This window comes from Pseudomonas benzenivorans, assembly GCF_024397895.1.
Classification (GTDB): Bacteria; Pseudomonadota; Gammaproteobacteria; order Pseudomonadales; family Pseudomonadaceae; genus Aquipseudomonas; species Aquipseudomonas benzenivorans_A.
Map to the genome: position 1 here is coordinate 4,579,583 of NZ_CP073346.1, position 114,869 is coordinate 4,694,451.

Genomic DNA, 114,869 nt, shown 5'->3' on the forward strand with positions numbered 1-114,869 from the left:
CAGCTTGAGCTGCTGGACCTGGCGGGCCACCTCGAAGTAGTCCGGGTCCTCGCGCAGCAGGCCCCAGCGCCGGAACTGGGTCATGAACCAGAGGCCGTCGGACAGGTAGGGCATGTTCACCTGGCCCCCGTCGAAGAAGCGCAGCCGATGGGCATCCAGCCAGGCATGGCCGTTGCCATCCTCGTACTGCCCGAGCAGGCGCGGCTGGATGGCGTTCAGCGGTGCGTCCAGGTATTCGCGAGCGCTGATCAGCTGTGCCGTGCTGCGCCTGTTGTCGTCGCTCTGGTCGATGAAGCGGCTGGCTTCCAGCACCGCCATCACCAGGGCGCGGGCGGTGTTCGGGTAGGCGTCGACGAACGCCTGGGTGCAACCCAGGACCTTTTCCGGATGATCCGCCCAGATCGACTGGCTGGTGGCCAGGGTAAAGCCCTTTCTTTCGGCGATCGCCTGGGCGCCCCAGGGTTCGCCGGCGCAGAAGCCGTCGATGCGCCCGGCCCGCAGGTGGGCGACCATCTGCGACGGGGGGACGACCAGGGTGCGCACATCCTCGAGGGGGTGAATGCCCTGGCTGGCCAGCCAGTAGTAGAGCCACAGGGCATGGGTGCCGGTGGGGAAGGTCTGTGCCAGGGTGAGCTTTGCACCCTTTCCGTGCACCCGTGCGCGCAGCGCTTCAGGATGGGTCACCCCGGCCGCTTGCAGAGGCTGCGAGAGGTTGATGCTCTGGCCGTTCTGCGACAGCCCCATGAGCACCGCCATGTCCACCGGCGGCGTGCCGCCGATGCCCAGGTGCACGGCATAGAGCAGGCCGTAGAGGCCCTGGGCCGCGTGCAGCTCGCCGCTGAGCAGCTTGTCGCGCAGGGTTGCCCAGGAGGCCTGGCGTTGCAGGTTGAGGGTCAGGCCATAGGGCTGGGCGAAGCCCTGGGTGGCGGCAACGATCAGCGAGGCCGAGTCGGTGAGCGCCATGAAGCCGAGGTTCAGGGCGCTCTTTTCCGGGGCATCACTGCCATTGACCCAGGCCAGGGCGTCGTCACGGGGTACAGCGTGTTCGCTCATCGCGCATTCCTTTCTCAACACCTCGGGTCGCCTGCGCTGCGCACAGCCAGCGGAACGACGCCCTTGCCATAAGGCCGACTGCCGCGTTGGCGCGGGCCTGTTTAGTGTGTTTAAGCAAGCGATATGCCACGGCCACGGAATGTCGCCCATAAAAAAGCCCCGCACGGGGCGGGGCTCTTTCGACGCGGGTAACGCTTAGGCTTGAACGACCGGGATCTGGGCGTTGGCAGCGGCTTCGCGGAACTCGGCGATCTGGTCGAAGCTCAGGTAGCGGTAGACGTCCGCCGCCATGCTGTCGATGTCCTTGGCGTAGACCATGTACTCCTCGACCGTCGGCAGCTTGCCGGTGATCGCGGCGACCGCTGCCAGTTCGGCAGAGGCCAGGTACACGTTGGCGCCATCGCCCAGACGGTTGGGGAAGTTGCGGGTCGAGGTCGAGACCACGGTGGAGTTGGCGGCGACCCGTGCCTGGTTACCCATGCACAGCGAGCAGCCCGGCATTTCCATGCGTGCACCGGCCTTGCCGTAGATGCCGTAGTAGCCTTCCTCGGTCAGCTGGTGGGCATCCATCTTGGTCGGCGGCGACAGCCACAGACGGGTCGGAATGCCGCCCTTGACCTTGTCCAGCAGCTTGCCGGCGGCGCGGAAGTGACCGATGTTGGTCATGCACGAACCGATGAACACCTCGTCGATCTTCTCGCCCTGAACGCTGGACAGCAGACGGGCGTCGTCCGGATCGTTCGGTGCGCAGAGCACCGGCTCCTTCAGCTCGCTCAGGTCGATCTCGATGACTTCGGCGTACTCGGCGTCGGCATCGGCGCTCATCAGCTCCGGGTTGGCCAGCCAGGCTTCCATGGCCTGGGCGCGGCGTTCCATGGTGCGGGCATCGCCGTAGCCTTCGCTGATCATCCAGCGCAGCAGGGTGATGTTCGACTTCAGGTACTCGGCGATGGCCTTTTCCGGCAGCTTGATGGTGCAACCGGCGGCCGAACGCTCGGCGGAGGCGTCGGACAGTTCGAACGCCTGCTCGACGGTCAGTTCGTCGAGACCTTCGATCTCCAGGATGCGGCCGGAAAAGGCGTTCTTCTTGCCCTTCTTCTCGACGGTCAGCAGGCCCTTCTGGATGGCGTAGTAGGGGATGGCATGGACCAGGTCACGCAGGGTGATCCCGGGCTGCATCTTGCCCTTGAAACGCACCAGGATGGATTCCGGCATGTCCAGCGGCATGACGCCGGTGGCGGCGGCGAAGGCCACCAGGCCGGAACCGGCCGGGAAGCTGATGCCCATCGGGAAGCGGGTGTGCGAGTCGCCGCCGGTGCCGACGGTGTCCGGCAGCAGCATGCGGTTCAGCCAGCTGTGGATGATGCCGTCGCCCGGACGCAGGGACACGCCGCCGCGGGTGCGGATGAAGTCCGGCAGGGTGTGGTGGGTGGTGACGTCGATCGGCTTCGGATAGGCCGCGGTGTGGCAGAAGGACTGCATCACCAGGTCGGCGGAGAAGCCCAGGCAAGCCAGGTCCTTCAGCTCGTCGCGGGTCATGGGACCTGTGGTGTCCTGGGAGCCGACGGTGGTCATCTTCGGCTCGCAGTAGGTGCCCGGACGCACGCCGGTCACGCCGCAGGCCTTGCCGACCATCTTCTGCGCCAGGGTGAAACCCTTGCCGCTGTCAACCGGCTGCTCCGGCTTCTTGAACAGGTCGGAAGAACCCAGACCCAGTTCGGCGCGGGCCTTCTCGGTCAGGCCGCGGCCGACGATCAGCGGGATACGGCCGCCAGCGCGGACTTCGTCGAGCAGCACCGGGGTCTTCAGTTCGAAGGTGGTGATGACCTCTTCGCTGCCGTGCTTGCAGACCTTGCCGGCATAGGGGTAGACGTCGATCACGTCGCCCATGTTGAGGTTCGACACGTCGAACTCGATCGGCAGGGCGCCGGCGTCTTCCATGGTGTTGTAGAAGATCGGGGCGATCTTGGAGCCGAAGCAGAAGCCACCGGCGCGCTTGTTCGGAACAAAGGGGATGTCGTCGCCGAAGAACCACAGCACCGAGTTGGTGGCGGACTTGCGCGAGGAACCGGTGCCGACCACGTCGCCGACGTAGGCGACCGGGAAGCCCTTGGCCTTGACCGCTTCGATCTGCTTGAGCGGACCGATGGCGCCTTGCTGCTCGGGCTCGATGCCGTCGCGGGCCATCTTCAGCATGGCCAGGGCGTGCAGCGGGATGTCCGGACGCGACCAGGCGTCGGGCGCCGGGGACAGGTCATCGGTGTTGGTTTCGCCGGGGACCTTGAACACGGTCAGGCTGTATTTCTCGGCGATCGCCGGGCGCTTGGTGAACCACTCGCCATCGGCCCAGGACTGCAGCACGGCCTTGGCGTGGGCGTTGCCGGCCTTGGCTTGTTCGGCGACGTCGTGGAAGGCGTCGAACATCAGCAGGGTGTGCTTCAGTTGCTCGGCGGCGACGCTGGCCAACTCGGCGTCATCCAGCAACTCGACCAGGGTGGCGATGTTGTAGCCGCCCTGCATGGTGCCGAGCAGTTCGACGGCGCGCTGCTTGTTGATCAGCGGGGAGGTGGCTTCGCCCTTGGCCACGGCAGAGAGGAACCCGGCCTTGACGTAGGCGGCTTCGTCGACGCCTGGCGGCACGCGGTTGGTGATCAGGTCAACGAGGAATTCTTCTTCGCCAGCCGGCGGGTTTTTCAGCAGCTCGACCAGGCCTGCGGTTTGTTCGGCGTTCAGCGGCTGGGGCACGATACCCTGAGCGGCACGCTCTGCTACGTGGTTGCGATAGGCTTCAAGCACAGTTATTACCCTCATCAGTGGTCCCAAAGGGTTGTCCGGGACGCGTATCCAGAAAACACCGAATCAAGCGCTTCGTGGCTTTTTGAGCCGCTCGGCCGAGATTTCAGGGATTCCTTCCAGAAGCTGCTTTCAAAGTTTTACGCCGGCAGGACGGGGTAGATGAGGGCTGGCGCAGACGCTTGAAGGGGGGTTCAAGAGCCGGCGCCAACATCGTACCTGCAGGATCGACTGTGCTCGTGACGCTTTGAAAACAGCTTCCAACGGACATTGGCGCCTATAAAAGGCGCGCCGATACTACTGCAAAGCGCGGGCAAAGTTAAGCGATTGCCGTCGGCCGGATGGGGATGATCTGGCTTGGACAAAGGGCTAAGATGCCAGGCCGTTTCGCCTTCGACGCCGTTCTCGCCATGTCCAATCACCGCATCAAGACCCCCTGTGTAGGCCTGTGTTCGACCGTCTACGGTGACCTGGTGTGCCGCGGGTGCAAGCGCTTCCACCACGAGGTGATCCAGTGGAATGGCTACAGCGAGGAGGAAAAGCAGGCGGTCTGGCGGCGCCTGGAGCTGCTGCTGGAGCAGGTGATGGTGGCCAAGCTGGAAGTCTTCGATGAAGATCGCCTGCGTACGCAGCTGGAGCAGCGCCAGGTCCGCTTCGTGGCGCAGCAGTCGCCCTACTGCTGGGCGTACCAGTTGATTGCCCGTGGCGCACGGGTGATCAACCAGCTCGAGGCCTACGGCATCGTGCTGCTGCCGGAATTCCGCGACTGGGCCCTGCCCGAGCTGCGTGATGCCATCGACCGCGAGTTCTTCCTGTTGTCCGAAGCACACTACGGCCGCTATATCGCGCCCAGGTTTCTCCACGACACCAGATAGTCGTCGGCAATTCTCTGCAGGCGCTCGGCGTCGCCGGTTTGCCTGGGGCTGGCCTGCCGTTCCTGGTCCTGCCGACCCTCCAGGGGTTCGAGCAGGTGCACCGCCGGGTCGTGAGGCTTGAGCACCAGCACGTCGCTGTCGACCCGGTCGAGCACGGCCTCGGCCGTGTTGCCGATCAGCGCGCCCGACAGGCCCGTGCGGGCCACCGTACCGATGACCGTGATGGCCGCCTCCAGCTCGTGGGCATACTGCGGGATCACCGACCTGGCCGGGCCTTCGGCCAGGTGCAGTTGATGGTCGCGCAGGCCGTACTCGTCCTGAAACCAGCGGCTGGCCTCCCAGCACTGCGCGGCCTTGCCGTCGAGTTTGGGGGCGCAAGGGTCGGCGGCCAGGGCAAAGCCGCCGGAATAGGCGGTGACCGCGTGCAGCGTGCCATGGATCAGGCTGGCCAGGTCAGCGGCATGGCCGATGATGCTGCCCTGCAGGTCCAGGTGTTCGCCCTCGTGGTTATCGACGTCCATGGCCGCCAGCACCAGGCCGCCGTCCCAGGCGCGCTCGGTCTTGGTCATCAGCACGGGCACCGGACAGTCGCGCAATAGTCGCCAGTCTTGCGGCGGGATCAGCGTCTTGGTCAGCGGGTTGTCCGGGTAGTGCTGCTTGATCACCAGGTCGCAGCCCTGGCTCTTCTGTGTCGCGAGGATGGCGCCGGTCGGGTGCAGGTGGTCACAGTTTTCCTGTTGCGTGGTTACGCTGAAGCCCTCGCCGCTCAACTGTGTTTCGAGCTGCTTGAGGAGCGCGCTGTAGTGCTGCCTTTGGTCGCAGAGCAGCAGATGCAGATGGGCGTTGATGGCGGTGGCGATCTGTTTGGCTCGCCTCAGGGCGAGGCTGTCGGTGTGCACCGGATTAAGCACGACCAGAATTCGGCGAATGCGTTGCATGGCTATTTCCCTCGACGTTGATCCGTGAGGTCGCGCAGCCGCGATCGGAGCCTGCCTGGGGTTGCCTCGGTGTTACCGGGGGGCGCTGATCGGGTGCGCAGCCGTATCAGCATGGCCGCTAAATTCACCTCCTGCCATGGCCGTATGTCAGCTGCGCTCAGGCCTGCACCGCAGGGCGGCACAGGCCGAATTCAGGCGTGCAGGGTTGCTCAGCGCTGCGCGACCAGTTCCTCCAGGTGGGCGATGATGTCCGCCGGCTTGAGCACCAGGATGTCGCTCTCCAGCGAGTCCAGCACCACCTCGGCGGTATTGCCGATCAGCGCGCCGGACAGGCCGGTGCGAGCCACCGTGCCGATCACCGTGACCACGGCGGCGAGTTTGCGGGCCATCTGCGGGATCAGGGCGTCGGCCGGCCCTTCGGCGATGTGCAGGCAGTCGTCGGCGATCTCGTATTCGGCCTGGAACGCCTTGCACTCTTCGCGGTAGCGCGCCTCGATGGTTTCCTTGAGCTGGAAGGTCGGGTCGGCGGCGGACAGCATCGGCGCCGGGTGGGCGCTGATCACATGCAGCTTGGCCTTGGCCAGCGCGGCGATGTCATGGCCATGGCCGATGATGCTGGCGTGCAGGGTACGGTGCTCGACATCGGCATTGCCGACATCCACGGCCGCCAGGACGATGCCGCCGGCCCAGGGCTTGTCGCTTTTCACCATCAGCACCGGGGAAGGGCAGTAGCGCAGCAGCTTCCAGTCGTCCGGGGTAAGCAGGGCCTTCTTCAGCGGGTTGTCGGGAAAGTGCTGCTTGATCACCAGTCCACAGTCTTCGGCCTGCTGGACGGTGATCACGGTCTGGTGCAGGTTTTCATGCCAGGCCTGCTGGCAGGATGCGTTGTAGCCCTCCTGCTCAAGGGTGTTGCTCAGGTCGTGCAGATAGGCCGAGTGATCATGCTTCTTGTCGCAGACCAGCAGGTGCAGCTGAGACTGCGTCACCCCGGCGATCAACTTGGCCCGCTTCAGGGCCAGGCCTTCTGGCTGCTCCGGCTCCATCACCACCAGAATGCTGCGAATAGCTTGCATGAACGTCTCCCTGTGAAATGGCTGCTTCTCCAGACAACTATAGATGGTGCAGGTCAGGGCGTGTCTTGACCCGTATCAACGGCCCGGCTGGCTGTTCCCCGCGCCATTCGTATAATGGCCGGCCTTGCCCGCCAGCCGGCGCCGCCAACCCTATCGTGAGCCTATGCACCTGCTACCCGAGATCGAAGCCTTCCTGCTCTGTCCCACGCCTGACGCCTGGATCGCCCAGGCCCTGCAGCATCAGGACATCCTGCTGATCGACCACGCCAACTGCGAGAAGAAGGCGGCGTCCACAGCCATGACCCTGCTGTTCCGTTATATAGAGAAGGCCGATCTGCAGTACAACCTGTCGCGCCTGGCCCGCGAGGAACTGCGCCACTTCGAGCAGGTCGCCGCCCTGATGGCCAAGCGTGGTATCGTCTATCGCCCGGTCAGCGCCGCCCTGTATGCCCAGCGCCTGCACAAGCACATGCGCACCTCGGAGCCGCACAAGCTGGTGGATACCCTGATCGTCGGCGCCTTTATCGAGGCCCGCTCCTGCGAGCGCTTCTTCCGCCTGGCGCCGCACCTGGACGAGGAACTGGGGCAGTTCTACCGCTCATTGCTCAAGTCCGAGGCGCGGCATTACCAAGGCTATCTGAAGATGGCCCGGGACTACGCCAGCGAGCCGATCGATGAGCGGGTGGCGTACTTCGCCGAGGTGGAGCGCGAGGCGATCCTCACGCCGGACAAGGAGTTCCGCTTCCACAGCGGCGCCGCCGCCTGAGGGGGCGAAGCGGACCGCCGCCAGTCGGGCTGGCGGCGGCGGTCGTCGTGCTGCTATCAGAAGGCGCCAGCAGTTGGCGGGATGATCGGCAGCACCTTGCGGTTGCCGCGCAGGATGACGATGGCCAGGACCACCAGCAGCAGGGAGGCGGCGGTCAGCACGAAGAACACGTCATGCAGCGAGCCGGTCGTCTCGCGAATATAGCCCGCCAACAGGTTGCCCAGGGTCCCGCCGAGGCCGAAGGTCACCATGCAGATGCCACTGATCTGCATGGTTGCGGTGGATGAGTAGTGCTGATTGACCCAGCCGGCGACGATGCCCCACATCGGAAAATACATCAGGCCGTAACCGAAGCCGGCGACCAGCGCGAATTTGCCCGGATCGAGGATGAATGCCAGCAGGCCCAGGGCGAAGCCACTGAAGATCACCATCAGCGCGGTGCCATGGCCCCTGCGGTCGGCCAGCTTGCCGGTGATGAAGCCGGCCACCATGCCCGTGCCCCCGACCGTCGCCCAGGTGTAGCCGCCCAGGGCCGCGGGCAGGCTCAGTTCATCCAGGTAGGTGTTGAGCCAGTAGGAAAAGGGCATGGTGGTGAAGCCCACCAGCAGGCAGATCAGGCAGGCGAACAGCGCGGTGCGCTCGCCGATGATGGTGGCGAACAGCTTGGAAGTCGGGATCGCGGCGTCGATCGGGCTGGGGCCGGCAGTCGGACTGGCGGGTGCGCTCTTGAGGTCGCGCAGCATGTGCCAGGTCAGGGCCACCACCAGCAGACCGAACAGCCCGGCGACCTGCCAGCTGGCCTGCCAGCCGAGCAGCGGCACCACCACCAGGATCAGCAGGCCGTTGATGGCGTAGCCCCAGGCCGTGCCGCTGGACGCGCAGGACAGGTAGGTCGAGCGCGACTCGGCACGGGCACAGCGGCTGACGATCTCGACGATGCAACCCCAGCTGATCGCCGCACTGGCGGCCAGGCAGGTCAGGGTCAGGGTGATCAGCACGGGGTCGCGCAACTGCGCCATGACGAACAGCAGGCTGCTGCTGGTGATGCCGGTCAGCAGGGCCAGGCGGCCGGTGCCGAGGCGGTGGCCGACCAGCCCGAGCAGCATGGCGCCGCCCAGGTAGGCCAGCTGGGTCAGGGCGCCGATGGTCGCCAGCTGCCAGGCGCTGATGTCGATGGACTCGCGCATGAACGGCATCAGGGCGGCAAACAGGAACATGCCAAAGCCGTGGCTGACGATCTGGTTCATGCCGAAGGTAGTGGGCATCCGCATTGATTCAGGCTCCGTGACAGCTCGCAGGGAATCGGCAGGGGGTGAGCTGGATGCCGGCTAAAATAGAGGCTTGCCAGGCTTCAGGAAAACGATAAATATTGATCACCACCTTCAATAAGGTTGAATTCTGTGATGCGTGACCTGCCCATAGCCTTGCTGCGCACCTTTGTAGTGGTCGCCGAGACGCTCAACCTGACCACGGCGGCCGCTCGCCTGCACCGCGCGCCGTCGACCATCAGCATGCAGCTCAGCCGGCTGGAAGAGCTGGTTTCGGCCGAGCTGCTGCAGCGCGGCCAGTACGGCGTGCGGCTGACCCAGGCCGGCGAACAGTTGAAGTCCTGCGCCCCGCAGCTGCTCAACCTGCATGACCGCATCCTGGGTACATTCCAGCATGCCGAGGTGGGTGGCCAGGTGCGCTTCGGCACCCACGATCAATACGCCACCCGCAGCCTCACGCCGCTGCTGGAAGCCTTCGTGCTGAGCTACCCGGAAGCCTGCCTGGAGGTGGTCTGCGACCATCGCCCCGAGCACCTGGCGGCGCTGGTGGCCGATGGCAAGCTGGACCTGGCCCTGGTGGAGATGCCGACCTCGTCCACCGGCGGTCGTCGTCTGTTTCGCGACGAGCTGATCTGGGTGGGGGCAGAGGCCCACTTGACCCATGAGCGCGCGCCATTGCCGCTGGCGGTGTTCGTCGAGGGCTGCTATCACCGCGCCTCTGCGGACAAGGCCCTGGCCGAGGCACAGATTCCCTACCGCGTCGCTTTCACCAGCCAGAGTCGGGCCGGCGTATTGGCGGCCGTGCGCGCCGGGATAGGTGTGGGGATCATTCCGCGTTCGACCCTGGAGCCGGGTCTGCGGGTGATCGAGGACGAGCTACCGCCCCTGCCGGGCACGGACATCACCCTGTTCGTCGCCGATCAGGTCAACGAGGCGACCCAGCGCCTGGCCCAGACCATCGAGGCGAGCCCGCAATACCAGCGCTATGAGCGCCAGGCCGCACTGCAGCGCTAGGGGTGATCAGCCGAGGGGGAAGGGCGCCAGCTGCCAGCTCGGCCCGTCGATCTGCAGGGCCCAGCCCTGGCGGTCCCAGTCGCCCAGCACGATGCGTCGCGCGGGCTGACCTTCGACCCGCAGTTCATGCTCCGCCGGTCGGTGGGTGTGGCCGTGAATCAGCGTGCGTACGCCGTGGGCCGCCATTACCCGTGGCACCTCGCCGGGGGTGACGTCGACGATCTCGCTGGCCTTCATGGCGGTCTGGGTGCGGCTTTCCTTGCGCAGCTTGCGCGCCAGCTTGTGCCGGGTGGCCAGTGGCAGGTTGCGCAGGATGAACAGGCTCAGCGGGTTGCGCAGCCAGCGGCGCATGCGCATGTAGGCCTCATCCTGGGTGCAGAGGCTGTCGCCGTGCATCAGCAGCACCAGTTCCCCGTTCAGTTCGACCCGGCTCGGGTCCTTCAGCAGGGTGCAGCCGGCCTCGCGGCAGAATGCCTGACCGATCATGAAATCGCGGTTGCCGTGCATCAGGTAGATGCGTGTGCCGCTGTCGCTCAACTGGCGCAGGGCCTGGGCGATGGAGCGCTGGAAGGGGCTGATGGCATCGTCGCCGATCCATGCCTCGAAGAAGTCGCCGAGTATGTACAGCGCCTCGGCCTGGGTGGCGCGGGTCTTCAGGAAATGCAGAAACGCCCGGCTGATGTCCGGGCGCTCCTCTTCAAGATGCAGGTCGGAGATCAGCAGGATCACTCAACGATCTCGGCACGCTCGATGATCACGTCGTCGACCGGTACGTCCTGGTGGCCGGACTTCATGGTGGTGGCCACGCCCTTGATCTTCTCGACCACGTCCATGCCTTCGGCCACTTCGCCGAACACCGCATAGCCCCAGCCCTGCACGGTCGGCGCGCTGTGGTCGAGGAAGGTGTTGTCGGCGACGTTGATGAAGAACTGCGCGGAGGCCGAGTGCGGCTCCATGGTGCGGGCCATGGCGACGGTGCCGACCTTGTTGGAGACGCCGTTGTTGGCTTCGTTCTTGATCGAGGCGCGGGTCGGCTTCTGCTTCATGCCCGGCTCGAAACCGCCGCCCTGGATCATGAAGTTGCTGATCACGCGGTGGAACACGGTGTTGTCGTAGTGGCCGGCCTTCACGTACTCCTTGAAGTTGGCCACGGTTTCCGGGGCCTTGTCTTCGAACAGGTTGAGGGTGATGACGCCGTGGTTGGTGTGCAGCTTGATCATGTGAGATTCACTCTGTCGAGAAATTCGAAGGCCTGTCAGGGGGTTGACAGCTTCGGCTATGATAAGCGCTTTGTTTTAGTCGGCCTACCCTGCGCCGTACCTGCATGATCAAGGACCCCATGAGCAAGCCAGAGACTCCCGCCGCTACGAACTTTCTGCGCCCCATCGTCCAGGCCGACCTGGACTCGGGCAAGCACACGAAGATCATCACCCGTTTCCCGCCGGAGCCTAATGGTTACCTGCACATCGGCCACGCCAAGTCGATCTGCCTGAATTTCGGCCTGGCCAGGGAGTTCGGTGGCGAGTGCAACCTGCGCTTCGACGACACCAACCCGGCCAAGGAAGACCAGGAGTACATCGACGCGATCAAGAGCGACGTGCAGTGGCTGGGCTTCCAGTGGGCCGGCGAGGAGCGCTACGCCTCCAACTACTTCGACCAGCTGCACGACTGGGCCGTGGAACTGATCAGGGCGGGCAAGGCCTACGTCTGCGACCTGTCGCCGGACCAGGCCCGCGAGTACCGCGGCAACCTCACCGAGCCGGGCAAGAATAGCCCGTTCCGCGAGCGCTCGGTCGAGGAGAACCTCGACCTGTTCGCCCGTATGAAGGCCGGCGAGTTCGCCGATGGCGCCCGCGCCCTGCGCGCCAAGATCGACATGGCCTCGCCGAACATGAACCTGCGCGACCCGATCCTCTACCGCATCCGCCACGCCCATCACCACCAGACCGGCGACAAGTGGTGCATCTACCCCAGCTACGACTTCACCCATGGCCAGTCGGACGCCATCGAGGGCATTACCCATTCGATCTGCACCCTGGAGTTCGAGGACCATCGTCCGCTGTACGAGTGGTTCCTGGCCAACCTGCCGGTGCCGGCGCAGCCGCGCCAGTACGAATTCGCCCGCCTCAACCTGAACTACACCATCACCAGCAAGCGCAAGCTCAAGCAGCTGGTGGATGAGAAGCACGTCGAGGGCTGGGACGACCCGCGCATGTCGACCCTGTCCGGCTATCGCCGCCGCGGCTATACCCCGGCGTCGATCCGCACCTTCTGCGACATGATCGGCGTCAACCGGGCCGGTGGCGTGGTCGACATCGGCATGCTGGAGTTCGCCATCCGCGAAGACCTCGACGCCAATGCCGCGCGCGCCATGTGCGTGCTCAAGCCGCTCAAGGTGGTGATCAGCAATTACCCCGAGGGCCAGGTCGAGAACCTCGAACTGCCGCGTCACCCCAAGCAGGACATGGGCGTGCGCGTGCTGCCGTTCAGCCGCGAGCTCTACATCGACGCCAGCGACTTCGAGGAAGTCCCGCCGGCCGGCTTCAAGCGCCTGGTGCCAGGCGGCGAAGTGCGCCTGCGCGGCAGCTACGTGATCCGCGCCGACGAGGCGATCAAGGATGCCGACGGAAATATCGTCGAGCTGCGCTGCAGCTACGACGAGAACACCCTGGGCAAGAACCCCGAGGGCCGCAAGGTCAAGGGCGTGATCCACTGGGTGCCGGCCGCCGAGAGCGTCGAGTGCGAAGTGCGCCTGTACGATCGGTTGTTCCGTTCGGCCAATCCGGAGAAGGTGGAGGAGAGCGCCAGCTTCCTCGACAACATCAATCCAGAATCGTTGACTGTGCTCAAGGGCTGCCGCGCCGAGCCGTCGCTGGCCCAGGCGCAGCCCGAAGAGCGCTTCCAGTTCGAGCGCGAGGGCTATTTCTGCGCCGACCTCAAGGACAGCCAGCCGGGCGCTCCGGTGTTCAACCGCACCGTGACCCTGCGCGACTCCTGGGGAGGCCAATAATGGCGCTGTCGATCTACAACACCCTGAGCAAGACCAAGGACGTCTTCAAGCCGCTGGTGGACAACCAGGTGCGCATGTACGTGTGCGGCATGACCGTCTACGACTTCTGCCATATCGGCCATGCGCGGGTGATGGTGGCCTTCGACGTGATCGCCCGCTGGCTGCGCCATAGCGGCTATCAGCTCAACTACGTGCGCAACATCACCGACATCGACGACAAGATCATCAAGCGTGCCCAGGAAAACGGCGAGCCGTTCGAGGCCCTGGTCGAGCGCATGATCGCCGCCATGCACGAGGACGAAGCCCGCCTGTCGGTGCTGCGTCCGGACCAGGAGCCCCGCGCCACCGGGCATATCGCCGGCATGCACCAGATGATCCAGACCCTGATCGACAAGGGTTTCGCCTACGCCCCGGGCAACGGCGACGTCTACTACCGGGTCGGCAAGTTCGTCGGCTACGGCAAGCTGTCGCGCAAGAAGATCGAGGACCTGCGGGTCGGCGCCCGTATCGAGGTCGACGAGTCCAAGCAAGACCCGCTGGACTTCGTCCTGTGGAAGGGCGCCAAGCCGGGCGAGCCGAGCTGGGATTCGCCCTGGGGCAAGGGGCGGCCGGGCTGGCACATCGAGTGCTCGGTGATGTCCACCTGCTGCCTGGGCGAGACCTTCGATATCCACGGCGGCGGCCCGGACCTGGTGTTCCCCCACCACGAGAACGAGATCGCCCAGAGCGAGGCGGCCACCGGCAAGCTGTACGCCAACGCCTGGATGCACGCCGGCGCGGTGCGGGTGGACGGCGAGAAGATGTCCAAGAGCCTGGGCAACTTCTTCACCATCCGCGAGGTGCTGGAAAAGTACCACCCCGAGGTGGTGCGCTACCTGCTGGTCTCCAGCCACTACCGCAGCCCGATCAACTACTCCGAGGACAGCCTCAAGGAAGCCAAGGGCGCCCTGGAGCGTTTCTACCACGCCCTGCGCGGCCTGCCCGAGGCGGCGCCGGCCGGCGGCGAGGCCTTCGTCGAGCGCTTCAGCGCGGCCATGGACGACGACTTCAATTCCCCGGAAGCCTGCGCCGTGCTGTTCGAGATGGTGCGCGAGGTCAACCGCCTGCGCGACAGCGACCTGCCGGCCGCTGCTGCCCTGGCGGCGCGCCTCAAGGAACTGGCCGGGCTGCTCGGCGTGCTGCAGCTGGAGGCGGATGCCTTCCTCCAGGCCGGCGCCGAAGGCAAGGTCGACGCCGCCGAGGTCGAGGCCCTGATTGCCGCGCGCCTGCAGGCCCGTGCCGAGAAGAACTGGGGCGAATCCGACCGCATCCGCGATCAGCTCAGCGCCATGGGCGTGGTGCTGGAGGACAGCAAGGGCGGTACCACCTGGCGCCTGGCCGAATAGCCAAGCTGTGCAGACAATGAAAAAGGCCGCTGTTGCGGCCTTTTTTGTTTGGCTTGAGTGGCGTTGCCCGGTCCTGTAGTCACCTAACCGTGGACGCGAGCTCCTCGTCCCTGGCTACGCATAGGCGCCGGCGGAGTAGGTCAGCTCGTAGCTGTGGCTGTAGATCTCCAGGATGTTGCCGAAGGGATCTTCCATGTAAACCATGCGGTAGGGCTTCTCGCCCGGGAAGTATTCGCGCACCGGCATGCGCTGCTTGCCGCCGGCGGCGACTACCTTGGCCGCCAGTCCTTCGACGTCCGGGTCCTGCACGCAGAAGTGGAACACCCCGGTCTTCCAGTACTCGAAGTTGTCCTGCGGCTTCTCGGCGTTGCGGAACTGGAAGATTTCCACGCCGATGCGGTCGCCGGTGGACAGGTGGGCAATGCGGAACGAGCCCCAGCCCGCACCGAACACGTCGGTACACATCACGCCGATGGCCGAGTCGTCTTCGCTGATGGTGGTCGGCGGCATGATCAGGTACCAGCCCATGACCTCGGTGTAGAACTTGACGGCGGCTTCGAGATCGGTGACCGACAGGCCGATGTGGGAAAAGCTGCGGGGGTAGGTGTTGGGCATGACCATGTCCTCTGGGAGTGAAGAGTGGTCAGTCTAGGTCCGCATAGCCATAATCAAAATAATCGCCAGGTTATGGTTTTGATAAGAGATCGTTATGCTTAATCCGCAATGGCTACGCTCCTTCGCCACGCTCGCGGAGCAGGGCAGTTTCACCCGCGCCGCCGAGCGCCTGGACCTGACCCAGGCCGCCGTCAGCCAGCATGTGCAGCGCCTGGAGGAGCGCCTGGGGCCCTTGTTGATCCGTCGCCCGCGGCAATTCGAGCTGACCCCGGCCGGTCGCGCCTTGATCGATTACTGCGCGGAGGTCGGCGCCGCCGACCAGCGCCTGCAGCAGCGGCTGTCCGAGGCCGACGCCGAGCAGGGGGAGATCGGCCTGATCAGCCCCGGCAGCATTGGCCTGGCCCTGTACCCGCAGCTGCTGGCGTTGCAGCAGGCGCATCCGGGCCTGAGCATCCGCCATCGCTTCGCCCCGGACCGCGAAGTGCTCGAGGCCGTGCTGGACAATCGTTTCGAGCTGGGCCTGGTGACCCTCAAGCCGGACGACCCGCGCCTGAGTGTCAGCCGCTTCGCCGAGGAGCCCCTGGAACTGGTGGCGCCGGCCGGCGAGCCGGTTCGCGACTGGGCCGATCTCGAGCGCCTCGGCTTTATCGACCACCCGGATGGTCAGGCCATGGCCGGGCGCCTGCTCAGCCGGCGTTTCCCCGGCGCCCCGGGCGTGCGCAGCCTGCCGTGCCATGGCTTCACCAACCAGATCGGCCTGATCCTCGAACCGGTGGCCCGCGGCCTGGGGTTCACGGTGATTCCGCGCTATGCGCGCCTGGCCTTTTCCCGACCAGAGGCCATCCAGGTCATCGATGGTGCGCCTCCGGTGGTCGATACCCTGTGGCTGTTGCATCGCGCCGAATGGCCGCTGACGGCCCGCGCCCAACTGCTCTTGCGGCGGATCAGGCGCCACTTCTCGACGAGCGAGGGGGAGGCCGTCTGAACAGTGTCGGGGCGGGTCAGTCGGCAGGCTTGGCGGTAGGGGCGAGTTCAGCGGCCTCGGCTATCAGCCAGGCGATCTCCGCGCCCAATACGAGGTCGCTGACCTTGCCGAAGTAGTGCTGACGGATGAAGCCTTCGGCATCGATCAGAATCAGCGTTGGCGTACCTTGCATCGCGTATGCAGCCATGGTCCGCGGTACTGAGCGTTGCGGGTCCGGCAAGTCGACGGCGACCGGGAAGTCGATGCGGTATTCGTGCAGGAAGGCCTCCAGGGAGACCGGCGTCATCGCCTGATGGTGTTCGAACACCGTGTGCAGGCCGATGACGGCCACCTGCTCCGGGGAGAAGGTGGCGTGCACCCGCTTCGTTTGCGGCAGGCCTTCGCTCACGCAGCCGGGGCAGAGCATCTGAAAGGCTTCGAGCACGATCACCTTGCCACGCAGGCTCGCCAGGCTCGGCGGCTGTTGGCTATTGAACCACTGCGCCGCCTGCCACTCGGGGGCGCGTGTGCGTGAAGTGTCCATATCCGCCTCCCGTGTCAGCTTTACCAAAGGGTAGCGCGTGCAAGGGGCTGCGGGCTGCTTTCGTCGGATGGGCCTCAGGCGTCGCGCAGCAGGTCGTGGGCGTTGAGCAGCTCGTAGGCAATCTCCGGGTGTTTTTCCAGTCCGCGGCGTATGGCCGTGGGGATCGACTGGCGGGTCTTGCGGCAGAGGCCGGGCAGCGCCTCGATGCGGATGGCGATGCCACGCATGCTGCGCACTTCGTTAGGCCCTGGGGCGACTGTCAGGCGCAGGCCCAGTTGCTCGTACAGGCGCCGTTGCAGGTGCTCGAGATCGCTCAGACTCTGGATATTCTCCAGGCGCTCGAGCAGGCGCAGCTCTTCCTGGCGAGTCAGGCGCAGGATGCGCAAGTCGGCACCGGGCTCATCCAGCAAGCGTTCGCGCTCGCAGTTGCAGGCACCGGGCGGGCAGGGTTGGCGGAGCGGAATGGAGTGCGTCATGGAGTGCGATCATAGCGATCCTGGATCGCGGTTGCCCATCGGCCTGGTCGAGACTTGCGCATCAAGGTCATCCTGCTGAACAAGGGGTTCGTGCTGCTTGAATCTGGGCGGCAAACGCCACTTCGATCCTCAGACCTTCAGGCCCTGCTCGCGCAAGCGTTTGTACAGGGTGTTGCGACTCACCCCCAGGTTGCGCGCCAGGTGGGAGATGTTGCCGCCGCAGGCCTGGTACCGACTGGCCAGGTCATCGCTGTCGTCCGCGGCGCCCTGCTGCCCTGGCGGCTGGCCGAGGGGCTCGCCCGGCGTCGGCGAATCCTGCAGGTCGTCGAAGAAGTCCTCCGGCAGGTGTTCGGCCCGAATCGGCTGGTCGTCGGCCATCGCCAGGGCGATCTGCAACACGCTGCTGAGCTGGCGCAGGTTGCCCGGCCAGGGATGACGCAGGAACAGTGCCTCCACCTCGCGGCTGATGCCGGCCCGTTGTTGCGACTCCCGGTGGTAGTCCCAGACGCGCTGAAACAGCGCGACCTTGTCGGTGCGTTCGCGCAGCGGCGGCAGCGACAGATTCAGGCCGTTGATGCGGTAGTAGAGGTCCTGGCGGAACAGACCGCTGTCGACGTCCTGGCGCAGCGGGCGATTGGTGGCCGAGATCAGGCGGATGTCCACCGGATACAGCTCGCAGCTGCCCAGGGGCTGTACGCAGCGCTCCTGCAGCACCCGCAGCAGGCGGGCCTGCACCCGTAGCGGCATGTCGCCGATCTCATCGAGGAACAGTGTGCCCTTGTGGGCCTTGCGGATCAGGCCAATGCTGCCTTTCTGATTGGCGCCGGTGAAGGCACCCTTTTCGTAACCGAACAGCTCGGATTCCACCAGTTCGGCGGGGATGGCCGCACAGTTCACCGCAATCAGCGCCTGGCTGGCGCGGGAGCTGGCCTGGTGCAGGGCCTTGACGAAGACTTCCTTGCCGACGCCGGTCTCGCCCTGGACCAGGAGCGGAATGTCCTTCTCGAGCAGGCGTTCGGCCTGGCGCACCGCCTTGGCCACCCGTGGGTCGCCGAGGTTGATCGAGGCCAGGGTAAAGCCCTTGGCGCGTTCGTCGGCCGGACCGGCTGGGCGAAAGTCGCGGGCCTGGATAGGTGCCGGCTGTTGCGGACGCTTGAGTTGGGCGTGAAAGCTGAAACCACCGGCCGAGCGCAGCTTGAAGGGCTGGGCCTGGGGCTGGTTGAGCAGTTGCTGCAAGGCAATGTCGAACAGGCTGTCGAGGTTCACCCGGGCCAGGCCGACGCCGAGCAGGTTGTCGGCGCGGCGATTGGCCGAGACCACCTGGCCCTGATCGTCGAAGATCAGCAGCCCGGCCCAGGGACTGTCGAGGTTGTTCAGGCTGGTGTTGAAGGTGAGCTGGAAATAGCGGCCGCTGAACAGGTTGAGAATCAGCCGGTTCTCCACCGACTGGCTCATCATCTTCACCATGCCCAGGGTGTGGGCGGGTGGCAGGTAGCTGTCGCTGGAGACATCCAGCACCGCGATCATCTGCCGCTGCTCGTCGAAGATCGGTGAGGCCGAGCCGGTCATGAAGCGGTTGGCCTTGAGGAAGTGTTCGTCGTGCTGGATGTGCACGGCCTGGCCGCAGTTGAGCGCGGTACCGATGGCGTTGGTGCCGGTATAGCGCTCCAGCCAGTTGGCGCCGGGCTGGAAGCCACGGGCCGAGTCCGCTTCGACGAAGCGCTGGTCGCCCCAGGATTGCAGCAGCTGGCCCTGGTTGTCGGCCAGCATGATCAGGCAATTGGAGTTGGCGAGAATGTCGCCGTAGTAGGGCAGCACCTCCCGCTGGGTGGTCTGCACCAGGGCGTGCTGGCTTTCCAGCAGGGCCGATACCTCGCCCTCGGCCGGCAGGCCGAAACTGGGCGTGGACTGGTGGGTCAGGCCGAACTCTCGGCAGCGCGCCCAGGAGTCCTGGACGATGGTGTCATGGGAGCGATCCGCTTCAGGCATGCCAAGTGTTCCGCTTGTTGTTCTTATCGTTATGGCGCTCCGGTCTGTGCCGGGCATGAGCCAGTGTCGTTGATGACTGTTCAATGTCAACAGCGAAGCTGTTCATTTGTTCACTTTTGGCTGTTCAGAACTGTTCAGTTCCGAACCGACCGATGGTTTCTTGAACCGAGTAAAGCTATGTAAAACAAACTGTTATGTATTGATTGTGTGTTCTGGCACAGAACTGGCTATGTCAAATGGAAACGGCTGAGGGCCGTGAATGGCACAACAACAAAAGGACAGGCCATGTCGCTTACGCTGGAACATGTCAGCCGTACCGTCGACAACCAGGTGCACATCAGCGATGCGTGCCTGAGCTTCGAACCCGGCTCCTTCAACGTCCTGCTGGGGCGCACGCTGGCGGGCAAGACCAGCCTGATGCGCCTGATGGCCGGCCTGGATCGCCCCGACAAGGGACGCATCCTGATGAATGGTGCGGACGTCACCGGCGTGCCGGTGCGTCAGCGCAACGTCTCGATGGTCTATCAGCAGTTCATCAACTACCCGACCCTGACGGTCTTCGAGAACATCGCCTCGCCGCTGCGCCAGGCGGGTGTGGCCGAGGCCGAGATCATCGACAAGGTCCAGGCCACCGCGCAGATGCTGCGTATCGACGGCTTGCTCAAGCGCTATCCGCTGGAGCTGTCTGGCGGTCAGCAGCAGCGCACGGCCATGGCCCGGGCACTGGTCAAGGACGCCTCGCTGATTCTGTTCGATGAGCCGCTGGTCAACCTCGACTACAAGCTGCGCGAGGAGCTGCGCCAGGAGATGCGTGAGCTGTTCCAGGCGCGCCATACCATCGCCATCTACGCCACCACCGAACCGAACGAGGCGCTGGCCCTGGGCGGCACCACCACCATCCTGCACGAGGGGCGAGTGGTGCAGAGCGGGCGCACCGCCGAGGTCTATCACCGGCCGCAACAGGTGCTGGCGGCCGAGCTGTTTTCCGAGCCGGCGATCAACCTGATGCCGGGGCGCATCAGCGAAACCGAGGTGAGCTTTGCCGACGCCGTGCATTTCCCCCTGAACCCGGACCTCAAGGACATCGCCGTGGGCGAGTATCGCTTTGGCGTGCGCCCCAGCCACATCGGCCTGGTGCCGTCGAACGATGACGACCTGGAACTGGCGGTGAGCGTGGAGCTGGCCGAAATCAGTGGATCGGAGACCTTCCTGCATGTGCGCAACGAGCAGTTCGTCCTGGTGCTGCACCTGCCGGGCGTGCACGAGTACGACGTGGATGCTCCCATCCTCATCTACATCCCCACGCACAAGCTGTTCGTCTTCGATGCCCAAGGGCAGTTGGTCCAGGCGCCCACCCGGCGCACAGGGAGGAGTGCCTGATGGCCGAGATACGTTTGCGCAACCTGGCGCACAGCTACAGCCGCGAGCCCGCCGGCGCCGAAGACTACGCCATCCGCGAGATGAACCACGTGTGGGCGCAGGGCGGGGCCTATGCCTTGCTGGGGCCATCCGGCTGCGGCAAGTCGACACTGCTCAATATCATTTCCGGGCTGCTCAAGCCGTCCCACGGCGAGGTGTTGTTCGACGCCAAGGCGGTCAACGCGCTACCCCCTGAGCAGCGCAACATTGCCCAGGTTTTCCAGTTTCCGGTGGTCTACGACACCATGACGGTGTTCGACAACCTGGCCTTCCCCCTGCGCAACCAGGGCATGGCCGAGCCTCAGGTGATGAGCAAGGTGTACGAGATCGCCGAGGTGCTGGAGCTGCACCCGCTGCTGCACCGGAAGGCGCGCAACCTGACCGCCGACGAGAAGCAGAAGGTCTCCATGGGCCGCGGCCTGGTTCGCGACGATGTCTCGGCGATCCTCTTCGACGAGCCGCTGACGGTGATCGACCCGCACCTGAAGTGGAAGCTGCGGCGCAAGCTCAAGCAGATCCACGAGCAGTTCAACATCACCATGGTCTATGTCACCCACGATCAGCTGGAAGCCTCGACCTTCGCCGACAAGATCGCGGTGATGTACGGCGGCCAGATCGTCCAGTTCGGCACGCCGCGCGAGCTGTTCGAGCGGCCCAGCCACACCTTCGTCGGTTATTTCATCGGCAGTCCGGGCATGAACCTGATCGATGTCAGCCCCTGCGAGGGGGGGGTGCGCTTCGCCGATACCCAGGTGGCGCTCAGCGCGGCGCTGACGCGGCGGCTGGCCGGCATGACCTGGAAGAACCTCAAGATCGGCATCCGCCCCGAGTTCGTGCATGTCTGGGACGGGCCCTACGAGGGCGCCCTGCGCGCCGAGGTGCTGCATGTGGAGGATCTGGGGACCTACAAGATCCTCAGCCTGCAACTGGATGGCCAGCCGATCAAGGTGCGCCTGCAGGAAGATCAGGCGGTGCCGCAGAAGCTCGCCTATATCAGCTTTCCGGCGCAGTGGCTGATGCTCTACGCCGACGACTATCTGGTCGACGAAGGCCAGGCGGAGGTGGCGCCATGAGCAAGGTGCACAACAACAAGGCCTGGTGGCTGGTGCTGCCGGTCTTCCTGCTGGTGGCGTTCAGCGCCATCGTGCCGATGATGACGGTGGTCAACTACTCGGTGCAGGACATCTTCGACCAGTCCAGCCGCTATTTCGTCGGCGTCGACTGGTTCCGCCAGGTGCTGCAGGACACCCGCCTGCATGACTCGCTGCTGCGTCAGTTCATCTATTCGGGCTGCGTGCTGCTGATCGAGATCCCCCTGGGGATAGGCATCGCCCTGACGATGCCGACCAAGGGGCGTTGGGCTTCCCTCTGCCTGATCCTCATGGCCATCCCGCTGCTGATCCCGTGGAACGTGGTCGGCACCATCTGGCAGATCTTCGGGCGCGCCGACATCGGCCTGCTGGGCTGGAGCCTGAACGAGCTGGGGGTGGACTATAACTACGCCTCCAACACCGCCGACGCCTGGGTCACTGTGCTGATCATGGACGTCTGGCACTGGACCTCGCTGGTGGCGCTGCTCTGTTACTCGGGGCTGCGGGCGATCCCCGATGTCTACTACCAGGCGGCACGCATCGACCGCGCCTCGGGCTGGGCCGTTTTCCGCCATATCCAGCTGCCCAAGCTCAAGAGCGTGCTGTTGATCGCGGTGATGCTGCGCTTCATGGACAGCTTCATGATCTACACGGAGCCCTTCGTGCTCACCGGCGGCGGGCCGGGCAACTCCACCACCTTCCTCAGTCAGACCCTGACCCAGATGGCGGTCGGTCAGTTCGACCTGGGCCCGGCGGCGGCGTTCTCCCTGGTGTACTTCCTGATCATCCTGCTGGTGTCCTGGCTGTTCTATACCGCCATGACCCACGACGACAAAAATCGCTGAGGCCGACCATGACCACACGCAAACGTCTGGTGCTGCTGTGCTACCTGCTGTTCCTGCTTGTGCCGATCTACTGGCTGCTGAACATGTCGTTCAAGAGCAATACCGAGATACTCGGTGGCCTGAGCCTGTGGCCACAGGGTTTCACCCTGGACAACTACCGGGTGATCTTCACCGATCCCAGCTGGTACGAGGGCTACCTCAATTCGCTGTACTACGTGACGCTCAACACCCTGATCTCGCTCAGCGTGGCGTTGCCGGCGGCCTACGCCTTCTCGCGCTACCGCTTTCTCGGTGACAAGCACCTGTTCTTCTGGCTGCTGACCAATCGCATGGCGCCGCCGGCGGTGTTCCTGCTGCCGTTCTTCCAGCTGTACTCCTCGATCGGTCTGTTCGATACCCACATCGCCGTGGCGCTGGCCCACTGCCTGTTCAACGTGCCACTGGCGGTGTGGATTCTCGAGGGTTTCATGTCCGGGGTGCCGAAGGAGATCGACGAGACCGCCTATATCGACGGTTACAGCTTCCCGAAATTCTTCGTGAAGATCTTCATTCCGTTGATCGGCTCGGGCGTCGGTGTCGCGGCGTTCTTCTGCTTCATGTTTTCCTGGGTCGAGCTGTTGCTGGCGCGCACCCTGACCTCGGTGGATGCCAAGCCCATCGTCGCGGTGATGACCCGCACCGTGTCGGCCTCGGGTATCGACTGGGGGGTACTGGCCGCCGCCGGGGTGCTGACCATCCTGCCGGGGATGCTGGTGATCTGGTTCGTTCGCAACCACGTGGCCAAGGGCTTCGCCCTCGGTCGGGTTTAAGGAGAAGGCATATGGATTGGATGGCTTGGACCTTGCCGACCGGCCTGTTCTTTGGCGCGATCGCCTTGCTGCTGGCGGGCATGACGGTCTGGGAAATACGCTCGCCCTGTGTCGAGCGCAAAGGGTTCCTGCCGATCAGCACGACCCGTGGTGATCGGCTGTTTATCGGTCTGCTCGGCAGCGCCTACCTGCACCTGCTGGTGGTGGGCGCGACCGACTGGAGCGTCTGGATAGCCTCGTTGCTGTCTTTGCTGTGGCTGTTTGCAGTGATGCGTTGGGGTTGATCCGCCTGCGTGCGTGCGGCGCCGGATGGCGGCGCCGGGCGGCAGTCGTGTTACCTCTCATAAAACCTGAGATGGAGGTCTCTATGTTCGACAATAACAACAAAACCCGACATAGCATGGCGCTGGCCGCCTTGCTGGCGTTGTCCGGGCTAAGCGGTGCGGCCTGGGCGGATGCCTACGAAGAGGCGGCGAAGAAGTGGATAGCCGAGGAGTTCAACCCCTCGACCCTGACGCCGGAGCAACAGCTGGCGGAGTTGCAGTGGTTCATCAAGGCGGCCGAGCCCTTCCGCGGCATGAGCATCAGCGTCGCCTCGGAAACCATCGCCACCCATGAGTACGAGTCCAAGGTCCTGGCCAAGGCGTTCAGCGAAATCACCGGCATCCAGCTCAAGCATGACTTGATGCAGGAAGGCGACGTGGTCGAGAAGCTGCAGACTCAGATGCAGTCGGACAAGAACATCTACGACGGCTATATCAACGACTCGGACTTGATCGGTACCCACTTCCGCTACGGCAAGGCGGTGGCGATCAGCGACATGATGGCCGGTGAAGGCAAGGCGGTGACCTCGCCGACCCTGGACCTGCCGGACTTCATCGGCACCTCCTTCACCACCGGGCCCGATGGCAAGCTGTACCAGTTGCCCGACCAGCAGTTCGCCAACCTCTACTGGTTCCGCGCCGACTGGTTCGAGCGTCCGGAGCTGAAGACCAAGTTCAAGGAAATCTACGGTTACGAGCTCGGCGTGCCGGTCAACTGGTCAGCCTACGAGGACATCGCCGAGTTCTTCTCGGTGCACGTCAAGGAAATCGACGGCCAGCGCGTCTACGGTCACATGGACTACGGCAAGAAGGACCCGTCCCTGGGCTGGCGCTTCACCGACGCCTGGTTCTCCATGGCCGGTGGCGGCGACAAGGGCCTGCCCAACGGTCTGCCGGTAGACGAGTGGGGCATTCGCGTCGATGGCTGCCGTCCGGTCGGTTCCAGCGTCGAGCGTGGCGGCGACACCAACGGCCCGGCAGCGGTCTACGCGACCACCAAGTATGTCGACTGGATGCGCCAGTACGCGCCGCCGGAAGCCCAGGGCATGACCTTCTCCGAGGCAGGCCCGGTGCCGGCCCAGGGCAACATCGCGCAGCAGATCTTCTGGTACACCGCCTTCACCGCCGACATGACCAAGGCCGGGTTGCCGGTGGTCAACGAAGACGGCACGCCGAAGTGGCGCATGGCGCCATCGCCCAAGGGCCCTTACTGGGAAGAAGGCATGAAGCTCGGCTATCAGGACGCCGGCTCCTGGACCTTCCTCAAGTCCACGCCGGAGAAGCAGCGCCTGGCGGCCTGGTTGTACGCCCAGTTCGTCACCTCCAAGACCGTGTCGCTGAAGAAGACCCTGGTCGGTCTGACGCCGATTCGCGAATCGGACATCCAGTCGCAAGCCATGACCGACGCCGCGCCCAAGCTGGGTGGCCTGGTGGAGTTCTATCGCAGCCCGGCGCGGGTGCAGTGGACGCCGACCGGCACCAACGTGCCGGACTATCCGCGCCTGGCGCAGCTGTGGTGGCAGTTCATCGCCGAAGCGGCCAGCGGCGACAAGTCGCCACAGCAGGCGCTGGACGGCCTGGCAGCCGCCCAGGACACCATGCTCGGGCGCCTGGAGCGTTCCGGAGTGCTCGGCGAGTGCGGCCCGAAGCTGAACGAGAAGCGTGACCCGCAGTACTGGCTGGATCAGCCGGGCGCACCGAAGCCCAAGCTGGCCAACGAAAAGCCCAAGGGCGAAACCATCAACTACGACGAACTGCTGAAGTCCTGGGAGCAGGGGCGCAGCTAAGCACTGGTCGACCAAGAAAAACGGCACCCTGGGGTGCCGTTTTTTTTCGAGCCCTTGCACTCAGTCGTGCAGGTGTTCCGCCGCGTGCAGGGTGTTCTCCAGCAGGCCGGCACGGGTCATGGGGCCGACCCCGCCGGGAACCGGGGTGATCCAGCCGGCGCGGGGCAGGGCGGTCTCGTAGACCACGTCGCCGATCAGCTTGCCGTCGTCCTGGCGATTGATGCCGACGTCGATGACGATGGCACCTGGCTTGATCCATTCCCCCTCGACCAGTCCCGGCTTGCCGGCGGCGACCACGACGATGTCGGCCTGCGCCACGTGGCCTGCCAGGTCCTTGGTGAAGCGGTGGGTGATGGTGACGGTGCAGCCGCCGAGCAGCAGCTCCATGGCCATGGGGCGGCCGACGATATTGGAGGCGCCCACGACGACCGCATGCAGGCCGTAGAGGTCGACACCGGTGCTCTGCAGCAGGGTCATGATGCCTTTCGGCGTGCACGGGCGCAGCAGCGGCATGCGCTGGGCCAGACGGCCGATGTTATAGGGGTGGAAGCCGTCCACGTCCTTGTCGGGGCGAATGCGCTCCAGCAGCAGGGAGGCGTCCAGGTGCTCCGGCAGCGGCAGCTGCACCAGGATGCCGTCGATGCTCGGGTCTTCGTTAAGGCGGTCGATCAGCGCCAGGAGTTCCGCCTGGCTGGTGCTGGCCGGCAAATCATAGGCCTGGGAGAGAAAGCCCACTTCTTCACAGTCTTTGCGCTTGTGCGAGACATAGACCTGGGAGGCAGGGTCGCTGCCGACCAGGATCACCGCCAGGCCAGGAGCCCGCAGGCCCTGCTGGCGTCGCTCGGCAACGCGTTGGGCAATCTGCTGGCGGAGGCTGGCGGCGATCGCTTTGCCGTCGATCAGTTGTGCGGTCATTGCGCTAGATTAACCATTGGAAAAGATTGAAAAAGGACGCGCATTCTCGCATGGCGCGCCGGTGCGGCAAAGGCGCCAGCCCAGGATTTTCGCGTAACCCCTTTATCTCGCTGAATTTTTTTTGATTTTAGTGTTGACGACCCATGGCACCCTCTATAACATGCGCCCCGCTTGTCGAGCACAGCCAGTCGCTGGGTAAGACGGCAAACGCGGCGATCGAAAGGTTGTCGCCGGAGCCGAAAGCTTTAAGTCTGCGCTTGCAGATGGATAGGCGCCCGTAGCTCAGCTGGATAGAGCATCCGCCTTCTAAGCGGATGGTCGCAGGTTCGAGTCCTGCCGGGCGTGCCATTTGGCAGCTTTGGCACAAGCAAAAAAGTAATATGGTGGGCGTAGCTCAGTTGGTAGAGCACAGGATTGTGGCTCCTGGTGTCGTGGGTTCGATTCCCATCGTCCACCCCATATTCCAAAGCGCCAGGCCGAAAGCCTGGCGTTTTTGTTTTAGAGTCTGACCACGCGGACGTGGTGAAATTGGTAGACACACCAGATTTAGGTTCTGGCGCCGCAAGGTGTGAGAGTTCGAGTCTCTCCGTCCGCACCATCTTCTTTCCCTCCCGATTGCCGCCTGCATCTAGGGTGACTTCTGCAAATTGACCCTCTAGAATGCATGCCCTTGATCTGGGGCCGGAAACGGCCGGCTTATGTCTGTGCAACGAGGAATATCCATGCAAGTTTCTGTTGAAAGCACTTCTGCTCTTGAGCGCCGCATGACTGTCGGCGTTCCCGTCGAGCGCATCGAGACTGAAGTCAACAAGCGTCTGCAGCAGACTGCCCGTCGCGCCAAGGTTCCTGGCTTCCGTCCCGGCAAAGTGCCGATGAGCGTGATTCGCCAGCGTTACGAAGCCTCGGCACGTCAGGAAGCCCTGGGCGACCTGATCCAGGAAACCTTCTACGAAGCCGTTGTCGAGCAGAAGCTGAACCCGGCCGGTGCACCGGCCGTCGAGCCGAAGACCTTCGAGAAGGGCAAGGACCTGGAATACGTGGCCACCTTCGAGGTGTTCCCGGAGTTCGAGGTTCAGGGTTTCGAGTCGATCGCGGTCGAGCGTCTGCAGGCCGAAGTCGGTGATGCCGACCTGGACAACATGCTGGACATTCTGCGCAAGCAGAACACTCGCTTCGAAGTCGTCGAGCGCGCCGCCGAAAGCGGTGATCAGCTGAACATCGACTTCGTTGGCAAGATCGAAGGCGAAGCCTTCGCCGGCGGCTCCGCCAAGGGCTCTCAGCTGGTGCTGGGCTCCGGTCGCATGATTCCAGGCTTTGAAGATGCCCTGGTCGGCGCCAAGGCCGGCGAAGAGCGCGTGATCAACCCGACCTTCCCCGAGGACTACCAGAACCTGGACCTGGCCGGCAAAGTGGCCGAGTTCACCGTCACGGTCAACAGCGTCTCCGCTCCGCAGCTGCCTGAGCTGAACGACGAGTTCTTCGCTCAGTTTGGCGTGAAGGATGGCGGTCTGGACGGCTTCCGCACCGAAGTACGCAAGAACATGGAGCGCGAGCTGCGTCAGGCCATCAAGTCCAAGGTGAAGAACCAGGTCATGGACGGTCTGTTGGCGGCCAACCCGATCGAGGTGCCTAAGGCGCTGCTGGGCAACGAGGTCAATCGTCTGCGCGTTCAGGCGGTCCAGCAGTTCGGCGGCAACATCAAGCCGGAGCAGCTGCCTGCCGAGCTTTTCGAAGAGCAGGCCAAGCGCCGCGTCGTGCTGGGTCTGATCGTCGCCGAAGTGGTGAAGCAGTTCGAACTGAAGCCGGATGAAGACCGCGTGCGCGAGCTGATCCAGGAGATGGCTTCGGCCTACCAGGAGCCCGAGCAGGTAGTGTCCTGGTACTACAAGAACGACCAGCAGATGAACGAAGTGCGTTCGGTTGTGCTGGAAGAGCAAGTTGTAGATACTGTTTTGCAGAAGGCCAACGTGACCGATAAAGCGGTCTCTTACGAAGAAGCTGTCAAGCCGGCGGAAGCGCCCAAAGCCGACTGATTCTTTACCTCGTTCGAACACGCCATAAGCCAGCCTCCGCGCTGGCTTATGCGTATTTGTGACATGACTATTTAGGGAGCGAGTGCAAGCATGTCCCGCAATCCTTTTATGCAACAGATGCCAGATATCCAAGCTGCCGGCGGCCTGGTGCCGATGGTAATCGAGCAGTCGGCCCGCGGTGAGCGCGCCTACGACATCTATTCGCGCCTGCTCAAGGAGCGCGTGATTTTCCTGATCGGTCCGGTCGAGGACTACATGGCCAATCTGGTGGCGGCGCAGCTGCTGTTCCTCGAGGCCGAGAACCCGGACAAGGACATCCACCTGTACATCAACTCGCCGGGCGGCTCGGTGACCGCGGGGATGTCGATCTACGACACCATGCAATTCATCAAGCCGGATGTCTCCACCATCTGCATCGGCCAGGCCTGCAGCATGGGCGCTCTGCTGCTGGCTGGCGGCGCAGCAGGCAAGCGTTATTGCCTGCCGCATTCGCGGATGATGATCCACCAGCCGCTGGGCGGCTTCCAGGGCCAGGCATCGGACATCGAGATCCATGCCCGGGAAATCCTGACTATCCGTGAGCGACTGAACAAGATTCTTGCCGATCACACCGGTCAGCCGATCGAAGTGATCGCTCGCGACACCGACCGCGACAACTTCATGAGCGGCGAAGACGCGGTGAAATATCGCCTGATCGATCAGGTGCTGAGCAAGCGTCAACTGGCGGGCTAAGCGGCTTATCTAGGGAGCGGCGGGGCATTCCGACCGCTGTGCGGGCTTGAAAACGCCCGCATTTGCCTTCATCTTGTGTTTCAAGCCTACCGTATTGGATTGATCGAATGACTGATACCCGCAACGGCGAGGACAACGGCAAGCTGCTTTATTGCTCCTTCTGCGGCAAGAGCCAGCACGAAGTGCGCAAATTGATTGCCGGGCCCTCTGTCTTTATCTGCGACGAGTGCGTCGACCTGTGCAACGACATCATCCGCGAGGAGGTGCAGGAAGCGCAGGCCGAGAGCAGCGCGCACAAGCTGCCTGCACCCAAGGAGATCAGTACGATCCTGGATCAGTATGTGATCGGTCAGGAGCGTGCGAAGAAAGTCTTGTCGGTGGCGGTGTACAACCACTACAAGCGCCTCAACCAGCGTGAAAAGAAGGACGACGTCGAGCTGGGCAAGAGCAATATTCTGCTGATCGGCCCGACAGGCTCGGGCAAGACCCTGCTCGCCGAAACCCTGGCGCGCTTGCTCAATGTGCCGTTCACCATTGCCGACGCCACCACCCTCACCGAGGCTGGCTATGTCGGGGAAGATGTCGAGAACATCATCCAGAAGCTGCTGCAGAAGTGCGACTACGATGTGGAAAAGGCCCAGATGGGCATCGTATACATCGACGAAATCGATAAGATTTCGCGCAAGTCCGACAACCCCTCGATCACCCGCGACGTGTCGGGCGAGGGCGTGCAGCAGGCTCTGCTGAAACTGATCGAAGGCACCGTGGCCTCGGTTCCTCCGCAGGGCGGGCGTAAGCACCCGCAGCAGGAGTTCCTGCAGGTCGACACTCGCAACATCCTGTTCATCTGCGGTGGCGCCTTCTCCGGGCTGGAGAAGGTCATCCAAGGCCGCTCCACCAAGGGCGGCATCGGCTTCAATGCCGAGGTGCGCAGCAAGGACCTGGGCAAGAAGGTCGGCGAGTCGTTGCGCGAGGTCGAGCCCGATGACCTGGTGAAGTTCGGCCTGATTCCCGAATTCGTCGGCCGCCTGCCGGTCATTGCGACCCTGGAAGAGCTGGACGAAGCAGCGCTCATGCAGATCCTGACCGAGCCGAAGAACGCCCTCACCAAGCAGTACGCCAAGTTGTTCGAGATGGAAGGGGTGGAGTTGGAGTTCCGTCCGGATGCGCTGAAAGCGGTGTCGCACAAGGCGCTGGAGCGCAAGACGGGTGCCCGTGGCCTGCGTTCGATCCTCGAAGGCATCCTGCTCGACACCATGTACGAGATCCCTTCGCAGTCCGAGGTGAGCAAGGTGGTCATCGACGAAAGCGTCATCGACGGTTCGTCCAAACCGCTGTTGATATACGAGAACAGCGAGCCGCCTGCCAAGGCTGCGCCTGACGCGTAACCGTTTCATCCTGAATGCAAAGGGGCCTGCGGGCCCCTTTGCATTTCCAGTGGTAACGCTTGTTTTTTGCTGGGGCTACCCCCATCTTAGGGCCAAGGGTAATCCCAACTGTTTACGGCCGTATGGCCGCCGTAGAGCCGAAATCATGAAGACAACCATCGAATTGCCTCTCTTGCCGCTGCGCGATGTCGTGGTCTATCCGCACATGGTGATCCCGCTTTTCGTCGGGCGCGAGAAATCCATCGAAGCCCTCGAGGCGGCGATGACCGGTGAGAAGCAGATCCTGCTGCTCGCCCAGAAGAACCCCGCGGACGATGATCCGGGTGAGGAGGGGCTCTACCGAGTCGGGACCGTGGCGACGGTGCTGCAGCTGCTGAAACTGCCGGACGGCACGGTCAAGGTGCTGGTCGAGGGCGAGCAGCGCGGCGAAATCGAGCGCTTTATCGAGGCCGACGGACATTGCCGCGCCGAAGTGCAGCTGCTCGACGAGGTCGAGGCTGCCGAGCGCGAGTCGGAAGTCTTCGTGCGCAGCCTGCTCAGTCAATTCGAGCAATACGTGCAGCTCGGCAAGAAGGTGCCGGCCGAGGTGCTGTCGTCGCTCAACAGCATCGACGAGCCCAGCCGCCTGGTCGATACCATGGCCGCGCACATGGCGCTGAAGATCGAGCAGAAGCAGGAAATCCTCGAGATCACCGATCTGTCTGCCCGGGTCGAGCACGTATTGGCCCTGCTGGATGCCGAGATCGATCTGCTGCAGGTCGAAAAGCGCATCCGTGGGCGGGTGAAGAAGCAGATGGAGCGCAGTCAGCGCGAGTACTACCTGAACGAGCAGATGAAGGCCATTCAGAAGGAACTCGGCGACATCGACGAAGGCCACAGCGAGCTGGATGAGCTGAAGAAGCGCATCGAGAATGCCGGCCTGACCAAGGAGGCCTACGACAAGGCGCAAACCGAGCTGAACAAGCTCAAGCAGATGTCGCCGATGTCGGCCGAGGCCACGGTGGTGCGCTCCTATATCGACTGGTTGGTGAACGTGCCGTGGAAGGCCCACAGCAAGGTGCGCCTCGACCTGGCACGGGCCGAGGCGATTCTCAATGCCGACCATTATGGCCTGGAAGAGGTCAAGGAGCGCATCCTCGAGTATCTCGCCGTGCAGAAGCGGGTGAAGAAGATCAAGGGGCCGGTGCTCTGTCTGGTTGGTCCGCCCGGTGTGGGTAAGACCTCCCTGGCCGAGTCGATCGCCCACTCGACCAATCGCAAGTTCGTGCGCATGGCCCTGGGCGGCGTGCGGGACGAGGCGGAGATCCGCGGTCACCGGCGGACCTACATCGGCTCCATGCCGGGTCGACTGATTCAGAAGATGACCAAGGTGGGCGTGCGCAACCCGCTGTTCCTGCTCGACGAAATCGACAAGATGGGCCAGGACATGCGGGGCGATCCGGCATCGGCCCTGCTCGAGGTGCTCGATCCCGAGCAGAATCATAATTTCAACGACCATTACCTGGAGGTCGATTACGACCTCTCCGACGTGATGTTCCTCTGCACCGCCAACTCCATGAATATTCCGGCACCCTTGCTGGACCGCATGGAGGTGATTCGTCTGCCCGGCTACACCGAGGACGAGAAGGTCAATATCGCCATCAAGTACCTGGCGCCGAAGCAGATCCAGGCCAATGGCCTGAAGAAGGGCGAGCTGGCGTTCGAAGAGGCGGCGATTCGCGACATCATCCGTTACTACACCCGCGAAGCCGGTGTGCGTAGCCTGGAGCGACAGATCGCCAAGGTCTGTCGTCGGGCGGTGAAGGAGCATGCCCGCGAGAAGCGCTTCGAGGTGCTGGTCACCGCCGAGTCGCTGGAGCACTTCCTCGGCGTGCGCAAGCATCGCTATGGTCTGGCCGAGCAGGAAGATCAGATCGGTCAGGTCACCGGGCTGGCCTGGACCCAGGTGGGCGGCGAGTTGCTGACCATCGAGGCGGCGGTCGTGCCCGGCAAGGGGCAGCTGATCAAGACCGGCTCGCTGGGCGATGTGATGGTGGAGTCGATTACGGCCGCGCAAACCGTGGTGCGCAGCCGCGCCAAGAGCCTGGGCGTGCCCCTGGATTTCTATGAGAAGCGTGACATCCATATCCACATGCCCGAGGGGGCAACCCCCAAGGATGGCCCCAGTGCGGGTGTCGGCATGTGTACCGCCTTGGTCTCGGCTCTGACCCAGATCCCCGTGCGCGCCGACGTTGCCATGACCGGCGAAATTACCCTGCGTGGTCAGGTCCTGGCGATTGGTGGTTTAAAAGAAAAACTGTTGGCCGCCCACCGCGGCGGAATCAAAACCGTGATCATTCCCGAAGAAAATGTGCGGGACTTGAAAGAAATTCCGGAAAATATAAAGCAGGACCTGCAGATTAAACCGGTTAAATGGATTGACGAGGTCCTGCAAATTGCGCTGCAATACGCCCCGGAGCCCTTGCCCGATGCGGCTCCGGAGCTGGTTGCAAAGGATGAAAAGCGCGAGTCTGATTCCAAGGAGCGAATCAGCACGCATTAGCCGGGGGGCTTCCTTGACACAATTTTAGAGCCCTTGTTATAAAGCGGCTCTTATTGTGTCGGCACGCCGCCCAACACCGCTTTGCTTACACTAAAAATCAAGAAACAAACTCAACAGAAATTAAGGGGACTTAGAGTGAACAAGTCGGAACTGATCGATGCTATCGCTGCATCTGCTGATATCCCGAAAGCTGTTGCCGGCCGCGCGCTGGATGCAGTGATTGAATCTGTCACTGGCGCCCTCAAAGCTGGTGACTCCGTTGTACTGGTTGGTTTCGGCACCTTCGCGGTCAAAGAGCGCGCCGCTCGCACCGGTCGTAACCCGCAGACCGGCAAGCCGATCAGCATCGCCGCTGCCAAGATCCCAGGCTTCAAAGCCGGCAAAGCTCTGAAAGACGCCGTCAACTAAGCGTCCTTCGGGCCTCGCCCTTCCAGGTTGGCTGAAAGGCTGATCTGGCAGCGGAGCGGTAGTTCAGTCGGTTAGAATACCGGCCTGTCACGCCGGGGGTCGCGGGTTCGAGTCCCGTCCGCTCCGCCAGTTACGCGAAGGCGCATCCTCGGATGCGCCTTTCTTCTATCCGGATTTTACCCACACTGCACGGCTGCTTATTTTTCGTACAGCCGTTCTGGGGGAAGCATGCTGCAGAACATCAGGGACAACTCACAGGGTTGGATCGCCAAAACCATCATCGGCCTTATCGTCGTGCTGCTCGCGCTGACTGGCGTCGAGGCCATCTTCACCGGTACCAGCAACAGCCAGAACGCCGCCGAAGTCAATGGCGAGAAGGTCAGCTTGAATCAGCTGGGGCAGGCGGTCGAGATGCAACGCCGCCAGCTGCTGCAGCAGCTCGGCAAGGACTTTGACGCATCCTTGCTGGATGAAAAGCTGCTACGCGAGTCGGCGCTGAAAGGCCTGATCGAGCGCACCTTGCTGCTGCAGGCGGCTGGCGATGCCGCGTTCGCCTTTTCCGAGCAGGCGCTCGATCAGCTGATCCTGCAGACGCCTGAGTTTCAGGTCGATGGCAAGTTCAGCGCCGAGCGCTTCGACCAGGTTATCCGCCAGCTGGGCTATAGCCGCTTGCAGTTCCGCCAGATGCTCGAGCAGGAAATGCTGATCGGCCAACTGCGCGCGGGTCTGGCCGGCAGTGCGTTCGTTACCGATGCCCAGGTCGAGGCCTTTGCCCGGCTCGAGAAGCAGACCCGTGACTTCGCCACGTTGAAGCTGCCGGTCGATAGCGCGGCGGTGCAGCTGAGCGATGACGACGTCAAGGCGTACTACGAGGCGCAGGCCAGTCAGTTCATGAGTCCGGAACAGGTGGTTCTGGAGTACCTCGAGCTGAAGAAGGATGCCTTCTTCGACCAGGTCGAGGTGGCCGACGAAGACCTGCAGAGCGCCTATGAGAGCGAGATCGCCAACCTGGCCGAGCAGCGCCGGGCGGCCCACATCCTGATCGAGGTGAGCGACGCCCTTGACGATGAGCAGGCCAAGGCCAAGATCGAGGCGGTGCAAGAGCGTCTGCAGCAAGGCGATGACTTCGCGGCGCTGGCGAAAGAGCTATCCAATGATCCGGGTTCGGCCGCCGAAGGCGGTGATCTCGGTTATGCCGGGCAGGGCGTCTACGATCCGGTATTCGAGGAGGCTCTGTATGCCCTGGGCGAGAACGAGGTTAGCGCGCCGGTCCGCACGGAGTTCGGCTGGCACCTGATCAAGCTGCTGGGCGTGCAGGCCCCCGAGGTTCCGAGCTTCGAGAGCCTGAAGAGCAAGCTGGTGCGGGATCTGAAGGCACAGCAGGTAGAGCAGCGCTTCGTCGAAGCCGCCAAGCAGCTGGAAGACATTGCGTTCGAATCCTCCGACCTGACTCAGCCCGCCCAGGAACTTGGGCTTGAAATCAAGGTCAGTGAGGCGTTCGGGCGTGAGGGTGGCGAGGGCCTGACGGCCAACCGCCAGGTCATTCAGGCGGCATTCAGCGCCGAAGTGCTGGAAGACGGCGCCAACAGCGCAACCATCGAGCTCGATCCCAGCACAGTGGTGGTGGTGCGTGCCAAGGAGCACAAAAAGCCCGAGCAACTGGCGTTGGAGCAGGTGGCCGACAATATCCGTACACACCTGACCCAGGTTCGCGCGAGCGAAGCGGCCAAGGCCAAGGGCGAGGAGCTGCTGGCGGCCCTGCGCGATGGCAAGACACCGGCTGGCCAGGCCGAAGCCTGGCAGGTGGTCGAGGCTGCATCGCGTAGTCAGGATGGCGTGGAGCCTAAGGTGCTGCAGGCAGTGTTCCGCATGCCCAAGCCGAATGATGCCGGGCTGCCGACCTTTGCTGGCGTTGGCCTCGACAATGGCGATTTCGTGGTGATTCGCCTGGACGGGGTGAGCCAGCCGAAGGAAGCCTTGGCGGAGGAGGAGAAGTCCATGTACCAGCGTTTTCTGGCATCGCGCAGCGGCCAGCAGGACTTTGCCGCGTTCCGCAAGCAGCTGGAGGCACAAGCGGATATCGAGCGCTTCTGATAACGCTTCACCGACGACAAAAAAGCCCGCGTAGATGCGGGCTTTTTTCTGCCTGACAGGTCTAGCGCTGTTGGTCCTGCCGCGGAAACAGCGGATGGCCACAGCGCGTGCAGAACGCCGCTTCCAGTTCGTGAAGGTCCTTGGCGCAGCCGGGGCAGTCGCGCTTGAGCTGATCGGCGCCGCGCATGGCAGCGGCCAATTCGGCGCTGAAGATACCGGTGGGCACGGCGATGATCGAGTAACCGGTGATCATCACCAGGGTGGAGAGCATCTGCCCGGCCGGCGTCTGCGGGGTGATGTCGCCGTAGCCCACGGTGGTCAGGGTGACCACCGCCCAGTAGATACTGGTGGGAATGCTGGTGAAGCCATTGGGTGGCCCTTCGATCACGTACATCAGGGCACCGAACACCGTGACCAGGGTGGACACGCTGACCAGAAACACCGTGACCTTCTGTCGGCTGCCGCGCAGGGCGGTGAGCAGGAAGTTGGCCTGGCTCAGGTACTGGCGCAGCTTGAGCACGCGAAAAATGCGGATCAAGCGCACGGCCCGCACGATCATCAGGTACTGGGCGTCGGCGAAGAACAACGAAAGAATCGCCGGCATCACGGCCAGCAGGTCTACCAGGCCGAAGAAACTGAAGGCGTAGCGCAAGGGTTTCGGCGAACAGTACAGGCGCAGGCCGTACTCGACGGCAAACAACAGGGTGAAGGCCCACTCCAGGCTATCGAACAGCGAGGCGTACTGTTGCTGGTAGGCGACCACGCTGTCGAGCATGACCACCACCAGACTGGCCAGGATGACCAGCAGCAGCCAGTTGTCGAAGCGTTGCCCGGCTGGCGTGTCGGTGTGGAAGATGATGACGTAAAGACGCTGGCGCCAGGTATCCAAGGCGAACTCCCTGCTTGTGAGAGCGCAAAGCCTATGCAGGATGGACCGGGGCTGGCAAGGGTTTATCTCGGGCGCTGGCCGAATGCCGTTTGCGGGGGCCCAGCCGGCAGAGACGGCTTGCGCAACAGCACGTTGCTCAAGCGAGGCGGGCTGTGTCGCCCGCGCTTACGCCCGTCTTACCGGCGAGACGTAAGCGCGTCGTTATCAGTCGACCGCCAGGTAGTGCTTGGTGAAGCTGTCGCTGACGACTTCCCACAGGGTGGGGGTGCCGCTGGCGACGAAGAAGGAATCGCCAGCCTTGTAGTGGGCGGTCTCGCCGGTCTGCTCGTTGGTGATCTTCACCTCGCCGAGGGTCACAACAGCCTGCTCGTGGAAGGTGTAGGGCAGGCGGAAACGGCTGCGGCGTACACCGAAGTAGCCGGCGCTGACCGACTCGTCTTCGGTGGCGAAGGTGGTCAGGGCGAACATGGCGTTGTCGCCTTCGATCATCTCGACGCCAATGTCTTCGAGGGTGCCGCTGGGTTCCAGTTCTTCTAGGGTGATGCCTTGCTTGATGCTGTGCAGCATGTCGTTCTCGCTCGCTGGAGGGTGGGCGCTCGGACCCGGAGGGATGGGTTTCTACGCTAGCAGGGCGGGTCGCCTGTGCCATGCGCATACACGACACCCGCAGCCGGGGAAGCGCCGCGCTCTAGGCAATTGTACGGGCGACGGGCAGCGGCCTCTGCCCTCGGAGCTGCACTGAGCGATCTTTAGGCCTATAGGCCAAGTGCCTGCTCAGCGAGATTGCCTTCCGGGCGCGCGGGCCTTTAGCGCGAGTTGCCAGCGTTGTGCGCTCGTTTGGATCAGCCAGCAGGCCAGGATGAACGGCAGGGTCAGGGTCGCCAGCCCCAGGCGGTGGAAGCCGTACTGCAGGAGCAGGGCCAGCAGCGCGCCCAGCAGGGGCACCCAGTGCTGCCGGTGCACCTGGCTGAGGGCGATCGCTGCCAGGACGCCGTTGAAGCCGTAGAGGCCGGCGAGGCAATGCTCCTGGGGCGCGTCCAGGAGCAGCGCCAGGCCCGTTCCGGCGCTGGCGCCGAGCAGCGCCCAGCATGCGGCGCGGCGGTCGGCCAGTAGCAGGCCGACCAGCAGCAGCGCTCCGGCCCAGGGTTCGCTCAGAAAGGCGACCTGGGCGAGCCCCAGGGACACGGCTGTCACTGCATCCAGCCAGCCCAGGGTCGAGGCCGCAGACACTGCGCCCGACTGCGGCTGGAGGCCCAGGGCCGGTGCCAGGCACAGCAGCAACCCGCTCAGGACCACGAATGGCAAGGTGAAGGCCGGCAGCCACTGGCGCTCGCGCATGCGCCGCATCCAGGGTTCCAGCATCAGGCTGGACAAGCCGCCGCCGAGCATGATCAGCAGCGGCAGCAGGGGCGACCAGGTTAGCTTCAGGCTGAGCAGCAACCCGAGGAGGATGCCGTTGTAGCCGTACAGCCCGATGTCGATATCGGCCATCGGATAGCCGCGGCGCTGGGCGGTGAGCATGCCGCTGAGGCCGCCGAGTAGGGCGCCGCCGAGCAGGCCGGGTGCGCTGGCGGCAATGGCCACGACCAGCAGCAGGCCGAAGCCGGGATGGGCCTGCAGGAAGACCTGGCTGAAGCCATTGAGCAAGGCGCGCAGACCCCGCAGGGCGTGGGTTGGCGAGGGCAGCTGGTGCATGGGCGAATGGTCTGAATAAAAAGAGGCGCCCGCTGCCGCAGCAGGGGACGCCTGAAATCTGGCAATGCCAGCGTGGGAGCTTTTCGCTCGTTAGCCGGAGTCTACCCTGACCACGTATGCATCGGTCAGCGCAGCGTTTCGATGCGCAGGCTGTTGGTGCTGCCCGGTTGGCCGAAGGGTTCGCCGGCGGTGATCACTAGGGTGTCGCCGGTCTTCGCCAGTCCGGCGGCGTGGGCAATCTCCAGTGCGGTGCGGGTCACATCCTCGACCTGATGCAGGCGCTCGTTGACCACCGAATAGATGCCCCAGGCCACGGTGAGGCGGCGCGCGGTGTCGAGGTTCGGGGTCAGGCTGAGGATCGGCGCCTTGGGCCGCTCGCGCGAGGCGCGCAGGCTGGAGGCGCCCGACTCGGTGTAGTTGACCAGTGCGGCCACCGGCAGGATGGCGCTGATGCGGCGGATCGCGCAGCTGATGGCATCCGAGGCGGTGGCCTCGGCCTGCGGCCGGCTGACGTTGAGCTGGGCCTGGAAGTCCGGGCCGCCTTCCACCTGTCGGATGATCTTGCTCATCATCTGCACGGCCTCCAGCGGGTAGTCGCCGGAGGCGGTTTCGGCCGACAGCATTACCGCGTCGGCACCCTCGGCCACGGCGTTGGCCACGTCGGTGACCTCGGCACGGGTCGGCGCCGGGGAGAAGCGCATGGATTCGAGCATCTGGGTGGCCACCACCACCGGGCGACCGAGCTGGCGGCAGGTGCGGATGATGTCCTTCTGGATGCGCGGCACGTTTTCCGCCGGGACTTCCACGCCCAGGTCGCCGCGGGCAACCATGATCGCGTCGCAGAGTTTGGCGATATCTTCCAGGTGCTGCACCGCCGAGGGTTTTTCGATCTTGGCCATGAGGAAGGCCTTGCCCTGGATCAGCTCGCGGGCCTCGAGGATGTCTTCGGGGCGCTGCACGAACGACAACGCCACCCAGTCGACGCCCAGTTCCAGGCCGAAGCTCAGGTCGCGGCGGTCCTTTTCGGTCAGCGGCGACAGCTGCAGCACGGCTTCGGGGACGTTGACCCCCTTGCGGTCGGACAGTTCGCCACCGGCGATCACCCGGGTGTCGACGGCATCGGCGTGCTTGGCCGTCACCTGCAGGCGCAGGCGCCCGTCGTCGAGCAGCAGGTTCATGCCCGGCTGCAGGGCCTCGATGATCTCCGGATGGGGCAGGTTGACCCGCCGGGCATCGCCGGGAGTCGGATCCAGGTCCAGGCGCAAGGCCTGGTCGCGCTCCAGGTTGACCTTGCCGTCGGCAAAGCGGCCGACCCGCAGTTTGGGCCCCTGCAGGTCCATGAGGATGCCGATCGGCATGCCCAGCTGTTGCTCCACTTCGCGGACCCAGCGGTAGCGCTCGGCGTGGTCGGCGTGCTCGCCGTGGCTGAAGTTGAGGCGGAACAGGTTCACCCCGGATTCGACCAGCTGGCGGATGTCCTCGATGCCGGCGATTGCCGGTCCGAGGGTGGCGAGAATCTTTACTTTCTTGTCGGCGTTCATGGGGCTGGGCTCTCGAGAATAAGAATGGCGCGGAAATCGTTGACGTTGGTGCGGGTCGGGCCGGTGACGATCAGCTGATCCAGGGCGGCGAAGTAGCCGTAGCCGTTGTTGTCGTCGAGCTCATCACTGGCGGACAGGCCCAGGCGGTCGGCCCGCCCGTAGGTGTCCGGGGTCATGAGGGCGCCGGCGTTGTCTTCCGAGCCGTCGATGCCGTCGGTGTCGCCGGCCAGGGCGTAGACACCGGGCAGGCCCTTGAGGCACTGGTTGAGGCTGAGCAGGAACTCGGCGTTGCGCCCGCCGCGGCCGTTGCCACGCACGGTCACCGTGGTCTCGCCGCCGGACAGGATCACGCAAGGCGCCTTGAGCGGCTGGCCGTGCAGCACCACCTGGCGGGCGATGCCGGCGTGGACCTTGGCCACTTCCCGTGCTTCGCCTTCCAGGTCGCCGAGGATCAGGGTCGCGAAGCCGGCGGCCTTGGCCTTGGCGGCGGCGGCCTCCAGCGACTGCTGAGGCGCGGCGATCAGCTGGAAGTGGCTGCGCGACAGCACCGGGTCGCCGGGTTTGACGGTTTCCGAGCACGGGTCTTGCAGCCAGGCGCGGACGTTGGTCGGGATCTCGATCTGGTAGCGGGCGAGGATGGCCAGGGCTTCCACCGAGGTGGTGGGGTCGGCCACCGTGGGCCCGGAGGCAATCACCGTGGCCTCGTCGCCGGGGACGTCGGAAATCGCGTAGGTGTAGACGCTGGCTGGCCAGCAGGCCTTGGCCAGGCGGCCGCCCTTGATCGCCGAGAGGTGCTTGCGCACGCAGTTCATCTCGCCGATGGAGGCGCCGGATCGGAGCAATGCCTTGTTGATCGCCTGCTTGTCGGCCAGGCTGATGCCCTCGGCCGGCAAGGCCAGCAGGGAGGAGCCGCCGCCGGAGAGCAGGAAGATCACCCGGTCGGACTCCTCCAGGTTGCTGACCAGTTCCAGTACCCGTCGCGCCACCCGTTCGCCGGCGTCGTCCGGCACCGGATGGGCGGCTTCCACCACCTCGATCTTCCGGCAGTCGGCGCCGTGCTCGTAGCGGGTCACCACCAGGCCGCTGACTTCGCCCTGCCATTCCCGCTCGATCACCTCGGCCATGGCCGCGGCGGCCTTGCCGGCGCCAATGACGATGACCCGGCCACTGCGATCGGCAGGCAGGTGGTCGGCCAGCACCTGGCGTGGGTGGGCGGCGTCGATGGCGGTGGCGAACAGGTCGCGCAAAAGGCTTTGCGGATCGATGGACATGGCGGGCTCCCGAGTCTGGACTCTTGTTATGGGCTGCAAGGCGCGTGGGACGCTCGCAGCTTTGGCCGATTGCAGTCCGCAGCGGCCGCGAGGCAGCGGCTGGGGACTAGAATCGACCCACCCGGCCGGCAGGCCGTGACACCGCCAACCGGGCAGATCGAAAGGGGCATCGACTGACTGGCCCAACCTACCTTGGGTCAGCCAGCCGATGTGTTGCGCGTGGCCGGCCTCAGTCCTTGCGGATCGAGAAGTTGGCCATGTGCTCCAGGCCCTTGATCAGGCCGGAGTGGTCCCAGTTGCTGCCGCCGAGGGCCGCACAGGTACTGAACACCTGCTGGGCGTTGGCGGTATTGGGCAGGTTGAGGCCCAGCTCGCGGGCACCGGACAGGGCCAGGTTGAGGTCCTTCTGGTGCAGGCTGATGCGGAAGCCCGGATCGAAGGTGCCCTTGATCATGCGTTCGCCGTGGACCTCGAGGATCTTCGAGCTGGCGAAGCCGCCCATCAGCGCTTCACGCACCTTGGCCGGGTCGGCGCCGTTGCGAGCGGCGAACAGCAGCGCCTCGGCGACGGCCTGGATGTTCAGGGCGACGATGATCTGGTTGGCCACCTTGGCGGTCTGGCCATCGCCGTTGCCGCCGACGCGGGTGATGTTCTTGCCCATGGCCTGGAACAGCGGCAGGGCGCGCTCGAAGGCCTGCTCACCGCCACCGACCATGATCGACAGGGTGGCGGCCTTGGCGCCGACCTCACCACCGGAGACCGGCGCGTCCAGGTACTCGGCGCCGCTGGCATTGATCTTCTCGGCGAACAGCTTGGTGGCCGAAGGCGAGATCGAACTCATGTCGATCACCACCTTGCCGGCGCCCACGCCCGCGGCCACGCCGTCCTGGCGGAACAGCACGTCCTCGACCTGGGGGGTGTCCGGCACCATGACGATGATGAATTCGGCTTCCTGCGCCACTTCCCTGGGGTTGGCCAGGGCGACGGCGCCGGCCTCGACCAGATCGGCCGGGGCCGGATCGTGGTGCTCGGAAAGGAACAGGGTGTGGCCGGCCTTCTGCAGGTTCTGGGCCATGGGCTTGCCCATGATGCCGGTGCCGATGAATCCGATTTTTGCCATGAGATGCACTCCTAAATAGTGGGGCTCAGATTGCGTTGTGCGCTTTCATCCAGCCGAGGCCAGCAGCGGTGGTGGTGGCCGGCTTGTATTCACAGCCGATCCAGCCCTGGTAGCCGATGCGGTCCAGGTGTTCGAACAGGAAGCGGTAGTTGATCTCGCCGGTGCCTGGCTCGTTGCGGCCCGGGTTGTCGGCCAGTTGCACGTGGTTGATCGCCGCGAGGTTGCCTTCCACGGTGCGCGCCAGGTCGCCCTCCATGATCTGCATGTGGTAGATGTCGTACTGCAGGTACAGGTTGTCACTGCCGACCTTGTCGCGGATGGCCAGGGCCTGCTTGGTGTTGTTCAGGTAGAAGCCGGGAATGTCGCGGGTGTTGATCGCCTCCATGACCAGCTTGATGCCGGCGGCGGCCAGCTTGTCGGCGGCGAACTTGAGGTTGTCGACGAAGGTCTGTTCGACGCTGGCGCAATCGGCGCCCTGCGGACGGATGCCGGCCAGGCAGTTGATCTGCTTGTTGCCCAGTACCTTGGCGTAGGCGATGGCCTTGTCGACACCGGCACGGAACTCCTCGACTCGGTCGGGGTGGCAGGCGATGCCACGCTCCCCCTTGGCCCAGTCGCCGGCCGGCAGGTTGAACAGCACCTGCTCGAGGCGGTTGGCGTCCAGGCGTGCCTTGATCTCCTCTGCGGAAAAGTCATAGGGGAACAGGTACTCGACACCGGTGAAGCCGGCTTCGGCGGCGGCGGCGAAACGGTCCAGGAAGTCCACCTCGGTGAACAGCATGGACAGGTTGGCTGCAAAGCGGGGCATGGGATGCTCCTTCAAATGGTCGGGTAGGGCCCGAAGCGACTCCGGGCACAGTTACGGGTCAGTCGAGGGCCATGATGCTGGTCGGCGCGTCTGCGCGGCTGCTGGCCAGTTCCTCGAACTCGTTGATGGCGTCGATCTCGGTGCCCATGGCGATGTTGGTCACCCGCTCGAGGATCACTTCGATCACTACCGGCACCTGGTGCTCGGCCATCCAGGCCTCGGCCTGCTCGATGGCCGGACGCAGTTCCGCCTGGCTGCGTACGCGGATCGCCTTGCAGCCCAGACCCTCGACCACGGTGATGTGGTCGACGCCGTAACCCTCGATCTCATCGGCGTTGATGTTGTCGAAGGCCAGCTGCACGCAGTAGTCCATGTCGAAGCCGCGCTGGCTCTGGCGAATCAGGCCGAGGTAGGCGTTGTTCACCAGGATGTGGATGTACGGCAGCTTGAACTGCGCGCCCACGGCCAGCTCCTCGATCATGAACTGGAAGTCGTAGTCGCCGGACAGCGCGACGATCTTGCGCTGCGGGTCGGCTACCCGCACCCCCAGGGCCGCCGGAATGGTCCAACCCAGCGGGCCGGCCTGGCCGCAGTTGATCCAGTGGCGCGGCTTGTACACGTGCAGGAACTGGGCGCCGGCGATCTGCGACAGTCCGATGGTGCTGACGTAGCAGGCATCCTTGCCGAACGCGTTGTTCATGCACTGGTAGACGCGCTGCGGCTTCATCGGCACGTCTTCGAAATTGGTCTTGCGCAGCAGGGTGGTCTTGCGTTCGCGGCAATCGGCGGCCCAGGCGCTGCGATCCTTCAGCCGACCGGAGGCCTTCCACTCGCTGGCCACCTGGACGAACAGCGCCAGGGCGGCGCCGGCATCGGAGACGATGCCGTAGTCCGGCGAAAAGACCCGGCCGATCTGGGTCGGCTCGATGTCGACGTGCACGAACTTGCGATCTTTTGTGTACACCTCGACCGACCCGGTGTGCCGGTTGGCCCAGCGGTTGCCCACGCCCAGCACGAAGTCGGACGCCAGCATGGTCGCGTTGCCGTAGCGGTGGCTGGTCTGCAGGCCGACCATGCCGGCCATCAGCGGGTGGTCGTCGGGTATGCAGCCCCAGCCCATCAGGGTCGGGACCACCGGTACGCCGACGATCTCGGCAAACTGCTGCAGCAAGGCTTCCGCACCGGCGTTGTAGATGCCGCCGCCGGCGACGATCAGCGGGCGCTCGGCCTGGTTGAGCATCTCCAGGGCCTTTTCGATCTGGGCCCGGGTGGCGCTAGGCTTGTAGGCCTGCAGCGGCTGATAGGTCTCGACGTCGAACTCGATCTCGCCCATCTGCACGTCGAACGGCAGGTCGATCAGCACCGGGCCGGGACGGCCCGAGCGCATTACGTGGAAGGCCTGCTGGAACACCCGCGGTACCAGGGCCGGCTCGCGCACGGTAACGGCCCACTTGGTGACCGGCTTGGCGATCGACTCGATGTCGACGGCCTGGAAGTCCTCCTTGTGCAGGCGCGCGCGCGGCGCCTGGCCGGTGATGCAGAGGATCGGGATGGAGTCGGCGGAGGCCGAATACAGGCCGGTGATCATGTCGGTGCCGGCCGGTCCCGAGGTGCCGATGCACACGCCGATATTGCCGGCCTTGGCGCGGGTGAAGCCTTCGGCCATGTGCGAGGCACCCTCGACGTGACGGGCCAGAATGTGGCGAATGCTGCCGTCGGCCTTGAGTGCGGAATACATCGGGTTGATCGCCGCGCCGGGCACCCCGAAGGCCACTTCAATGCCTTCCTTACGCATTACCGCAACTGCGGCATCGATTGCTCTCATACGCGCCATGATTAAATCCTCCAGGCTTTATTCGATATTTTTTGTACGTGGCCGAAGCATGCCGTCCGCGTGGTTATGGGGTAAATTGCAGGTCTGTTTATTTCTGTCGATATCTGAGGTATCGAATGGACCGTCACACCCTGCTGCACAGTTTTGTTCTGGTGGCCGATCACGGCAGCTTCGCGGCTGCCGCCCTGGCTGAAAGCGTGACCCCTGTGGTGATGGGGCGGCGTCTCGATGCCCTCGAACGTCACCTGGGGGTCAAGCTCATGCATCGCTCTACCCGAGGCCTGTCGTTGACCGACCTGGGCGAGCAGTACCTGGAGCGCGCTCGCGGCTTGCTGCGCGACTTCGACGAGGCCGACGCGAGCATCACCCACGGTGGCCATTCGGTCAGCGGCCACCTGGTGGTTTCGGCGCCCGCGGCTTTTGGCCGGCGCCACATCGCTCCGCACGCGCCGGCATTTCAGGCGCGCTACCCGGAGCTGAAGCTGTCGTTCAATCTGACCGACAGCGTCGTCGACCTGGTGCGCCAGGGCTACGACATGGGAATTCGTATCGGCGAGGTCACCGACCCTAACTACGTGGCGATCAAGTTGTTTCCCAATCGCCGCGTGGTGTGCGGTGCACCTAGCTACTTTCAGCGCCATTCGGCGCCGCAGACCCTGGAAGACCTGGCCCAGCACAACTGCCTGGCGTTCAACCTGCAGGGGGGGCAGCAGCGAGGCTGGACCTTCCTGCGCGACGGCAAGCAGGTGGCGGTCAAGGTCTCCGGCAATCTGGACTGCAATGATGGCGAGCTCCTCTACAACTGGGTGAAACAAGGCCTGGGCATCGGCTGGCGTTCGACCTGGGAGATCCAGGCCGAACTCAAGCGCGGGCAACTGGTCACCGTGCTCGATGAATTCGCCCTTCCGGCTTACGACATCCAGGCCGTCTATCCCCAGCAACGCTACCTCCCGGCCAAGGTGCGGTTCTTCATCGATTACCTGAAGGCGATCTACAACACGCCGGGTTACTGGGAAAACTGAAGTGCGATAATGTATACAAAAGATTCATCTAAAATGTAAACAATAAAATTATCTTTGTGTACAGTTATTGCGTTCCTGTGCCCGGGTCGTCCTGCCATCTCGGCGGCGTCGCGGGGAGTCGACAGGGTTTCGGATCGTCAGCCTGAGAGAGGACAACTCATGAGTACCTTGAACCTGCATACCGCCACCGCCATCAGCAACCGGGCCCTGGCCGTCGGCCGCGAGCTGTCGGCGGCGCCTCTGACCGTTGCCGTGCTGGACGCTGGCGGTCACCTGATCTGTCTGCAGCGGGAGGACGGCGCGAGCCTGCTGCGCCCGCAGATCGCCATCGGCAAGGCCTGGGGCGCGGTGGCCCTGGGCAAGGGCTCGCGGCTGATCGCCGCCGATGCACAGCAGCGCCCGGCGTTCATCGGTGCAGTGAATGCACTGGCCGACGGCAAGCTGGTACCGGCGCCGGGGGGCGTGCTGATTCGCGATGAGACGGGTCAGGTAGTCGGGGCCATCGGCATCACCGGCGACACCTCGGACCTCGACGAGCAGTGCGCCATCCGGGCGGTAGAGTCCCTGGGGCTGACGGCCGATGCAGGCATCGCCGGGTAGGGGAAGGAGGCGGGGCGGCGAAGCCGTCCGCTTCGCGCGCAGGCGGGTTCTGCGCCGCGGGTGCGGCCCTAGCGGGCCGTGACCTGCTCGGAGGGGCTGGTGGTGCTCGGGTCGATTTCGCAGCCCTTGATCACCAGGCGGATGATGGTCTGCGCGGCGGCTTCGTAATCCTCATCGCTGAGGTTGGCCTTGCCGGTGACGATGGAGATCTGCCAGTCGAAGTCGGCGTAGGTCTGGGTGGCCGCCCAGATGCTGAACATCAGGTGGTGCGGGTCGACGGGCGCCATCAAGCCCTGATCGATCCAGCGCTGGATGCAGGCGATGTTGTGCTTGGCCTGGGCGTTGAGCTCCTCGGCCTGCTCCGGCGCCAGGTGCGGGGCGCCGTGCATGATCTCGCTGGCGAACACCTTGGAGGCGAAGGGCAGTTCGCGGGAGATGCGGATCTTCGAGCGAATGTAGGCGGTGAGCACCTCGGCCGGACGCCCTGGCTGATTGAAGGGCTCGGAGGCGGCGAGCAAGGGCTCGATGATGCTTTCCAGCACCTCGCGGTAGAGGTTTTCTTTCGACCTGAAGTAGTAATAGACATTGGGCTTGGGCAGTCCGGCCTTGGCGGCGATGTCGCTGGTCTTGCTCGCCGCGAAGCCCTTGTCGGCGAATTCTTCACTGGCCGCGCGCAGAATCAGCTCTTTGTTGCGCTCGCGAATGCTGGTCATAGGCCCTTTCGATATCCTTGTGTCGCCCGGCGCCGGGCGGCGGGTCGGCATGGTAGCACCGGCCTCGCGCAGGGCTCAAGCCGCCGGCTGGCGGGCCTGTCGGTGAATTACCTGACCATGCGGTCAATTTACTGTATACAAAGTGTCATTTTTCTGTTTCCATCCTGGTCCAGGCAGTTCATGACAAGAAACGTCTCGGCTCCTTGAGCACCAGGAGACTCGCTGTGCACAACTCCCAGCTGGTCGACCCCTTCGGTCGGCGCATCACCTACCTGCGGCTGTCGGTCACCGACCGTTGCGATTTCCGCTGCACCTACTGCATGAGCGAGGACATGGTCTTCGCCCCCCGCGCGCAGATCCTCAGCCTGGAGGAACTCTACGCCGTGGCCGATGCCTTCATCGATCTGGGGGTCAAGCGCATCCGCATCACCGGCGGCGAGCCCCTGGTGCGCAAGAACCTGCTGAGTCTGCTGACTCGCCTGGGGCGACGCGCCGAGCTGGAAGACCTGGCCATCACCACCAACGGTTCGCAGCTGGCCGAGCTGGCGCCGCAGCTGCGCGCGGCAGGGGTGGCGCGGCTGAACATCAGCCTGGATTCGTTGCGGCGCGAGCGCTTCGCCGCGTTCACCCGCCGCGACCGCCTCGAGCAGGTGCTGGCCGGCATCGAGGCAGCGCGGGCCGCGGGCTTTCGCCGGATCAAGCTGAACAGCGTGGTGCAGAAAGGACGCAACAACGACGAGGTGCTCGATCTGCTCGAGTTCGCCATGGCGCGCGATCTGGATATCAGCTTCATCGAGGAAATGCCCCTGGGCGAGATCTCCAGCCACAGCCGCCAGGCCACCTTCTGCTCCAGCGACGAGGTACGTCGGCAGATCGAGCAGCGCCATGGGCTGGTGCGCAGCAATCAGGTCACCGGCGGCCCGTCGCGCTACTGGCAGGTGGCGGGCAGCGCGACCCGGGTGGGTTTCATCTCGCCGCACAGCCACAACTTCTGTGGCGACTGCAACCGGGTGCGGGTCACGGCGGAGGGCAAGCTGGTGCTCTGTCTCGGCCATGACAATGCCTTGGACCTCAAGGCCCTGATCCGTCGCTACCCGGGCGACCACGAACGCCTGCGCGAGGCGTTGCTCGACGCCTTGCGCCTCAAGCCCGAGCGCCATCATTTCGCCAACGATGAACAGGTTCAGGTGGTGAGATTCATGAGCATGACCGGCGGCTGATTCGCCCTGCCAGGGCTGTTTGTCGGCCCCTTGCCGCTGCGCTACCCCGATCCCAACAAAAAGAAGGAGGGTTGCTGTGAAGTTCACTCGCGTCTGCAGTTTACTGACGGTTCTGCTCGCCTCCGGCGCCAGCGCCGAGAGCTATGTGATTGGCGTGGAAGAGTTGGCCTTCGCCCCGCACTACAGCGTCGACAAGCAGGGCCAGTACCAGGGCTTTGCCCGCGAACTGTTCGATGCCTTTGCGGCCGACAGCGGTATCCAGCTCAGCTACAAGCCACTGCCCGTGGCAGGACTGCTGCCCGCCTTGCTGGCGGGCGAAGTCGACTTCAAGTACCCGGACAGCAGTCTGTGGGCCCAGGCGCAGAAGGCCGGACAGGACCTGGCCTATAGTCAGCCGGTGGTCAACTATGTCGATGGCGTGCTGGTTGCGCCCAAGCGCCAGGGTAAGCCGCTCGAGCAGCTCAAGCGCCTGGCCATGGTCGATGGATGGACACCCTGGGGCTACCAGGAGCGCATCGATGCCAAGCAGGTTCAGCTGACTTACAGCGACGACCTGCGCAAGATGATCCATCAGGCGCTGAAGCAGGACACCGATGGTGCCTACTTCAACGTGGTAGTGGCCACCCACTACCTCGACAACATCCGTGCCCGTCCGGGTGCCCTGGTGTTCGACCCCGAGCTGCCGCACACCCGCGGCACCTTCCACCTGTCCAGTCTCAGGCATCCCGAACTGCTGCAGCGCTTCGACCGCTTCCTGATCGAGCGGCATGCGGAGGTGGCGGCGCTGAAGGACAAGTATCGGGTCGAGGCGAATCTGGACTCGGAGTACATGGGCATGGAGCAGTGGAAGGTGGACTTCCTGAAGCGGCAGAAGGCCAAGCAGGTGGCGCAGTGAAGCCATACCTGCGCCTGCTGCCGCATGGGGACCGGAATCGCCCATGCGGCAGCGACGGTTCAGCTGCGGAAGCGCTGGCAGGCCGACCAGTGACGCATCAGCAGGTAGTAGGTCAGGCCGGCCGGAACCAGGCTGGCGTACCAGGACACCGAGGACAGGCAAAGGGCCACCGCGGCACCCAGCAGGGAGGCGATGATCGCGGCGTAGTTGACTCCGCGGTAGGGGCCGTTGGCATCGTACAGCTTGCCGATATCCAGCTGGCGCCGGCGGATGATGAAGTAGTCCACCACCATCACGGCGAAGATCGGGCCGAGGAACGCCGAGTAGGTCTGCACGAACATTTGCAGCCCGGCGGACGACTCTTCCTTGACCAGCTCCCAGGGGAAGGTACCGAAGGCCAGCAGGCCGACGATGATGGTCGAGGTGCGGAATGGCAGCTTGAACACGTCCATCAGGATGTAGGTCGGCGGCACCACGTTGTTCAACACGTTGGTGGTCACCTGGGCGAAGGCGATGAACAGCAGGGTGGTCACCAGCAGGGGCGTGTTGTCGACTGCGCTGGAGAACACCTGGATCGGGTCGTTGACGCCGGTCGCGCCGGATACCATCAGGCCGATCAGGCCCATGAACAGGGTGCAGGGCAGAATCGACATGGCATAGAGGGTAGTCAGCAGGCCCGGGCCGCTGCCCTTCTTGAGCTCGCGGGAATAGTCACTGACATTGAGCATCATGGTGCTGTAGATGCCGAGGAACAGCATGGTCGCGCCCCAGAACGGCAGGCCCCAGGTGCCCTCGACGTTGACCAGGTTGGTCATGATCTCGTCACCGTAGCGGTTGATCACGCTGTAGAACATGTAGACCAGCGAAACCAGGATGAAGCCGCTGCCCACGTTCTCCAGCCACTTGATGCCCTGGAAGCCGAACATCGACAGGCCTATCTGCAGCAGCTGGAACACCACGAAGTAGAACACCATGTTGTCGAAGCCCAGCAGCGTCGCCGACACGGCGTTGATCGCCGCCGCCCCGACCCAGCTCTGAAAGCCGTACCAGACGATGGCCGGCACCGCCCTGACCAGTCCGGGGAAGCGGGTGCCGGCGAAGCCGAAGGCGCTGCGCGCCTGCACCATGAAGGGAATGCCGTACTTGTAGCCGGCCGCGCCGTTGAGCGCCAGGGCGATGCCGATGACGAAGCAGCCGATGCCGATGGCCAGGGCCGTTTGCAACAGGTTGAGCGTGCCGACGATGCTCGAGCCCATGGCGAAGGTGCCGATCGACACGCAGCCGCCGAACCAGGCCAGCAGGTAGGACACCCTGCCCATGATGCGTTTTTCTTGCGGCGCCAGTGACTCGTCACCGGCGGGTTTGCTGGCTGCTGGCTGTGCGTAGTCCAGAGCCGGTGAGGCGACAGTTTCGTTGTGCATGGAATGAACCTCGGTACAGGGAACGGCTGGGGTTCCCGCTGTTATTGTTGTGTCGTTACCCGATTCCATCTTCGCAGCGCGCCTGGCCGTCACTGGCCGGCGTTGTGTCGGGCCCTACTGGCCGTGAGAAAGGAATTCGAACTGTCCGCTGAAGGCCTTCGCTCGCGGAAAGTCGAGGTCGCCGAACTTGCTGGTGCCCAGGCCCAGGCTGACCAGCGACTCGGCCAGCTTCACCGCTGCCGTGACCCCTTCGATGATCGGCAGGCCGACCGCTTCGCTGATCTGCGCGGTCAGGTCGGCCATGCCGCCGCAGCCCAGCACGATGGCGCCGATGTTGTCCTCGGCCTTCGCCCTCAGGCATTCGTCGATGATCCGGTCCAGGGCCAGGGCACCGTTATCCTCGAGATCGAGCACCGGAATCTCCGCGGCGCGTACCCGCCGACAGTGGTGGGCGAAGCCATAGCTCTGCAACAGATGCTCGGCAATGATCCCGGTGCGACCGAGGGTGGTGACGATGGAGAAGCGCGTGCTGATCAGCGTGGCCAAGTGGAAGGCCGCCTCGGCAATGCCGATCACCGGGGCGCGGGTGATCTCGCGGGCGGCCAGCAGGCCGGGATCGCCGAAGCAGGCGAGAATGTAGGCGTCGGTGTGCTCAAGCTCCCCGGCGCGAACCTCTTCGATGACGCCGACGGCGCTGATCGCTTCGTCGAAGTGGCTTTCGATCGACACCGGCCCGCTGCGCGGATTGCTCGCCACTATCCGGGTGCCAGGTGCCGCGACGCGGGCGGCGGCCTCGCCGATCTTCTCGGTCATACCGGCGGTGGTGTTGGGGTTGATGACGCGAATCTTCATGGCTGCCTCTTCTTGGTGAGTGGTTGTGCCTAAAGTTGTACACAATATAACTGCAAATGAAAACGTAAAAATTACGTTTGTGGGTACAAAAGTGTCGGAAAATGTGCTAGGAAACTGACCTTGTGGTCAGCTTTGTGTTCTTGTATGAGACATATTCGTATGTAATTCAATGTTTTATATGTAATTGACAAGCTGTCGACAGGCTTCGCCAGAAAGTGGCGCTGGCGGTCTGGCGAGGGGGCAGGGGAGGTAGGTTGGGGCAGGCGATCGGCGGCGAGGCGTACGGTCAGCCTCGCTCTGTGGGGCGGGCAGGCCGCTCCGATGGCAGTCCATGCCTTGGCGGGTGACCGAAAAGGGACGAGCTTTACGATTGCCGCCTTGGCCGCGCGTTTAGCGGGCAGAGGTGACGCGCGCTGCGCGGCGGTCGCAAGTGCAAGGTGCCCTGCCGCGACCAGGGGCGCGGCAGGGCGGGGGCGGGACGGCTAGCTGTGGCTGCTGACGGGCGTGGTGCGCTGCTTGGTGTCGCAATGCTTGCGCATCAGCAGGTAGTGGAATGCCGCACCGAGCAGGGCGCCGAAGATCCAGGAGTAGCCGGACAGGCTGCTCAGCGCGGGGCTCCATACCGAGGCGACGGAGAACAGCGAGGCGACGCCGAAGGCAATCATCGCCTTGCGGTTCCAGCCGCCATCGTAATGGTAGCGAGTGCCCGGTTCGGCGGAGAACAGCTGCTGCAGGTCCAGATGCTGTTTGCGCACCAGGTAGTAGTCCGCGACGATGATGCCGTAGAGCGGCGCGAGTACCGCACCGAGGGTGTCGACGAAGGCGGCGATACCGACGTTGCTGATGAACGAGACCCACAGCGCGCCGATGAAGAAGGCGATGGCCGCGGTGATGAAGCCACCGGTGCGGGCACTGATGTGGGCCGGGGCCAGGTTGGCGATGTCGTAGGCCGGCGGAATGAAGTTGGCCACCAGGTTGATGCCGACCGTGGCCGCGAAGAAGGTCAGTGCGGCGATCACGGTCAGGGTCAGGTTATCGACCCGGGCGACGATGTCGGTGGGATTGGTCAGGGTTTCGCCGAACACCACCACGGTGCCGGCCGTGATGACCAGGGCGATCATCGAGAAGAATGCCAGGCTGACCGGCAGGCCGAGGAAATTGCCAGCGGTCATCTGCTTCTCGTTCTTCACGAAACGGGCGAAATCGCCGTAGTTGATCACCACCGCGGCGAAGTAGGCGACCATGGTGCCGACCACCGCGATGAAGGCCGCCACCGGGCCGGCGGCGTATTCGCCGGTGCCGCGGAAGATGCTGCCCAGTTCGCTGAGCAGGCTGGGGCCGGCCTTGTACCAGATCATCAGCATCAGCGCGATCATCACCAGGTACACCAGCGGCCCGGCCCAGTTGAGGAACTTGGTGATCCAGTCGATGCCGCGAATGAACAGGGCGACCTGGAAGACGCAGACGATGACATAGGAGAGCCAGCCGACGGCGGTCATGCCCAGAAAGGTCGCGCCCGCGCCGCTGGCATTGCCCATCAGCGAGTTGATCAGCAGCGCCACGGCGGTGGAGGCGAAGTAGGTCTGCACGCCGTACCAGAAGATCGCCACGATGCCGCGCACCACGGCGGGGAAGTTGGCGCCGCGCACGCCCATGCTGGCGCGGGCCATGACCGGGAAGGGAATCCCGTACTTGACGCTGGGCTTGCCGGTCAGCTGCACCAGACCCATGACGATGAAGCCGGCCAGCACGATGCCCGCCAATACCGCCCAGCCGTTCAGCCCGTAGGAGATGAACAGCGTGGCGGCCAGGGTGTAGCCGAACAGGCTCTGGATGTCGTTGGACCAGACGTTGAAGATCTCGAACCAGCCCCATTTGCGCTGCGCGGGCGGCAAGGGCGCCAGGTCCGCGTTGTGCAGCGAGGTGTCGATCTGTTTGATGTGGAACTCTTCTGAGGACATGGACAGCTCCTGGAATCTTGTTGTTGGGCGCTCTCTATCGGCGCGTCTGAGGAGGATTGTCGGCACGTTCCGTTCGGATTTCGCCTTTCTGGTCCCAGGGGTGCGTCGAGGCAGCGCCGGGCCGAATGGCGAACAGTGGAAGGATCGTCTGCATGTTGTACACATAAAAAATAAGCTGAACATAAAAAAATACAAAAATGTGCACAAAAAAATGTCTTTGTGGGCACAATAACTTGACTTGATGGTCAGTTTGCTCTCGCGCTTCTCGCGCTGCGCGGCCTGCGAGCCGGCACCAGTCCTGGCTTCTGTCGCGTTGTCGGGTGCAGGCGAGCGCCTTGCAAAGCCTGCCAACCGGCCCAACGAAAAAGCGGGGTCACGCCGTGCGTAACCCCGCCTTGGAAACTGTCCGCCGCCTACCCGGCAGCGGGCCGATGGCCCTTAGAAGTGATACTGAACCAGGGCCTGTACGGCGGTCTGGTCGAAGCCGTCGGTGGACCCGTCGATCGGTTTCATGCCGTACTTGTTGTGCCACATGTTCAGCTCGGTGCCGACATAGAGCTGGCGCTCCTTGCCGAACAGCGCCTTGCCGGCGTCCCATTTGACCTGGATCGAGGAGCCGAGCGAGGTCTGGGTGTTGGCCTCCTTCGAGGGCGAGCGCCAGTCGATGTAGCCGTCGACCACGAAGTCCTGATTGCCGACGGCGAAGGGGTAGGCACCGGCCACGGTCAGCTGGGTGGCGTAGCCGTTGCCGGCGTCGCTGGCCTTGAAGTCGTGGTCGAAGAAGATGTGGTTGTTGATCTTGACCCGGTACAGGTTGGTGTTGAAGAAGGCGAAGCCGGGGACGTCCCAGTCCAGGCCGATGCCGTACAGGTAGTTCTCGGTGCCGGGACCGCCGTTGCCCTTCTCATAGGTGAAGGCCGCCTTGACGTCCTTGAGCGGTCCGACCGAGAGGTCCTGGCCGGTCAGCCAGCTGAGGCTGATGCGTGGCTTGAACTCCATGTAGTAGAAGCTGCTCTTGTCCTTGACCTCGAGGTTGCCGTAGCTGCTGCCGCGGTACTGGACGTTGTCCGCATCCACGTAGTCGAGGAAGTAGAAGACATCGCCCCAGACCCAGCCGCTGGCGTGCTCGAAGGTGTAGGTGGTCTGCGAGCGCTGCTCTTCGCCATTGAAGTTCAGGCGCTGGAAGTTGCTGCCGTGGAGGTAGGTCAGGCTGTTGTCCTGCCAGAACATCAGGTCGCCGGCGTTGGCCTGGTTGCCGGCCAGCAGGCCGGCGGACAGCACGAGGCAGTGGGGAAGGTACTTGAGCTTCATCGTGGTTTCCTCATTTTTAGGACAGACAAGGTTTTCCACCCCGCGCCTGGGCGCGGGGTTGTACGGGAAAGGTTGTGTGGGCGGCCGGCCTAGCTGGGGCGGCTGACTGCGTCCAGGCCGTCGTCGAGCCCAGCGTCCTGGCGGCTCTGCAGCACGCTGTGCAGCTGCGCCTCAGGCTCGAAGTCGCTCTCCTGCTCGGGCTGTTCTTCCGGGAGAAAGACATTGAGCAGGATGGCGCTGAAGGCGCCGATGGTGATCGGTGAGCCGAAGATGTTCTTCAGCGCATCGGGCATCTGCGACAGCGCCTCCGGTACGCCGGCCACGCCCAGCCCCAGGCCCAGGGAGATGGCCACGATCAGTACATTGCGACGGTGCAAGCCGGCCTCGGTGAGAATCTTGATGCCGGCCACGGCGACCGTGCCGAACATGATCAGGGTGGCGCCGCCGAGCACGGGCTTGGGCATCAGCTGCAGCACCGCGCCAACCGCCGGGAACAGGCCGAGCAGGACCAGGATGCCGGCGATGTAGAAGGCCACGTAGCGGCTGGCCACTCCGGTCAGCTGGATCACCCCGTTGTTCTGGCTGAAGGTGGTCATCGGCAGGCTGTTGAACATGGCCGCGACGGCCGAGTTGCAGCCATCGGCGAGCACCCCCGACTTGATCCGGCGCAGGTACAGCGGGCCCTTGACCGGCTGTTTGGAGATGATCGAGTTGGCGGTCAGGTCGCCGGCGGTTTCCAGCGGGGTGATCAGGAAGATCACGGCAATGGGTACGAAGGCCACCCAGTCGAAGCTGAAACCATACTTGAACGGCAGCGGCACGCTCACCAGTGGCACCTCGGCCATGTTGGCGAAGTCCACCTGGCCGGTGAACCAGGCCACGCCGAAGCCCATCAGTAAACCGACGATCACCGCCGACAGGCGCACCACCTGCGACGGGAAACGGTTGAGGGCGACGATGGTGCCGAGCACCAGCGCGCCGAGGCCCAGGTGGTGCAGGGCGCCCAGGTCCGCCGCGCCGAAGCCGCCGGCGATATCGGTCATCGCCACCTTGATCAGCGACAGGCCCATCAGGCAGATGATGGTCCCGGTGACCACCGGGGTGATGACCTTGCGCAGCTTGTTGATGAACTGGCTGAAGGCGATTTCGACGAAGGCCGCGCAGAAACACACGCCGAAGATGGTCGAGAGGATTTCCTCCTCGCTGCCGCCGCGTCCTTTGACGATGAAGCCGGCGCTGAGAATCACGCTGAGAAAGCCGAAGCTGGTGCCCTGCAGGCACAGCAGGCCGGAGCCGACCGGACCGAAGCGTTTGGCCTGGACGAAGGTGCCGAGGCCGGAGACGAACAGCGCCATGCTCACCAGATAGGGCACATGGGCGCCGAGGCCGAGGACGCTGCCGATGATCAGGGTCGGGGTGATGATGCCGACGAAGCTTGCCAGCACGTGTTGCAGGGCGGCGAACAGGGCCGGGGCGAAGGCGGGGCGGTCATCCAGCTGGTAGATCAGGTCGTTGCTACCAGCAGACGGAGCTGTGGCGTTGGGCGTACGAGTCGTGGTCATGTCAGAGCCTGCCAGTTGTTTTTATATGGTCATGGGCTTGCACGAGGCTTCACGGCGCCTCTTCCCGAACTTCAGAAGCTGTCTGTATGGTCAGGATGTGCCGACTATAGCAACTTGACTACATGGTTAAAAACAATTTATTTGCAGATTGTGCACAAATTTCTGGCCGTTGGTCGTCTCGTGATACCGCCGGTGCCCGAGGATTGATCGCGCAGTCGCGCGCTACCAACGGTCTGCAAGGCGTTGGTTAGTGTCTATCTGAAGGGCGCAGGGGGCGGTCAGTCGTCCGGGCGCAGCTCATTGGCGACGTGCTCGGCCAGGCCGGCGCCGGCTTCGCTCATGGTCAGGTAGGTGCGGTCGGCGCCGGCGTCGAGGATGCGCTGGGCGATGTCCTCGTACATGGCATGGGAGGCGATCAGCCCGGGGAATCCCCGTTCGCGCAGCTGGCCGATGGAGATGATCTTGGTCTCGGGGTCATTGAGCGCCAGGATCACCGCTTTGACGCAAGGCATGTCCAGGCGTTGCCAAAGGAACTGGTCCTCGCCGTCGGCGAACAGCGCGCGGCGCCCGGCCTTGTCACAGGCCTCGATGACCACCGGGTCCGAGTCCAGCCCGACCACCTTGAAGCCCTTGCCCTTGAGGTAGTCATAGGCGGCGCGCCCGGTGCGGCCCATGCCCATGATCAGGATCTGCGCATCGCCGAGCGACACCGGCTGTTCGTCGGGGTGGTGGGTATCACGCTCCAGCGGGATCAAGTGGCCGGCGAGGCGCTCGTAGAGCGGGTGGGCGAGGCGGCTGAGGGGCGCGGAGATGGCGAAGGACAGGGCCACGGTGATGGCCAGGGGAATCAGCCATTGCGGCAGCACCACGCTGGCGACTATCAGGCCGAATTCGCTGTAGTTGGTCAGGCTGACGCTGCTGAGAAAGGCGCTGCGCGCGCGCAGGCGAAACATCACGAACAGCAGGAAGAACAGAAAGCCCTTGAGCGGCAGCAGCAGCGCCATGACCACGGCGAAGGCCAGGGCGTCGGCGCCTGGCAGTCCGCTGATGCCGATCTGCAGGAAGAAGCCGACCAGGAACACCTCCTTGATGCTCCACAGTGCGTTGGACAGTTCGATGGCGCGCTTGTGCTTGGCCAGCATGGCACCGAAGGCCAGGGCGCCGAGCTCGGAGCTGAGGCCGAGGGATTCGAAACCGTAGCCGCCGATGACCAGCGCCAGCAGCAGGCCCAGGAGCACCATCAGCTCCTCGTGGCCACTGGCGTCCAGCAGGCGAAACAGCAAGGGCCGCAGCAAGGGCAGGGCGAATACCAGTAGTGCCCAGGGCGACGGCGCATCGCCGTTGGCCAGGCTCATCACCACCAGGGCGATGAGGTCCTGGATGATCAGCACGCCGATCGCCAGCCGGCCGTGAAACGAACGCAATTCGCGCTTGCTCTCCAGTACCTTGGCTGCCAGCACCGTGCTGGAGAAGGACAACGCAACCGAAAGCAGCAATGCCTCGCGCCAGTGCAGCTCGAGGATCAGCACGATGGCGGCGAGAAACAGCAGGCTGGAGATGAAAAAGTGCAGCAGGCCGCCGCCAATCACTTCGCGCCGCACCAGGTTGCTCAGTTTCAGCTTGAGTCCGACGGTGAACAGCAGCAACAGGACGCCAAGGTGGGAGACGTGGGTGAGTATCGAGCTGTCCAGGGGGCCAATGCGCAGGTATTCGCCCAGACCTGACAGGGTGAAGCCGGCGGCGAGGTAGCCGACCAGCGGCGGCAATCCGATGAAGCGCGCGCCCAGGCCCATCACGAACGCGAAGGCGATCCAGCTGGCTTCTAGCATCGGCAACTACCTATCGGCTATCGCGTGAGGGTACTCCCGTCAATTGTAGCGGGCCGGTCCTGGCCGGCTTCGATGGTGTGGCCGAAGCCGCAGTTTGGGGGCGCGCGAAGCAGAAACGGCGGGCCTGTGAACGGCAAGAGCCCGCCATGGGGCGGGCTCTTGCGCTCTTTGGGGCGAGTGGAGTGTCGCTAGTTGATCTGCGCGCCCTTGGCGATCCAGGCGCCGATCAGGTCACGCTCTGCCTGGGTCATCTGGGTGATGTTGCCTAGCGGCATGACCTGGCTGGCGACGGTCTGTGCGTGGATCTTCGCCGCCTGCTGCTGGATCTGCTGCGGGGTGTCGAGCATCAGGCCGGCCGGGGCGCTGCTGAACATCGGGCTGCTCGGGCTGGCCGAGTGGCACACGGTGCAGCGTTCCTGGATCACGCTGTTTACCTTGGTGAAGGCGGCGTCGCCGGCCGCAGCTGCAGCGGGTGCGGCGGGCGTCTCGCTGGCGGCGCTGGCCGCCGGTGCAGGACTTGCCTCCTCGACCTTGGCGACCATGGCTGCCGGTTCGCTGCTCGCCACGGCGACCGGCGCGGCGGTCGGTGCCGGGCGTACCGGCGCGGTGACGTAGGCCAGGCAGATCATGCCGAGGGCCGCGGCCGGCAGGGTCCAGGCGAACCTGTTGCTGTCGTGGCGGGTGTTGAAGTAATGGCGCACCAGCACGGCGAGGATGGCAATGCCGGCCAGGATCAGCCAGTTGTACTGGCTGCCGTAGGTGCTCGGGAAGTGGTTGCTGATCATGATGAACAGCACCGGCAGGGTGAAGTAGTTGTTGTGGCGCGAGCGCAGCAGGCCCTTGGCCGGCAATACCGGGTCGGGCTCGCGGTTCTCTTCGATGGCCTTAACCAGGGCACGTTGCGCCGGCATGATGGTGAAGAACACGTTGCCGACCATGATGGTGCCGATAATGGCGCCGACGTGGATGTAGGCCGCACGACCGCTGAAGATCAGGCTGAAGCCCCAGGCCGCGGCGATCAGCAGCACGAACAGCACTGCGCCGAGCAGGGCCGGGCGCTTGCCCAGGGCCGAGTCGCAGAGCAAGTGGTAGGCCACATAGCCGGCAATCATCGAGCCGAAGCCGATGACAATGGCCATCGCCGGTGCCAGATCGACGCCAGGCTTGACCAGGTACAGGCTCGGGTTGAGGTAATAGACCACCAGCATCAGGGCGACGCCCGACAGCCAGGTGGCGTAGGCCTCCCATTTGAACCAGTGCAGGTTGTCCGGCATCTTCGGCGGGGCCAGCTTGTACTTCTCCAGGTGGTAGATGCCGCCGCCGTGGATCGCCCAGAGGTCGCCGGACAGGCCGTCGCGGGGGTTGCTGCGGTTGAGGTTGTTCTCCAGCCAGACGAAATAGAAGGATGCGCCGATCCAGGCGATGCCGGTGATCATATGGATCCAGCGGATGCCCAGGTTCAGCCATTCAGTCAAATGTGCTTCCACAGTGTGTACCTCTTTCCCAGTGCCGGCGTGCCGGTCCCCTGGGCTTCTCTTATTGGTGGGGGTCGAGGAGCAGTTGCTCTGTCTCGGTAAAGAAATGCTCATCGCAGTTGTTGCCAGAACCACTGCGATCAACCACCAGGAAGTCATCCCGCTTTTCGATCGTCAGCACCGGGTGGTGCCAGACGCCGCGATGGTAATTAATGCCCTGCCTGCCGTTGCTGCGGAAGGCGCGGACCAAGCCTGATACAGGTGCATCGCCAAGTGGCGCGACCACGATCAGAAAGGGGTGGCCGAGCAGCGGCACGAAGGCCTGGCTGCCCAGCGGATGGCGCTCCAGCATGCGCACGGTCAGCGGCATGTCCAGGGCCTCGGCACTGAAGATGCTGATGATCGCCTGATCCTGCGGCTCGGCCGTCTCGACCGTCGCCAGCTTGTGGTAGCGGCGAGTCGACCCGTTGTTGATCATGAAGAACTCGCTGCCGTCGGTTTCGATAACGTCGCCGAAGGGGGCGAAGGTTTCTTTGCTCAAGGGCTCGATGATCAGTTTACGCATGTCGGTCTACTTGTTCTCTGTTGCATGAAGGCCCCCGCAGCCGCAGCGAGGGGGCCAGGGGCTTACTTGCTGACTTTGCCGAACAGGCGCAGACGGCTGATGCCGCCGTCGGGGAGCACGTTCAGGCGTACATGGGTGATCGGGCCGAGGGCCTGGATCTGCTCGACGAACTCGTGCTCGGCGTGCATGGACAGTTTCTGGCTCGGCAGCAGCTCGCGCCAGAACAGACTCTGGGTTTCGATCTGGCTGTCGGTGCCGCCCTTGACGAAGGCGCCCTGGATCGAGCAGCTGTCCGGATAGTTGCCCTTGAAGTGCAGGGTGTCGACGACGATGCGCTCGATTTCGCCGGGATGGCCGAGGGCGACTATCACCCAGTCGTTGCCCGGGGTGCGGCGGCGCGCGGTCTCCCAACCATCGCCCATATTGATGCCGCGGCCCGGGTTGAGGATGTTGCTCATGCGGCCGAAGTGCTCATCGGAGCAAGCCAGGGCGCGTCCGCCATTCAGCGCGGCGGCCAGGTCGACCTGCTCGTTGTCGCCGACCGAGGACCAGTCGCGGAACGGCACGCCATAGACGCGCAGACGGGCGACGCCGCCATCGGGGTAGATGTTGAAGCGCAGGTGGGTGAAGGCCTGGGCGTTGGCGATCTCGTGGTAGTGGTGGTTGTTGCCCTGCAGCTCCACCGCCGGCAGCACCTCGGTCCACTCGGTGGCGTCGGTCGGGTCGCCCTCGGCGACGAAGCAGCCTTCCAGGGAGGCGGACGGCGGGAAGTTGCCGGTGAAGAAGCTGGTGTCGATGTCCACGCCCTTGATCGAGCCGGGCACGCCCAGGCGGATCACCGCGCTGTCATAGCCTTCGAAGCGCTTGCGCCGCGATTCCCAGCCATCCATCCACTTGCCGTTGTCGTCGAACACGCCTTCCTTCCACACCGCGGGCGTCGGCTGGAACAGGCGGTTGACGTCGGCGAACCAGTCGTCGGTGACCGAGATGGCCTTGGTGCCGAGGCGGGCGTCGGCGAGGTTGACGTATTTCTCGAAGGGTACGGCGTAAGCTTTCATGGATGATCTGCCTTAACGGTTGGCGTGAATTGGGGGCGTTGCGCGCGGCTAGAGTTGCTGCAGGCGGAACAGCGCGATCTTGTTGATCTCGGCCAGGGCGCGGGTGAACTCCTGCTCCGGCGAGTTGTGGATGCGCTCCTCGAAGGCCGCCAGGATCTGATGCCGATCGCTGCCCTTGACCGCCATGATGAAGGGGAAGCCGAACTTCGCCTTGTAGGCGTCGTTCAATTCGGTGAAGCGGGCAAACTCTTCGGCGGTGCACTGGTTGATCCCGGCGCCGGCCTGTTCGGAGGTGCTGGAGGCGGTCAGCTCGCCGCGTACCGCAGCCTTGCCGGCCAGATCCGGGTGAGCGTTGATCAGGGCCAGCTGGGCTTCGCGGCTGGCGCTGAGCAGCAGGTCGGCCATGCGCTGATGCAGTCCGTCGACTTCGTCGAGGCCGCTGTCCAGGCCCAGGTCGTAGGCCTGTTCGGCCACCCAGGGCGAGTGTTCATAGATGTCGGCGAAGGCTTGGACGAAGTCCGCGCGCGAGAGTTGCGACGGCGTCAGGGTCTGAAAGCGGCTCATTGTGCGCGCTCCTCTTTGAACGGGTGGGCGGCGTGCCAGTGACGGGCGATGTCGACGCGGCGAGCGAACCAGACCTTGTCATGGCCCTTGACGTAGTCGATGAAGCGCGCCAGCGCGGCCATGCGCGCCGGCCGGCCGAGCAGGCGGCAATGCATGCCGATGGACAGCATCTTCGGTGCGCCTTCGGCCCCTTCGGCGTAGAGCACGTCGAAGGCGTCCTTCAGGTACTTGAAGAAGTCGTCGCCGGTATTGAAACCCTGCACCTGGGTGAAACGCATGTCGTTGGTGTCCAGGGTATAGGGGATCACCAGGTGGGGATTGGCCGCGGTGCTGGCCGGGTCCCAGTAGGGCAGGTCGTCGTCATAGGTGTCGGAGTCATAGAGGAAGCCACCTTCCTCGCGGACGATGCGCCGGGTATTGGGGCCGGTGCGTCCGGTGTACCAGCCCAGCGGCCGCTCACCGGTCAGATCGGTGAGGATGCGAATGGCTTCGAGCATGTGCTCGCGCTCCTGGGCCTCGTCCATGTACTGGTAATCGATCCAGCGGTAGCCATGGCTGCAGATCTCATGGCCGGCTGCAGCCATGGCCTTGATCACGTCCGGATGGCGCTGGGCGGCCAGGGCCACGGCGAAGATGGTCAGCGGAATGGCGTGCTTGTCGAACAGCTTGAGCAGGCGCCAGACACCGGCGCGGCTGCCGTACTCGTAGAGCGACTCCATGCTCATGTTGCGCTCGCCTTGCAGCGGCTGTGCAGCCACCATCTCGGAGAGGAAGGCCTCGGACTCCTTGTCGCCGTGCAGCACGTTGCGCTCGCCGCCTTCCTCGTAGTTGAGCACGAACGACAGGGCGATCCGGGCATCGCCCGGCCAATGCGGATGCGGAGGGTTGTTGGCGTAACCGATCAGGTCGCGTGGGTAGTCGGCACTCACTGCAGTCTTCCTTCTTGGCGATGTGGCGGTCTCTGCGTAGCCCATGGGTTTCACGGCTACGCAACCGTGATGGAGTAATTGTATACAAAGATGTTGGATTTTTGTAAATACAAAATTTGACTCGTTCTTTTCCTCCGGCCGTGGGAAGTCTTTCCGTACTGCCAGGCCAGGCGTCCACAAGCGGTCGATGACTGATTTCAGTGTGCTGCCCATGGTGCCGCAGGCGGCGGCCCGGCGCGGGATGGGTAGCGAGGATTATTGTGTACAATAAGCACTAAAAACTGTTCCATATTTAGTTTTCCGTGCTATGCTCCGCCCAGGTCAAGGTCGCTCGAGTCCGTGCGATCCGGTGATTTTCGACAAGAGTAGAGGAGGTGTGGCGTCCAGGTGGCCTGCGGCCGCTGCGGATGCCCAGAACCAATGGGACGATTGACGACACATGTTCTGGATGCGGCGCACGGCTGCCCCGGCAGCGCGCTGAAGATCGAGTTGTACCGCGTCGAAGGCGAGCAGCTTGAGCTGCTCACCAGTGTGCAGACCAACCATGATGGCCGCTGCGACGCGCCGATTCTGCAGGGCGAGGATTTCCGCAGTGGCGTCTATCAACTGCATTTCCATGCCGGCGACTACTACCGTGGGCGCGGCGTGGCGCTGCCCAGTCCCGCATTTCTCGATGTGGTGGTGCTGCGCTTCGGCATCGATGCCGACCAGGATCACTACCACGTGCCGCTGCTCATCTCGCCTTACAGCTACTCCACCTACCGCGGAAGCTGAAAGCAATGCTTGTCACCCTCTGACTCTTAGCACGAGTCGTTAGCCCGCACCTAGCGGGCTTTTTTATGGCTATGTACCAACGATGTGTTGCGAGTACTAATCTAAACGGCAGAGTTCCAATCAGGAGGTCTGCCGATTATGGATACTCAAGCCTTTCACCACTGGCTGGCTCAACTGAGCCAACTCAGCGCCCATCAGAAATCTACGCTTCATCAGGCACTGCGGAACCCGCCGGCGACAGAAGTGCTCGATTGCCTGCCGGCGCTGCAGCGTTGCCCGCATTGCCAGACCAATGCGAATCAGCTTGCGCCCTGGGGTTGGTCGCGCAGTCTGCGCCGCTATCGTTGCCGTAGTTGTCGACGGACTTGCACCGCGCGCTCAGCAACAGGCCTTGCCCGCCTGCACTACCCCGAACGCTGGAAAGACTACGCCCAGGCACTGATTGACGGGCTTAGCGTGCGCAAGGCGGCCCAGGCATGCGGCATCAGCAAAAACACCGCTTTCCTCTGGAGGCACCGCTTCCTGGCTGCAGCGGCTGAGCATCACGCCACGCATGAGGCAGGGATTGTCGAAGTGGATGAGACGTTCTTTCTGGAGTCCTTCAAGGGCCAGAGGCAGTTGCCTCGGCCGCCCCGTAAACGAGGTGGGGTGAGCGTGACCCGCGGCACGGGTAAAGACCAGATCCCGGTGATGGTGGTGCGCGACCGGGAGGGCCACACCGCTGACTTCAAGTTGGCCAAGCTCGATGCCAATCATGTGCGAGAGGCGTTGATGCCGCTGATCGACCGGGAGGCCGTGCTCTGCAGTGACGGGGCGGCAGTCTATGCCAGCTTTGCCCGGGCACAGGGCATCACCCATCAGGTCGTGCATGCCCGCCCCGGCCAGCGAGTGCGCCAAGGCGCTTTCCATATTCAGAACGTCAACGCCTACCACAGCCGCTTGAAGAGCTGGATGACCCGCTTTCACGGCGTGGCCACCCGCTACCTCCCGAATTACCTGGGCTGGCGCCGCATGCTAGAGCGCTATCAGCGGAATATTCGGCCGGCTCACTGCATTCAGGAGGCGGTAGGCAGAACCCTGCAACACGCTATTGGTACATAGCCTTTTTTATGGGCGAGCGGGGCTGGCGAGGCGACTGGGCCAGAGACGCAAAGGCCGGCTGCGATGCCGGCCTTCTTGCCTGTTTCGAAAGGTTTGCACGAATCCGCTACCGGTCTCGCGCAATCCTGGTGCCTCAGGTGCGGAAGCGCTGAACCAGGCGGTTGAGCTCCTCGGACAGGCCGGACAGGTCCTGGGAGTCGTTGCGTGCCGACTCCGCCAGGCCGGCCACCAGCTGGGCGTCGCCGTGAATGCGCGTGATGTGCCGGTTGATGTCTTCGGCCACCTGGTGCTGCTCCTCGGCGGCGGTGGCGATCTGCGCATTCATGTCACGGATGACATCGACCGACTCGCGGATCAGGCCGAAGCTCGAGCTGGCCTCGTTGATGCTGGCAACGGTGCGCTGCGACACCTCGAGGCTGGCGTGCATCTGCTTGGCCATCTCGCGGGTGCGTTGCGCCAGGCCGCTGAGCAGGCCATCGATCTCCGAGGTCGAGTCGGCGGTGCGCTTGGCCAGGGCACGGACTTCATCCGCGACCACGGCGAAGCCGCGACCCTGTTCCCCGGCGCGAGCCGCTTCGATGGCGGCGTTCAGGGCCAGCAGGTTGGTCTGCTCGGCGATCGAGCGGATGGTGCCGAGAATCGACTGGATGTTGTGGTTGTCCTGCTCCAGCTGCTGCATCGCGGCGGCCGACTGGGAGATCTCCCGGCTCAGCTGCTCGACACTGTTCACCGCGGCGTCGATTTGCTGCTGGCCGACGTGCGCCTGCTGTTGGCCGCTGTCGGCGGACTCGGCGGCCTGGCTGCAGGAGCGGGCCACTTCGTTGGCGGTGGCGACCATCTCGTGGAACGCGGTGGAAACCATGTCCACCGATTCGCGCTGGCGTCCGGCCGCCTCGGCCATGTCGGCGGAAACCTGGGCGGAGGTGCCGGAACTCTGGTGAATTTGCCGCGCGGCCTGGCCGATGTTGAGGATCAGTTGGCGAATGCTGGCGAGGAACTGGTTGAACCAGCCGGCCAGTTGCGCGGTTTCGTCCTGGCCGTTGACGGTCAGCGAGTGGGTCAGGTCGCCTTCGCCCTGGGCGATGCCTTCCAGGCCCGAGGCCACGGCGCGGATGGGGCTGACGATCAGGCTGGCGAAGCTGGCGCCGACGAAGGCAAACAGCAAGGCCAGCAGTGCGGCCATGCCTGCGATGATCCAGGTCAGCTGGGTGACGCTGCTCATCACGTCGTCCTGGCGAATCAGGCCGATGAAGCGCCAGCCCAGGCGCTCCGAGGTCCAGACGTTGGCCATGTAGCGCACGCCGTCTAGCTCGACTTCGACCAGGCCCTGGTCGGCCTGCGCCAGCTCGCTGTAACCGGCGCCCAGGTCACCGAGCTTCTTGAAGTTGTGTTCCGGCTGGCTCGGGTCCACCAGCACGGTGCCGTTGTTTTCCATCAGCATCAGGTAGCCGCTTTCGCCCAGCTTGATGCCCTTGACGATATCGGTCAGCTGATTGAGCGACACATCGATGCTGAGTACGCCACCCGGGTTGCCCAGGCCGTTGGCCACGGTGCGCACGCTGGCCACCAGCGTCGCGTTGTCGTTGGCCCAGTAGTAGGCGTCGGTGCGCACGGTCTTGCCCTGGCCGCTGATGCCGGCCTGGTACCAGGGCCGCGGACGCGGGTCGTAATTGCTCAGGGTGGTGTCGTTGGGCCAGCTGACATAGCCGCCATCGACGGTCGCGGTGGTGATATAGGCATAGGCCGGGTGGCTGGCCGCGACGTCGGCGAACAGCGCCAGGAGCTTCTCGCCGTACTCGCCCAACGGAGCCTGGGCGGCATTGGCGTCCATGTACTTCTTGATGTTGCCATCGACCCCGGTGACCAGGGGGTGCTTGGCCAGGTAGTCGACGTTCTGGCTGATGCCGTCGAAGAACAGCTGCATGGCGTTCTCCACCTGGCGAATCTCGCGGGAGCTGCTGTCGACGAATTCGTCGCGGGCATCGCTGCGCAGGTTGAGGATCACCAGGCTGGCGACCAGCATGATTGGCACACAGGCGATGATCGCAAAGGCCCAGGTCAGTTTTTGTTTGATGTTCATAGGGGGTCCCTGCTCGATAGGCAACGCGGTCGGGTGGAGGCGGTTGCCATTCTGTCGGCTGGGCAGGATCAAGCTTTATCGAATGCGACCGCTATTGTCGCAAGCGCGCGCGGACGGTCGCATTTGCGACACTTTTCGGGTGATCCGGGATGGGCCACGGCCGAGCCGTGCCGCGGGGCGCCAGCGCCCGGCACCGTCAGCGGCTTAGCAGGGAGGCGGTAGCGGCACTGGCGAACAGCCCGGCACTGACCCGGTTGAACCAGACCTGGCCCTTGCCCGAGCGCAGGTAGCGCGCGGCGCCGTGGGCACTGAGTCCGTAGAACAGCTTGCAGCCAAGGTCCAGCACGGCCCAGGTGATGATCAGCACCAGCAGCTGGCTGAGGATCGCCTGCTCGGCGCTGATGAACTGGGGCAGGAAGGCGGCGAAGAAGAGGATGTCCTTGGGGTTGCTGGCGCCCAGGCCGAAAGCCTTCCAGAACATGCTGCGGAAGCTCGGATTGACTGGCTGCTCCTGGGCTTTGGCCGGCGTGGCGGCCTGGCGCGACTGCTGCCAGCTCTGCCAGGCGAGGAAGAACAGGTACAGGGCACCGATCAGCTTGAGCAGCGTGAACAGGCGTTCCGACGCCAGCAGCAGGGCGCCCAGGCCCAATGCCGAGGCGCTGAGCAGGCAGATCGAGGCCGAGACCCCGCCGAGGAATGCCGGCAGGGAACGACGCAGGCCATAGTTCAGGCTGTTGCTGACCATCAGCAGGGACAAGGGGCCGGGGATCAGAATCACGATCAGTGCGGCGCTTGCGAACAGCAACCAGGTTTCCAGACTCATTGCACAGGCTCCACAAGTGGCAAGGCCCCGGTGCTTGCGCGCCGGGGCCGGGTGCGGTTCAGGCCAACCTTACAGGAAGGCGAACTTGGCGATAAAGATGATGCACAGCACGTAGAGGCTGACTGAAACCTTGTCGCGCTGGCCGGTCAGCAACTTCAGCGTGGCATAGGTCAGGAAGCCCAGGGCGATGCCGTTGGCGATGGAAAAGGTCAGCGGCATCATGACCACGGTGACGATGGCCGGGATGGTGTCGGTGAGGTCTTCCCAGTCGATGTGCGCCATGCCGCTCATCATCAGCATCGCCACATAGATCAACGCACCGGCGGTGGCATAGGCCGGAATCATCCCGGCCAGCGGGGCGAAGAACATGGCGGCGAGAAACAGCACGCCGACGGTCACCGCGGTGAGGCCGGTGCGGCCGCCGGCGGCCACGCCCGAAGCGCTTTCCACGTAGCTGGTCACCGGCGGGCAGCCGACCATGGAGCCGATCACGCTGGAGGTACTGTCGGCCTTGAGGGCCTTGGACAGGTTCTGGATCTTGCCGTCCTCATCCACCAGATTGGCGCGGTGGGCGACGCCCATCAGGGTGCCGGCGGTGTCGAACATATTGACGAACAGGAACGCCAGGATGACGCTGACCATGGTCACGTTGAAGGCGCCGGCGATGTCCATGGCCAGGAAGGTCGGGGCCAGGCTCGGCGGCATCGACACCAGACCGTTGTATTCGACCAGGCCCAGGCCCCAGCCGATGGCGGTGACGCCAAGCATGCTGAAGAGGATGGCGCCGAACACGTTGCGGTGGCTGAGCACGGCGATCAACAGGAAGCAGACCGCGGCCAGCAGTGCCGAAGGCTCGCCGAAGGAGCCCATGGTCAGCAGGGTGGCGGGGCTGTCGACGACGATGCCGGCGGTCTTCAGGCCGATCAGCCCGAGAAACAGACCGACCCCCGCGCCCATGGCGAAGCGCAGGCTCATGGGGATGCTGTTGAGCAGCCATTCACGGATGCGCGACAGGCTCATGATCATGAACAGGATGCCGGAAATGAACACCGCGCCCAGGGCGACCTGCCAGCTGTAGCCCATTTCGCCGACCACGGTATAGGTGAAGAAGGCATTGAGCCCCATGCCCGGCGCCAGACCAACCGGCCAGTTGGCGTACAGGCCCATCAGGAAGCAGCCCAAGGCCGCGCCGATGCAAGTGGCGACAAATGCCGCACCGTGGTCGACACCGGCGTTGGCCATGATGTTGGGGTTGACGAAAATGATGTAGGCCATGGTGACGAAGGTCGTCAGGCCGGCCAACAGCTCGGTTTTGATACTGGTGCGATGCTCGGTCAGCTTGAAGAAGCGGTCGAGTAGGCCAGGGTTCGCCAGCCTTTGGGTGTGAGTCGCAAGTTGTTCTTGTTTAGCGCTTTCCACAGCAGGTACTCCTCATCTCTCTTGTTGTGTACCACCCAGAGCATGGGCGCGACAGGCTTTGGCTCTCTGAGGCAGGTGGTGCGTTTGGGGGTGCTCGCTGGCTTAGTTGTTGACCGAGCGGTCAGGAAGTCACCCAGTCGCGATTATGCGTTTGTATACAAAAAAAGCAAATAATGTTTTTGCTGTTTCTGTAATCGAGCCGATGGCTTCCGCGCGGGTGGGCGTGGCGCTTTTCTGTGATGACGAGGTGCTGTGAATAGTTAAAAAAACTAGTAATAACAATGTGATAGAGATAGATCTTGGGCTTCTGGCCGAACTGCTGAGCGCGGTCGGCTGAGGACGAAGTGCAGCGGAGACGGGGCGGTTTCTAATCGAATGGCGACGAAAAGAATGCTTCTTATAAGAAATGGATTTAGCGAAATCCGGGCGGGGTGGCTCGAATCGATCCTTCCGAGCGTCATCAGTCCGGCGCTATGGGCAAGACCCCTGGCGGTGTGAAAGCTGTGTGGGCTGGTTAAGTTGTGTACAATGCCGGCATTGCCGTCCTGTGACTTTCACCCCGCAGATGCTTGCCAGATATGGGGGGAAACGCAGTAGAGTTCCCGGTACCGGCCGACCCTCCTTAGACGCGAGTCAGAATGAACGAACAATTGCAGCCCCTTAAGAAGCAGCCGCGCGCGGGCAAGAGCAGCCGCAGCGGGACTCAGGACGACGTCGTTTACGCCCATATCTTCGATGCCATCCTCGAACAGCGGCTTGCGCCCGGCACCAAGCTGAGCGAAGAGGCCCTGGGCGAGATTTTCGGCGTCAGCCGCACCATTATCCGGCGTGCCTTGTCGCGCCTGGCCCACGAGGGCGTGGTGCTGTTGCGGCCGAATCGTGGCGCGGTGGTGGCCAGTCCAAGCGTCGAGGAAGCCCGGCAGATTTTCTACGCCCGGCGCATGGTCGAGCGCGCCATCACCGAACTGGCGGTGCAGCACGCTACCGCCGAGCAGCTGGCCGAGTTGCGCCAGATGGTCGAGGATGAACACGCAAGCTTCGCCCGGGGTGATCGCGGCGCCGGAATCCGCCTGTCTGGCGAGTTCCACCTGAAGCTGGCCGAGGCGGCGAAGAATGCTCCGCTGATCAGCTTCCAGCGCAGCCTGGTGTCGCAGACTTCGTTGATCATCGCCCAGTACGAGAGTGGCAGCCGGTCGCACTGCTCCTACGACGAGCACAACCAGCTGATCGATGCCATCGAGGCCCGCGATGCGGCCAAGGCCGTCAGCCTGATGATGCACCACATGGACCATATCGACGGCAAGCTCAACCTCGACGAGGAGAGCGCCTCGGACGATCTGCACGCGGTGTTCTCGCACGTACTGCAGACCAAGAAGAAGCCTGGGCGAAACGGCGCCAGTCGCTGATCGCCCGGCCCCCAAAAGCCCCGCTGCTCGCGCAGCGGGGCCTTTTTTATGCCGTTCTGCTCGGCCCGAGGGCCGCGGGCGCTTCAGTCGCGGCGGTGCACGGACTGGCCGGCTGCGAAGGTTTCCCTCACCGCACGGTCGTCGCCGAGGATGGTCAGGGCGAACAGTTTCTCGGCCAGAGTCTTGGCCTGCTGCATGCGGTAGGCGATCAGGGGAGTGGCCTGATAGTCGAGCACCACGAAGTCGGCGTCTTTGCCGCTTTCGAAGTTGCCGATCTTGTCGTCCAGGTACAGGGCGTTGGCGCCCCCCAGGGTGGCCAGGTACAGCGACTTGAACGGATCGAGCTTCTTGCCCTGCAACTGCATCACCTTGTAGGCCTCGCTCAAGGATTGCAGTTGGCTGAAGCTGGTGCCGGCACCGACGTCGGTGCCCAGGCCGACGCGCACGCCATGCTGTTCCAGGGCCTGCAGGTCGAGCAGGCCGCTGCCCAGGAACAGGTTGGAGGTGGGGCAGAAGGCCACGGCGGAGCCGGTCTCGGCCAGGCGTTTGCATTCCTCGTCACACAGGTGCACGCCGTGGGCGAACACTGAGCGCGCGCCGATCAGCTGGTAGTGGTCGTACACGTCCAGGTAGCCCTTGCGCTCGGGAAACAGCTCCTTGACCCATTCGATTTCCTTGCGGTTCTCGGACAGGTGGGTGTGCATGTACAGGCCCGGGTATTCGCGATACAGCTTGCCGGCCAGCGCCAGCTGCTCCGGCGTGCTGGTCGGGGCGAAGCGCGGGGTCACCGCGTAGTGCAGGCGGCCCTTGCCGTGCCAGCGCTCGATCAGCTCCTTGCTGTCGGCATAGCCGGACTCCGGGGTATCGGTCAGGTAATCCGGGGCGTTGCGATCCATCAGCACCTTGCCGGCGATCATGCGCAGGTTCAGCGCCTGGGCCGATTCGAAGAAGGCATCCACCGACTGCTTGTGCACGCTGCCGAACACCAGGGCGGTGGTGGTGCCGTTGCGCAGCAGTTCCTTGAGGAAGATGCCGGCGACGTCGCTGGCGTGGGCCTTGTCGGCGAACTGCTGCTCGGTGGGGAAGGTGTAGGTGTTCAGCCAGTCCAGCAACTGCTCGCCGTAGGAGGCGATCATGCCGGTCTGCGGATAGTGGATGTGGGTGTCGATGAAGCCCGGCGTGATCAGCGCGTTGCGATACTCGACCACCTCCACGGCCTTGTGCTTGGGCAGCAGGTCGGCCGCATGGCCGAGCTGAACCACCTGGCCGTCCTCGACCAGCAGCAGGCCGTCTTCGAAATATTCGTAGGATGCTTCGACGCCGACCACCGCCGGGTCGGCAAGGCTGTGCAGGATGGCGGCGCGGTAGGCTTTCAGGTTCGTGCTCATGAGGTTCTCGGGACAATCCTTGGGCGCGGCACCGCGGGCGCGGAGCGACGCCGATATTGAATGATCAGGCTTGGTTTCTGCGGGAGCTGGGCAGCAGCCGGGTCACCGGTTCGGCTTTCTTGCGTTGTTCGCTGCGCTTGTGCTCGCCGAAGGTGGCGTTGTAGGTGGCTATCACCTCGCCGGCGATGGACACGGCGATTTCCACCGGCAGCTTGCCCTTGACCTCGGCCAGGCCCATGGGGCAGCGCATGCGCTGCACCACGTCGGCGGCGAAACCGCGGTCGCGCAGGCGGTGTTCGAACTTGGCGCGCTTGCTCTTGGAGCCGATCAGGCCGTAGTAGGCGAAGTCGTTGCGCGCCAGAATGGCGGCGGTCAGTTCCAGGTCGAGCTGATGGTTGTGGGTCATGACGATGTAGTAGCTGCCGGGCGGCATGCTGTCGACTTCGTCGACCACCTCGTCATTGACCACTTTCTCAACGCCTGGGGGAATCTGCGCGGGAAACTCGTTCTCCCGCGAGTCGATCCAGCGCACCCGGCAGGGCAGGCTGGCGAGCAGTGGCACCAGGGCGCGACCGACATGGCCGGCACCGAACACGGCGATCTGCGCCTGTGGCTGGCCCATGGGCTCGAACAGCAGGACGGTGGCCCCGCCGCAGCACTGGCCGAGACTGGCGCCGAGGCTGAAGCGCTCCAGGCGGGTGTCCTGGCTGCGGTTTTCGAGCATGTCGCGGGCCAGTTCCATCGCCTTGTATTCCAGGTGGCCGCCGCCGATGGTCTCGAAGATCCGCTCGGCGGTGACGACCATCTTCGAGCCGGCGTTGCGCGGAGTCGAGCCACGCTCCTCGATGATGGTCACCAGCACGCAAGGTTCGCCTTGCTGCTGCAGTTCGGCCAGGGCGCTGATCCAGCTCATTTGCTCAGTCTCCAGGTCGGCGGCAGTTGCCCCGGGCGCGGCAGGCGCCAGTTGCTCGGCGAGGGTTCCAGCAGCGGAACCGGCGCCGGTCGTGCCGGTTGGGTTTTCGCTTCGGTGTGTTTTGTCATTGTTCTACACCTGTTTGATTCGGGGCACAGGGTGGAGATCGCCATGGGCTTCTCCACCCTGAACCAGTGTTTCAGGCCGGCTCGACAGTCACCGCGGTGGCGGATTTGGCCGGCTCCTGCAGCCGCTTCATCTGCTCCACACCCCAGAGTACGCGCTCGGGGGTGGCCGGGGCGTCGATCGCCGGCTGCACCCGATAATCGGCCAGGCTGGCCACCGCGTCCTTGATCGCGCACCACACGGCGATGCCGAGCATGAACGGCGGCTCGCCCACGGCCTTGGAGTGGAACACGGTGTCTTCTGGATTCTTGCGGTTTTCCACCAGCTTGACCCGCAAATCCAGCGGCATGTCGGCGATGGCCGGGATCTTGTAGCTGGCCGGGCCATTGGTCATCAGCTTGCCCTTGGCATTCCACACCAGCTCTTCCATGGTCAGCCAGCCCATGCCCTGGACGAACGCGCCCTCGACCTGGCCGATGTCGATGGCCGGGTTCAGCGAGGCGCCGACGTCGTGCAGGATGTCGGTGCGCAGCATCTTGTACTCGCCGGTCAGGGTGTCGACCAGTACCTCGGCGCAGGCGGCGCCGTAGGCGAAGTAGTAGAACGGCCGGCCGGCCGCCTTGTCGCGGTCGTAGTAGATCTTCGGCGTGCGGTAGAAGCCGGTGCTGGAGAGCGACACCTGGGCGAAGTAGGCCTTCTGGATCAGCTCCTCGAACGACAGGAACTGCTCGCGCACCCGTACCTGGCCGTTGCGGAACTCCACGTCTTCCGGGGTGACCTTGTACTCGCGCACCAGGAAGTCCACCAGGCGCTGCTTGAGGGTCTCGGCGGCGTTCTGCGCGGCCTTGCCGTTGAGGTCGGCGCCGCTGCTGGCGGCGGTCGGCGAGGTGTTGGGCACCTTGTCGGTGTTGGTCGCGGTGATCTGGATGCGCGAGATGTCGACCTGGAACACTTCGGCCACCACCTGGGCCACCTTGGTGTTGAGGCCCTGGCCCATCTCGGTGCCGCCATGGTTGAGGTGGATGCTGCCGTCGGTGTAGATGTGGATCAGCGCCCCGGCCTGGTTGAGGAAGGTGGCGGTGAAGCTGATGCCGAATTTCACCGGGGTCAGCGCCAGGCCCTTCTTCAGCACCGGGCTCTTGGCGTTGAAGACGCGGATGGCCTCGCGCCGCTGGGCGTACCCGCTGCTGGCCTCCAGCTCGGCGGTCATCTCGGCGAGCATGTTGTGCTCGACGGTCTGGTGGTAATGGGTGACGTTGCGCTCGTGCTTGCCGTAGTAGTTGAGCTTGCGCACCGCCAGCGGGTCCTTGCCCAGGGAGCGGGCGACGTGATCCATGACCTGCTCGATGGCGACCATGCCCTGGGGGCCGCCGAAGCCGCGGTAGGCGGTGTTCGAGGCGGTGTTGGTCTTGCAGCGGTGGCCGTTGATGGTGGCGTTGCCGAGGAAATAGGCGTTGTCCGAGTGGAACATCGCGCGGTCGACGATGGAGCCGGACAGGTCGGGCGAGTAGCCGCAGTTGCCCGCCAGTTCCATCTGGATGCCGTGGAGCAGGCCGTCGTCGTCGAAGCCGACGTCGTACTCGACGTAGAAGGGGTGACGCTTGCCGGTGATGGTCATGTCTTCCATGCGCGGCAGGCGCATCTTGGTCGGCCGGCCGGTGAGGTGGGCGATCACCGCGCAGAGGCAGGCCGGCCCGGCGGCCTGGGTCTCCTTGCCGCCGAAACCGCCGCCCATGCGGCGCATGTCGATGACCACCTTGTGCATGGGCACGCCGAGGACTTCGGCGACCAGCTTCTGCACTTCGGTGGCGTTCTGCGTCGAGGTGTAGACGATCATCCCGCCATCTTCGGTGGGCATCACCGAGGAGATCTGCGTCTCCAGATAAAAGTGCTCCTGGCCGCCGATGTGCAGCTTGCCTTGCAGGCGGTGTGGGGCGCTGGCCAGGGCCGCGGCCGAATCGCCGATGCGGTGCTGGTGGCTGTCGAGGACGAAGTGCTTCTTGCGCAGCGCCTCTTCCACGTCCAGCACCGGCTCCAGGTCCTCATACTCGATGATCGCCGCCATGGCCGCCTTGCGTGCGGTTTCCAGGCTGTCGGCGCCGACCGCGACCACCACCTGGCCGACGTATTCGACCTTGCCGTCGGCCAGCAGCGGATCGCCGGCGACCACCGGGCCGATGTCCAGCTGGCCGGGCACATCCTGGCTGGTGATGGCGATGGCCACGCCGGGGATCGCGTAGCAGGGCGCCGTGTCGATGCGGACGATGCGTGCATGGGCGCGGTCGCTAAGGCGGGCGTAGACGTGCAGCTGGTTGGGGAATTCCAGGCGGTCGTCGACGTACACCGCCTCTCCGGAGACGTGCTTCTCGGCGCTCTCGTGCTTGACGCTGCGGCCGACACCGGTGGTGATGTCGGCGCGGAACAGTTCTGCCAGTTCGGCCTGGGTCTTCGGGGTTTTGTGATGGTTAGACATAGGCGGTCACCCGGGTATCGACTTCGGGAGCTTGCAGCTCGAGGAAGAATTTACGCAGCAGGTTCTGCGCGGTGAGCAGGCGGTATTCCTTGCTGGCGCGGAAATCGCTGAGCGGGGTGAAGTCCTCGGCCAGGGCGGCGCAGGCGCGCTCGATCACGCCCGGGTACCAGGCCGAGCCGGTCAGCGCGGCCTCACAGGCGGCGGCGCGCTTGGGAATCGCCGCCATGCCGCCGAAGGCGATGCGGGCCTCCTTCACCACACCATCCTCGACCAGCAGGTTGAAGGCGGCGCACACGGCCGAGATGTCGTCGTCCAGGCGCTTGGACACCTTGTAGGCGCGAAACGCCTGGTTGGCCTTGGCGCGCGGCACCAGGATCTTCTCGATGAACTCGGCCTCCTGACGTGCCGTTACCTTGTAGTCGAGGAAATAGTCTTGCAGGGCCAGGGTGCGGGTGCTGTTGCCCTGGCGCAGGACGATCTGCGCGCCCAGGGCGATCAGCAGCGGCGGGGCGTCGCCGATCGGCGAGGCGTTGCCGATATTGCCGCCGAGGGTGCCCTGGTTGCGGATCTGCAGGGAGGCGAAGCGGTGCAGCAGCTCGCCGAAGTCCGGATACTCCTTGGCCAGTGCCCCATAGCAGTCGGACAGGGCGGTGGCCGCGCCGATCTCGATAGAGTCGTCGGTGATCTCCACGCGCTTCATGGCTTCGATATGGCCGACGTAGATCATCACCGGCAGTTCGCGGTGGAACTGAGTCACCTCCAGGGCCAGGTCGGTGCCACCGGCGAGCAGGCGCGCCTCGGGGTTGGCGACATAGAGATCGGCCAGGTCGGCGACCGTCAGCGGCAGCAGGCAGCGCTTGTCGCCACTGTTCAGCTCGGCGGTTTCCCGGGGGGCGATGGCTTTCAGTTGGGCGACGGTTTCCTTCTCGAATGCGTCGAACTGGTCGGGCTGGGCCTGGCAGCAGGCCTGTTCGGCGGCATCGATGATCGGCCGGTAGCCGGTGCAGCGGCACAGGTTGCCGGCCAGGGCTTCCAGGGTTTCACCCTTGTCGAAGCCGTTGCTGCCGCTCGCGGCCCGACCGATCGCGGCCCGATTCTTCTGCAGGGCGAACAGCGACATGACGAAGCCGGGGGTGCAGAAGCCGCACTGCGAGCCGTGGCAATCGACCATCGCCTGCTGCACGCTGTGCAGCTTGCCCTGGTGCTTGAGGTCTTCGACGGTGATCAGCTGCTTGCCGTGCAGGGATGCGACGAAGGTCAGGCAGGAATTGAGGGTGCGATAGCGCACGCGATCGCCATCGAGCTCACCGACCACCACGGTGCAGGCGCCGCAGTCGCCGGAGGCGCAGCCTTCTTTGGTGCCGGGTTTGCCCACGTGTTCACGCAGGTAGTTGAGCACTGTGACGTTAGGATCGAGTCGCTGCTCGCTGCGCAGCTCCCGGTTGAGTAAAAACTGGATCAAGGACGACCTCCAGGCATTTTATTGTTCTGTACGAGCGGCTCGTAGCGGCGGGGAAGGAGCGGTGGCGCGGATTTCCCGGCGTTCTCGCCTCGTCTGTCATGGAGCAAATCTAGAGTTTTCTGACTTTTGGGTCAACAAATATTTGACCCCTTGGTCAGATGATTGTCATGCGATTCGGTTATGAGCCCGCCTGCCGAGGAAAGGCTAGCCGGTTCTACCTGCGCGGACTGTCTGGCGCGCTGGGTCGCGCAGCTGTAGAGCGCCCAGGCAGGGCAGCCGTGCGGCATGGCTGAGCGGGTCGTCATACTCGTCCTCGCTGGCGTAGGTCTGCGGCACCCTGTGATACACTCGCGCCCCGAATTCGCCCCTCCAGCGCCTGCCTGGTGGGGGCCGCAGCAGCAACGCCGCTTGCCCCAATAGGTCAGCAGAGCCTAAGGAAAACCATGACGTTCAAGGCACCGGACAGCCTCGCCGAGCAGATCGCCCACTACCTCGCAGAGCGCATCATCCGCGGCGAGATGCAGGCGAAACAGCGCATTCAGGAGCAGAAGGTCACCCAGGCGCTCAATGTCAGCCGGGGCTCGGTGCGTGAGGCGCTGCTGATTCTCGAGCGCCGCCACCTGGTCGTCATCCTGCCGCGTCGCGGCGCCCAGGTGAGCGAACTGACCCCGCACAACGTGAAGAGCCTGTACGCCCTGGTCATCGAGCTCTATGTCCTGCTCGCCCGGGCGGTGGCCGACGGCTGGCAGGAGGAAAGCGATCTGGCGCCTTTTCAGGCCATTCAGCAGCGCCTGCTGGAGGCCCAGCAGCGCGAGGATATCAGCGCCTTCGTCGAATACAGTTTCGACGTGATGCGCGCGGCCTTCCCGTTCGCCGACAACCCCTATCTGCAGGAAACCGTCGAGAACCTGCTGCCGGCGATCAGCCGGACCTATCAGCTGGTGCTGGAGCGGCGCAGGGGCGAGATGACGCAGTACCTCACCACCTTCGCCCAGCTGCTGCGGGCGATCATCGAGCGTGACCATGGGCGCGCCCGCGAACTGCTGCTCGCTTATGGCGAGCACAACTGCCAGCTGGTCCTGGCGACCCTGGCCGAGCGCTGAACCATGCGCCTCAAGTGCATCAAGCTGGCGGGCTTCAAGTCCTTCGTCGACCCGACCACGGTGAGCTTCCCGAGCAACATGGCGGCGGTGGTCGGGCCCAATGGCTGCGGCAAGTCCAACATCATCGACGCGGTACGTTGGGTGATGGGCGAGAGTTCGGCCAAGAACCTGCGCGGCGAGTCGATGACCGACGTCATCTTCAACGGCTCCAATACGCGCAAGCCGGTGACCCAGGCCAGTATCGAGCTGATCTTCGACAACTCCGACGGCACCCTGGTCGGCGAATACGCCGGTTACAACGAGATTTCCATCCGTCGCCGGGTAACCCGCGACAGTCAGAACACGTACTTCCTCAACGGCACCAAGTGCCGGCGCCGCGACATCACCGACATCTTCCTCGGTACCGGGCTGGGGCCGCGCAGCTACTCGATCATCGAACAGGGGATGATTTCCAAGCTGATCGAGGCCAAGCCCGAGGACCTGCGCAACTTCATCGAAGAGGCGGCGGGCATCTCCAAGTACAAGGAGCGGCGCCGCGAAACCGAGAACCGCATTCGCCGCACCCACGAGAACCTGGCGCGCCTGACCGACCTGCGCGAGGAGCTGGAACGCCAGCTGGAGCGCCTGCATCGCCAGGCCCAGGCCGCGGAGAAGTACCAGCAATACAAGGGCGAGGAGCGCCAGCTCAAGGCCCAGCTCACGGCCCTGCGCTGGCAGGCGCTGAACGAGCAGGTCGGCCAGCGCGAGGCGGTGATCGGCAACCAGGAAGTGAGCTTCGAGGCCCTGGTGGCCGAGCAGCGCAATGCCGACGCGAGCATCGAGCGGCTGCGTGACGGCCACCACGAGCTGAGCGAGCGCTTCAACCTGGTGCAGGGGCGTTTCTATTCGGTCGGCGGGGATATTGCCCGGGTCGAGCAGAGTATCCAGCATGGCCAGCAGCGCCTGCGCCAGCTGCAGGACGACCTGCGCGAGGCCGAGCGCGCGCGCCAGGAGACCGAATCGCACCTGGGCCACGACCGCACCCTGCTGGCCACCCTGGGCGAAGAGCTGGCGATGCTCGAGCCCGAGCAGGAGTTGACCGCCGCCGCCGCCGAGGAAGCCGCAGCGGCGCTGGAAGAGGCCGAGAGCGCCATGCACGGTTGGCAGGAGCAGTGGGACGGCTTCAACCAGCGCAGCGCCGAACCGCGTCGCCAGGCCGAAGTCCAGCAGTCGCGCATTCAGCAGTTGGAGCAGAGCCTGGAGCGCCTGGCCGAGCGTCAGGGCCGTCTCGCAGATGAACTGCAGCAGTTGGCGGACGACCCGGAAGACGCGGCGATTATCGAACTGGGCGAGCAGATTGCCGCCGCCGAATTGGATCAGGAGCAGCTGCAGGCCGATGAGCAGCACCTGGCCGAGCGACTGCAGCAATTGCGCAGCGAACTGCAGCAGGCCGGCCAGGCCCAGCAGCAGGCTCAGGGCGAGCTGCAGCGCCTGAATGGCCGCCTGGCCTCGCTGGAAGCCTTGCAGCAGGCCGCGCTCGATCCCGGCCAGGGCGCCGGCCAGTGGTTGCGCGAGCAGCGCCTGAGCGAGCGTCCGCGCCTGGCTGAAGGGCTGCGGGTCGAGCCGGGCTGGGAACTGGCGGTGGAAACCGTGCTGGGCGCCGATCTGCACGCGGTGCTGCTGGACGATTTCGGGGGGCTGGATTTCGCCGGCCTGAGTCAGGGCGAGCTGCGTCTACTCACCCCGGCCGCCAATGGGGCGAGGGTCCCGGGCAGCCTGTTGGACAAGGTCGAGGCGAGCATCGACCTGGCGCCCTGGCTGGCGAAGGTTCGGCCGGTGGCGACTCTGGAGGAGGCCCTGGCGGCCCGCGCGGCCCTGGGCGAGGGCGAAAGTCTGATCAGTCGCGACGGTTACTGGGTCGGCCGGCACTTCCTGCGCGTGCGCCGTGCCAGCGAGGCGGAGAGTGGCGTGCTGGCCCGTGGCCAGGAACTGGAGCGCCTGGGGCTGGAGCGCGACGAGCGGGAAGCCGCGCTGGAGCTGCTCGACGAACGTCTGCAGGCGCTGCGCGACAGTCAGCGCCAGCAGGAGGAGCTACGCGAGCAGCAGCGCCGCCAGTTGCAGGAGCGTACCCGGGTGCTCGGCGAGCTGAAGGCGCGGCTGTCCGCCAGCCAGGCCAAGGCCGAGCAGCTGAGCCTGCGCCGCCGTCGGCTGGATGCCGAGCAGGCCGAACAGGTCGAGCAGCGTGAGCTGGAGCAGGAGCAGCTGGGCGAGGCGCGTTTGCAGTTGCAGGACGCCCTGGAGGCCATGGCCCTCGACAACGACCAGCGCGAAAGCCTGCTGGCCAGTCGCGACGCGCTGCGCGAGCGGCTCGACCGGGTGCGGCAGGAGGCGCGCCAGCACAAGGACCATGCCCATCAGCTGGCGGTGCGCCTGGGCTCGCTGCGGGCCCAGCATGATTCAACCCGCCAGGCCCTCGAGCGCCTGGAGTTGCAGGCCGAGCGCCTGCATGAGAAGCGCGAGCAGCTCAGTCTCAACCTGGAGGAGGGCGAAGCCCCGCTGGAAGAGCTGCGCCTGAAGCTGGAAGAGCTGCTCGATCGGCGCATGGGCGTGGAGGAGGAACTCAAGCACGCGCGCCTGGCCCTGGAAGATGCCGATCGTGAACTGCGTGATGCCGAGAAGCGCCGCAGCCAGGCCGAGCAGCAGTCCCAGTTGTTGCGCGGTCAACTCGAGCAGCAGCGAATGGAGTGGCAGTCGCTGAACGTGCGGCGCAAGGCGCTGCAGGATCAGTTGGCCGAGGACGGTTACGATCTGCACGGCGTGCTCGCCAGCCTGCCGCCGGAGGCCGGGGAGCCGGCCTGGGAAGAAGAGCTCGAGCGGCTCGCCGCCCGAATCCAGCGCCTCGGGCCGATCAACCTGGCGGCCATCGACGAGTACCAGCAGCAATCGGAGCGCAAGCGTTACCTGGATGCCCAGGACGCCGATCTGGTCGAGGCGCTGGATACCCTGGAAAACGTCATCCGCAAGATCGACAAGGAAACCCGCAACCGCTTCAAGGAGACCTTCGATCAGATCAACGGCGGCCTGCAGGCGCTGTTCCCCAAGGTCTTCGGCGGCGGCAATGCCTATCTGGAACTGACCGGGGAAGACCTGCTGGACACCGGTGTGACCATCATGGCGCGCCCCCCGGGCAAGAAGAACAGCACCATTCACCTGCTCTCCGGCGGCGAGAAGGCGCTGACGGCACTGGCGTTGGTATTTGCCATATTTCAGCTCAATCCGGCGCCCTTCTGTATGCTCGACGAAGTGGACGCGCCGCTGGACGACGCCAACGTTGGCCGTTATGCCCGATTGGTCAAAGAGATGTCCGAGAAGGTGCAGTTCATCTATATCACCCACAACAAGATCGCCATGGAAATGGCCGACCAGCTGATGGGCGTCACCATGCACGAGCCGGGTTGCTCGCGTCTGGTCGCGGTGGATGTGGAGGAGGCGTTGGCCATGGTGGACGCCTAGGTAGCATCGAGTCCCCGGGGCGCGGCTATATTGCGAGAGCGCCGGGGCTCAGCTCGGCCATGGCAGCGTTTATAACGGCCTTCTGGCTGTGTAAAGTTGCCTTTCGTCGTGCTAGCTTAATGCGCACATTTTATTGTTCGTGGAAAACGCCTGTCAGAACATGGAGTTGGCGCCACGTTTCGAGATCATCGAAGTAAGGGCCGGATGCCCTTTATTCATAGAAAATTCATTAGGGGTCAGGGTATTTCATGGAATTCGGTCTGCGCGAATGGCTGATCGTCATCGGTATCATCGTCATTGCTGGCATCTTGTTCGATGGCTGGCGGCGCATGCGCGGTGGCAAGGGCAAGTTGAAATTCAAGCTCGATCGGAATCTCGTTGGTGGGGTGGACGATGACGGCGATCCCGACCTGCTGGGTCCGCCGCGGGTGGTCGAGCGCCATCAGGAGCCTTCCCTGGATGAGCACGATCTGCCCGCCATGAGCGCCCGCGAACTGAATCGCCGCCGCTCCGGCGAGCCGCGCCAGGGTGACCTGAACCTGGGCCTGGATGAACCGGTGCCGACCTTGCTCAACCCCGTCGAACAGGACGCTCCCGAGAGCCACAACGGCGCCAAGAAATCGGTAGTCAAAGAGCCTGCACGGGTGGAAGAGGTGCTGGTGATCAACGTGGTAGCCCGCGATGGCGAAGGGTTCAAGGGCCCGGCGCTGCTGCAGAACATTCTCGAGAGCGGCCTGCGCTTCGGCGAGATGGACATCTTCCACCGTCACGAAAGCATGGCCGGCAATGGCGAGGTGCTGTTCTCCATGGCCAATGCACTCAAGCCGGGGACCTTCGATCTGGACGATATCGAGGGTTTCAGCACGCGTGCGGTCAGCTTCTTCCTCGGCCTGCCTGGGCCGCGACATCCGAAGCAGGCGTTCGACGTGATGGTCGCCGCCGCGCGCAAGCTGGCCCACGAGCTGAATGGCGAGCTGAAGGACGATCAGCGCAGCGTGATGACTTCGCAGACCATCGAGCACTACCGTCAGCGTATCGTCGAGTTCGAGCGCAAGCAGCTGACCAGCAAACGCTAAGTTCCGATTGTTTCGTGAAAAGAGCAGCCCAGGCTGCTCTTTTCGTTTGAGAGATAAACCCTATGACCGACGCTACCCCCTCCACAAAGAGCGCCGCCGAACGCATCGCCCAGTTGCGCAGCGAGCTGGATGAGCACAACTACCGCTACCACGTGCTCGACGAGCCGAGCATTCCGGACGTCGAGTACGATCGCCTGTACCGCGAGCTGAAGGCCCTGGAGGCCGAGCACCCGCAGCTGATCACCCCCGATTCGCCGACCCAGCGGGTCGGCAGCCTGGCGCTGAGCGCCTTCGGCGAGGTCAAGCATGAGGTGCCGATGCTCAGTCTCGGCAACGCCTTCGAGGAAAGCGATCTGCTGGATTTCGACCGGCGAGTGCGCGAGGGCCTGGATCTGCCGGTCGGCGACCCTACCGGGGACCTGTTCGGTGGCGGCGTTGAAGTGGAGTACAGCTGCGAGCCCAAGCTGGATGGCCTGGCCGTCAGCCTGCTGTACGAGAACGGCCAGCTGGTGCGCGGCGCCACCCGCGGCGACGGCAGCACAGGCGAGGACATCAGCGTCAACGTGCGCACCGTGCGCAACATTCCGCTGCGCCTGCACGGCAGCGGCTGGCCCGCGGTGCTGGAGGTGCGCGGTGAGGTGTTCATGTCCAAGGCCGGCTTCGAGGCGTTGAACGCGCGCCAGCTGGAGTCAGGCGGCAAGACCTTCGCCAACCCGCGCAACGCCGCGGCCGGCAGCCTGCGTCAGCTCGACCCGAAGATCACCGCCAGTCGCCCGCTGGAGCTGTGCGCCTACGGCATTGGCCGGGTCGAGGGCGAGCTGCCGCACACCCATATCGGCATCCTCGAGGCGCTGAAGGGCTGGGGTTTGCCGATCAGTCGCGAGCTGAAACTGGCCAAGGGCGCCCAGGACTGCCTGGACTACTACCGTGCCATCGGCGAGCGACGCGAATCGCTGCCCTATGAGATCGATGGCGTAGTGTTCAAGGTCAACAGCCTGGCCTACCAGCGCGAGCTGGGCTTCCGTGCCCGCGAGCCGCGCTGGGCCATTGCCCACAAGTTCCCGGCCATGGAGGAGCTGACCGAGCTGCTGGCCGTCGAGTTTCAGGTCGGACGCACCGGTGCGGTCACCCCGGTGGCCCGTCTGAAGCCGGTGAAAGTGGCCGGCGTCACGGTGTCCAACGCGACCCTGCACAACATGGATGAAGTGGCGCGCCTGGGGGTTATGGTCGGCGATACTGTGGTCATCCGCCGCGCCGGCGACGTGATCCCGCAGGTGGTTCAGGTGGTGGCCGAGCGCCGTCCGGCCACCGCGCAGCCGGTGCAGGTGCCCGAGTCTTGCCCGGTGTGCGGCTCCCAGGTCGAGCGCACCCAGCTGATCAAGCGCAGCAAGGGGCGCGAGACCGTCAGCGAGGGTTCGGTGTACCGCTGCGTCGGCCGCCTGGCCTGTGGCGCCCAGCTCAAGCAGGCGATCATTCACTTCGTGTCGCGCCGCGCCATGGATATCGAGGGCCTCGGCGAGAAGAGCGTCGAGCAGCTGGTCGATGAAGGCCTGGTGAGCTCGCCGGCGGACCTGTACAGCCTGAGTTTCGAGCAGATCGTCGGTCTGGAGGGCTTCGCCGAGCTGTCGAGCAAGAACCTGCTGGCCGCCATCGCCGACAGTCGACGGCCCAGCCTGGCACGTTTCATCTATGCGCTCGGCATTCCCGATGTCGGCGAGGAAACCGCCAAGCTGCTGGCCCGCGCCCTGGGGTCGCTCGCGCGTATTCAGCAGGCATTGCCCCAGGTGCTGACCTACCTGCCGGATGTCGGTCTGGAAGTGGCCCACGAAATTCGTAACTTCTTCGATGACGGGCACAACCAGCAGGTGATTCGCGACCTGCTGGCCCGTGGTATCGAGCTGCAGGAGGAGGGTGAGGTCGGTGCCGAGTTCGCCGCTTGCACCAGCCTGGCCGGCTTTATCGACAAGCTGAATATCGCCGGCATCGCCGCCACCGGGGCGAAGAACCTGGCCGAGCGTTGCGGCAGCCTGGATGGGCTGATCGCCCTGAGCCAGGACTGGCTGGAATTGAGCGTGACAAAGGGCCTCAACGAGAAGGCCAAGCAGGCGCTGCGCGAGTACTTTGCGGTGCCGGCCAATGTCGAGTGGGCCCGGGCCATCGAGGCCCAGCTGCGCGCGTTCGGCATGCACTGGCAGAGCGAGCGCAAGCGCGTCGCGGGTCTACCCCTGGCGGGGCAGACCTGGGTGCTGACCGGCAGTCTCGAGGTGATGAGTCGCGATGTGGCCAAGGACAAGCTGGAGAGCCTGGGCGCCAAGGTGGCCGGCTCGGTGTCGGCCAAGACCAGCTGCGTGGTGGCCGGTCCAGGCGCCGGCTCCAAGCTGGCGAAGGCCAACGAGCTGGGCCTGCGGGTGCTGGACGAGGCGCAGTTTCTCGCGGAGCTGAGTCGCCTGGGCTAGGCCTGTAGGGTGCGCTGCGCGCAGCAAACGCGCTCTGCCGGCGGTACCCGCTGGATGAAGAGGGCGCCATCCACTCTGCGGGCTATGGCAGCGTCGACGGTCCTGCCGGGTCTGCCGCGAGGGGTCAGGCCCTGACGCCGCGAAGCAGGCCTTCGATCACCTTCTGCGAGGAATCCTCCCCGGCCGAGTCGAGCCCGCCGGGCTGTTCGCAGCGATTCGACCGGCGATACTCGCTGGGGGTGCAGCCGTTGTACTGCTTGAACGACCGGGCGAAGTAGGATGGGTCCTTGAAGCCGGCCTCGTAACCGATGCTGGTGATGGGCATCTGGCTGTTGTCGAGCAGCTCCTTGGCGAAGTCCATGCGCTTGCCGAGGATGTAGTCCATGAAGCCGATGCCCATGACCTCCTTGAACAGGCGGCTGAAGCGAAAACTGGTCATCCCGCAACGCTGCGCCAGCGCCTTCTGGTCGATGTTCTCGTGAAAATTCTCATCGATGTATTGCAGGACCTTGTTCAACGCCTGGTGCTTCTGGTGCGCTGCGGTCATGCGGATGCTGCCCGGAAACGACGGGTGGCAGTCGACCTGGCGCTTCTTGCCCTGGCCGATGGGGTTGCGGCGTAGCTCGCACAGCTGGGTGAGGGCGCGCAGGTAGCGACTCCTCTCTGCCTCCGTCAGCGGCAGCACCATGTACTCCCACACCCGGGCGCGCATGGCCCACACGGCCAGCTCCTCGGAGTGCTGCACGGTGAACATGGTGATCGGGATGGAGGGTACGCTGCGCTTGACCTCCAGCAGCAGGTTGAGGCCGAGTGCGTCCGGGCGGTCGAAGTGCATGCAGATCATGTCCGGCTGCTGCGCGCTGGCACGTTGCGGCATGGCGGAGGCCGCGGCCAGGCGACATTCGCAGCTGGCAATAAAGTGCGCGATCAGGTCGTCAACCGATCGGTCGTGTGTCATGTCGAGCCATAGCAAGAATGGCTTGGTGGCCGAGTTAGACATCTTTTCTTAGCTCTGCGCCTTAGTTGTGTCCACACTTCGAAGTATTGCCAGAATGCCAGTACTGGAAAGATCAACTCTCGATAAAGCGCAGCCTTCTTAGACTTTCGGGTTCTGTATACAGGCTCGAGCCAATGGCTGTGCGGCTCTCCTCTGTCTGGCGAGTCCGAACTTTTTCGGATTGCTTCGCCGCTTGCGAATCTTCTTGGGAAGTATTGGCAAGTCCCTTCCGTGCAACGGCTTTTTCCGCGTGCTTCTAGGTACCGAGATTCGGCGAGCCGTTTCGCTTGCGCCGCAAAATAGTCCTAGTGTTCGGCAAAAGTCTTCTAACCCTCGGGCTATACCCTTACTAGGGTTCGAGTCAGGCGGGGCAAGAAGTGCCGCCGGTTTCCTGGAAGAACAACTTTCTAGTGAGGTGGGCGAAATGACTTTTCAAGCAATTAAGACTTCGGTGATGAAGTTCGTCAAAGACGAAGAGGGTCTGACCATCGTGGAGTATGCGGTGGCGGGTGGGTTGATCACGGTGGCGGTTGTACTCGCGTTCACTGGTCTGGGTGGTGCGGTGAACACCCGGATCGTTGCTCTCTGCAACGCCGTTCTTGCTGGGACTTGCTGATACAACAATAAATCCCAAGAGAGATGCAGCGATGTCCATAGAGCAGATGGTCCCCGTCATTGTGCTACTAGGGCTGCTGGGCATAGCGGTGGCGAGCGACTTGCGTCGCCACCGCATTCCCAACTTGCTAATCGTGCTGGGCCTCGCACTGGGGCTGGCCGGCCAGGCTTATTCGGATGGATTCGGTGGTCTGGGCGATGGCGCCTTGGGCCTGTTGATCGGCTTCGGCGTGCTTCTTCCGCTTTACGCCCTGGGCGGCATGGCCGCCGGTGACGTCAAGCTGATGGCCATGGTCGGTGCTTTTCTGACGCCGAATGGCGCGCTCTGGGCTGCATTCTTCAGCCTGATCGTCGGCGGCCTGTGCGGCTTCCTGATCGTGCTGGTGCGCGGGCAGTTGCCGATGACCTTTTCGCGTTACTGGCTGATGCTCAGGGCCCGGGCCTACTTTGCCCCGGCGGCAGACGAGGTGGCCGGCAAACCCTTTCCTTATTCGCTGGCGATTCTGTTGGGCACGCTGACCTGCCTGTACTTGCAGTATTTCGTTTGATAACCCGGGAGGCCAACCATGTACGCCATCAGCGACAGCGACGCCTACCCCAGTCAGCGCGAGGCGGTGCAGCGCCTGGCCCCGCAACCGCGGACGGTGCGCGAGACCGGCCTGGCAGAGAACTTCCTCGGTGACCTGGTGTGCAAGCACCTGCACGATGCCGGCGTGCTGGATATGCCGCGGCTGGTGGAGCGCCTGGCGCTGACCGGTTCGGTGCTCGAAGAGCTGCTCGGCTTCCTGCGCAAGGATGGTCGCATCGAAGTGCTGGGGCAATCCGGTGGCCAGGCGCTGCGCTACGGCCTGACCGAGCGCGGTCGCAGCAGTGCCCGCGACGCCCTGGCCCGCAGCGGCTATATCGGCGCGGCCCCCTACCCGGTGAGCAGCTACCGCTCCCTGCTCAAGCTGCAGACCATCCACCACGGTCGTATCACCGCCAACGATATGCACGCGGCCTTCGCCGAGGTGGTGCTGTCGCAGGCCATGCTCGATCAACTGGGGGCGGCGATGAATTCCGGGCGGGCCGTGATGATCTATGGCCCGGCGGGTACCGGCAAGACCTATATCAGCTCGCGGCTGATCGGGCTGTTCGCCGAGGCGGTCTGGGTGCCCCATGCCATCGCGATCAACGAGGCGGTGGTGGAGATCTACGACCCTCAGGTGCATCAGCGACTGGAGGACCAGGGCCAGCAAAAGAACCTGATGCTCAACCAGGGCATCGATCGCCGCTTGCTGTGCTGCAAGCGACCGGTGGTGATCACCGGCGGCGAACTGAGCATGGAGCAATTGGACATCCGCTACGACGCCTTCAGCCGTCAATACCAGGCGCCGTTGCAGCTGAAGGCCAGCAACGGCCTGTTCATCATCGACGACATGGGTCGCCAGCGCGTCGAGCCGGCGCAGCTGCTCAACCGCTGGATAGTGCCGATGGAGGAGAAGCGCGACTTCCTCAACCTCGGCGGCGGCCGCCACTGCGAGCTGCCCTTCGACCTCATCCTGGTGTTCTCGACCAACCTCAACCCGCTGGAGCTGGCCGACGAGGCCTTCCTGCGACGCATCGGCTACAAGCTGCACTTCGACTACCTCACGCCCGATCAATACACGCGCATCTGGCGGCAGGAGTGCGAGCGCCTGGGCATCGCCTACGACGAGGCATTGCTGGGCTTCGTACTGCAGGGCTTGTACGAGGTCGAGGGTATGCCGCTGGTGCCCTGCCACCCCCGCGACCTGCTCGGCATGGCGCTGGATCGCCAGCGTTACCAAGACGGCGCCGGCCCGCTGTCGCCAGGCGAACTGGAGTGGGCCTGGCGCAACTACTTCGTCCAGCTCGACTTTCTCGGCTAAGGAGATACTGACATGAGTGCGCGAACTCTTACCCTGGTGGCTCTTTCCCTGGTGCTCGGCCTAGGCGCGGCGTGGATGGCCAACAACTGGCTCAGCGCCCGGCTGAACGCCAGCCCGGACGACAACCTGCAGAACGTGGTGGTGGCCACCGTGGAGATACCCTTCGGCCAGATGGTCGAGGCCCAGCACGTGACCCTGGTACCCATGCCCAAGGGCGCGGCGCCGGACGATGCCTTCGACGCCCCCGACAAGGTGGTGGGCAAGATCGCCACCTTCGGCATGCTGCGCGGCGACATAGTGCGCGGTGCGCGGCTGGCCGAGCACTTGGGCGGCAGCACCCTGGCCTCGCTGATCGAGTCGAACAAGCGCGCCATCTCGGTGCGGGTCGACGATGTGGTCGGGGTCGGCGGCTTCCTGTTGCCGGGCAACCGGGTCGATGTCCTGGCCACGCGCAAGGTCGGCAATAACAGCAGCGCCGAGTCGAAGACCATCCTCGAAGACCTGCGGGTGCTGGCGGTCGACCAGACCGCCAGCACCGACGAGACCCAGCCGGTGGTGGTGCGCGCGGTGACGCTGGAGATGACCAGCGAGGAGGCCGAGGTGCTGGTCAAGGCGCAGACCGAAGGCAAGCTGCAACTGGCCCTGCGCAACCCGCTTAACAACGAGAAGAAACCGGAGGCCGTCGAGAAGCCGGCGGTGGCTGCGGCGCCGGCGCCGGCACCTAGTCCGGCCCCGGTGAAGCGCGTGGTGCGGCGCAGCTCCGGCGGCGGAGGCGTGACCATCATTCGTGGCACCGAGGTGAAGGTGGCCAAGGTGCATCTCTAGGCGTTGTTTGCCACTGGCACATGGCCGACTAGCCTTCGGACGTGGTCGAGCAAAAGACCTTTCAGGCAAGGAGAAGGACATGCAAAGCATTCGGAAAATCGCTTGCGCGTTGGCGCTGCTCGGTACCTGCTCGCCGCTCGTGCCCCTGATGGCGGCGGAAACGTCGCCTGGGGTAGCAGCCATGCCGGCGGCCAACACCAGCAACGTCCAGGTGCCGATCTACAAGTCGCGGATACTCACCACCCGCGCACCGGTCAAGAAGGTCTCGGTGGGCAACCCGGAGATCGCCGACATCCTGATTACCAGCCCCTCCGAGGTCTACCTGCTCGGACGTTCCCTGGGCAGCACCAACGTGCTGCTCTGGGATGGCAGGAACCGCCTGATCGACAGCCTCGACCTCGAGGTGGTGCACGACCTCGGTGGGTTGAAGGGCAAGCTGCATCAACTGATGCCCAACGAGCGCATCGAGGTGTTCAGCGCCCAGGGCGCGCTGGTGCTGCGCGGCCAGGTGAGCAGCGCGGCGGTGGCGGATACCGCGGTCAAGCTGGCCAAGACCTACACCGCGCAGACCGCCAGCGTGGTCCAGGGCGAGGGTGAGGCAGCCGCCGCGGCGCCCACCCAGTCGCTGGAAGTGATCAATCTGTTGACCGTCGGCGGCAGCCAGCAGGTGATGCTGGAGGTCAAGGTGGCGGAGATGCAGCGCAGCCTGGTCAAGAGCCTAAACGTGCGCTTCAATGCGCTGGACTTCGGCTCTTCCAGCCGTTGGTCCGGTGGTGGCTTCAACGGCGGAGTCGGGCCTGGCGGCATCCCGATCGGCCTGGTTCCCGATCCGCTGAACGACGGGTTTATCATTCCCGACCCGACCAGCCTTATCGGTAGCGGCAAGGGCATCTTCGCCCAGTTCCTCTCGGACGAATTCCTCTTCAACGTGGTGCTGGAGGCGTCCAAGGACAACGGCTCGGCCAAGGTGCTGGCGGAGCCGACCCTGACCACCCTGACCGGGCAGCAGGCGGAGTTCATCTCCGGCGGCGAGTTCCCCATCCCGGTATCCGACGAGGATGGCATCACCATCGAGTTCAAGGAGTTCGGCGTGGGGGTCAAGTTCCTCCCGGTGGTACTCGACTCCGGGCGCATCAACCTCAACCTGAATGTCTCGGTTAGCGAGCTGGTGGCGGCCAATAGCCTGGTGGTGCAGACGGGGGACGCCGTAGAGACTTCATTGTTGGTGCCGGCACTGACCAAGCGCAGCGCGCAGTCCACCGTGGAACTGGGCAACGGCCAGACCATCGCCATCGCCGGTCTGATCAGCGAGAACACCCGCGACTTCGTCAGCCGCTTTCCTGGCCTGGGCGACATACCGGTGCTCGGCCACCTGTTTCGCAGCCAGGAGTTCGTCAATGGCGAAACCGAGCTGGTGATCCTGGTGACGCCGCATCTGGCCAAGCCGATAGACGCCAGAAGCGTGCGCCTGCCCACCGAGAAGTTCGTCGAACCGAGCGACCTGGATTTCTACCTGCTCGGCAAGACCAAGGGACGCCAACTGGGGCGGCGGGTGCCTGTCAGTCTAGGGGTCAGCGAGGGCAGTTTCGGCCATGACCTGAATTAGCAGCTAAGGGAGCAAGCGCTTGCTGGTGACGGGTGAGTGCCTGCAAAGCAGGCCGCCGCGATATCGGATAATTGGAGGCAGCGAAGATGAAAACCATGATTTCCCTGTGCACGCTGGCATTCGCCCTGGCCGGTTGCATGAGCTATGAGGAGGGGCGGGTAGGGCCGCTCGGCAGCACGGTCTACGACGTCCACTATCAGCAGATCGCCGACAAGCAGCAGGCGGCTGCCCCCGGTACCGAGGTCTCCGCGACCGGCACCGATGGCCCGTTGACGGAAAAGGTCATGGATGGCTATCGCGGGGTGACCGGCGATGCGCAGCAGGTCGGCCAGCCAATCCAGATCAACATCAATAACTGAGGGGCGGATCATGAACCCCCGTATGCAACGGCCTTTCACCGCGTTGCCGCACCGCCAGCAGGGCGCAGTGATGGTGCTGGTCGTGGTGGCGTTGGCATCCATGCTGCTGATGTCCGCCCTGGCGCTGGACGGTGGGCACATGCTGCTGAACAAGGCGCGGCTGCAGAACGCGGTGGACGCCGCGGCCCTCAGCGGTGCCAAGACCCTGAGTCAGGTCATGGGCACCGGTAACGCGTCCAGTCAGACGCGGGATGCCGCATTGAACACCCTGTCGCTCAATGCCAACGCCAGTGGCAACGGCGAGCTGGCGGCGGCCATCACGGCGGCCGGCGGCGTCGGTGCTTTCGCGCAGGTGGAGTTGGCCACCGATGTCCAAGGGCCGTTCGCCTTCCCCGGGCCGGTGGATGCCCGTTTCGTGCGGGTAACGGTGGCGGACTACGCGTTGCCTGGCTTCTTCTGGGGGTTCGCCCAGGCGTTCGGCGCGGGCGGTCTCGCCGACAAGGCGGTGGCGGCCATCGCCACTGCCGGGCCGAGCCAGACCGCCCCCTGCGATCTGGCGCCCTTGCTGGTTTGTGGTGATGAGAACCAGTACGACCCGGGTACGGGCATGTTCTGGGGCTACCGCTTTGGCGACCTGGAGGTATTGAAGAGCGCGGCGGGAAACGCCCCGGCGATCGGTCCCGGCAACTTCCAGTTGCTTCGCCTGGACGATATGAGCGGCGCTGCGGATATCCGCGAGGCCCTGGCCGGGGGCGTAGATCAGTGCCTGACCCCGGGCGAGCCGGTGGAAACCGAGCCGGGCAATACCGTGGGCCCGGTGGCCCAGGGGCTGAACACCCGCTTCGGCCAGTACTCCGGGCCGATCAGCCCCGGCGACTATCCGCCGGACAAGGTGATCAGTTTCACCACGCCACGGATGACCTACAACGATCGCACCTCGCCGCCTCGGGTGGAACACCAGAACCAGCCGGTCACCTCGAACGACGGCGACTTGGCGACGGCCAGCACGAATCTGCTCGACTACAACGACTGGCTGGAGAGCGTCGCCAACTGCCCCAGCGGCTGCGAGGCCAATGGCGTGCTCGAGCGGCGCCTGCTGAAGATAGTGGTGGGCAACTGCGATGGTGCCTCGGGCGGGCAGACCTCAGTGCCGGTATTGGGCTACGGCTGTTTCTTCCTGGTGCAGACCGTCAGCCAGCAGGGCAACCAGGCGCAGATCTTCGGCCAGTTCGTCATGGATTGCGCCGGCGATAGCGTGCCGGGGCCCGTGGTGGATGACGTGGGGCCGAAGATCATCCAGCTGTACAAGACCTATCTGACGCCCTCGACGCCGAGCCCCGATTCCTAGGTGGGCAGGCAGCGGCGCCTGCAGGACCGGATGCGTGGGACCTGCAAGGGCCGAGGGCCGGGACCATAACCTGAAGAGAGGTGTGCGATGAGCAGCAGGCAATCTAAACCGCTTCATAGCCAGCGTGGCGTGGCCATGGTGGAATTCGCGATCGCCTTGCCATTGCTGCTGTTGCTGTTGCTGGCTATCGGCGAGTTCGGCCGTCTGCTGTACCACTACAACAACCTGCTGCAAGCCAGCCGCGACGCCGGACGTTACGTCGCCGGACAGGCCTGGAACGCAACGCTCGGGCAGATCGATCTGACCGGAGATCTGCAGACCAGGACCAAGAACGTCGCCGTCTTCGGTGTGCCGGCCAATCCGCGCGGCTATGCATCGGTGGTGCCGAATCTGGCGCCGAGCGACGTACAGGTCAGCTCGGTGGGCGCCGAACATGTGCGGGTCAGCATCTCCTACACCTTTCGCCCGGTGGTCGGCAACTCCCTGCCAACCTTCTTCGGTTCGTCGATTCCCTTGAACATCGCGCTGAACTCCACCGTGGTCATGAGGGCGCTGTGATGAACAAGAAAGGTATGCAGGGCGTCTATGTGGTGGAGTTCGCCATCATCGGCCTGCTGTTGTTCACCCTGCTGTTCGGCATCCTGGAGATGGGCCGGTTGCTGTTCACCGTCAATGCCCTGGACGAGGTGGTACGCCGGGGCGCACGGCTGGCGGCGGTGTGCGCCATCAGCGACGAGACGATAGTGAAGCGGCGGGCGATCTTCAATGACGTGGGGGACGGCAGCGCCAGCAGCCTGGTCGCCAACCTGCAAACCTCCGACCTGACGCTGACCTACCTCGATGAGAACGGCGCCGTGGTGAACAACCCCGGTGATCCCGCCAACCTGAGTTCCATCCGTTTCGTTGAGCTGAGTGTCGAGAGTTTTCCCTTCACCTTGTTGATCCCGCCACCGTTGGGTGGCGACATTACCTTGCCGGTATTCAGGGCGATCTTGCCCCGCGAAAGCCTCGGCTCAGATGGCGAGGGTGGAGACACATCATGCTGACATCGAGAGAAGTTCCGGCGGCAACCCGAGCGCCGGATAAGCAGAAAAAGCAGCTACTGATCAGTAGTCGCGACGCCGCGGCGCTGGCTCATCTGAAGACCCTGAGCGAGCGCCTGCCCAGCCTGCAGGTGACCACGCGGCTGGTCAGCAACGGCCATACCGACCCGCTGTACGGCCTGGAGCGGTTGCCCGATTTCCTGCTACTGCGAGTCAGCCACCTTTGGCGCGAGGAGTTGGCCGCCCTGCTGCAGCGGCCGGCCCAGGAGCGACCACCGTTCCTGATCTGTGGCCCGTTGGAGGAGCATGAGGGGATTCGTCTGGCGATGCAGGCCGGTGCCCGGGACTTCCTGCCCGAGCCGCTGGCCGCCGACGAGTTGCTGGCCGCCCTGGAGCGGATGATTCAGGAGACCCAGGCGGGGCAGGCGGGCGGCGGCAAACTGGTGGCGGTGATGAATGCCAAGGGCGGCTCCGGCGCCACCCTGCTGGCCTGTAACCTGGCCCACCAGCTCAGCGCACGGGGCGGCAGCACCCTGTTGCTGGATCTGGACCTGCAGTTCGGCAGCGTCGCTCACTGCCTGGATGTGGTGCCGGCGCACAGCCATGTGGAGGTCATGCAGCAGATCGATGAGATGGACAGCGTCGCCTTGCGCGGCTTCTGCAGCCATTTCAGCCCGAACCTGCATGTGCTGGGTGGGCGGGCCGGGGAGTTGTGCTTGGCCCAGGATGTACGTCTGGAGCAGTTGGAGGCCCTGCTGCGCCTGGCTCGCAGTACCTACGACTGGGTGGTGGTGGACCTGCCGCGGCAAATCGACCACCTCACCGGCGTCACCCTGGAGCAGGCCGATCGGGTCTACATCCTGGTGCAGCAAAGCCTCAGCCACCTGAAGGACGCCACCCGTCTGGTGCGCATCATGCGCGACGAACTGGGGGTGCAGAACAACCGCTTCCAGGTGGTGGTCAACCGCTACGACAAGGCCTCGCCGGTCAGCCTGCAGGACATCGCCGAGGCGCTGCGTTGCACGGAGCTGCAGAAGCTCCCCAACGACTATGCCGTGGTCAGCGAAAGCCAGAACACCGGGGTGCCGCTGGAGCTGCATGCGCCGCGGGCGCCGCTGACCCTCGGCATGCGCGAGCTGAGCCAGGCCCTGCTCGGCACCAAGGCAGCCGAACAGGGTTTGCTGAAACGTACCTTCGGCCGACTGTTCAGGGGATAGATCATGCTCAGTGAATTTCGTAATCGACTGCGCCAGCAGCCCGCCAAGAACTCGAAGGCAGGTGCGCAGGAGGCTGTCGCCGACGGCACCGCCGCGGCGCCTATGGCCTGGGAGGGTAGCGCGCCGGACACCCTCTATGAGACCAGGTCCAGATTGAATCCGATGGAAAGCGAGTGGCGGGAGAAGATCTATCAGCAGCTGCTCAAGGTCATGGACCTGTCGCTGCTCGACTCCCTCGAGCCCGCCGATGCCGGGCGGCAGATTCGAGAACTGAGCCAGCGCCTGCTCGACGAGCATTCGGCGCCGGTGAGCGTCAGCAGCCGCCAGCTGATCATCAAGCAGATTACCGACGAAGTGCTCGGGCTCGGGCCGCTGGAGCCGCTGCTGGCCGATCACAGCGTGTCGGACATTCTGGTCAATGGCCACGCCTCGGTCTATGTCGAGCGCCACGGCAAGTTGCAGCGCACCGATGTGCGCTTTCGCGACGATCAGCATCTGCTGAACATCATCGATCGTATCGTTTCCAACCTGGGCCGGCGTATCGACGAGTCCTCGCCACTGGTGGACGCGCGCCTGAAGGACGGCTCGCGGGTCAATGCGATCATCCCGCCGCTGGCCATCGATGGGCCGAGCATGTCGATCCGTCGTTTCGCCGTGGACCTGCTCAATGCCGAGAGCCTGGTGCAGATGGGCACCCTGACTCCGGCCATTGCCCTGGTGCTCAAGGCCATCGTGCGCGGACGCCTGAACGTGCTCGTATCCGGCGGTACCGGCACCGGCAAGACCACCATGCTCAACGTCCTGTCCAGCTTCATTCCGCACAACGAGCGCATCGTCACCATCGAGGACTCGGCCGAACTGCAACTGCAGCAGCCGCACGTGGTGCGCCTGGAAACCCGGCCGCCGAACATCGAAGGTCGTGGCGAGGTCAACCAGCGTGAGCTGGTGCGCAACAGCCTGCGCATGCGCCCGGACCGCATCGTCATAGGCGAGGTGCGTGGCGCCGAGGCGCTGGACATGCTCACGGCGATGAACACTGGCCACGACGGCTCGCTGACCACCATCCACGCCAATACCGCGCGTGATGCCCTGGGGCGTATCGAGAACATGGTGTCGATGACCGGCGCGACCTTTCCGATCAAGGCCCTGCGCCAGCAGATCGCCTCGGCCATAGACGTGGTGATCCAGTTGGAGCGTCAGGAAGACGGCAAGCGGCGCCTGGTCAGCGTGCAGGAGATCAACGGCATGGAGGGCGAAATCATCACGATGACCGAGATCTTCGGCTTCGTTCGCCGTGGCATCGGCGAGCAGGGCGAAGTGCTTGGCGATTACCGGCCGACCGGCATGGTGCCGGCGTTCCGCGATGTGCTGGCCAAGCGTGGCATCGAGCTACCGCTCAATCTGTTTCGCCCGGAATGGATGGAGGCTCAGTCATGAACCAGATTCCCAGCGAGTTCATCCTGGCCTTCCTTGGCATGGTGTTCGCCGCGGTGTTCCTGCTCAGCCAGGGGCTGGTGGTGCCGGTATTCGGTGAAGCGGGAAAGGTGCGCAAACGTATCAGGTCGCGCCTGCATGTGCTCGAGCATGCCAGCAACCTGCCGAACATGCAGACGGTGCTGCGGCAGAAATACTTGCGGCGCCTGTCGCCCCTGGAGGCCCGGCTGGAGCAGTTGCCGGCCATGGAGGCCCTGGCGCAGATGATCGAGCAGGCCGGACACGGCTACCGTGCCTACCGCGTGCTGTTGCTCGGGCTGCTGCTGGGCGTGGCGGTCGGCGTGCTGCTGTGGTTGTTCACTCGGCTCTGGTGGCTGGCGCTGCCGGTTGCCCTGATTGTTTGCTGGTTGCCGGTGCTGAAGATCGCCAGTGACCGAGGCAAGCGTTTCGCCCAGTTCGAGGAGGGCCTGCCGGATGCCCTGGACGCGATGTGCCGTGCCTTGCGCGCCGGCCATCCGTTCAACGAGACCCTGCAACTGGTGGCCGAGGAGCACAAGGGGCCGGTGGCCCACGAGTTCGGCCTGACCTTCGCCGATATCAACTACGGCAACGACGTGCGCCGGGCCATGCTCGGTCTGCTCGAGCGGGTGCCGAGCATGACCGTGATGATGCTGGTGACCTCGGTGCTGATCCACCGTGAATCCGGAGGCAACCTGACCGAGGTACTGGAGCGCTTGAGCAGCCTGATCCGCGGCCGCTTCCGCTTCCAGCGCAAGGTCAAGACCCTGTCGGCCGAGGGGCGCATGTCGGCCTGGGTGCTGGTGGCCGTGCCGTTCGTGCTGGCGGCGGCGATCGTGATCTCTAGCCCGACCTATCTGCCCCTGCTGATCAAGGAGCCGATAGGGCAAAAACTGGTGATGGCGGCCTTCGTCGCCATGCTCATCGGGATCTTCTGGATCCGCAAGATCATCAGGATCCAAGTCTAACCGCTGGCGGTAGCGTGGGAGGTGCTCGTCATGGACTATCTGCTAAGCCTGCTCAATCGAGTAGTAGAGAACGAGGAAATGGCGCGCTTGCTGTTCGTCGGCGCCATTGGCCTGAGCGTGGTGCTCGTCCTGGTCGCCGTGAGCCTGCTGGTGATCGGTTTGCAGGATCCGCTGCAGCGTCGCCTGGCCCTGATCAAGCGCGGGCATGGCGGGGAGGGCGATGGGCAGGAGACGCCGAGCAACCTGCAGCTCATGCTGGAGCAGGTCGGCCAGCGCTTCACCTCCGCCGAGGACGGGCGGGATTCGGCGACGCGGACTTTGCTGATGCATGCCGGTTATCGCTCGCCTGCGGCGGTGCAGACCTACTGGGCCGTGCGCCTGCTGGTACCGCTGGTGCTGACAGGCCTGACGCTGCTGGCGTTGCCATTGATCCCCAAACTGTCCCTGCTGATGGGCGTCGGCCTGGTGGCGGGGGGCGCCGCGGTCGGCTGGCTGGCACCGGCCATCTATGTAGACAAGCGCAAGCAGGCGCGCATGACGCGGTTGTTGGTGGCCTTCCCCGATGCCCTGGACTTGATGGTGGTGTGTGTGGAGTCGGGCCTGGCGCTGCCCCAGGCCATCGAACGGGTGGCCGACGAGATGGCCGTGAGCCAGCCGGAGCTGGCGGTGGAGCTGGCCCTGGTCAATGCCGAGGTCCGTGCCGGCATCCCGAGCACCGAGGCGCTCAAGCACCTGGCCGAGCGCACCGGGCTGGAGGACATCCGGGGACTGGTCAGCCTGCTGGCACAAAGCATCCGCTTCGGCACCAGCGTCGCCGCGACCCTGCGCATCTATGCCGAGGAGTTTCGCGACCGGCGTACCCAGAAAGCCGAGGAAACGGCGGCGAAGATCGGCACGAAGCTGGTATTCCCACTAATCTTGTGCCTGTGGCCGAGCTTTTTCCTGGTGGCCATAGGCCCCGCCATCGTCGGGGTGCTCAAAGTCTTCGGGAAGGTATGAGATGAAAAGGATCGGACTGCTGTTGGGCACGATGGCCGTGCTGTCGGGGTGTCAGACCATGGGGCCGGAATCGACGATCGATAGTCGTTCGATCTATAGGGGCGACAATTCGCTGCTTTACCAAGTGAAAAAACAGACGAGCTCTCCCGATCAGGCCATGCAGATGGCCGCCATGGCCTACCAGGCTGGCGATCTGGATCAGTCGCTGTTCCAGTATCTGCACGCCCTGGAGCTGGACCCGAAGCGCTATGTGGCGCTGGTCTGGGTCGGTCGTATCCACCGCGAGCGCGGCAATGCTCAACTCGCCGAGCTGGCCTTCGATGATGTGCTGACGAGCGATCCGGAGAACCTCGATGCTCTGGCGGAGAAGGGGCTCTTGAAACTGGCCGGGCGCAACCATGAAGCCGCCGTCAAGCTGCTATCCAAGGCGGTGGCCCTGGACCAGCGGCGCCAGGGACACGGTGATGACGTTGATCCTGCGAATGTGACCGGACTCAAGGTGGACAGCCAATCGCCGCTCAAGGTCTACAACGGGCTGGGGGTTCTTGCCGACCTGCGCAATGACTTCCTGCAGTCCGAGGCCTATTACCGCTTGGCCTTGTTGATCGATCCGCGCTCGGTGCTGGTGCAGAATAGCCTGGGCTACTCCTATTACCTGGACGGGCAGTGGACCGAAGCCGAGCGGACCTACCAGCGTGGTATCGACTACGATGCCTCTTACCAGCCCTTGTGGCGTAACTATGGGTTGTTGCTGGCGCGGATGGAGCGATACGAAGAGGCGCTTTCCGCATTCGAGCAGATCGGGAATAGAGCCCAGGCCAGTAACGATGTCGGCTACATCTGTTTGGTGGAAGGTAAGCTGGATGTGGCCGAGCAGTTCTTTCGCAGCGCGATCGAGCAGTCGCCGGCGCATTACGCCGCGGCGTGGGAAAACCTGAATCGGATTCAGCAGGTCAGGCGCATTCGCCAGATGGGGGCCGGTCCCGATTCGGTTGCGGTCGTCCCAGCGGAACAGCCGCCGGCGCAATGACCGGCCGCTGGCGACGGCCCACCTGTTACCGCTGCGGCGCCGCAGCCCCGGCCCCCGGGCCTTGCGTCGGCCGCTTAGTTGATCGCGTCGCTCAGTGCCTTGGCCGGCACATACTTGACCACCTTCTTCGCGGCGATCTCGATCGCCTTGCCGGTCTGCGGGTTACGGCCGGTGCGGGCCGGGCGTTCGCTGACTTTCAGCTTGCCGATGCCGGGCAGGGTGATCTCGTCGCCGTTTTCCAGGGCGTCGCTGACGATCTCGCTGAGTTGCTCCAGTGCCGCACGTACGGTGGCTCTCGGCGTATCGATGGCTTCTGCAATGTCGCTGATCAGTTGGTCTTTGGTCATGGCCATGTTGTTGCTCCTTGAATTGAGAGGTGGCGCTGAACTGCCCCGCGCAGGGTACTGCGAATTCGCCCCGCTGGCACCGCTGGAAAGGGGTATTCACGGATCGCGCCCCAGTTTGCGATCGGCATCAGCGCGTTCTTCGAACGCTGTTTGCCGCCGCCGCTATCGCGGTGCTCGCAAGTTGGGCGCGGGGTTGCTTGTTACGAGCGGTGGCTCTGGAGAAGTTTTGTGCTGTAAGTGCTTGAAGCGGTTGTAAGTTCGAGACAAGCCGGTACAATGGCGCGGCCCGCCGCCTGGTGGGCAACGTTATGGTGGCCCTGCCGGTCCCCCCGCAACGATCAGCCGTGAACCCGGTCAGGCCCGGAAGGGAGCAGCCGCAGCGGTGACATTGTGTGCCGGGGTGTGGCTGGTGGGGTCCACCTCCAGTTTCTAGCCCGTTCGGGCGACTCGCACCCTCTCTAATTTATTCTTTCCCACATCCTTAAGCTTTAAGCCGCTTTAGCTCGCGCATCATTCGTGCGCGCAACAAAAAGCCCCGGCTGAGCGGGGCTTTCTTTGATCGTATGCCTCAGGAAGTGTGGTAGCTGAGCACGCTGTCCTGTTCCTTCAGGGCCTTGCGCATCTCCGCCGGAATGCTGCCTGAACGTACGGCCAGTTCCAGGCGAATATCTTCCAGGCTCTGGGCGAAGGCCTGTGGATCGCTCATTTGCGTGGCGTTGAGGACCCGGCTGTAGGCAGTGGCGTCACTTTCGTCGAGCAGTGACAGAACAATGCTACCGTCTGGCCTGGGGGCGCCGAAATTGGCCCGCAGGGGTGCAAACAGCTGATCGACGAATTGTTGATTGGGGTTGTCCATGACCAATACTCCATCCTGAGGGTGACAAGGTTTGACCATAGCATTGGCGATTAGTTCAGCGCCATTGCGTCGTTCAGGCCGCCAGTGACTGGCGTGCACGCTGAATGACTCGCTGCAACGACTCGTCGCCATACTGGCCCGGGTAGAGGCGTTGGCTGTGCTGGGCAATCCCGGCCTGGTTGACGACGGTAAAGCTAAAGCTGCCTTTGCGGGCCGCCAGAATGCGGCAATCATGCGGGGCAAATGCGCTGGACAGGATGCGGACGGCAGCCTGAAATTGTTGTTGAGTGTTCATTTTCTGGGTAATTCCTAAAAACTAGCGAGCGCATCAATGCGCAGATAAGGCTCCAGGGTGCCGGCACGTCGGCTGGCAGTGATAATCCGGGCGGAGCGAAGTTGCACGTTCAGGCGCCGAGCTTTCGGGGCAAGAGCGGGTCGGTACTTCGGAGGCAGGCTGGAGTCTGCGCGGGAGCGAGACGGCCTGATCAGTCAGCAGGGTGGGTCGGGTAGGGAGCTGGGCGGCATCGCCTGATGGGCGTATGCGCTCTTTACCGGGGAACCAACGAGGTGGCCGGGTGGCCAGATTGACTTGCAGCGTGGTACGAACGGAGTGGATATTAACCGCCTGGTCAACTATTAGCCAGCACTATCTGGGCTCGCGAGTCATCTGGCGATAATGGAGGCTGTGCATCGGATGCAATTTACCCCATGCTCCGTTAGCATTAGCCCACTTCAATGCTTTCCTCTCGTGACGGGTTTCGATGAGTTATCAGGTTCTTGCACGCAAATGGCGTCCGCGCTCGTTTCGCGAAATGGTCGGCCAGACCCATGTGCTCAAGGCGCTGATCAACGCCCTCGATAGCCAGCGCCTGCACCATGCCTACCTGTTCACCGGCACCCGCGGGGTGGGCAAGACCACCATTGCGCGCATTATCGCCAAGTGCCTGAACTGCGAAACCGGCATCAGTTCGACGCCTTGCGGCGTTTGCTCGGTCTGCAAGGAAATCGACGAAGGCCGTTTCGTGGACTTGATCGAAGTCGACGCCGCCAGCCGAACCAAGGTCGAAGACACCCGCGAGCTACTGGACAACGTGCAGTATTCGCCGAGCCGCGGGCGCTTCAAGGTCTACCTGATCGACGAAGTGCACATGCTTTCTTCGCACTCGTTCAATGCCTTGCTCAAGACCCTGGAAGAGCCGCCGCCGCACGTCAAGTTTCTCCTCGCCACCACCGACCCGCAGAAGCTGCCGGTGACCATCCTCTCGCGCTGCCTGCAGTTCTCCCTGAAGAACATGCCGCCGGAGCGGGTGGTCGAGCACCTTACCCATGTGCTGGGGGCGGAGAGTATCCCCTTCGAGGAAGACGCCCTGTGGCTGCTCGGCCGCGCGGCCGATGGCTCCATGCGCGACGCCATGAGCCTGACCGACCAGGCGATCGCCTTCGGTGAGGGCAAGGTATTGGCGGCCGATGTGCGGGCCATGCTCGGCACCCTGGATCATGGCCAGGTGTATGGCGTGCTGCATGCGCTGCTGGAAGGCGATGCCCGTGGGGTGATCGATGCCGTGCGTCATCTTGCCGAGCAGGGGCCGGACTGGAACGGGGTGCTGGCGGAAATCCTCAATGTGCTGCACCGCGTTGCCATCGCTCAGGCGCTGCCCGAGGCGGTGGACAATGGCCAGGGCGATCGCGACCGGGTGCTGGCCCTGGCCCAGGCATTGCCGGCCGAAGACGTGCAGTTCTACTACCAGATGGGCCTGATCGGTCGTCGCGACTTGCCGCTCGCGCCGGACCCGCGCGGTGGCTTCGAGATGGTGCTGCTGCGGATGCTGGCGTTCCGCCCCGCGGATACCGGTGATGCGCCGAGGGTGGCGCTAAAGCCGCTAGGGATTAGCCAGGCCACTGCTGATCCCCGGATCAACCCAGTGGCCGGCGCAGCCATGCCTGCACCGGTCGGCAACACGCCGCCTGCGGAGATCGAAGCAACGGCCATCCCGGCGCCTGTTGCGCAGGTTGTTGCGCCGCCTGCTGCAATGGTGCCAGCCGAGCCTGAAGCACCGAGCCCGCGCGAAACCGAAGCCGTACCTGAGCCGCTTGCCGCGGTCCCGGCCCCGGCAGTCGCGGACGCGCCGCAGGCGCCCGTCGTCGACCTGCCCTGGGAAGAGTCACGGCCACAGGGCGCCGCCGAGTCGCCCGCTGTGCCTGCGAAGGCTGCGGCAGAGGTACCTGAGGCACTTGAGGCGCGTCCGGTCACGGCGGCGCCGAGCGTCGAAGAGGCCCGCGACGAGCTTCCAGCTTTCGCAGACGAGCGCGACGATGAGCCGCCGCCCGGTGATTATGACTATGTCGAGATGGATGCCGAGTCCTTCGACTATGACTTCGAGTCGGTGGCGCCGGCACTGCCGGTCGAGACGGAGCCACTTCCTGCGGCCAGGCCGGCTACGGGCCTGGCGGCCGAGTGGCTGGAGCTATTCCCCAAGCTTGGCCTGTCCGGGATGACCGGCAGTATCGGCGCCAACTGCACCCTGATCGCGGTCGAGGGCGACAGCTGGTTGCTGCACCTGGATCCAGGGCACAGCGCGCTATTCAACGCCACGCAGCAGCGTCGTCTGAACGACGCCTTGAACCAGCACCTCGGGCGCGAGTTGAAGCTGCAGGTCGAGTTGCGGCAGCCTGAGCAGGAAACCCCGGCGCAGGCGGCGGCGCGCAAGCGTGCCAATCGTCAGCGTGATGCCGAGGCGTCGATCCATAACGACCCGCTGATCCAGCAGATGATTCAGCAGTTCGCCGCCAGCATTCGTGCCGACAGTATCGAACCCATAGATACCTAGGGCCTGTTCTAGGGTTAGGATGGGCAACCGCCTCGACCCGGAACATGTCGTACTCCAACCCCTATTACCGAGGACTAGCACCATGATGAAAGGTGGCATGGCCGGCCTGATGAAGCAGGCCCAGCAGATGCAGGAAAAGATGCAGAAGATGCAGGAAGAGCTGGCGAACGCCGAGGTAACCGGTCAATCCGGTGCCGGCCTGGTGAGCGTGGTGATGACCGGTCGCCACGACGTCAAGCGCGTCAGCCTGGACGACAGCCTGATGCAGGAAGACAAGGAAATTCTCGAAGACCTGATCGCCGCTGCGGTGAACGACGCGGTACGCAAGGTCGAGCAGAACAGCCAGGACAAGATGTCCGGCATGACCGCCGGCATGCAGCTGCCCCCGGGCTTCAAGATGCCGTTCTGATCCGGCGTCTGCCGCCGGCGCGGCAACCGTTGTCGCTGGCGGGCAGGGCTTCTTCGAGGCAGGGGCTCGCGATTGGCGCCTGCCTCGAGGTGGCTTGGCGGCTCCCACGAACGCCTCTTAGAGCGCGCCATTCGATCAAATCTCCTGCAACTGTCGAGTTTCCCCATGAGCTTCAGCCCACTGATCCGCCACCTGATCGACTCCTTGCGCATTCTGCCGGGTGTGGGGCAGAAGACTGCCCAGCGCATGGCTTTGCACCTGCTCGAGCGTGACCGCAGCGGTGCGGTGCGCCTGGCTCAGGCGCTGACGCAGGCGATGGATGGGGTGGGGCATTGCAAGCAGTGCCGTACGCTCAGTGAGGACGAGCTGTGTCACCTGTGCCTCGATCCGCGCCGCGACGACAGTCTGCTGTGCGTGGTGGAGGGACCGATGGACGTCTATGCGGTGGAGCAGACCGGTTTCCGCGGCCGCTATTTCGTGCTCAAGGGCCACCTGTCGCCTCTCGATGGCCTGGGCCCCGAGGCGATCGGCATACCCGAACTGCTGACGCGGGTGGATGCCGGCAGCTTCGGCGAAGTGATACTCGCCACCAACCCGACGGTTGAGGGTGAGGCCACCGCCCACTACATCGCTCAGCTACTGGCCAACAAGGGCCTGGTCGCCTCGCGGATCGCCCATGGCATGCCGCTCGGCGGCGAGCTGGAGTTGGTCGACGGCGGCACCCTGGCCCATGCCCTGGCCGGGCGTCGTCCGATTCAGTTGTAGGCACAGCGCCAACTTCTTTCGCGCGGCTCTCTGTTGCGCCCAATCGCCCGCACAATTGGCACAACACCCGCCTTGAATACCAAGCAAGCGCTCGGTAAGGTCCATTAAACCTTATCGGGAGCAGCCCATGGCGGCCTTGCAGGCGTACTTCGATCCCTCTCACCAATTGGTGCGCGACTCGGTACAACGCTTCGTCGAGCGGGAGATCCTGCCGCATATCGATGAATGGGAAGAAGCGGAGGCCTTTCCCCGCGAGCTCTATCTCAAGGCCGGCGCCGCGGGCATTCTCGGCATCGGATATCCCGAACGCTACGGCGGCAGTCATGAAGGCGATGTGTTCGCCAAGGTGGCCGCCAGCGAAGCAATGATGCGCTGTGGATCGGGCGGTCTGGTGGCTGGGCTCGGGTCCCTGGATATAGGGGTGCCGCCGTTGCTCAAGTGGGGCCAGGCGCCACTGCGTGAGCGGGTGGTGCCGCAGGTGCTGGCCGGTGAGAAGATCATGGCCCTGGCGGTGACCGAGCCGTCCGGTGGGTCCGATGTGGCCAACCTGAAGACCCGCGCAGTACGCCTTGGCGACCGCTACCGCGTGACCGGCAGCAAGACGTTCATCACCAGCGGCGTGCGCGCCGACTACTACACGGTGGCGGTACGCACGGGTGGCGAGGGCTTCGGCGGGATCAGCCTGCTGTTGATCGAGAAGGGGACGCCCGGCTTCACGGTGGGGCGCAAGCTGAAGAAGATGGGATGGTGGGCTTCCGATACCGCCGAACTGTTCTTCGACGACTGTGAGGTACCGCTCGAGAATCTGATCGGCGCCGAACATGGCGGCTTCGCCTGCATCATGGCCAACTTCCAGAGCGAGCGACTGGCGCTGGCAATCATGGCCAACATGACCGCCGAGCTCGCGTTGGAAGAATCGCTGCGCTGGGCCAGGGAGCGTGAGGCGTTCGGCAAACCCATCGGCAAGTTCCAGGTGCTCAAGCACCGCCTGGCCGAAATGGCCACGCAGCTGGAGGTGTCCCGCGAGTTTACCTACCGCCAGGCGGCGAAGATGGCGGTGGGGCAGAGCGTGATCAGGGAAATTTCCATGGCCAAGAATTTCGCCACCGATACTGCCGACCGCCTGACCCATGACGCGGTGCAGATCCTGGGCGGCATGGGCTACATGCGTGAAAGTCTGGTCGAGCGCCTGTACCGCGACAGCCGCATCCTCTCCATCGGCGGAGGCTCGCGGGAGATCATGAACGAGATCATCGCCAAGCAGATGGGGCTTTAGCACCGGTTGCAGTCAGCCAGACTCGCTTGGCCGCAGGCGTCTCTGCAAGGGCAAGAGGATGAAATCGGCTTCAAGGGGATGTCGCGCTAATTATCGCGGCGCCAATCGAATCTGCGGTCCTGGCGCGACTGCTCAAGACGGCAGCTCGTCCGGGGCCGCGGCACTGTGGTCCTTGTCCTGCCCCAACCTGTGGTGTTGAAACGCCTGGGTCACGGTGCCGCGCAACTGTTCGTCATCCCAGGGTTTGGTGAGGAACTTGTAGATCGCGCCCTGGTTGATCGCGTCGGTCACCGATTTCAGATCGGTGTAGCCAGACAGGACGATGCGAATGGTATTGGGGTAGAGGTCCTTGACCCGGCTCAGGAACTCGGTGCCGTTCATTTCCGGCATGCGCTGGTCCGAGAGAATTACCTGCACATCGTGCTTTGCCAGCAGCTCGAAGGCATCCTGGGCGCGGCTGGCCGTGAGGATGCGGTAACCGTCACGGCGCAACACGCGGGTCAAGGCGCGCAGGATGTTCTCCTCGTCGTCGAGCAGCAGCAGGGTCTGTTCATTGCTATCCCTCGCGGCGTCGGGCAAACGCCCCTGCACACATTCTCGCTGGGTCCGCAGGAACTCTTCCAGCAGCGGTAGCGGCATGGGTTTGGCAAAGTAGAACCCCTGAAACTCGTCGCAGTGGTTTTTCTTCAGAAAGGCGTATTGGGGCTCGGTTTCGACGCCTTCGGCGACCACCTTGAGCTTGAGGTGATGGGCCATGGAGATGATGCCCAGGGAAATCGCCGCGTCGGTGCTGTCGCTGATGACTTCCTGCACGAAGGAGCGATCGATCTTGATCTTGTCGATCGGCAGGCGCTTGAGGTAATTCAGGCTGGAGAAGCCGGTACCGAAATCGTCGATCGCCAAGCTTACGCCAAGCTCCTTGAGGGCATGCAGGACGAAGATCGCGCGGTCGGCGTTCTCCAGCAGTACGGATTCGGTCAGCTCAAGCTCGAGCAACTCTGGAGGCAGACCGGTTTCCTCCAGCACGGCGCGTACGGTATCGACGAAACCGGCGCGCTGGAACTGCACCGGGGAGATATTCACGGCCATCACGATCCCGCCCCAACCCTGGTCGCGCAGGGCGCGAGCCTGGCGGCAAGCGGTGCGGAGCACCCACTCGCTCAGCGGGATGATCTGGCCGGTGTCTTCGGCCACGGGTACGAACTGGGCCGGCGAGATGTAACCGAGGTCGCTGTGCTGCCAGCGCAGCAGCGCTTCGTAGCCGACGACACGGCCGCTGCGACCCTCGATCTGTGGCTGGTAATAGAGTTGGAAGGATTCGGCTTCGATGGCCTTCTGCAGTTCGTTGCGCAGGGTGACCCGCTCGTTGACCCGCTGGTTGAGGTCCTGGGTGTACCACTGGTAATTGTTGCGCCCCTGCTGCTTGGCCTTGTACATGGCCAGGTCCGCCTGCTGGATCAACGCACTCGGCGGCTCGGTGGTGCCGTCGCTCAGGGTGATGCCGATGCTGGCGGTGATGTGCATTTCGATGCCGCCCACCTTGTAGGGCTGGGCGATGCTGGCAATGATCCGGTCGGCGACCAGTAGGGCATCCTCTTCGCGGGCCAGGTCCGGCAGGATGATGATGAATTCGTCGCCACCCAGCCGCGCGACGGTGTCGCCGGGGCGAACCTGCTGATTCATGCGCCGCGCGACTTCGACCAGTATCTGGTCGCCCGCACTGTGCCCCATGCTGTCGTTGATCGGCTTGAAGCCGTCCAGGTCGATGAACATCACCGCCAGGCTGCGCTGGTAGCGCAGGCTGATCTGGCAGCCCTGGGTCAGGCGATCTTCCAGCAGAGAGCGGTTCGGCAGACCGGTGAGCACGTCATGACTGGCGTTGTAGGCCAGTTGCGCCTCGAAATTCTTCTGTTCGGAGATATCGTTCTGAATGCCGATGAAGTGGGTGATGTTGCCTTGCTCGTCGGGTACGGGGGCGATGTACAGGGCGTTCCAGAAGGGGGTGCCGTCCTTGCGGAAATTGCGCAGGACCACATGGGTTTCTCGATAGTCCTTTATGCCCTGGCGAATGTCCTCGATGTTGGGCTGGTCGCGCTCCTCACCCTGCAGAAAACGGCAGTTCCGGCCGAGCACTTCGGCGGCGCTGTAGCCCGTGATGCGTTCGAAGGCCGGGTTGGCGTAAATGATCGGAAGGTCGTCGGCCTGGGCATCGCAAATCAACGCGCCGTTATAGCTGGCTTCCAGGCTGCGCCGTAGTAGGCGCAGCTGCTTTTCCGATTCGATACGTGCGCCGATATCTCGCAGCGAGAGCAGGCGCATCTGTTGGCCGTCCCATTCGGATTGGGAACACTGGACTTCGACTGCCAGGGTCCTGCCATCTGCCAGTGACAGATGACACTCTCGAAGTTGACCCGGTTCCACCGCTATATCCAGCTCGTGCCGCTGCAATTGGTCGAGATTGCCCCCGAGCAGCTGTTCCGCGGCAGGATTGGCGTAGTGCACCGCACTGTCGCCATCCACGACCAGCACGGCATCACGGCTGTCGGTCAGCAACTGGCGGTATGCTGACTCCTTGCGCTGGGCTTCCTTGCGAGCGCTTAGTGTTTCTGTCACATCTCGCGCAACAGCGAGAAAAGCTGGCGCCTCATTGAACTCAATCTTGTGAACGAGCGCCTCCACGAAAATCTCACGCCCATCCTTGTGCTGATGTTGCCAGGTACCAACATTGCAGGACTTCTCGGATTGAATCACTGTCTGAACTGACTCTAGAAGTCGTTGCCGTTCAGAGGGTGGGCGAATGTCTAGCACACTCATATGCTGCAGTTCTTCACGCGAATAACCATGAATATCGACCATGGCCTGATTCACTGCCAAGAAGCTTAGACTTTCCTGATCAACCACATAGATCGCTTCCGGGCTGGCTTCAAACAGGAGCCGGTAACGCGCTTCGCTATCGCTGAGCGCGCCCATCGACTCTGCCCGGCTCAGGGCATAGCGAATGCTGCGGGCGAGCATTCGGCCGTCGAACTGGCCCTTGACCAGATAGTCGGCGGCGCCCATGTCGATGGCATTGGCATCCAGTTCTTCATCGCCCTGGCCGGTGAGGAGGATGAACGGGGCCTGTACGTTCTCTGCCTGGGCCGCCGCAATCAGGTCCAGGCCGCTTTCGGCTCCCAGGCGGTAATCGACCAGATAGAGCGCGTGCTCCTGGCGCCGGATGGTTTCCAGGGCCTGGTCATAGCTGCTGACCCATTCCAGCTGATACTGCAGTTGTTTGACGTCGCCGAGCAGGTCGCGGGTGATGAGGTAATCGTCCTCGTCGTCCTCGATCAGCAGCAGCCGTAGCGCGCGTTGGCTATTCATCGGTGCTGATGCACCACTGGCAGTTCGGCCAGCTCGAGCCAGTAGCGGCCCAGGGTATGGGCGACTTCGCGCAGTTCGGAATAGCTGCTGGGTTTGGTGAGGTAGGCGTTGGCGCCGCTTTCGTAGCTGTCGAGGACGTCCTCCTTGTTGCTCGAAGTGCTCAGGACGACCACCGGAATGCTGAGCAGGCGTTGGTCCGACTTGATCTCCGCCAGGGCCTCGCGTCCGTCCTTGCGCGGCATGTTGAGGTCGAGCAGGAGAAAGCCCGGCAACGGATACTTATTCGTGTCCTCGAAGGGGGTGCGATGATTCAGGTAGTCCATCAGCTGCTCGCCGTCATGAACGAAGTGCACCTGATTTTTGACGTTGCACTCGCGAAATGCCTCGGTGAGCAGCAGGCAGTCATCGGGGTCGTCATCGGCGATGAGGATATGGACGGGTTTGGATGCTTGCATGATGGCGTTCGCTTATTCGGGTGAGGCAAAGGTAATACGGAAGATGCTGCCGTGCCCAGGCTTGCTGCTGGCGGTAACGCTGGCGCGATGGTGTTCGACGATTTTCTTGACGATGGCCAGGCCGATACCGGTGCCCGCGTAGGTCTGCCGATCATGCAGGCGCTGGAACGGGTTGAAGATGCGGTCCAGGTATTTCTCGTCGAAGCCGATGCCTTGATCTTCCACGCAGAGCGTCCATTGGCTGTCTCCCTCGGCTTCGGCATATATATGCAGTCTAGGCGGCTGGCCGGGGGCGTGGAACTTTGCCGCATTGCTCAGCAGGTTCTGCAGCAGCTGGCGAATCTGAGTGGGTTCGCCGAGCAGTGGAGGCAAGGGGCTGCGCTCAACCACCGCACCAGAATTGCTCAAGGTTTCTTCCATGTCCTGCAGCACCTCGTCGAGTATGTTCTCGACGTCGAGTCTGACAAAGGGTTTGGCCCGCGAGGTGACCCGCGAATAACTCAACAGATCCTTGATCAGCGTCTGCATGCGCCCGGCGGCCGAACTCATGCGCCGCAAATAGTCCTGGCACTCGGGGTCGAGGTTAGTCGCTCTTGTCCCGAGGCGCTCGGAGAATGCCTGGATCTTGCGCAGCGGCTCCTGCAGGTCATGGGAGGCGACATAGGCGAACTCCTGCAATTCACCGTTGCTGCGCTCGAGTTCCTGCAAGGTGGCCTTGAGTTGTTTCTCGGCCGCCTTGCGCGCATTGATGTCGCGGCCGGCCAGGTAAATTAACTGGTCTTCGCCTTGCGCCGCACTGAACTGCATCCAATAGCGGTTGGCTTGCACATCGATCAGGCGCACTTCCGAATCCAGCAGCGGTTCACCCTGAGTCACATGGCGCAGGACCTGCACCGCCTGCTCGTGATCTTCGGGTGCTATGACCTCCAGGCAGGAGTGGCCGATCAGACTCTGCTCCGGATAGCCGAGCATGCCGCCCAGAGCCGGATTGACCTGAATGACCAGCCCTTGCTTGTCGAGCACGCAATACAGCTCCGGTGACAGCATGAAGAACTGATCCCGCTCACGCATGGCTTTCTCCGCCAGGGCCTGGGCGCTGATGTCACGAAACGCCATAACCCAACCGCTGACCGAGTCACCGCGGATCAGCGGTGCGTAGTCATAGCTCATGTGGACCTGTTGTTTGGCACCGCGGCGCCGCACGAATTCGCCATGAGGGGCCGTCGGGGTTGTCGCGTCTTCGAGTTCGATCGGCAGCAGTGCGGAGAGCGGTTGGCCAAGCAGCAAGGCGCTCGGTCGATCCAGCAGCTTTTCGGCGGTCGGGTTGGCATAGCTCAGCATGCCAGCGGCGTCGAAGGCCAGCAGGCCTTCGCCAATACTCTCGGTAATGGTGGCGGTGAAGTTCAGTTGCTCCCTCAGGCGCTGCTCCCCGGCCAGTATCTCGCCCATCAGGCGTTTGTTTTCCAGCGCCACGACGGTCATCTGGGCGAACTGCTCGGCGATGGCCAGGTCGTCCGCGTCGAATTCGCCGTGGTACTTGTCGGAGAGCTGCAGCAACCCCAGTTGAGTACCGCTGGTGGTCTGCAGCGGCACGGCAAGGAGTCCCCTGAGCGGCGGATGAGCCAGGTCACCGGCTTCTGGCTTCGACCAGCGTGGATGGCTCTGCAGTTGCGCCTGGCTGAGTTTGAGGGCCTGCCCGCCTTCCAGGAAATAACGTCCTTGAACGACTCGCCCGGCAGAAGTCTTGGCGTCGCGCCAGTCGGCGTGCTTGGAGGAGACGGCGAGGGCATTGTGTGCGGGCGCTGCGGCATCGCCTTGGCCCAGGCAGATCAGGGTCTGGTGGGCGCCGATCAGGCTGCGCAGTCGCTCACAGAGCAGGTCGACCAGCTTCGGGTTGTCGAACATTCCGGTGATCTGCACGGCAATGTCACTCAGGCCGCGCAGCAGCAAGCCCCGCCGCTGGGCGTGGAGCAGCGCCGTGCGCAGGTCGCGCTCCATCTGGTTGCGCGCGCCGACATCATTGGTGATCGCGAATACGCCGACGATCGCGCCTTCCACCAGGATCGGCAGGTAGGTGCATTCCAGCTCGACTCGTGCACCGGTCGGGGCGCGAAACTTGCCTTCGAACCGTCGCGCCTCGCCGGCGCGCGCCGCGCGGAAATGTTCGCCTATGTGGTCGGCGTCTTCGCTGACCAGCAGGATCGAGCTCGGCGTCCCGAGCAGCTCGCTCTCCTGCATGTCCAACAGCTGGCAAGCGGCCTGGTTGACGCTCTCGATCTGGCCCTGGAGGTCCAGCGAGAAGACTGCGCTGGGGGTGTGGTCGAACAGCGAGCGGAAGCGCTGCTCGCTGCGTTGCAGGCTCTTGCGGTCGTCGGTGCGCTCGAGCGCAATGGTTGCCAGCTGCGCCGCCGTGGCGAGCAGTTGCATCTGCTGATCGTCAGGCGCCATCGGCTGGCGATGATAGAAGGCGAGGGTGCCGAATACCTGCCCATTGTCGCCAATCAGGGGAATGGACCAGCAGGCGCGCAAGTTGTGGCGCAGCGCCAGTTCGCGGTACTCCCTCCAGAGCGGGTCGTTGGCGATGTCCTCGACCAGCACCATCTGCTTGCGATACGCCGCCGTGCCGCAGGAGCCGCAGCTTGGGCCGACGCTCACGCCATCGATGGCGTCCAGGTAGCTCTGGGGCAGGCTGGGGGCGACATTCAGAATCAGCTGCTGGCGCTCCTGGTCGAGTTGTTGCACCGAACACAGGGCGGTCGGGTCGCGGCTTTCGCTCATGCGGCAGATGGCGCTGAGGATGTCGCTGAGCGGCTGGTTGGTGGAAATCATGCCGAGGATGTCGCGTTGATCCTCCAGGTAGGCCTCGGCCTTCACCAGGTGGCTGATGTCGTGGGCCACGCCAAAGAAACTGCGCTCCTCGGCCGACCAGGCATAGGACCAGAGCAGGTGAACCACGCTGCCATCCTTGTGCCGATAGCGATTGCTGAAGCCTTGAATGGGGCGTCCAGCTATGGACGCTTCCGCATTCTCATGGGTTCTGAGGCGATCTTCCTCCAGCACGAAGTCGAGAAAGGGGCGACCAATCATCTCGTCGGGTCGGTAACCCAGTAATCCGAAACTGGCGGTATTGACCTCACTGAAGCGCCCTTGCTCATCGATGGAGCAGAGCAGGTCCATGGAGTGTTGCATGATCCGCTGATTGAGGTTCTGCAGCGACTGCTGGCGCTTCAGGCTCTCGTTGAGCGCCTGGTTGGCCTGGCGCAGGTGCCGGTTACGCTCAGTGGAGAGGCTGGCCAGGCGCAGGCTGCAGATCAGGAAGAAGCTGATGCACAGGCCGAAGGGAACGATCAACAGGGTCAGCGTCTGGCTGAGCGACAGGCTGTCCCTGGGGTTGCTGAGGTAGGCCTGCAGCTGCCATTGGACACCTGAGGGCAGGATGACGGTGCGCGAGCTGAGTATGAACGGGGCCATCTCGTCAGGCGAGTCGCCGCTGATGCTTCGCCCGTCCTCAGAAATGTGGAAGTGGAACTGCTGGGTTTTTGCGCTTAGCAGTGGGTTGAGCTCTATCTCGGCGATGAGCAGTGCGTTCTGTTCATTGCTGGCGCGCAGCGGCCTCACCAGGAAAACCCGCGTACCCAGCGACACGAGCTGCGCGGTACGCACCTCCAGTCGGTGCTTGTGCAGCCAGGCGCGGTGCTGGGGGCCGGCCAGGAGCTTGGCCAGTTGGTCGAGCGCGGCAGGATTGCGCTCGTGCAGCCATTGCGGATGCAGCTCTTTATCGAGAATGCCGAGCAAGGTGAGGTAGGGGAAGTCACGCAGATAGCGGCGGCCTTCCCGGTCCAGTTCGCTGGCATTGGGCTGCCATGAAGGTTCCTCCCAGCGGTCGGCGAAGCGATGCAGCATGGCGCTGTAATCTTCAAACTCATCATTGACTGCGCGCTGCAGATCGGTCAGCGCCGCATCGCTTTCCTGCTTGAGGTTTCCGAGGATCTTGTCGGTGAGTAGGAACCAGATAAGGCACATCAGCAGGATGCCCAGGCTGCCGGCAATGAGGCTGCGGTGGTCCAGCAGTTGCCTGCGCTCGGTGGGCAGCTGAGGGAGCAGGATCAGGGCTATGCCGAGCAGGAAGCAAAGCAGGCAGTAGAGGCTGTTGGTGTCTGGCTTGAAGCCAAGCCTCAGTTCATTCAGTTGCGGCCACCAGTCGGACAGTTGCGCGACCACGGCCAGGGACGCTGCCGCCAAACCCACTACTCGACTGAATCGGAGGCCGGCCTTGCTGTGCTTAAGGCTGAAGGGCAGGGTGAGTGCGGCCAGCGCTAGAACCAGCGGCAAGGGAGTCTGGGCAGAAAGAGCTTCGGATAGAGTCCCCGTCCGCACTCCCGGCAGATAATGCCAAAGGCCGCTGAGGCTGACGATTATGGCTATGCCGGTTGTAATTTGCGTGGCCCGCGAGTGGCCGCGGGCTGCGGCCAGCAGGCCCAACCCGAGCAGCATCATGGGCAGGGCCCGGTCGGGTAGCAGCGCGAGACTGTATACGTTGAAGTTCTGCTGGCTTACAAACCCGAGGGTGCCTCCGGCGCCGATAAGCACCAACGCGATGGCCAGCGTGTGCAGGAACGCCTGGATAAGGACATGACGCGTCAGCATGGCTGCCCTGTCCGGGCGCTTTTGGCCGGCGTGAAAGCCAGAATGTTCGTTTTCAAATGTGCTTCCTGCTGGTTCACCCACAGGCACTCTGGCACTTGGATCACGAATCCGGGTCGTCGATGATGATCGAGCCGTCGGTGTCGCGCACCACCCGGGTCAAGCCTGGGTTCTCCGTTTCCAGTCGCCACAGTTCCTGTTGCTGGAGCTCAAGAGAGCTCTTTTGCCGACGCACTTGCTCGAGCAGATGCCGGTTTTCCTTGCGCAGCAGGTGCAGGTCGATGGCGCTGCGCAGCGCCCCCTCGACTTCGTAGTCTTCCCAGGGCTTGGAAATGAAGCGGTAGACCTCCGCCTCGTTGATCGCCTGGATCATCGACTGGCGGTCGCCATGGCCGGTCAGCATCAGGCGCACGGCTTCCGGTTGACGTTGTTTCGCGAACTTCAGGTAGGTGATGCCGTCCAGATTCGGCATCTTGTAATCGGAAACGATCACCGCATAGTCATGGGCGGTGAGTGCATCCAGCGCCTCGTAGACGTCGCTGAAGGTGTGCAGCTCCCAGCCCTGAGGATTCAGTAGGCGTTTCAGCGATTTCAGTATTTGGGGCTCATCGTCCACCAGTTGGATCTTGATCATCGAGCGGCTTCCTGTGGCGTGGCGCCGGCTTCGGCGGGTTGGCGGACAAACAGGGTATAGCGGGCGCCTTCGCTTTCCTCGAAGGCAATGAGCTTGTTGATCAACGGCCGTGAGAGTTGCTTGCCTTCATTGAGCAACAGGGTGCCGTTCTCGGCGTTGAGGTTGCGTGCCAGCGTCATGCCCGGCTCCAGGCGCCGGGTGTCGAGCACCAGGATGCTGGGGTCGGCAAGCACCAGATCGGGCGCGAGTTCGGTGCAGAGCTTGATGAATTGCTCGCATAACTGCGGATCGTAGAGCTTGCCGCTGTACTTCTGGATCAGCAGCAGCGCGTCGTCACGGCTCAGTCGGCGCTCAAGCACCAGGCCGCACTGCAGTTCGATGAAGTCCACGGCCAGCTTGATCAGGCGTGCGCCGAAGGGAATGTCTTTGCCCTTGAGGCGGTCGGGGAAGCCGCCACCGTCCCAGCGCTCCTGATGGTGACGAATCAAGCGGGCGGCGTCCTGCAGTGGCTCGAGGCTCATCAGCAGGCTTTCGCCGAGGGCTGGGTACTGGCGGTAGCGTTCGCGCT

Annotated in this window: 96 protein-coding genes, 4 tRNA genes, 1 other RNA gene and 1 pseudogene (2 of these 102 running past the window's edge); 52 read left to right on the forward strand and 50 right to left on the reverse strand. The window is 64.0% G+C overall.

What is annotated here, in order from left to right:
- Positions 1-1,053 carry the 5' portion of a CmpA/NrtA family ABC transporter substrate-binding protein gene (locus KDW96_RS21275; protein ID WP_255838202.1) on the reverse strand. Its footprint begins 165 nt before the window's first position, so the window shows 1,053 of its 1,218 coding nt (coding positions 1-1,053); the start codon lies at positions 1,051-1,053; its stop codon lies off the left edge, out of view.
- A gap of 195 nt (positions 1,054-1,248) precedes the next feature.
- Positions 1,249-3,849, reverse strand: a complete 2,601-nt coding sequence (acnB, locus tag KDW96_RS21280) for a bifunctional aconitate hydratase 2/2-methylisocitrate dehydratase (protein WP_255840590.1) — start codon at positions 3,847-3,849, stop codon at positions 1,249-1,251.
- A gap of 407 nt (positions 3,850-4,256) precedes the next feature.
- On the opposite strand from acnB, the gene KDW96_RS21285 reads away from it, so the two are divergent.
- Complete coding sequence (locus KDW96_RS21285) at positions 4,257-4,721, forward strand: DUF1289 domain-containing protein (protein WP_255840591.1); 465 nt, start codon at positions 4,257-4,259, stop codon at positions 4,719-4,721.
- Here KDW96_RS21285 and KDW96_RS21290 read toward each other — a convergent pair.
- Together KDW96_RS21290 and uspL are read right to left on the reverse strand one after the other, a co-directional pair.
- Positions 4,685-5,659 carry a universal stress protein gene (locus KDW96_RS21290; RefSeq protein ID WP_255838203.1) on the reverse strand — a complete coding sequence of 325 codons (975 nt, stop codon included), beginning with the start codon at positions 5,657-5,659 and terminating at the stop codon, positions 4,685-4,687. The genes KDW96_RS21285 and KDW96_RS21290 overlap by 37 nt on opposite strands.
- Positions 5,660-5,868: 209 nt before the next feature.
- Positions 5,869-6,732, reverse strand: coding sequence for a universal stress protein UspL (uspL, locus tag KDW96_RS21295; RefSeq protein ID WP_255838204.1), 864 nt, complete (start codon positions 6,730-6,732; stop codon positions 5,869-5,871).
- 163 nt (positions 6,733-6,895) lie between these two features.
- Here uspL and KDW96_RS21300 point away from each other — a divergent pair, with 163 nt between their 5' ends.
- Entirely contained in the window at positions 6,896-7,498 is a 603-nt protein-coding gene (locus KDW96_RS21300) for a MiaE family protein (protein WP_255838205.1), read from the forward strand.
- A 56-nt stretch (positions 7,499-7,554) separates the two neighbouring features.
- Here KDW96_RS21300 and KDW96_RS21305 read toward each other — a convergent pair whose 3' ends face one another.
- The gene (locus KDW96_RS21305; protein WP_255838206.1) at positions 7,555-8,769 is read right to left on the reverse strand and encodes an MFS transporter; all 1,215 of its coding nucleotides are present in this window, start codon (positions 8,767-8,769) and stop codon (positions 7,555-7,557) included.
- 132 nt (positions 8,770-8,901) lie between these two features.
- Between KDW96_RS21305 and KDW96_RS21310 the strand changes: the two genes are divergently transcribed.
- Positions 8,902-9,780, forward strand: a complete 879-nt coding sequence (locus KDW96_RS21310) for a LysR substrate-binding domain-containing protein (protein ID WP_255838207.1) — start codon at positions 8,902-8,904, stop codon at positions 9,778-9,780.
- Between the two features lie 6 nt (positions 9,781-9,786).
- Here KDW96_RS21310 and lpxH read toward each other — a convergent pair whose 3' ends face one another.
- Positions 9,787-10,509 carry a UDP-2,3-diacylglucosamine diphosphatase gene (lpxH, locus tag KDW96_RS21315; RefSeq protein WP_255838208.1) on the reverse strand — a complete coding sequence of 241 codons (723 nt, stop codon included), beginning with the start codon at positions 10,507-10,509 and terminating at the stop codon, positions 9,787-9,789.
- Positions 10,506-11,000 (reverse strand): peptidylprolyl isomerase, encoded by a 495-nt coding sequence (locus KDW96_RS21320; RefSeq protein ID WP_255838209.1) that lies wholly within the window; start codon positions 10,998-11,000, stop codon positions 10,506-10,508. The genes lpxH and KDW96_RS21320 overlap by 4 nt, the downstream gene beginning before the upstream one ends.
- A 119-nt stretch (positions 11,001-11,119) precedes the next feature.
- Here KDW96_RS21320 and KDW96_RS21325 point away from each other — a divergent pair, with 119 nt between their 5' ends.
- Both KDW96_RS21325 and cysS read left to right on the forward strand, forming a co-directional pair.
- A complete protein-coding gene (locus tag KDW96_RS21325; RefSeq protein WP_255838210.1) occupies positions 11,120-12,790 on the forward strand; it encodes a glutamine--tRNA ligase/YqeY domain fusion protein in 1,671 nt (556 codons plus the stop codon).
- Positions 12,790-14,175 (forward strand): cysteine--tRNA ligase, encoded by a 1,386-nt coding sequence (cysS, locus tag KDW96_RS21330; protein ID WP_255838211.1) that lies wholly within the window; start codon positions 12,790-12,792, stop codon positions 14,173-14,175. Before KDW96_RS21325 ends, cysS begins: the two co-directional genes overlap by 1 nt.
- A 114-nt stretch (positions 14,176-14,289) precedes the next feature.
- Here cysS and KDW96_RS21335 read toward each other — a convergent pair whose 3' ends face one another.
- Positions 14,290-14,790, reverse strand: coding sequence for a lactoylglutathione lyase family protein (locus tag KDW96_RS21335; RefSeq protein WP_255838212.1), 501 nt, complete (start codon positions 14,788-14,790; stop codon positions 14,290-14,292).
- A gap of 94 nt (positions 14,791-14,884) precedes the next feature.
- Between KDW96_RS21335 and KDW96_RS21340 the strand changes: the two genes are divergently transcribed.
- The gene (locus tag KDW96_RS21340) at positions 14,885-15,775 is read left to right on the forward strand and encodes a LysR family transcriptional regulator (protein ID WP_255838213.1); all 891 of its coding nucleotides are present in this window, start codon (positions 14,885-14,887) and stop codon (positions 15,773-15,775) included.
- A 16-nt stretch (positions 15,776-15,791) separates the two neighbouring features.
- Here the strand turns inward: KDW96_RS21340 and KDW96_RS21345 are convergent, their stop codons facing one another.
- The 3 genes from KDW96_RS21345 to KDW96_RS21355 all read right to left on the reverse strand — a co-directional run bounded on the left by KDW96_RS21345 (position 15,792) and on the right by KDW96_RS21355 (position 18,763).
- Positions 15,792-16,298 carry a redoxin domain-containing protein gene (locus KDW96_RS21345; RefSeq protein WP_255838214.1) on the reverse strand — a complete coding sequence of 169 codons (507 nt, stop codon included), beginning with the start codon at positions 16,296-16,298 and terminating at the stop codon, positions 15,792-15,794.
- A gap of 74 nt (positions 16,299-16,372) precedes the next feature.
- Positions 16,373-16,774 (reverse strand): hypothetical protein, encoded by a 402-nt coding sequence (locus KDW96_RS21350; protein WP_255838215.1) that lies wholly within the window; start codon positions 16,772-16,774, stop codon positions 16,373-16,375.
- 129 nt (positions 16,775-16,903) lie between these two features.
- Positions 16,904-18,763 (reverse strand): sigma-54-dependent Fis family transcriptional regulator, encoded by a 1,860-nt coding sequence (locus KDW96_RS21355; protein WP_255838216.1) that lies wholly within the window; start codon positions 18,761-18,763, stop codon positions 16,904-16,906.
- 285 nt (positions 18,764-19,048) lie between these two features.
- Between KDW96_RS21355 and KDW96_RS21360 the strand changes: the two genes are divergently transcribed.
- The 6 genes from KDW96_RS21360 to KDW96_RS21385 all read left to right on the forward strand — a co-directional run bounded on the left by KDW96_RS21360 (position 19,049) and on the right by KDW96_RS21385 (position 25,037).
- Positions 19,049-20,143, forward strand: a complete 1,095-nt coding sequence (locus KDW96_RS21360) for an ABC transporter ATP-binding protein (RefSeq protein WP_255838217.1) — start codon at positions 19,049-19,051, stop codon at positions 20,141-20,143.
- Positions 20,143-21,255, forward strand: a complete 1,113-nt coding sequence (locus KDW96_RS21365; RefSeq protein ID WP_255838218.1) for an ABC transporter ATP-binding protein — start codon at positions 20,143-20,145, stop codon at positions 21,253-21,255. Before KDW96_RS21360 ends, KDW96_RS21365 begins: the two co-directional genes overlap by 1 nt.
- The gene (locus KDW96_RS21370; protein WP_255838219.1) at positions 21,252-22,118 is read left to right on the forward strand and encodes a carbohydrate ABC transporter permease; all 867 of its coding nucleotides are present in this window, start codon (positions 21,252-21,254) and stop codon (positions 22,116-22,118) included. The genes KDW96_RS21365 and KDW96_RS21370 overlap by 4 nt, the downstream gene beginning before the upstream one ends.
- A gap of 8 nt (positions 22,119-22,126) precedes the next feature.
- Positions 22,127-22,927, forward strand: a complete 801-nt coding sequence (locus KDW96_RS21375; RefSeq protein WP_255838220.1) for a carbohydrate ABC transporter permease — start codon at positions 22,127-22,129, stop codon at positions 22,925-22,927.
- 11 nt (positions 22,928-22,938) lie between these two features.
- Positions 22,939-23,211: a DUF2160 domain-containing protein gene (locus tag KDW96_RS21380; RefSeq protein WP_255838221.1), complete on the forward strand. Its 273-nt coding sequence runs from the start codon at positions 22,939-22,941 to the stop codon at positions 23,209-23,211.
- 83 nt (positions 23,212-23,294) lie between these two features.
- Positions 23,295-25,037: an ABC transporter substrate-binding protein gene (locus tag KDW96_RS21385; RefSeq protein WP_255838222.1), complete on the forward strand. Its 1,743-nt coding sequence runs from the start codon at positions 23,295-23,297 to the stop codon at positions 25,035-25,037.
- A 60-nt stretch (positions 25,038-25,097) separates the two neighbouring features.
- Here KDW96_RS21385 and folD read toward each other — a convergent pair whose 3' ends face one another.
- Entirely contained in the window at positions 25,098-25,952 is an 855-nt protein-coding gene (gene folD, locus KDW96_RS21390; protein WP_255838223.1) for a bifunctional methylenetetrahydrofolate dehydrogenase/methenyltetrahydrofolate cyclohydrolase FolD, read from the reverse strand.
- 271 nt (positions 25,953-26,223) lie between these two features.
- Here folD and KDW96_RS21395 point away from each other — a divergent pair.
- From KDW96_RS21395 to KDW96_RS21440, 10 genes are all read left to right on the forward strand, one after another.
- Positions 26,224-26,300 (forward strand) — tRNA-Arg (locus KDW96_RS21395).
- A 35-nt stretch (positions 26,301-26,335) separates the two neighbouring features.
- A tRNA-His gene (locus KDW96_RS21400) sits at positions 26,336-26,411 on the forward strand.
- Between the two features lie 54 nt (positions 26,412-26,465).
- Positions 26,466-26,550 (forward strand) — tRNA-Leu (locus tag KDW96_RS21405).
- Between the two features lie 124 nt (positions 26,551-26,674).
- Complete coding sequence (tig, locus tag KDW96_RS21410) at positions 26,675-27,985, forward strand: trigger factor (RefSeq protein ID WP_255838224.1); 1,311 nt, start codon at positions 26,675-26,677, stop codon at positions 27,983-27,985.
- A 90-nt stretch (positions 27,986-28,075) separates the two neighbouring features.
- On the forward strand, positions 28,076-28,717 hold the full coding sequence (gene clpP / locus KDW96_RS21415; RefSeq protein WP_255838225.1) for an ATP-dependent Clp endopeptidase proteolytic subunit ClpP: 642 nt from the start codon (positions 28,076-28,078) through the stop codon (positions 28,715-28,717).
- Positions 28,718-28,824: 107 nt separating this feature from the next.
- Positions 28,825-30,105, forward strand: a complete 1,281-nt coding sequence (gene clpX / locus KDW96_RS21420) for an ATP-dependent Clp protease ATP-binding subunit ClpX (RefSeq protein ID WP_255838226.1) — start codon at positions 28,825-28,827, stop codon at positions 30,103-30,105.
- A 145-nt stretch (positions 30,106-30,250) separates the two neighbouring features.
- The gene (gene lon, locus KDW96_RS21425; protein WP_255838227.1) at positions 30,251-32,647 is read left to right on the forward strand and encodes an endopeptidase La; all 2,397 of its coding nucleotides are present in this window, start codon (positions 30,251-30,253) and stop codon (positions 32,645-32,647) included.
- Between the two features lie 135 nt (positions 32,648-32,782).
- Complete coding sequence (gene hupB, locus KDW96_RS21430) at positions 32,783-33,055, forward strand: nucleoid-associated protein HU-beta (protein WP_003239952.1); 273 nt, start codon at positions 32,783-32,785, stop codon at positions 33,053-33,055.
- Between the two features lie 52 nt (positions 33,056-33,107).
- A tRNA-Asp gene (locus KDW96_RS21435) sits at positions 33,108-33,184 on the forward strand.
- Between the two features lie 99 nt (positions 33,185-33,283).
- Entirely contained in the window at positions 33,284-35,149 is a 1,866-nt protein-coding gene (locus KDW96_RS21440; RefSeq protein ID WP_255838228.1) for a SurA N-terminal domain-containing protein, read from the forward strand.
- Positions 35,150-35,210: 61 nt separating this feature from the next.
- Here the strand turns inward: KDW96_RS21440 and KDW96_RS21445 are convergent, their stop codons facing one another.
- The 8 genes from KDW96_RS21445 to gcl form a co-directional block, all read right to left on the reverse strand.
- Complete coding sequence (locus tag KDW96_RS21445) at positions 35,211-36,038, reverse strand: ion transporter (protein WP_255838229.1); 828 nt, start codon at positions 36,036-36,038, stop codon at positions 35,211-35,213.
- A 204-nt stretch (positions 36,039-36,242) separates the two neighbouring features.
- Positions 36,243-36,605 carry a cupin domain-containing protein gene (locus tag KDW96_RS21450; RefSeq protein ID WP_255838230.1) on the reverse strand — a complete coding sequence of 121 codons (363 nt, stop codon included), beginning with the start codon at positions 36,603-36,605 and terminating at the stop codon, positions 36,243-36,245.
- A gap of 207 nt (positions 36,606-36,812) precedes the next feature.
- The gene (locus KDW96_RS21455; RefSeq protein WP_255838231.1) at positions 36,813-37,733 is read right to left on the reverse strand and encodes an urea transporter; all 921 of its coding nucleotides are present in this window, start codon (positions 37,731-37,733) and stop codon (positions 36,813-36,815) included.
- Between the two features lie 125 nt (positions 37,734-37,858).
- On the reverse strand, positions 37,859-39,274 hold the full coding sequence (pyk, locus tag KDW96_RS21460) for a pyruvate kinase (protein ID WP_255838232.1): 1,416 nt from the start codon (positions 39,272-39,274) through the stop codon (positions 37,859-37,861).
- Entirely contained in the window at positions 39,271-40,545 is a 1,275-nt protein-coding gene (locus KDW96_RS21465) for a glycerate kinase type-2 family protein (RefSeq protein ID WP_255838233.1), read from the reverse strand. The genes pyk and KDW96_RS21465 overlap by 4 nt, the downstream gene beginning before the upstream one ends.
- A gap of 229 nt (positions 40,546-40,774) precedes the next feature.
- Positions 40,775-41,665, reverse strand: a complete 891-nt coding sequence (locus KDW96_RS21470) for a 2-hydroxy-3-oxopropionate reductase (protein WP_255838234.1) — start codon at positions 41,663-41,665, stop codon at positions 40,775-40,777.
- Between the two features lie 25 nt (positions 41,666-41,690).
- Positions 41,691-42,473 (reverse strand): hydroxypyruvate isomerase, encoded by a 783-nt coding sequence (gene hyi / locus KDW96_RS21475; RefSeq protein ID WP_255838235.1) that lies wholly within the window; start codon positions 42,471-42,473, stop codon positions 41,691-41,693.
- Positions 42,474-42,531: 58 nt separating this feature from the next.
- Positions 42,532-44,307: a glyoxylate carboligase gene (gene gcl / locus KDW96_RS21480; RefSeq protein WP_255838236.1), complete on the reverse strand. Its 1,776-nt coding sequence runs from the start codon at positions 44,305-44,307 to the stop codon at positions 42,532-42,534.
- 116 nt (positions 44,308-44,423) lie between these two features.
- Here gcl and KDW96_RS21485 point away from each other — a divergent pair, with 116 nt between their 5' ends.
- Both KDW96_RS21485 and KDW96_RS21490 read left to right on the forward strand, forming a co-directional pair.
- Positions 44,424-45,329 carry a LysR family transcriptional regulator gene (locus KDW96_RS21485; RefSeq protein ID WP_255838237.1) on the forward strand — a complete coding sequence of 302 codons (906 nt, stop codon included), beginning with the start codon at positions 44,424-44,426 and terminating at the stop codon, positions 45,327-45,329.
- A 159-nt stretch (positions 45,330-45,488) separates the two neighbouring features.
- Complete coding sequence (locus KDW96_RS21490; RefSeq protein WP_255838238.1) at positions 45,489-45,929, forward strand: GlcG/HbpS family heme-binding protein; 441 nt, start codon at positions 45,489-45,491, stop codon at positions 45,927-45,929.
- Between the two features lie 68 nt (positions 45,930-45,997).
- Here the strand turns inward: KDW96_RS21490 and KDW96_RS21495 are convergent, their stop codons facing one another.
- Positions 45,998-46,642: a TetR/AcrR family transcriptional regulator gene (locus KDW96_RS21495; protein WP_255838239.1), complete on the reverse strand. Its 645-nt coding sequence runs from the start codon at positions 46,640-46,642 to the stop codon at positions 45,998-46,000.
- 224 nt (positions 46,643-46,866) lie between these two features.
- On the opposite strand from KDW96_RS21495, the gene moaA reads away from it, so the two are divergent.
- The gene (moaA, locus tag KDW96_RS21500) at positions 46,867-47,862 is read left to right on the forward strand and encodes a GTP 3',8-cyclase MoaA (RefSeq protein ID WP_255838240.1); all 996 of its coding nucleotides are present in this window, start codon (positions 46,867-46,869) and stop codon (positions 47,860-47,862) included.
- A 76-nt stretch (positions 47,863-47,938) separates the two neighbouring features.
- The gene (locus tag KDW96_RS21505) at positions 47,939-48,757 is read left to right on the forward strand and encodes a substrate-binding periplasmic protein (protein ID WP_255838241.1); all 819 of its coding nucleotides are present in this window, start codon (positions 47,939-47,941) and stop codon (positions 48,755-48,757) included.
- A gap of 59 nt (positions 48,758-48,816) precedes the next feature.
- Here KDW96_RS21505 and KDW96_RS21510 read toward each other — a convergent pair whose 3' ends face one another.
- The 11 genes from KDW96_RS21510 to puuE all read right to left on the reverse strand — a co-directional run bounded on the left by KDW96_RS21510 (position 48,817) and on the right by puuE (position 62,284).
- On the reverse strand, positions 48,817-50,178 hold the full coding sequence (locus KDW96_RS21510) for an NCS1 family transporter (RefSeq protein WP_255838242.1): 1,362 nt from the start codon (positions 50,176-50,178) through the stop codon (positions 48,817-48,819).
- A 114-nt stretch (positions 50,179-50,292) separates the two neighbouring features.
- Complete coding sequence (locus KDW96_RS21515) at positions 50,293-51,030, reverse strand: aspartate/glutamate racemase family protein (RefSeq protein ID WP_255838243.1); 738 nt, start codon at positions 51,028-51,030, stop codon at positions 50,293-50,295.
- Positions 51,031-51,512: 482 nt separating this feature from the next.
- Positions 51,513-52,991 (reverse strand): NCS1 family nucleobase:cation symporter-1, encoded by a 1,479-nt coding sequence (locus KDW96_RS21520; protein WP_255838244.1) that lies wholly within the window; start codon positions 52,989-52,991, stop codon positions 51,513-51,515.
- Positions 52,992-53,429: 438 nt separating this feature from the next.
- Positions 53,430-54,302: an outer membrane protein OmpK gene (locus KDW96_RS21525; protein WP_255838245.1), complete on the reverse strand. Its 873-nt coding sequence runs from the start codon at positions 54,300-54,302 to the stop codon at positions 53,430-53,432.
- An 89-nt stretch (positions 54,303-54,391) separates the two neighbouring features.
- On the reverse strand, positions 54,392-55,864 hold the full coding sequence (locus tag KDW96_RS21530; RefSeq protein ID WP_255838246.1) for a nucleobase:cation symporter-2 family protein: 1,473 nt from the start codon (positions 55,862-55,864) through the stop codon (positions 54,392-54,394).
- A 278-nt stretch (positions 55,865-56,142) separates the two neighbouring features.
- Positions 56,143-57,693, reverse strand: a complete 1,551-nt coding sequence (locus KDW96_RS21535) for a cation:proton antiporter domain-containing protein (RefSeq protein ID WP_255838247.1) — start codon at positions 57,691-57,693, stop codon at positions 56,143-56,145.
- 188 nt (positions 57,694-57,881) lie between these two features.
- The gene (locus tag KDW96_RS21540) at positions 57,882-59,180 is read right to left on the reverse strand and encodes a urate hydroxylase PuuD (protein ID WP_255838248.1); all 1,299 of its coding nucleotides are present in this window, start codon (positions 59,178-59,180) and stop codon (positions 57,882-57,884) included.
- Positions 59,181-59,229: 49 nt separating this feature from the next.
- Complete coding sequence (locus tag KDW96_RS21545) at positions 59,230-59,733, reverse strand: ureidoglycolate lyase (protein WP_255838249.1); 504 nt, start codon at positions 59,731-59,733, stop codon at positions 59,230-59,232.
- A gap of 62 nt (positions 59,734-59,795) precedes the next feature.
- Positions 59,796-60,791 (reverse strand): allantoicase, encoded by a 996-nt coding sequence (gene alc, locus KDW96_RS21550; RefSeq protein ID WP_255838250.1) that lies wholly within the window; start codon positions 60,789-60,791, stop codon positions 59,796-59,798.
- Between the two features lie 48 nt (positions 60,792-60,839).
- Positions 60,840-61,355, reverse strand: coding sequence for a 2-oxo-4-hydroxy-4-carboxy-5-ureidoimidazoline decarboxylase (gene uraD / locus KDW96_RS21555; RefSeq protein ID WP_255838251.1), 516 nt, complete (start codon positions 61,353-61,355; stop codon positions 60,840-60,842).
- Entirely contained in the window at positions 61,352-62,284 is a 933-nt protein-coding gene (gene puuE / locus KDW96_RS21560; RefSeq protein ID WP_255838252.1) for an allantoinase PuuE, read from the reverse strand. The genes uraD and puuE overlap by 4 nt, the downstream gene beginning before the upstream one ends.
- Before the next feature lie 420 nt (positions 62,285-62,704).
- Between puuE and uraH the strand changes: the two genes are divergently transcribed.
- Positions 62,705-63,058: a hydroxyisourate hydrolase gene (uraH, locus tag KDW96_RS21565; protein ID WP_255838253.1), complete on the forward strand. Its 354-nt coding sequence runs from the start codon at positions 62,705-62,707 to the stop codon at positions 63,056-63,058.
- A gap of 138 nt (positions 63,059-63,196) precedes the next feature.
- Positions 63,197-64,159 carry an IS1595 family transposase gene (locus KDW96_RS21570; RefSeq protein WP_255837515.1) on the forward strand — a complete coding sequence of 321 codons (963 nt, stop codon included), beginning with the start codon at positions 63,197-63,199 and terminating at the stop codon, positions 64,157-64,159.
- 133 nt (positions 64,160-64,292) lie between these two features.
- On the opposite strand, the gene KDW96_RS22350 is transcribed toward KDW96_RS21570, so the two are convergent.
- The 4 genes and pseudogenes from KDW96_RS22350 to KDW96_RS21585 form a co-directional block, all read right to left on the reverse strand.
- Positions 64,293-65,060, reverse strand: a complete 768-nt coding sequence (locus tag KDW96_RS22350; protein WP_370295473.1) for a methyl-accepting chemotaxis protein — start codon at positions 65,058-65,060, stop codon at positions 64,293-64,295.
- Between the two features lie 135 nt (positions 65,061-65,195).
- Positions 65,196-66,239: pseudogene (locus KDW96_RS22355) on the reverse strand (cache domain-containing protein); the annotation flags it as partial.
- 196 nt (positions 66,240-66,435) lie between these two features.
- A complete protein-coding gene (locus tag KDW96_RS21580) occupies positions 66,436-67,062 on the reverse strand; it encodes a LysE family translocator (protein ID WP_255838255.1) in 627 nt (208 codons plus the stop codon).
- Positions 67,063-67,131: 69 nt separating this feature from the next.
- Positions 67,132-68,481 (reverse strand): NCS2 family permease, encoded by a 1,350-nt coding sequence (locus tag KDW96_RS21585; RefSeq protein ID WP_255838256.1) that lies wholly within the window; start codon positions 68,479-68,481, stop codon positions 67,132-67,134.
- A 638-nt stretch (positions 68,482-69,119) separates the two neighbouring features.
- Between KDW96_RS21585 and KDW96_RS21590 the strand changes: the two genes are divergently transcribed.
- Positions 69,120-69,887, forward strand: coding sequence for a GntR family transcriptional regulator (locus KDW96_RS21590; protein WP_255838257.1), 768 nt, complete (start codon positions 69,120-69,122; stop codon positions 69,885-69,887).
- Positions 69,888-69,970: 83 nt separating this feature from the next.
- On the opposite strand, the gene guaD is transcribed toward KDW96_RS21590, so the two are convergent.
- The 5 genes from guaD to xdhA all read right to left on the reverse strand — a co-directional run bounded on the left by guaD (position 69,971) and on the right by xdhA (position 76,249).
- Complete coding sequence (guaD, locus tag KDW96_RS21595; protein WP_255838258.1) at positions 69,971-71,275, reverse strand: guanine deaminase; 1,305 nt, start codon at positions 71,273-71,275, stop codon at positions 69,971-69,973.
- A 64-nt stretch (positions 71,276-71,339) separates the two neighbouring features.
- A complete protein-coding gene (gene xdhC / locus KDW96_RS21600; protein WP_255838259.1) occupies positions 71,340-72,188 on the reverse strand; it encodes a xanthine dehydrogenase accessory protein XdhC in 849 nt (282 codons plus the stop codon).
- On the reverse strand, positions 72,185-72,316 hold the full coding sequence (locus KDW96_RS21605; RefSeq protein WP_255838260.1) for a hypothetical protein: 132 nt from the start codon (positions 72,314-72,316) through the stop codon (positions 72,185-72,187). Before KDW96_RS21605 ends, xdhC begins: the two co-directional genes overlap by 4 nt.
- A 71-nt stretch (positions 72,317-72,387) precedes the next feature.
- Positions 72,388-74,787 carry a xanthine dehydrogenase molybdopterin binding subunit gene (gene xdhB, locus KDW96_RS21610; protein WP_255838261.1) on the reverse strand — a complete coding sequence of 800 codons (2,400 nt, stop codon included), beginning with the start codon at positions 74,785-74,787 and terminating at the stop codon, positions 72,388-72,390.
- Complete coding sequence (xdhA, locus tag KDW96_RS21615; protein ID WP_255838262.1) at positions 74,780-76,249, reverse strand: xanthine dehydrogenase small subunit; 1,470 nt, start codon at positions 76,247-76,249, stop codon at positions 74,780-74,782. The genes xdhB and xdhA overlap by 8 nt, the downstream gene beginning before the upstream one ends.
- A 443-nt stretch (positions 76,250-76,692) precedes the next feature.
- Here xdhA and KDW96_RS21620 point away from each other — a divergent pair, with 443 nt between their 5' ends.
- From KDW96_RS21620 to ligA, 4 genes are all read left to right on the forward strand, one after another.
- Positions 76,693-77,352 carry a GntR family transcriptional regulator gene (locus KDW96_RS21620; protein WP_255838263.1) on the forward strand — a complete coding sequence of 220 codons (660 nt, stop codon included), beginning with the start codon at positions 76,693-76,695 and terminating at the stop codon, positions 77,350-77,352.
- Between the two features lie 3 nt (positions 77,353-77,355).
- Positions 77,356-80,844 carry a chromosome segregation protein SMC gene (gene smc / locus KDW96_RS21625; RefSeq protein ID WP_255838264.1) on the forward strand — a complete coding sequence of 1,163 codons (3,489 nt, stop codon included), beginning with the start codon at positions 77,356-77,358 and terminating at the stop codon, positions 80,842-80,844.
- Positions 80,845-81,092: 248 nt separating this feature from the next.
- On the forward strand, positions 81,093-81,920 hold the full coding sequence (gene zipA / locus KDW96_RS21630) for a cell division protein ZipA (RefSeq protein ID WP_255838265.1): 828 nt from the start codon (positions 81,093-81,095) through the stop codon (positions 81,918-81,920).
- Between the two features lie 62 nt (positions 81,921-81,982).
- Positions 81,983-84,376 (forward strand): NAD-dependent DNA ligase LigA, encoded by a 2,394-nt coding sequence (gene ligA / locus KDW96_RS21635; protein WP_255838266.1) that lies wholly within the window; start codon positions 81,983-81,985, stop codon positions 84,374-84,376.
- Positions 84,377-84,500: 124 nt separating this feature from the next.
- Here ligA and KDW96_RS21640 read toward each other — a convergent pair whose 3' ends face one another.
- Positions 84,501-85,334: a helix-turn-helix domain-containing protein gene (locus KDW96_RS21640; RefSeq protein WP_370295248.1), complete on the reverse strand. Its 834-nt coding sequence runs from the start codon at positions 85,332-85,334 to the stop codon at positions 84,501-84,503.
- Between the two features lie 463 nt (positions 85,335-85,797).
- Between KDW96_RS21640 and KDW96_RS21645 the strand changes: the two genes are divergently transcribed.
- The 14 genes from KDW96_RS21645 to KDW96_RS21710 all read left to right on the forward strand — a co-directional run bounded on the left by KDW96_RS21645 (position 85,798) and on the right by KDW96_RS21710 (position 98,724).
- Entirely contained in the window at positions 85,798-85,989 is a 192-nt protein-coding gene (locus tag KDW96_RS21645) for a Flp family type IVb pilin (protein ID WP_255838268.1), read from the forward strand.
- A 31-nt stretch (positions 85,990-86,020) separates the two neighbouring features.
- Complete coding sequence (locus tag KDW96_RS21650) at positions 86,021-86,536, forward strand: A24 family peptidase (RefSeq protein WP_255838269.1); 516 nt, start codon at positions 86,021-86,023, stop codon at positions 86,534-86,536.
- A gap of 18 nt (positions 86,537-86,554) precedes the next feature.
- Positions 86,555-87,877 (forward strand): DUF8689 domain-containing protein, encoded by a 1,323-nt coding sequence (locus tag KDW96_RS21655; RefSeq protein ID WP_255838270.1) that lies wholly within the window; start codon positions 86,555-86,557, stop codon positions 87,875-87,877.
- 12 nt (positions 87,878-87,889) lie between these two features.
- Positions 87,890-88,702 (forward strand): Flp pilus assembly protein CpaB, encoded by an 813-nt coding sequence (gene cpaB / locus KDW96_RS21660; protein WP_255838272.1) that lies wholly within the window; start codon positions 87,890-87,892, stop codon positions 88,700-88,702.
- A gap of 79 nt (positions 88,703-88,781) precedes the next feature.
- Positions 88,782-90,308, forward strand: a complete 1,527-nt coding sequence (locus KDW96_RS21665; RefSeq protein WP_255838273.1) for a type II and III secretion system protein family protein — start codon at positions 88,782-88,784, stop codon at positions 90,306-90,308.
- An 86-nt stretch (positions 90,309-90,394) separates the two neighbouring features.
- A complete protein-coding gene (locus tag KDW96_RS21670) occupies positions 90,395-90,667 on the forward strand; it encodes a hypothetical protein (RefSeq protein ID WP_255838274.1) in 273 nt (90 codons plus the stop codon).
- Positions 90,668-90,674: 7 nt separating this feature from the next.
- Positions 90,675-92,015, forward strand: a complete 1,341-nt coding sequence (locus KDW96_RS21675; RefSeq protein ID WP_255840592.1) for a pilus assembly protein TadG-related protein — start codon at positions 90,675-90,677, stop codon at positions 92,013-92,015.
- Between the two features lie 87 nt (positions 92,016-92,102).
- Positions 92,103-92,573, forward strand: a complete 471-nt coding sequence (locus KDW96_RS21680; protein ID WP_255838275.1) for a TadE/TadG family type IV pilus assembly protein — start codon at positions 92,103-92,105, stop codon at positions 92,571-92,573.
- Complete coding sequence (locus tag KDW96_RS21685) at positions 92,573-93,061, forward strand: TadE/TadG family type IV pilus assembly protein (RefSeq protein WP_255838276.1); 489 nt, start codon at positions 92,573-92,575, stop codon at positions 93,059-93,061. The genes KDW96_RS21680 and KDW96_RS21685 overlap by 1 nt, the downstream gene beginning before the upstream one ends.
- Positions 93,055-94,275, forward strand: a complete 1,221-nt coding sequence (locus KDW96_RS21690; RefSeq protein WP_255838277.1) for an AAA family ATPase — start codon at positions 93,055-93,057, stop codon at positions 94,273-94,275. Before KDW96_RS21685 ends, KDW96_RS21690 begins: the two co-directional genes overlap by 7 nt.
- A 3-nt stretch (positions 94,276-94,278) precedes the next feature.
- Positions 94,279-95,712 (forward strand): TadA family conjugal transfer-associated ATPase, encoded by a 1,434-nt coding sequence (locus KDW96_RS21695; protein ID WP_255838278.1) that lies wholly within the window; start codon positions 94,279-94,281, stop codon positions 95,710-95,712.
- Complete coding sequence (locus tag KDW96_RS21700) at positions 95,709-96,695, forward strand: type II secretion system F family protein (protein ID WP_255838279.1); 987 nt, start codon at positions 95,709-95,711, stop codon at positions 96,693-96,695. Before KDW96_RS21695 ends, KDW96_RS21700 begins: the two co-directional genes overlap by 4 nt.
- A gap of 30 nt (positions 96,696-96,725) precedes the next feature.
- The gene (locus tag KDW96_RS21705; protein ID WP_255838280.1) at positions 96,726-97,694 is read left to right on the forward strand and encodes a type II secretion system F family protein; all 969 of its coding nucleotides are present in this window, start codon (positions 96,726-96,728) and stop codon (positions 97,692-97,694) included.
- Position 97,695: 1 nt separating this feature from the next.
- On the forward strand, positions 97,696-98,724 hold the full coding sequence (locus KDW96_RS21710) for a tetratricopeptide repeat protein (protein WP_255838281.1): 1,029 nt from the start codon (positions 97,696-97,698) through the stop codon (positions 98,722-98,724).
- A 74-nt stretch (positions 98,725-98,798) separates the two neighbouring features.
- On the opposite strand, the gene KDW96_RS21715 is transcribed toward KDW96_RS21710, so the two are convergent.
- Positions 98,799-99,077: an HU family DNA-binding protein gene (locus KDW96_RS21715; protein WP_255838282.1), complete on the reverse strand. Its 279-nt coding sequence runs from the start codon at positions 99,075-99,077 to the stop codon at positions 98,799-98,801.
- Positions 99,078-99,389: 312 nt separating this feature from the next.
- Here KDW96_RS21715 and ffs point away from each other — a divergent pair.
- An RNA gene (gene ffs / locus KDW96_RS21720) (signal recognition particle sRNA small type) lies at positions 99,390-99,486 on the forward strand.
- A gap of 153 nt (positions 99,487-99,639) precedes the next feature.
- Here ffs and KDW96_RS21725 read toward each other — a convergent pair.
- The gene (locus KDW96_RS21725; RefSeq protein WP_255838283.1) at positions 99,640-99,927 is read right to left on the reverse strand and encodes a DUF3509 domain-containing protein; all 288 of its coding nucleotides are present in this window, start codon (positions 99,925-99,927) and stop codon (positions 99,640-99,642) included.
- A gap of 73 nt (positions 99,928-100,000) precedes the next feature.
- On the reverse strand, positions 100,001-100,222 hold the full coding sequence (locus tag KDW96_RS21730; RefSeq protein ID WP_255838284.1) for a hypothetical protein: 222 nt from the start codon (positions 100,220-100,222) through the stop codon (positions 100,001-100,003).
- Positions 100,223-100,688: 466 nt separating this feature from the next.
- On the opposite strand from KDW96_RS21730, the gene dnaX reads away from it, so the two are divergent.
- From dnaX to KDW96_RS21750, 4 genes are all read left to right on the forward strand, one after another.
- Positions 100,689-102,755 carry a DNA polymerase III subunit gamma/tau gene (gene dnaX / locus KDW96_RS21735; protein WP_255838285.1) on the forward strand — a complete coding sequence of 689 codons (2,067 nt, stop codon included), beginning with the start codon at positions 100,689-100,691 and terminating at the stop codon, positions 102,753-102,755.
- Positions 102,756-102,837: 82 nt separating this feature from the next.
- Entirely contained in the window at positions 102,838-103,164 is a 327-nt protein-coding gene (locus KDW96_RS21740) for a YbaB/EbfC family nucleoid-associated protein (protein ID WP_090385942.1), read from the forward strand.
- A 165-nt stretch (positions 103,165-103,329) separates the two neighbouring features.
- Complete coding sequence (recR, locus tag KDW96_RS21745; protein ID WP_255838286.1) at positions 103,330-103,929, forward strand: recombination mediator RecR; 600 nt, start codon at positions 103,330-103,332, stop codon at positions 103,927-103,929.
- Positions 103,930-104,056: 127 nt separating this feature from the next.
- The gene (locus KDW96_RS21750; RefSeq protein ID WP_255838287.1) at positions 104,057-105,205 is read left to right on the forward strand and encodes an acyl-CoA dehydrogenase family protein; all 1,149 of its coding nucleotides are present in this window, start codon (positions 104,057-104,059) and stop codon (positions 105,203-105,205) included.
- Between the two features lie 132 nt (positions 105,206-105,337).
- On the opposite strand, the gene KDW96_RS21755 is transcribed toward KDW96_RS21750, so the two are convergent.
- The 5 genes from KDW96_RS21755 to nosR all read right to left on the reverse strand — a co-directional run.
- Positions 105,338-108,568, reverse strand: coding sequence for an EAL domain-containing protein (locus KDW96_RS21755; protein WP_255838288.1), 3,231 nt, complete (start codon positions 108,566-108,568; stop codon positions 105,338-105,340).
- Positions 108,565-109,023, reverse strand: a complete 459-nt coding sequence (locus KDW96_RS21760; RefSeq protein WP_255838289.1) for a response regulator — start codon at positions 109,021-109,023, stop codon at positions 108,565-108,567. The genes KDW96_RS21755 and KDW96_RS21760 overlap by 4 nt, the downstream gene beginning before the upstream one ends.
- 12 nt (positions 109,024-109,035) lie before the next feature.
- Positions 109,036-113,670 (reverse strand): PAS domain S-box protein, encoded by a 4,635-nt coding sequence (locus KDW96_RS21765; RefSeq protein WP_255838290.1) that lies wholly within the window; start codon positions 113,668-113,670, stop codon positions 109,036-109,038.
- A gap of 100 nt (positions 113,671-113,770) precedes the next feature.
- Positions 113,771-114,301: a response regulator gene (locus tag KDW96_RS21770; RefSeq protein ID WP_255838291.1), complete on the reverse strand. Its 531-nt coding sequence runs from the start codon at positions 114,299-114,301 to the stop codon at positions 113,771-113,773.
- Positions 114,298-114,869: the final stretch of a response regulator c-di-GMP phosphodiesterase, NosR family gene (gene nosR / locus KDW96_RS21775; RefSeq protein WP_255838292.1), read on the reverse strand. It continues 781 nt past the right edge of the window; the window shows 572 of its 1,353 coding nt (coding positions 782-1,353); its start codon lies off the right edge, out of view — the gene reads right to left on this strand; the stop codon is at positions 114,298-114,300. The genes KDW96_RS21770 and nosR overlap by 4 nt, the downstream gene beginning before the upstream one ends.

Coding starts and splice junctions, on each gene's coding strand:
- KDW96_RS21300 (WP_255838205.1), top strand. CDS start 6,896: ATGCACCTGCTACCCGAGATCGAAGCCTTCCTGCTCTGTCCCACGCCT.
- KDW96_RS21335 (WP_255838212.1), bottom strand. CDS start 14,790: ATGCCCAACACCTACCCCCGCAGCTTTTCCCACATCGGCCTGTCGGTC.
- KDW96_RS21465 (WP_255838233.1), bottom strand. CDS start 40,545: ATGTCCATCGATCCGCAAAGCCTTTTGCGCGACCTGTTCGCCACCGCC.
- KDW96_RS21725 (WP_255838283.1), bottom strand. CDS start 99,927: ATGGACAACCCCAATCAACAATTCGTCGATCAGCTGTTTGCACCCCTG.
- KDW96_RS21470 (WP_255838234.1), bottom strand. CDS start 41,665: ATGGCAAAAATCGGATTCATCGGCACCGGCATCATGGGCAAGCCCATG.
- pyk (WP_255838232.1), bottom strand. CDS start 39,274: ATGAACGCCGACAAGAAAGTAAAGATTCTCGCCACCCTCGGACCGGCA.
- KDW96_RS21520 (WP_255838244.1), bottom strand. CDS start 52,991: ATGTCCTCAGAAGAGTTCCACATCAAACAGATCGACACCTCGCTGCAC.
- KDW96_RS21750 (WP_255838287.1), top strand. CDS start 104,057: ATGGCGGCCTTGCAGGCGTACTTCGATCCCTCTCACCAATTGGTGCGC.
- cysS (WP_255838211.1), top strand. CDS start 12,790: ATGGCGCTGTCGATCTACAACACCCTGAGCAAGACCAAGGACGTCTTC.
- KDW96_RS21755 (WP_255838288.1), bottom strand. CDS start 108,568: ATGAATAGCCAACGCGCGCTACGGCTGCTGCTGATCGAGGACGACGAG.
- KDW96_RS21355 (WP_255838216.1), bottom strand. CDS start 18,763: ATGCCTGAAGCGGATCGCTCCCATGACACCATCGTCCAGGACTCCTGG.
- KDW96_RS21375 (WP_255838220.1), top strand. CDS start 22,127: ATGACCACACGCAAACGTCTGGTGCTGCTGTGCTACCTGCTGTTCCTG.
- KDW96_RS21590 (WP_255838257.1), top strand. CDS start 69,120: ATGAACGAACAATTGCAGCCCCTTAAGAAGCAGCCGCGCGCGGGCAAG.
- KDW96_RS21525 (WP_255838245.1), bottom strand. CDS start 54,302: ATGAAGCTCAAGTACCTTCCCCACTGCCTCGTGCTGTCCGCCGGCCTG.
- KDW96_RS21290 (WP_255838203.1), bottom strand. CDS start 5,659: ATGCAACGCATTCGCCGAATTCTGGTCGTGCTTAATCCGGTGCACACC.
- KDW96_RS21650 (WP_255838269.1), top strand. CDS start 86,021: ATGTCCATAGAGCAGATGGTCCCCGTCATTGTGCTACTAGGGCTGCTG.
- KDW96_RS21655 (WP_255838270.1), top strand. CDS start 86,555: ATGTACGCCATCAGCGACAGCGACGCCTACCCCAGTCAGCGCGAGGCG.
- KDW96_RS21620 (WP_255838263.1), top strand. CDS start 76,693: ATGACGTTCAAGGCACCGGACAGCCTCGCCGAGCAGATCGCCCACTAC.
- KDW96_RS21760 (WP_255838289.1), bottom strand. CDS start 109,023: ATGCAAGCATCCAAACCCGTCCATATCCTCATCGCCGATGACGACCCC.
- KDW96_RS21325 (WP_255838210.1), top strand. CDS start 11,120: ATGAGCAAGCCAGAGACTCCCGCCGCTACGAACTTTCTGCGCCCCATC.
- KDW96_RS21665 (WP_255838273.1), top strand. CDS start 88,782: ATGCAAAGCATTCGGAAAATCGCTTGCGCGTTGGCGCTGCTCGGTACC.
- KDW96_RS21535 (WP_255838247.1), bottom strand. CDS start 57,693: ATGCTAGAAGCCAGCTGGATCGCCTTCGCGTTCGTGATGGGCCTGGGC.
- KDW96_RS21695 (WP_255838278.1), top strand. CDS start 94,279: ATGCTCAGTGAATTTCGTAATCGACTGCGCCAGCAGCCCGCCAAGAAC.
- KDW96_RS21670 (WP_255838274.1), top strand. CDS start 90,395: ATGAAAACCATGATTTCCCTGTGCACGCTGGCATTCGCCCTGGCCGGT.
- zipA (WP_255838265.1), top strand. CDS start 81,093: ATGGAATTCGGTCTGCGCGAATGGCTGATCGTCATCGGTATCATCGTC.
- KDW96_RS21580 (WP_255838255.1), bottom strand. CDS start 67,062: ATGAGTCTGGAAACCTGGTTGCTGTTCGCAAGCGCCGCACTGATCGTG.
- KDW96_RS21370 (WP_255838219.1), top strand. CDS start 21,252: ATGAGCAAGGTGCACAACAACAAGGCCTGGTGGCTGGTGCTGCCGGTC.
- xdhB (WP_255838261.1), bottom strand. CDS start 74,787: ATGTCTAACCATCACAAAACCCCGAAGACCCAGGCCGAACTGGCAGAA.
- KDW96_RS21645 (WP_255838268.1), top strand. CDS start 85,798: ATGACTTTTCAAGCAATTAAGACTTCGGTGATGAAGTTCGTCAAAGAC.
- KDW96_RS21305 (WP_255838206.1), bottom strand. CDS start 8,769: ATGCGGATGCCCACTACCTTCGGCATGAACCAGATCGTCAGCCACGGC.
- KDW96_RS21740 (WP_090385942.1), top strand. CDS start 102,838: ATGATGAAAGGTGGCATGGCCGGCCTGATGAAGCAGGCCCAGCAGATG.
- ligA (WP_255838266.1), top strand. CDS start 81,983: ATGACCGACGCTACCCCCTCCACAAAGAGCGCCGCCGAACGCATCGCC.
- KDW96_RS21690 (WP_255838277.1), top strand. CDS start 93,055: ATGCTGACATCGAGAGAAGTTCCGGCGGCAACCCGAGCGCCGGATAAG.
- KDW96_RS22350 (WP_370295473.1), bottom strand. CDS start 65,060: ATGGCCGAGGCGGCCGGACGCCAGCGCGAATCGGTGGACATGGTTTCC.
- KDW96_RS21340 (WP_255838213.1), top strand. CDS start 14,885: ATGCTTAATCCGCAATGGCTACGCTCCTTCGCCACGCTCGCGGAGCAG.
- recR (WP_255838286.1), top strand. CDS start 103,330: ATGAGCTTCAGCCCACTGATCCGCCACCTGATCGACTCCTTGCGCATT.
- KDW96_RS21715 (WP_255838282.1), bottom strand. CDS start 99,077: ATGGCCATGACCAAAGACCAACTGATCAGCGACATTGCAGAAGCCATC.
- hyi (WP_255838235.1), bottom strand. CDS start 42,473: ATGCCCCGCTTTGCAGCCAACCTGTCCATGCTGTTCACCGAGGTGGAC.
- KDW96_RS21450 (WP_255838230.1), bottom strand. CDS start 36,605: ATGCTGCACAGCATCAAGCAAGGCATCACCCTAGAAGAACTGGAACCC.
- KDW96_RS21310 (WP_255838207.1), top strand. CDS start 8,902: ATGCGTGACCTGCCCATAGCCTTGCTGCGCACCTTTGTAGTGGTCGCC.
- KDW96_RS21530 (WP_255838246.1), bottom strand. CDS start 55,864: ATGACCACGACTCGTACGCCCAACGCCACAGCTCCGTCTGCTGGTAGC.
- lon (WP_255838227.1), top strand. CDS start 30,251: ATGAAGACAACCATCGAATTGCCTCTCTTGCCGCTGCGCGATGTCGTG.
- KDW96_RS21320 (WP_255838209.1), bottom strand. CDS start 11,000: ATGATCAAGCTGCACACCAACCACGGCGTCATCACCCTCAACCTGTTC.
- clpX (WP_255838226.1), top strand. CDS start 28,825: ATGACTGATACCCGCAACGGCGAGGACAACGGCAAGCTGCTTTATTGC.
- cpaB (WP_255838272.1), top strand. CDS start 87,890: ATGAGTGCGCGAACTCTTACCCTGGTGGCTCTTTCCCTGGTGCTCGGC.
- KDW96_RS21685 (WP_255838276.1), top strand. CDS start 92,573: ATGAACAAGAAAGGTATGCAGGGCGTCTATGTGGTGGAGTTCGCCATC.
- uraD (WP_255838251.1), bottom strand. CDS start 61,355: ATGAGCCGCTTTCAGACCCTGACGCCGTCGCAACTCTCGCGCGCGGAC.
- KDW96_RS21570 (WP_255837515.1), top strand. CDS start 63,197: ATGGATACTCAAGCCTTTCACCACTGGCTGGCTCAACTGAGCCAACTC.
- guaD (WP_255838258.1), bottom strand. CDS start 71,275: ATGAGCACGAACCTGAAAGCCTACCGCGCCGCCATCCTGCACAGCCTT.
- KDW96_RS21345 (WP_255838214.1), bottom strand. CDS start 16,298: ATGGACACTTCACGCACACGCGCCCCCGAGTGGCAGGCGGCGCAGTGG.
- KDW96_RS21705 (WP_255838280.1), top strand. CDS start 96,726: ATGGACTATCTGCTAAGCCTGCTCAATCGAGTAGTAGAGAACGAGGAA.
- KDW96_RS21455 (WP_255838231.1), bottom strand. CDS start 37,733: ATGCACCAGCTGCCCTCGCCAACCCACGCCCTGCGGGGTCTGCGCGCC.
- tig (WP_255838224.1), top strand. CDS start 26,675: ATGCAAGTTTCTGTTGAAAGCACTTCTGCTCTTGAGCGCCGCATGACT.
- KDW96_RS21495 (WP_255838239.1), bottom strand. CDS start 46,642: ATGACCAGCATTCGCGAGCGCAACAAAGAGCTGATTCTGCGCGCGGCC.
- KDW96_RS21515 (WP_255838243.1), bottom strand. CDS start 51,030: ATGAAGATTCGCGTCATCAACCCCAACACCACCGCCGGTATGACCGAG.
- KDW96_RS21770 (WP_255838291.1), bottom strand. CDS start 114,301: ATGATCAAGATCCAACTGGTGGACGATGAGCCCCAAATACTGAAATCG.
- KDW96_RS21380 (WP_255838221.1), top strand. CDS start 22,939: ATGGATTGGATGGCTTGGACCTTGCCGACCGGCCTGTTCTTTGGCGCG.
- xdhC (WP_255838259.1), bottom strand. CDS start 72,188: ATGAGCTGGATCAGCGCCCTGGCCGAACTGCAGCAGCAAGGCGAACCT.
- smc (WP_255838264.1), top strand. CDS start 77,356: ATGCGCCTCAAGTGCATCAAGCTGGCGGGCTTCAAGTCCTTCGTCGAC.
- clpP (WP_255838225.1), top strand. CDS start 28,076: ATGTCCCGCAATCCTTTTATGCAACAGATGCCAGATATCCAAGCTGCC.
- KDW96_RS21360 (WP_255838217.1), top strand. CDS start 19,049: ATGTCGCTTACGCTGGAACATGTCAGCCGTACCGTCGACAACCAGGTG.
- KDW96_RS21700 (WP_255838279.1), top strand. CDS start 95,709: ATGAACCAGATTCCCAGCGAGTTCATCCTGGCCTTCCTTGGCATGGTG.
- KDW96_RS21490 (WP_255838238.1), top strand. CDS start 45,489: ATGAGTACCTTGAACCTGCATACCGCCACCGCCATCAGCAACCGGGCC.
- alc (WP_255838250.1), bottom strand. CDS start 60,791: ATGAAAGCTTACGCCGTACCCTTCGAGAAATACGTCAACCTCGCCGAC.
- dnaX (WP_255838285.1), top strand. CDS start 100,689: ATGAGTTATCAGGTTCTTGCACGCAAATGGCGTCCGCGCTCGTTTCGC.
- folD (WP_255838223.1), bottom strand. CDS start 25,952: ATGACCGCACAACTGATCGACGGCAAAGCGATCGCCGCCAGCCTCCGC.
- KDW96_RS21350 (WP_255838215.1), bottom strand. CDS start 16,774: ATGACGCACTCCATTCCGCTCCGCCAACCCTGCCCGCCCGGTGCCTGC.
- KDW96_RS21485 (WP_255838237.1), top strand. CDS start 44,424: ATGGACCGTCACACCCTGCTGCACAGTTTTGTTCTGGTGGCCGATCAC.
- KDW96_RS21730 (WP_255838284.1), bottom strand. CDS start 100,222: ATGAACACTCAACAACAATTTCAGGCTGCCGTCCGCATCCTGTCCAGC.
- KDW96_RS21510 (WP_255838242.1), bottom strand. CDS start 50,178: ATGCACAACGAAACTGTCGCCTCACCGGCTCTGGACTACGCACAGCCA.
- KDW96_RS21365 (WP_255838218.1), top strand. CDS start 20,143: ATGGCCGAGATACGTTTGCGCAACCTGGCGCACAGCTACAGCCGCGAG.
- KDW96_RS21285 (WP_255840591.1), top strand. CDS start 4,257: ATGTCCAATCACCGCATCAAGACCCCCTGTGTAGGCCTGTGTTCGACC.
- gcl (WP_255838236.1), bottom strand. CDS start 44,307: ATGGCGCGTATGAGAGCAATCGATGCCGCAGTTGCGGTAATGCGTAAG.
- KDW96_RS21605 (WP_255838260.1), bottom strand. CDS start 72,316: ATGACAAAACACACCGAAGCGAAAACCCAACCGGCACGACCGGCGCCG.
- uspL (WP_255838204.1), bottom strand. CDS start 6,732: ATGCAAGCTATTCGCAGCATTCTGGTGGTGATGGAGCCGGAGCAGCCA.
- KDW96_RS21545 (WP_255838249.1), bottom strand. CDS start 59,733: ATGCGTAAACTGATCATCGAGCCCTTGAGCAAAGAAACCTTCGCCCCC.
- KDW96_RS21640 (WP_370295248.1), bottom strand. CDS start 85,334: ATGACACACGACCGATCGGTTGACGACCTGATCGCGCACTTTATTGCC.
- KDW96_RS21385 (WP_255838222.1), top strand. CDS start 23,295: ATGTTCGACAATAACAACAAAACCCGACATAGCATGGCGCTGGCCGCC.
- KDW96_RS21440 (WP_255838228.1), top strand. CDS start 33,284: ATGCTGCAGAACATCAGGGACAACTCACAGGGTTGGATCGCCAAAACC.
- uraH (WP_255838253.1), top strand. CDS start 62,705: ATGGGACGATTGACGACACATGTTCTGGATGCGGCGCACGGCTGCCCC.
- KDW96_RS21765 (WP_255838290.1), bottom strand. CDS start 113,670: ATGCTGACGCGTCATGTCCTTATCCAGGCGTTCCTGCACACGCTGGCC.
- KDW96_RS21710 (WP_255838281.1), top strand. CDS start 97,696: ATGAAAAGGATCGGACTGCTGTTGGGCACGATGGCCGTGCTGTCGGGG.
- KDW96_RS21680 (WP_255838275.1), top strand. CDS start 92,103: ATGAGCAGCAGGCAATCTAAACCGCTTCATAGCCAGCGTGGCGTGGCC.